General features: G+C 67.6%; 113 protein-coding genes (2 of these 113 only partly in view). 40 read left to right on the top strand and 73 right to left on the bottom strand.

The genetic code is table 11. From position 1 onward, the window contains the following. The 3 genes from WG903_RS04120 to fusA all read left to right on the top strand — a co-directional run. Positions 1 to 242: the 3' end of a phosphonate degradation HD-domain oxygenase gene (locus WG903_RS04120; protein WP_340072953.1), read on the top strand. It extends 322 nt beyond the left edge of the window; 242 of the gene's 564 nt are visible here — the last part of the coding sequence; its start codon lies off the left edge, out of view; its stop codon occupies positions 240 to 242. A gap of 7 nt (positions 243 to 249) precedes the next feature. After that, complete coding sequence (locus WG903_RS04115; RefSeq protein WP_340072952.1) at positions 250 to 1,095, top strand: EamA family transporter; 846 nt, start codon at positions 250 to 252, stop codon at positions 1,093 to 1,095. Between the two features lie 116 nt (positions 1,096 to 1,211). Then, positions 1,212 to 3,266, top strand: coding sequence for an elongation factor G (gene fusA, locus WG903_RS04110; protein WP_340072951.1), 2,055 nt, complete (start codon positions 1,212 to 1,214; stop codon positions 3,264 to 3,266). Here the strand turns inward: fusA and WG903_RS04105 are convergent, their stop codons facing one another. After that, positions 3,267 to 3,866: a ProQ/FinO family protein gene (locus WG903_RS04105; protein ID WP_340072950.1), complete on the bottom strand. Its 600-nt coding sequence runs from the start codon at positions 3,864 to 3,866 to the stop codon at positions 3,267 to 3,269. A 39-nt stretch (positions 3,867 to 3,905) separates the two neighbouring features. On the opposite strand from WG903_RS04105, the gene WG903_RS04100 reads away from it, so the two are divergent. The 5 genes from WG903_RS04100 (at position 3,906) to WG903_RS04080 (ending at position 7,606) form a co-directional block, all read left to right on the top strand. Further along, entirely contained in the window at positions 3,906 to 4,382 is a 477-nt protein-coding gene (locus tag WG903_RS04100) for an FKBP-type peptidyl-prolyl cis-trans isomerase (protein WP_340072949.1), read from the top strand. A 76-nt stretch (positions 4,383 to 4,458) separates the two neighbouring features. After that, complete coding sequence (locus WG903_RS04095) at positions 4,459 to 5,481, top strand: pirin family protein (RefSeq protein WP_340072948.1); 1,023 nt, start codon at positions 4,459 to 4,461, stop codon at positions 5,479 to 5,481. Between the two features lie 72 nt (positions 5,482 to 5,553). After that, a complete protein-coding gene (locus tag WG903_RS04090) occupies positions 5,554 to 6,141 on the top strand; it encodes an RNA polymerase sigma factor (RefSeq protein WP_340072947.1) in 588 nt (195 codons plus the stop codon). Then, positions 6,138 to 6,605: a hypothetical protein gene (locus WG903_RS04085; RefSeq protein WP_340072946.1), complete on the top strand. Its 468-nt coding sequence runs from the start codon at positions 6,138 to 6,140 to the stop codon at positions 6,603 to 6,605. The genes WG903_RS04090 and WG903_RS04085 overlap by 4 nt, the downstream gene beginning before the upstream one ends. 20 nt (positions 6,606 to 6,625) lie before the next feature. Beyond that, positions 6,626 to 7,606, top strand: a complete 981-nt coding sequence (locus tag WG903_RS04080; RefSeq protein ID WP_340072945.1) for a hypothetical protein — start codon at positions 6,626 to 6,628, stop codon at positions 7,604 to 7,606. 72 nt (positions 7,607 to 7,678) lie between these two features. On the opposite strand, the gene gap is transcribed toward WG903_RS04080, so the two are convergent. From gap to tkt, 3 genes are all read right to left on the bottom strand, one after another. After that, complete coding sequence (gene gap, locus WG903_RS04075; RefSeq protein WP_340072944.1) at positions 7,679 to 8,680, bottom strand: type I glyceraldehyde-3-phosphate dehydrogenase; 1,002 nt, start codon at positions 8,678 to 8,680, stop codon at positions 7,679 to 7,681. Positions 8,681 to 8,769: 89 nt separating this feature from the next. Next, entirely contained in the window at positions 8,770 to 9,768 is a 999-nt protein-coding gene (locus tag WG903_RS04070; RefSeq protein ID WP_340072943.1) for a hypothetical protein, read from the bottom strand. Beyond that, positions 9,765 to 11,795 (bottom strand): transketolase, encoded by a 2,031-nt coding sequence (tkt, locus tag WG903_RS04065; RefSeq protein WP_445263576.1) that lies wholly within the window; start codon positions 11,793 to 11,795, stop codon positions 9,765 to 9,767. The genes WG903_RS04070 and tkt overlap by 4 nt, the downstream gene beginning before the upstream one ends. A 112-nt stretch (positions 11,796 to 11,907) precedes the next feature. Between tkt and speD the strand changes: the two genes are divergently transcribed. The 4 genes from speD (at position 11,908) to WG903_RS04045 (ending at position 15,096) form a co-directional block, all read left to right on the top strand. Then, positions 11,908 to 12,288 (top strand): adenosylmethionine decarboxylase, encoded by a 381-nt coding sequence (speD, locus tag WG903_RS04060; protein ID WP_340072941.1) that lies wholly within the window; start codon positions 11,908 to 11,910, stop codon positions 12,286 to 12,288. 44 nt (positions 12,289 to 12,332) lie between these two features. Then, complete coding sequence (locus tag WG903_RS04055; protein ID WP_340078191.1) at positions 12,333 to 13,013, top strand: nucleotidyltransferase family protein; 681 nt, start codon at positions 12,333 to 12,335, stop codon at positions 13,011 to 13,013. Positions 13,014 to 13,058: 45 nt separating this feature from the next. Next, positions 13,059 to 14,456 carry an aminopeptidase P N-terminal domain-containing protein gene (locus tag WG903_RS04050; RefSeq protein ID WP_340072940.1) on the top strand — a complete coding sequence of 466 codons (1,398 nt, stop codon included), beginning with the start codon at positions 13,059 to 13,061 and terminating at the stop codon, positions 14,454 to 14,456. Positions 14,457 to 14,592: 136 nt separating this feature from the next. After that, the gene (locus WG903_RS04045; RefSeq protein WP_445263575.1) at positions 14,593 to 15,096 is read left to right on the top strand and encodes a pilin; all 504 of its coding nucleotides are present in this window, start codon (positions 14,593 to 14,595) and stop codon (positions 15,094 to 15,096) included. Positions 15,097 to 15,100: 4 nt separating this feature from the next. On the opposite strand, the gene WG903_RS04040 is transcribed toward WG903_RS04045, so the two are convergent. Genes WG903_RS04040 through WG903_RS04020 form a run of 5 tightly spaced genes read right to left on the bottom strand, consistent with a single transcriptional unit; the run spans position 15,101 to position 21,030 of the window. Beyond that, a complete protein-coding gene (locus tag WG903_RS04040; protein ID WP_340072938.1) occupies positions 15,101 to 16,684 on the bottom strand; it encodes an FAD-dependent oxidoreductase in 1,584 nt (527 codons plus the stop codon). Next, the gene (locus WG903_RS04035) at positions 16,681 to 18,228 is read right to left on the bottom strand and encodes a polyamine aminopropyltransferase (RefSeq protein ID WP_340072937.1); all 1,548 of its coding nucleotides are present in this window, start codon (positions 18,226 to 18,228) and stop codon (positions 16,681 to 16,683) included. The genes WG903_RS04040 and WG903_RS04035 overlap by 4 nt, the downstream gene beginning before the upstream one ends. Positions 18,229 to 18,238: 10 nt before the next feature. Then, positions 18,239 to 18,451, bottom strand: coding sequence for a DUF350 domain-containing protein (locus WG903_RS04030; protein ID WP_340072936.1), 213 nt, complete (start codon positions 18,449 to 18,451; stop codon positions 18,239 to 18,241). Between the two features lie 28 nt (positions 18,452 to 18,479). Then, the gene (locus WG903_RS04025) at positions 18,480 to 19,988 is read right to left on the bottom strand and encodes a DUF4178 domain-containing protein (protein ID WP_340072935.1); all 1,509 of its coding nucleotides are present in this window, start codon (positions 19,986 to 19,988) and stop codon (positions 18,480 to 18,482) included. 4 nt (positions 19,989 to 19,992) lie between these two features. Next, positions 19,993 to 21,030 (bottom strand): SPFH domain-containing protein, encoded by a 1,038-nt coding sequence (locus WG903_RS04020; protein WP_340072934.1) that lies wholly within the window; start codon positions 21,028 to 21,030, stop codon positions 19,993 to 19,995. Between the two features lie 71 nt (positions 21,031 to 21,101). On the opposite strand from WG903_RS04020, the gene WG903_RS04015 reads away from it, so the two are divergent. From WG903_RS04015 to WG903_RS04000, 4 genes are all read left to right on the top strand, one after another. Next, positions 21,102 to 21,410, top strand: a complete 309-nt coding sequence (locus WG903_RS04015; protein ID WP_340072933.1) for a hypothetical protein — start codon at positions 21,102 to 21,104, stop codon at positions 21,408 to 21,410. 79 nt (positions 21,411 to 21,489) lie between these two features. Next, a complete protein-coding gene (locus tag WG903_RS04010) occupies positions 21,490 to 23,805 on the top strand; it encodes an NADP-dependent malic enzyme (RefSeq protein WP_340072932.1) in 2,316 nt (771 codons plus the stop codon). 220 nt (positions 23,806 to 24,025) lie between these two features. Then, positions 24,026 to 24,427 (top strand): ribonuclease domain-containing protein, encoded by a 402-nt coding sequence (locus tag WG903_RS04005; RefSeq protein ID WP_340072931.1) that lies wholly within the window; start codon positions 24,026 to 24,028, stop codon positions 24,425 to 24,427. 52 nt (positions 24,428 to 24,479) lie between these two features. Beyond that, positions 24,480 to 24,911: a barstar family protein gene (locus WG903_RS04000; protein WP_340072930.1), complete on the top strand. Its 432-nt coding sequence runs from the start codon at positions 24,480 to 24,482 to the stop codon at positions 24,909 to 24,911. Positions 24,912 to 25,146: 235 nt separating this feature from the next. Here WG903_RS04000 and rsmA read toward each other — a convergent pair whose 3' ends face one another. Genes rsmA through WG903_RS03985 form a run of 3 tightly spaced genes read right to left on the bottom strand, consistent with a single transcriptional unit; the run spans position 25,147 to position 29,642 of the window. After that, a complete protein-coding gene (rsmA, locus tag WG903_RS03995; RefSeq protein ID WP_340072929.1) occupies positions 25,147 to 25,908 on the bottom strand; it encodes a 16S rRNA (adenine(1518)-N(6)/adenine(1519)-N(6))-dimethyltransferase RsmA in 762 nt (253 codons plus the stop codon). Positions 25,909 to 25,927: 19 nt separating this feature from the next. Next, positions 25,928 to 27,280 (bottom strand): peptidylprolyl isomerase, encoded by a 1,353-nt coding sequence (locus WG903_RS03990; protein ID WP_340072928.1) that lies wholly within the window; start codon positions 27,278 to 27,280, stop codon positions 25,928 to 25,930. Positions 27,281 to 27,287: 7 nt separating this feature from the next. Beyond that, positions 27,288 to 29,642: an LPS-assembly protein LptD gene (locus WG903_RS03985; RefSeq protein ID WP_340072927.1), complete on the bottom strand. Its 2,355-nt coding sequence runs from the start codon at positions 29,640 to 29,642 to the stop codon at positions 27,288 to 27,290. Positions 29,643 to 29,668: 26 nt separating this feature from the next. On the opposite strand from WG903_RS03985, the gene WG903_RS03980 reads away from it, so the two are divergent. Both WG903_RS03980 and WG903_RS03975 read left to right on the top strand, forming a co-directional pair. Continuing rightward, a complete protein-coding gene (locus WG903_RS03980) occupies positions 29,669 to 30,760 on the top strand; it encodes an aminoglycoside phosphotransferase family protein (RefSeq protein WP_340072926.1) in 1,092 nt (363 codons plus the stop codon). Positions 30,761 to 30,763: 3 nt separating this feature from the next. Beyond that, on the top strand, positions 30,764 to 31,477 hold the full coding sequence (locus tag WG903_RS03975) for a 16S rRNA (uracil(1498)-N(3))-methyltransferase (RefSeq protein WP_340072925.1): 714 nt from the start codon (positions 30,764 to 30,766) through the stop codon (positions 31,475 to 31,477). Between the two features lie 9 nt (positions 31,478 to 31,486). Here the strand turns inward: WG903_RS03975 and WG903_RS03970 are convergent, their stop codons facing one another. Both WG903_RS03970 and WG903_RS03965 read right to left on the bottom strand, forming a co-directional pair. After that, positions 31,487 to 32,344, bottom strand: coding sequence for an alpha/beta hydrolase (locus tag WG903_RS03970; protein WP_340072924.1), 858 nt, complete (start codon positions 32,342 to 32,344; stop codon positions 31,487 to 31,489). A 147-nt stretch (positions 32,345 to 32,491) separates the two neighbouring features. After that, positions 32,492 to 33,964: a M20 family metallopeptidase gene (locus WG903_RS03965; protein ID WP_340072923.1), complete on the bottom strand. Its 1,473-nt coding sequence runs from the start codon at positions 33,962 to 33,964 to the stop codon at positions 32,492 to 32,494. Positions 33,965 to 34,053: 89 nt separating this feature from the next. Between WG903_RS03965 and WG903_RS03960 the strand changes: the two genes are divergently transcribed. From WG903_RS03960 to WG903_RS03945, 4 genes are all read left to right on the top strand, one after another. Further along, positions 34,054 to 34,812 (top strand): DUF72 domain-containing protein, encoded by a 759-nt coding sequence (locus tag WG903_RS03960; protein WP_340072922.1) that lies wholly within the window; start codon positions 34,054 to 34,056, stop codon positions 34,810 to 34,812. Positions 34,813 to 34,911: 99 nt separating this feature from the next. Continuing rightward, positions 34,912 to 35,106, top strand: a complete 195-nt coding sequence (locus tag WG903_RS03955; RefSeq protein WP_340072921.1) for a DUF3606 domain-containing protein — start codon at positions 34,912 to 34,914, stop codon at positions 35,104 to 35,106. A gap of 21 nt (positions 35,107 to 35,127) precedes the next feature. Further along, positions 35,128 to 35,259 (top strand): hypothetical protein, encoded by a 132-nt coding sequence (locus tag WG903_RS03950; RefSeq protein WP_340072920.1) that lies wholly within the window; start codon positions 35,128 to 35,130, stop codon positions 35,257 to 35,259. A 35-nt stretch (positions 35,260 to 35,294) separates the two neighbouring features. Further along, complete coding sequence (locus WG903_RS03945) at positions 35,295 to 35,762, top strand: DUF421 domain-containing protein (RefSeq protein ID WP_340072919.1); 468 nt, start codon at positions 35,295 to 35,297, stop codon at positions 35,760 to 35,762. A 4-nt stretch (positions 35,763 to 35,766) separates the two neighbouring features. Here the strand turns inward: WG903_RS03945 and WG903_RS03940 are convergent, their stop codons facing one another. The 11 genes from WG903_RS03940 to WG903_RS03890 all read right to left on the bottom strand — a co-directional run bounded on the left by WG903_RS03940 (position 35,767) and on the right by WG903_RS03890 (position 45,160). Then, positions 35,767 to 36,354, bottom strand: coding sequence for an IMPACT family protein (locus WG903_RS03940; RefSeq protein WP_340072918.1), 588 nt, complete (start codon positions 36,352 to 36,354; stop codon positions 35,767 to 35,769). Continuing rightward, positions 36,354 to 37,166 (bottom strand): 2-oxo-tetronate isomerase, encoded by an 813-nt coding sequence (otnI, locus tag WG903_RS03935; RefSeq protein WP_340072917.1) that lies wholly within the window; start codon positions 37,164 to 37,166, stop codon positions 36,354 to 36,356. The genes WG903_RS03940 and otnI overlap by 1 nt, the downstream gene beginning before the upstream one ends. Before the next feature lie 11 nt (positions 37,167 to 37,177). Beyond that, positions 37,178 to 37,846, bottom strand: coding sequence for a class II aldolase/adducin family protein (locus WG903_RS03930; protein WP_340072916.1), 669 nt, complete (start codon positions 37,844 to 37,846; stop codon positions 37,178 to 37,180). Next, the gene (gene otnK / locus WG903_RS03925) at positions 37,843 to 39,105 is read right to left on the bottom strand and encodes a 3-oxo-tetronate kinase (RefSeq protein ID WP_340072915.1); all 1,263 of its coding nucleotides are present in this window, start codon (positions 39,103 to 39,105) and stop codon (positions 37,843 to 37,845) included. The genes WG903_RS03930 and otnK overlap by 4 nt, the downstream gene beginning before the upstream one ends. Then, positions 39,102 to 39,992 (bottom strand): L-threonate dehydrogenase, encoded by an 891-nt coding sequence (ltnD, locus tag WG903_RS03920; protein ID WP_340072914.1) that lies wholly within the window; start codon positions 39,990 to 39,992, stop codon positions 39,102 to 39,104. The genes otnK and ltnD overlap by 4 nt, the downstream gene beginning before the upstream one ends. A gap of 1 nt (position 39,993) precedes the next feature. Beyond that, on the bottom strand, positions 39,994 to 41,001 hold the full coding sequence (denD, locus tag WG903_RS03915; RefSeq protein WP_340072913.1) for a D-erythronate dehydrogenase: 1,008 nt from the start codon (positions 40,999 to 41,001) through the stop codon (positions 39,994 to 39,996). Next, positions 40,998 to 42,332 carry a chromate efflux transporter gene (chrA, locus tag WG903_RS03910; RefSeq protein ID WP_340072912.1) on the bottom strand — a complete coding sequence of 445 codons (1,335 nt, stop codon included), beginning with the start codon at positions 42,330 to 42,332 and terminating at the stop codon, positions 40,998 to 41,000. Before chrA ends, denD begins: the two co-directional genes overlap by 4 nt. Further along, a complete protein-coding gene (locus WG903_RS03905) occupies positions 42,329 to 42,670 on the bottom strand; it encodes a rhodanese-like domain-containing protein (RefSeq protein ID WP_340072911.1) in 342 nt (113 codons plus the stop codon). The genes chrA and WG903_RS03905 overlap by 4 nt, the downstream gene beginning before the upstream one ends. 102 nt (positions 42,671 to 42,772) lie before the next feature. Then, positions 42,773 to 43,357: a methionine biosynthesis protein MetW gene (metW, locus tag WG903_RS03900; protein ID WP_340072910.1), complete on the bottom strand. Its 585-nt coding sequence runs from the start codon at positions 43,355 to 43,357 to the stop codon at positions 42,773 to 42,775. Continuing rightward, a complete protein-coding gene (metX, locus tag WG903_RS03895) occupies positions 43,354 to 44,481 on the bottom strand; it encodes a homoserine O-succinyltransferase MetX (protein WP_340072909.1) in 1,128 nt (375 codons plus the stop codon). Before metX ends, metW begins: the two co-directional genes overlap by 4 nt. 121 nt (positions 44,482 to 44,602) lie before the next feature. Next, on the bottom strand, positions 44,603 to 45,160 hold the full coding sequence (locus WG903_RS03890) for a TMEM165/GDT1 family protein (RefSeq protein ID WP_340072908.1): 558 nt from the start codon (positions 45,158 to 45,160) through the stop codon (positions 44,603 to 44,605). Positions 45,161 to 45,496: 336 nt separating this feature from the next. Here WG903_RS03890 and WG903_RS03885 point away from each other — a divergent pair, with 336 nt between their 5' ends. Then, the gene (locus WG903_RS03885; protein WP_340072907.1) at positions 45,497 to 45,982 is read left to right on the top strand and encodes an RNA recognition motif domain-containing protein; all 486 of its coding nucleotides are present in this window, start codon (positions 45,497 to 45,499) and stop codon (positions 45,980 to 45,982) included. Positions 45,983 to 46,025: 43 nt separating this feature from the next. Here the strand turns inward: WG903_RS03885 and WG903_RS03880 are convergent, their stop codons facing one another. Genes WG903_RS03880 through WG903_RS03865 form a run of 4 tightly spaced genes read right to left on the bottom strand, consistent with a single transcriptional unit; the run spans position 46,026 to position 48,971 of the window. Further along, positions 46,026 to 46,805, bottom strand: a complete 780-nt coding sequence (locus WG903_RS03880; RefSeq protein WP_445263574.1) for an SDR family oxidoreductase — start codon at positions 46,803 to 46,805, stop codon at positions 46,026 to 46,028. Positions 46,806 to 46,810: 5 nt separating this feature from the next. After that, a complete protein-coding gene (lptC, locus tag WG903_RS03875) occupies positions 46,811 to 47,452 on the bottom strand; it encodes an LPS export ABC transporter periplasmic protein LptC (RefSeq protein ID WP_340072906.1) in 642 nt (213 codons plus the stop codon). Then, positions 47,449 to 47,994 carry a KdsC family phosphatase gene (locus WG903_RS03870; protein WP_340072905.1) on the bottom strand — a complete coding sequence of 182 codons (546 nt, stop codon included), beginning with the start codon at positions 47,992 to 47,994 and terminating at the stop codon, positions 47,449 to 47,451. Before WG903_RS03870 ends, lptC begins: the two co-directional genes overlap by 4 nt. Next, positions 47,994 to 48,971 (bottom strand): KpsF/GutQ family sugar-phosphate isomerase, encoded by a 978-nt coding sequence (locus tag WG903_RS03865; RefSeq protein ID WP_340072904.1) that lies wholly within the window; start codon positions 48,969 to 48,971, stop codon positions 47,994 to 47,996. Before WG903_RS03865 ends, WG903_RS03870 begins: the two co-directional genes overlap by 1 nt. 48 nt (positions 48,972 to 49,019) lie before the next feature. On the opposite strand from WG903_RS03865, the gene WG903_RS03860 reads away from it, so the two are divergent. Next, positions 49,020 to 51,005, top strand: coding sequence for a cation:proton antiporter (locus tag WG903_RS03860; protein WP_340072903.1), 1,986 nt, complete (start codon positions 49,020 to 49,022; stop codon positions 51,003 to 51,005). On the opposite strand, the gene WG903_RS03855 is transcribed toward WG903_RS03860, so the two are convergent. The 9 genes from WG903_RS03855 to rpmH form a co-directional block, all read right to left on the bottom strand. Beyond that, positions 51,002 to 51,451 carry a Crp/Fnr family transcriptional regulator gene (locus tag WG903_RS03855; protein ID WP_340072902.1) on the bottom strand — a complete coding sequence of 150 codons (450 nt, stop codon included), beginning with the start codon at positions 51,449 to 51,451 and terminating at the stop codon, positions 51,002 to 51,004. The genes WG903_RS03860 and WG903_RS03855 overlap by 4 nt on opposite strands. Before the next feature lie 83 nt (positions 51,452 to 51,534). Further along, complete coding sequence (locus tag WG903_RS03850) at positions 51,535 to 52,326, bottom strand: hypothetical protein (protein ID WP_340072901.1); 792 nt, start codon at positions 52,324 to 52,326, stop codon at positions 51,535 to 51,537. Between the two features lie 183 nt (positions 52,327 to 52,509). Next, positions 52,510 to 53,001, bottom strand: a complete 492-nt coding sequence (locus WG903_RS03845) for a Crp/Fnr family transcriptional regulator (protein WP_340072900.1) — start codon at positions 52,999 to 53,001, stop codon at positions 52,510 to 52,512. 95 nt (positions 53,002 to 53,096) lie between these two features. After that, complete coding sequence (locus tag WG903_RS03840) at positions 53,097 to 55,250, bottom strand: prolyl oligopeptidase family serine peptidase (protein ID WP_340072899.1); 2,154 nt, start codon at positions 55,248 to 55,250, stop codon at positions 53,097 to 53,099. A 34-nt stretch (positions 55,251 to 55,284) separates the two neighbouring features. Continuing rightward, positions 55,285 to 56,652 carry a tRNA uridine-5-carboxymethylaminomethyl(34) synthesis GTPase MnmE gene (gene mnmE, locus WG903_RS03835; RefSeq protein WP_340072898.1) on the bottom strand — a complete coding sequence of 456 codons (1,368 nt, stop codon included), beginning with the start codon at positions 56,650 to 56,652 and terminating at the stop codon, positions 55,285 to 55,287. 1 nt (position 56,653) lies between these two features. Further along, positions 56,654 to 58,345 carry a membrane protein insertase YidC gene (yidC, locus tag WG903_RS03830; protein ID WP_340072897.1) on the bottom strand — a complete coding sequence of 564 codons (1,692 nt, stop codon included), beginning with the start codon at positions 58,343 to 58,345 and terminating at the stop codon, positions 56,654 to 56,656. Further along, entirely contained in the window at positions 58,342 to 58,608 is a 267-nt protein-coding gene (gene yidD / locus WG903_RS03825) for a membrane protein insertion efficiency factor YidD (RefSeq protein WP_340072896.1), read from the bottom strand. Before yidD ends, yidC begins: the two co-directional genes overlap by 4 nt. Then, on the bottom strand, positions 58,605 to 58,940 hold the full coding sequence (locus WG903_RS03820; RefSeq protein ID WP_340072895.1) for a ribonuclease P protein component: 336 nt from the start codon (positions 58,938 to 58,940) through the stop codon (positions 58,605 to 58,607). The genes yidD and WG903_RS03820 overlap by 4 nt, the downstream gene beginning before the upstream one ends. 27 nt (positions 58,941 to 58,967) lie before the next feature. Continuing rightward, positions 58,968 to 59,102, bottom strand: coding sequence for a 50S ribosomal protein L34 (gene rpmH, locus WG903_RS03815; protein ID WP_029463016.1), 135 nt, complete (start codon positions 59,100 to 59,102; stop codon positions 58,968 to 58,970). 216 nt (positions 59,103 to 59,318) lie between these two features. Here rpmH and dnaA point away from each other — a divergent pair, with 216 nt between their 5' ends. The 4 genes from dnaA (at position 59,319) to WG903_RS03795 (ending at position 65,249) form a co-directional block, all read left to right on the top strand. Beyond that, a complete protein-coding gene (dnaA, locus tag WG903_RS03810; RefSeq protein WP_340072894.1) occupies positions 59,319 to 60,731 on the top strand; it encodes a chromosomal replication initiator protein DnaA in 1,413 nt (470 codons plus the stop codon). Positions 60,732 to 60,971: 240 nt separating this feature from the next. After that, the gene (gene dnaN / locus WG903_RS03805) at positions 60,972 to 62,078 is read left to right on the top strand and encodes a DNA polymerase III subunit beta (RefSeq protein ID WP_340072893.1); all 1,107 of its coding nucleotides are present in this window, start codon (positions 60,972 to 60,974) and stop codon (positions 62,076 to 62,078) included. A gap of 85 nt (positions 62,079 to 62,163) precedes the next feature. After that, positions 62,164 to 64,782, top strand: coding sequence for a DNA topoisomerase (ATP-hydrolyzing) subunit B (gyrB, locus tag WG903_RS03800; RefSeq protein ID WP_445263573.1), 2,619 nt, complete (start codon positions 62,164 to 62,166; stop codon positions 64,780 to 64,782). A 44-nt stretch (positions 64,783 to 64,826) separates the two neighbouring features. Beyond that, the gene (locus tag WG903_RS03795) at positions 64,827 to 65,249 is read left to right on the top strand and encodes a very short patch repair endonuclease (RefSeq protein WP_340072891.1); all 423 of its coding nucleotides are present in this window, start codon (positions 64,827 to 64,829) and stop codon (positions 65,247 to 65,249) included. Positions 65,250 to 65,301: 52 nt separating this feature from the next. Here the strand turns inward: WG903_RS03795 and WG903_RS03790 are convergent, their stop codons facing one another. From WG903_RS03790 to WG903_RS03770, 5 genes are all read right to left on the bottom strand, one after another. Beyond that, the gene (locus WG903_RS03790; protein WP_445263572.1) at positions 65,302 to 67,014 is read right to left on the bottom strand and encodes a DNA cytosine methyltransferase; all 1,713 of its coding nucleotides are present in this window, start codon (positions 67,012 to 67,014) and stop codon (positions 65,302 to 65,304) included. An 18-nt stretch (positions 67,015 to 67,032) separates the two neighbouring features. Beyond that, on the bottom strand, positions 67,033 to 72,447 hold the full coding sequence (locus WG903_RS03785; RefSeq protein WP_340072890.1) for an FtsK/SpoIIIE domain-containing protein: 5,415 nt from the start codon (positions 72,445 to 72,447) through the stop codon (positions 67,033 to 67,035). Between the two features lies 1 nt (position 72,448). Then, positions 72,449 to 73,900, bottom strand: a complete 1,452-nt coding sequence (locus WG903_RS03780) for a hypothetical protein (RefSeq protein WP_340072889.1) — start codon at positions 73,898 to 73,900, stop codon at positions 72,449 to 72,451. Continuing rightward, complete coding sequence (locus tag WG903_RS03775; RefSeq protein WP_340072888.1) at positions 73,897 to 75,858, bottom strand: hypothetical protein; 1,962 nt, start codon at positions 75,856 to 75,858, stop codon at positions 73,897 to 73,899. Before WG903_RS03775 ends, WG903_RS03780 begins: the two co-directional genes overlap by 4 nt. Positions 75,859 to 76,366: 508 nt before the next feature. After that, positions 76,367 to 76,609: a hypothetical protein gene (locus tag WG903_RS03770; RefSeq protein ID WP_340072887.1), complete on the bottom strand. Its 243-nt coding sequence runs from the start codon at positions 76,607 to 76,609 to the stop codon at positions 76,367 to 76,369. A gap of 121 nt (positions 76,610 to 76,730) precedes the next feature. Between WG903_RS03770 and WG903_RS03765 the strand changes: the two genes are divergently transcribed. The 5 genes from WG903_RS03765 (at position 76,731) to WG903_RS03745 (ending at position 79,280) form a co-directional block, all read left to right on the top strand. Further along, on the top strand, positions 76,731 to 77,312 hold the full coding sequence (locus WG903_RS03765) for an NnrU family protein (protein WP_340072886.1): 582 nt from the start codon (positions 76,731 to 76,733) through the stop codon (positions 77,310 to 77,312). 100 nt (positions 77,313 to 77,412) lie between these two features. Beyond that, positions 77,413 to 77,562, top strand: coding sequence for a hypothetical protein (locus WG903_RS03760; protein ID WP_340072885.1), 150 nt, complete (start codon positions 77,413 to 77,415; stop codon positions 77,560 to 77,562). 76 nt (positions 77,563 to 77,638) lie between these two features. Then, positions 77,639 to 78,019: a VOC family protein gene (locus WG903_RS03755; protein WP_340072884.1), complete on the top strand. Its 381-nt coding sequence runs from the start codon at positions 77,639 to 77,641 to the stop codon at positions 78,017 to 78,019. A gap of 51 nt (positions 78,020 to 78,070) precedes the next feature. Beyond that, positions 78,071 to 78,925, top strand: a complete 855-nt coding sequence (locus tag WG903_RS03750; protein WP_340072883.1) for an SDR family NAD(P)-dependent oxidoreductase — start codon at positions 78,071 to 78,073, stop codon at positions 78,923 to 78,925. Between the two features lie 55 nt (positions 78,926 to 78,980). Further along, positions 78,981 to 79,280, top strand: a complete 300-nt coding sequence (locus tag WG903_RS03745; RefSeq protein ID WP_340072882.1) for a hypothetical protein — start codon at positions 78,981 to 78,983, stop codon at positions 79,278 to 79,280. On the opposite strand, the gene WG903_RS03740 is transcribed toward WG903_RS03745, so the two are convergent. The 5 genes from WG903_RS03740 to minC all read right to left on the bottom strand — a co-directional run bounded on the left by WG903_RS03740 (position 79,281) and on the right by minC (position 81,974). Next, positions 79,281 to 79,502 carry a hypothetical protein gene (locus WG903_RS03740; RefSeq protein WP_340072880.1) on the bottom strand — a complete coding sequence of 74 codons (222 nt, stop codon included), beginning with the start codon at positions 79,500 to 79,502 and terminating at the stop codon, positions 79,281 to 79,283. A gap of 85 nt (positions 79,503 to 79,587) precedes the next feature. Further along, entirely contained in the window at positions 79,588 to 80,088 is a 501-nt protein-coding gene (locus WG903_RS03735) for an SRPBCC family protein (RefSeq protein ID WP_340072878.1), read from the bottom strand. A 62-nt stretch (positions 80,089 to 80,150) separates the two neighbouring features. After that, positions 80,151 to 80,417, bottom strand: coding sequence for a cell division topological specificity factor MinE (gene minE / locus WG903_RS03730; RefSeq protein ID WP_340072877.1), 267 nt, complete (start codon positions 80,415 to 80,417; stop codon positions 80,151 to 80,153). A gap of 4 nt (positions 80,418 to 80,421) precedes the next feature. Next, on the bottom strand, positions 80,422 to 81,237 hold the full coding sequence (gene minD / locus WG903_RS03725) for a septum site-determining protein MinD (protein ID WP_340072876.1): 816 nt from the start codon (positions 81,235 to 81,237) through the stop codon (positions 80,422 to 80,424). Then, the gene (minC, locus tag WG903_RS03720; RefSeq protein WP_340072875.1) at positions 81,237 to 81,974 is read right to left on the bottom strand and encodes a septum site-determining protein MinC; all 738 of its coding nucleotides are present in this window, start codon (positions 81,972 to 81,974) and stop codon (positions 81,237 to 81,239) included. The genes minD and minC overlap by 1 nt, the downstream gene beginning before the upstream one ends. A 142-nt stretch (positions 81,975 to 82,116) precedes the next feature. On the opposite strand from minC, the gene WG903_RS03715 reads away from it, so the two are divergent. Continuing rightward, positions 82,117 to 82,605: a hypothetical protein gene (locus WG903_RS03715; protein ID WP_340072873.1), complete on the top strand. Its 489-nt coding sequence runs from the start codon at positions 82,117 to 82,119 to the stop codon at positions 82,603 to 82,605. Here WG903_RS03715 and WG903_RS03710 read toward each other — a convergent pair. Genes WG903_RS03710 through WG903_RS03690 form a run of 5 tightly spaced genes read right to left on the bottom strand, consistent with a single transcriptional unit; the run spans position 82,602 to position 86,948 of the window. Next, entirely contained in the window at positions 82,602 to 83,279 is a 678-nt protein-coding gene (locus tag WG903_RS03710; protein WP_340072871.1) for a UdgX family uracil-DNA binding protein, read from the bottom strand. The two genes, WG903_RS03715 and WG903_RS03710, sit on opposite strands and share 4 nt — an antisense overlap. Further along, on the bottom strand, positions 83,204 to 83,902 hold the full coding sequence (locus WG903_RS03705) for a TIGR03915 family putative DNA repair protein (RefSeq protein WP_340072869.1): 699 nt from the start codon (positions 83,900 to 83,902) through the stop codon (positions 83,204 to 83,206). The genes WG903_RS03710 and WG903_RS03705 overlap by 76 nt, the downstream gene beginning before the upstream one ends. After that, positions 83,902 to 84,930, bottom strand: a complete 1,029-nt coding sequence (locus WG903_RS03700; protein ID WP_340072868.1) for a lysylphosphatidylglycerol synthase domain-containing protein — start codon at positions 84,928 to 84,930, stop codon at positions 83,902 to 83,904. Before WG903_RS03700 ends, WG903_RS03705 begins: the two co-directional genes overlap by 1 nt. A gap of 20 nt (positions 84,931 to 84,950) precedes the next feature. Continuing rightward, complete coding sequence (gene clsB, locus WG903_RS03695; protein ID WP_340072867.1) at positions 84,951 to 86,183, bottom strand: cardiolipin synthase ClsB; 1,233 nt, start codon at positions 86,181 to 86,183, stop codon at positions 84,951 to 84,953. Between the two features lie 6 nt (positions 86,184 to 86,189). Then, positions 86,190 to 86,948: an endonuclease/exonuclease/phosphatase family protein gene (locus tag WG903_RS03690; RefSeq protein ID WP_340072866.1), complete on the bottom strand. Its 759-nt coding sequence runs from the start codon at positions 86,946 to 86,948 to the stop codon at positions 86,190 to 86,192. 95 nt (positions 86,949 to 87,043) lie between these two features. On the opposite strand from WG903_RS03690, the gene WG903_RS03685 reads away from it, so the two are divergent. Then, on the top strand, positions 87,044 to 87,580 hold the full coding sequence (locus WG903_RS03685; RefSeq protein WP_340072865.1) for an acyloxyacyl hydrolase: 537 nt from the start codon (positions 87,044 to 87,046) through the stop codon (positions 87,578 to 87,580). Positions 87,581 to 87,621: 41 nt separating this feature from the next. Here the strand turns inward: WG903_RS03685 and WG903_RS03680 are convergent, their stop codons facing one another. After that, positions 87,622 to 88,125 carry a Spy/CpxP family protein refolding chaperone gene (locus WG903_RS03680; protein ID WP_340072864.1) on the bottom strand — a complete coding sequence of 168 codons (504 nt, stop codon included), beginning with the start codon at positions 88,123 to 88,125 and terminating at the stop codon, positions 87,622 to 87,624. A gap of 168 nt (positions 88,126 to 88,293) precedes the next feature. On the opposite strand from WG903_RS03680, the gene WG903_RS03675 reads away from it, so the two are divergent. Continuing rightward, a complete protein-coding gene (locus WG903_RS03675) occupies positions 88,294 to 88,644 on the top strand; it encodes a hypothetical protein (RefSeq protein WP_340072863.1) in 351 nt (116 codons plus the stop codon). Between the two features lie 9 nt (positions 88,645 to 88,653). On the opposite strand, the gene gstA is transcribed toward WG903_RS03675, so the two are convergent. Next, entirely contained in the window at positions 88,654 to 89,262 is a 609-nt protein-coding gene (gene gstA / locus WG903_RS03670) for a glutathione transferase GstA (protein ID WP_340072862.1), read from the bottom strand. Positions 89,263 to 89,351: 89 nt separating this feature from the next. Here gstA and WG903_RS03665 point away from each other — a divergent pair, with 89 nt between their 5' ends. Then, positions 89,352 to 90,611, top strand: a complete 1,260-nt coding sequence (locus WG903_RS03665; protein ID WP_340072861.1) for a hypothetical protein — start codon at positions 89,352 to 89,354, stop codon at positions 90,609 to 90,611. Between the two features lie 74 nt (positions 90,612 to 90,685). After that, the gene (locus tag WG903_RS03660) at positions 90,686 to 91,522 is read left to right on the top strand and encodes a transglutaminase-like domain-containing protein (protein WP_340072859.1); all 837 of its coding nucleotides are present in this window, start codon (positions 90,686 to 90,688) and stop codon (positions 91,520 to 91,522) included. Here WG903_RS03660 and WG903_RS03655 read toward each other — a convergent pair. Further along, positions 91,510 to 92,268: a class II aldolase/adducin family protein gene (locus WG903_RS03655; RefSeq protein WP_340072858.1), complete on the bottom strand. Its 759-nt coding sequence runs from the start codon at positions 92,266 to 92,268 to the stop codon at positions 91,510 to 91,512. The genes WG903_RS03660 and WG903_RS03655 overlap by 13 nt on opposite strands. A gap of 75 nt (positions 92,269 to 92,343) precedes the next feature. Between WG903_RS03655 and WG903_RS03650 the strand changes: the two genes are divergently transcribed. Further along, positions 92,344 to 93,048, top strand: a complete 705-nt coding sequence (locus WG903_RS03650) for a Crp/Fnr family transcriptional regulator (RefSeq protein ID WP_340072857.1) — start codon at positions 92,344 to 92,346, stop codon at positions 93,046 to 93,048. Here WG903_RS03650 and WG903_RS03645 read toward each other — a convergent pair. The 9 genes from WG903_RS03645 to WG903_RS03605 form a co-directional block, all read right to left on the bottom strand. Next, complete coding sequence (locus WG903_RS03645; RefSeq protein ID WP_340072856.1) at positions 93,045 to 93,623, bottom strand: NADPH-dependent FMN reductase; 579 nt, start codon at positions 93,621 to 93,623, stop codon at positions 93,045 to 93,047. The two genes, WG903_RS03650 and WG903_RS03645, sit on opposite strands and share 4 nt — an antisense overlap. After that, on the bottom strand, positions 93,620 to 94,918 hold the full coding sequence (locus WG903_RS03640; RefSeq protein WP_340072855.1) for an O-antigen ligase family protein: 1,299 nt from the start codon (positions 94,916 to 94,918) through the stop codon (positions 93,620 to 93,622). The genes WG903_RS03645 and WG903_RS03640 overlap by 4 nt, the downstream gene beginning before the upstream one ends. 71 nt (positions 94,919 to 94,989) lie before the next feature. Continuing rightward, positions 94,990 to 95,421, bottom strand: coding sequence for a hypothetical protein (locus WG903_RS03635; protein WP_340072854.1), 432 nt, complete (start codon positions 95,419 to 95,421; stop codon positions 94,990 to 94,992). Between the two features lie 71 nt (positions 95,422 to 95,492). Next, positions 95,493 to 96,656 carry a hypothetical protein gene (locus tag WG903_RS03630; RefSeq protein WP_340072853.1) on the bottom strand — a complete coding sequence of 388 codons (1,164 nt, stop codon included), beginning with the start codon at positions 96,654 to 96,656 and terminating at the stop codon, positions 95,493 to 95,495. Then, complete coding sequence (locus WG903_RS03625) at positions 96,653 to 97,963, bottom strand: J domain-containing protein (RefSeq protein WP_340072852.1); 1,311 nt, start codon at positions 97,961 to 97,963, stop codon at positions 96,653 to 96,655. The genes WG903_RS03630 and WG903_RS03625 overlap by 4 nt, the downstream gene beginning before the upstream one ends. 17 nt (positions 97,964 to 97,980) lie before the next feature. Continuing rightward, positions 97,981 to 100,296, bottom strand: a complete 2,316-nt coding sequence (locus WG903_RS03620) for a GumC family protein (protein WP_340072851.1) — start codon at positions 100,294 to 100,296, stop codon at positions 97,981 to 97,983. Continuing rightward, positions 100,296 to 101,039, bottom strand: coding sequence for a polysaccharide biosynthesis/export family protein (locus WG903_RS03615; RefSeq protein ID WP_340072850.1), 744 nt, complete (start codon positions 101,037 to 101,039; stop codon positions 100,296 to 100,298). The genes WG903_RS03620 and WG903_RS03615 overlap by 1 nt, the downstream gene beginning before the upstream one ends. Positions 101,040 to 101,061: 22 nt before the next feature. Continuing rightward, positions 101,062 to 101,832, bottom strand: coding sequence for a glycosyltransferase family 2 protein (locus WG903_RS03610; protein WP_340072849.1), 771 nt, complete (start codon positions 101,830 to 101,832; stop codon positions 101,062 to 101,064). 33 nt (positions 101,833 to 101,865) lie between these two features. Further along, positions 101,866 to 102,681, bottom strand: a complete 816-nt coding sequence (locus WG903_RS03605) for a YdcF family protein (protein ID WP_340072848.1) — start codon at positions 102,679 to 102,681, stop codon at positions 101,866 to 101,868. Here WG903_RS03605 and WG903_RS03600 point away from each other — a divergent pair. Beyond that, positions 102,680 to 103,327, top strand: coding sequence for a class I SAM-dependent methyltransferase (locus tag WG903_RS03600; RefSeq protein ID WP_340072847.1), 648 nt, complete (start codon positions 102,680 to 102,682; stop codon positions 103,325 to 103,327). The genes WG903_RS03605 and WG903_RS03600 overlap by 2 nt on opposite strands. 12 nt (positions 103,328 to 103,339) lie before the next feature. Here the strand turns inward: WG903_RS03600 and WG903_RS03595 are convergent, their stop codons facing one another. The 8 genes in view from WG903_RS03595 to WG903_RS03560 are tightly spaced (at most 2 nt apart) and all read right to left on the bottom strand, a layout consistent with a single transcriptional unit that may run on beyond the window. Next, positions 103,340 to 104,209, bottom strand: a complete 870-nt coding sequence (locus WG903_RS03595; RefSeq protein WP_340072846.1) for a class I SAM-dependent methyltransferase — start codon at positions 104,207 to 104,209, stop codon at positions 103,340 to 103,342. A gap of 2 nt (positions 104,210 to 104,211) precedes the next feature. Beyond that, positions 104,212 to 105,960, bottom strand: a complete 1,749-nt coding sequence (locus WG903_RS03590; RefSeq protein ID WP_340072844.1) for a carbamoyltransferase family protein — start codon at positions 105,958 to 105,960, stop codon at positions 104,212 to 104,214. After that, complete coding sequence (locus WG903_RS03585) at positions 105,957 to 106,454, bottom strand: glycosyltransferase (protein ID WP_340072843.1); 498 nt, start codon at positions 106,452 to 106,454, stop codon at positions 105,957 to 105,959. The genes WG903_RS03590 and WG903_RS03585 overlap by 4 nt, the downstream gene beginning before the upstream one ends. Further along, on the bottom strand, positions 106,451 to 106,897 hold the full coding sequence (gene pssD / locus WG903_RS03580; protein WP_340072842.1) for a PssD/Cps14F family polysaccharide biosynthesis glycosyltransferase: 447 nt from the start codon (positions 106,895 to 106,897) through the stop codon (positions 106,451 to 106,453). Before pssD ends, WG903_RS03585 begins: the two co-directional genes overlap by 4 nt. Next, positions 106,894 to 107,997 carry a glycosyltransferase gene (locus tag WG903_RS03575; RefSeq protein WP_340072841.1) on the bottom strand — a complete coding sequence of 368 codons (1,104 nt, stop codon included), beginning with the start codon at positions 107,995 to 107,997 and terminating at the stop codon, positions 106,894 to 106,896. Before WG903_RS03575 ends, pssD begins: the two co-directional genes overlap by 4 nt. Next, the gene (locus WG903_RS03570; RefSeq protein WP_340072840.1) at positions 107,990 to 109,120 is read right to left on the bottom strand and encodes a glycosyltransferase family 4 protein; all 1,131 of its coding nucleotides are present in this window, start codon (positions 109,118 to 109,120) and stop codon (positions 107,990 to 107,992) included. Before WG903_RS03570 ends, WG903_RS03575 begins: the two co-directional genes overlap by 8 nt. Continuing rightward, a complete protein-coding gene (locus WG903_RS03565) occupies positions 109,117 to 110,634 on the bottom strand; it encodes a lipopolysaccharide biosynthesis protein (RefSeq protein WP_340072839.1) in 1,518 nt (505 codons plus the stop codon). Before WG903_RS03565 ends, WG903_RS03570 begins: the two co-directional genes overlap by 4 nt. Further along, positions 110,631 to 110,860, bottom strand: partial view of a CgeB family protein gene (locus WG903_RS03560; protein WP_340072837.1) — the final stretch only. It continues 829 nt past the right edge of the window; 230 of the gene's 1,059 nt are visible here — the last part of the coding sequence; the start codon falls outside the window, past its right edge; the stop codon is at positions 110,631 to 110,633. Before WG903_RS03560 ends, WG903_RS03565 begins: the two co-directional genes overlap by 4 nt.

Here is a 110,860-nt window from a genome sequence, read left to right as displayed (position 1 = left end):
CGATGCGCGACGGCTACTTCGCGGCGCTGTCGGAGGACTCCAAGCGCTCGCTGGGCCTGCAGGGCGGCATCTTCAACGAGGGCCAGGCCGAGGCGTTCATCCTGCAGCCGGGCGCCGTCGACGCGGTGCGGCTGCGCCTGTGGGACGACGCGGCCAAGACCGCCGGCGCCGCGACGCCGCCGCTGGCGCATTTCCTGGCGCGTGCGCGCCGCTGCGTGCTGGCCCGCGACGCCATCGCGTGATGCCGGCATGACCCTCACCTGGGGCGTCGCCGGCGCGGTGATGTTCGGCGCGCTGTTGCACGCCAGCTGGAACGCGCTGGTCAAGTCCAGCGCCGACAAGGCGCTCGACACCGCGGTCATCCACCTGATCGGCTCGCTCATCACGGTGCCGCTGGTGTTCCTCGTCGGCCTGCCGGCGCGCGAGTCGTGGCCGTACATCGCGTGCTCGGTCACCATCCACATCGGCTACTACGTCGCGCTCACCGGCGCGTACAAGCACGGCGACCTGGGCCTGACCTACCCGCTCATGCGCGGCACGGCGCCGCTGCTCGTCGCGCTGTCGGCCTCGCTGACGCTGGGCGAGACGCTCGCGCCGCTGGCCTGGGCGGGCGTGCTGGGCATCAGCTGCGGCGTGCTGGCGCTGGGCCTGTCGCGCCACGCGGTGGATTCGCCGCGCGCGGTGGCGTTCGCGCTGGCCAACGCGGTGGTGATCGCGATCTACACGGTGGTCGATGCGCTGGGCGCGCGCGCCAGCGGCAACCCGCTGCAGTACGTCGTGCTGCTGTTCGCGCTGGACGGCTGGCCCTTCGCGCTGATGGTGTTCCTGCGGCGGCGCGGCGCGGTCGTGTGGCCCTATGCGCGCAAGCGCTGGCCGGTGGCGACCATCGGCGCGGTGGCTTCGCTGGGCTCCTACGGCATCGCGCTGTGGGCGATGACGCGCGCGCCCGTGGCCATGGTGGCGGCGCTGCGCGAAACCTCGGTGCTGTTCGCGGCCGTCCTGGGTGCGTGGTTCCTGAAGGAACGCTTCGATGCGCGGCGCGTGGCCGGCACGGCGGCCATCGTCGCCGGCGTCATGGCGCTGCGGATGTCCTAGCCAAACAATTCTTTTCCATCGGCTGAGCATCGCGGCTAGTGGTTCGCCCTAGCCAGCCGGGCGATCCGGGGCTTAACATGGCCCTCCCGCCCATCTGATTCCGAAGGAGGCCCGTGATGCCCACTGCATCGGACATTGCCCAGATCCGCACCCTCGCGCTGGTCGGACCGGCAACGTCGGGGAAGACCAGCCTCACGGAAGCCCTGCTGTGGAAGGCCGGCGCCATCGGCAGCCCCGGCCTGGTGGAAAAGGGCGGCACCGTCAGCGACTACGACCCGCTCGAGAAGAAGGCCCAGCGCTCGCTCAACGCCGCCGTGGTCAACCTGCGCCACGCCGGCGTGCACGCGTACGTGATCGACACGCCCGGCGGCGGCGACTTCCTCGGCCAGTCGCTGCCGGCGCTGGAAGCGGTGGAGACGGCGGCCGTCGTCCTCAGCGCCACCACCGGCGTCGAGCCCATGGCCGTGCGCATGATGAAGTGGGCGGCCGAGCGCGAGCGCGACCGCATCATCGTCGTCAACAAGATCGACGCGCAGGGCGTCAACCTCGAGGCGGTGGTGCAGCAGATCCAGGAAACCTTCGGCAAGGAATGCCTGCCGGTGAACCTGCCCGCCGCCAACGGCCTGCGGGTGCTGGACTGCTTCTGGGACCGCGGCGCGAGCAGCGAGGCGACCGACTTCTCCTCCGTCGCCAAGGCGCACAGCGCCATCGTCGAACAGATCGTCGAGGTCGATTCGGAATTCGTCGAGCGCTACCTCAACGACGGCGACATCGACCCGTCGGAGCTGCATGCGCCGCTGGAACAGGCGCTGCGCGAAGGGCATTTGATCCCGATCTGCTTCGTGTCCTCGCGCACCGGCGCGGGCGTGACCGAACTGCTCGACGTGATCGCCAAGCTGCTGCCCGACCCGACCGAAAGCAACCCGCCGAAATTCCTGCGCGGCGAAGGCGCCGACGCGGTGCCGATCCAGGCGCTCCCCGATCCCGCCAAGCACGTGCTGGCGCATGTCTTCAAGGTCACGCAGGACCCTTACGTCGGCAAGATGGGCATCATCCGCGTGCACCAGGGCACGGTCACCAAGGACAGCCAGCTGTACGTCGGCGACGCGCGCCGCCCCTTCAAGGTGGGCCACCTGTTCACGCTGCAGGGCAAGGAAATGAAGGAAGTCGCCAAGGCCGTGCCCGGCGACATCTGCGCCATCGCCAAGGTGGAAGAGCTGCACTTCGATGCCGTGCTGCACGACGCCGCCGAGGACGACCACATCCACCTCGCGCCGCTCACCTTCCCGGTCGCGGTGCACGGTCTGGCCATCGAGCCCAAGCGCCGCGGCGACGAGCAGCGCCTGCACGACATCCTGATCAAGCTGGTGAGCGAAGACCCGTGCCTGCGCGTGGAGCATGCGGCCTCGACCAACGAAACCGTGGTGTACGGCCTGGGTGACCTGCACCTGCGCGCGCTGCTCGACCGCCTGCAGGACGTGCACAACTGCCAGGTGGCGACCAAGCCGCCCAAGATCGCTTACCGCGAGACCATCACCTCGCCGGCCGAGGGCCACCACCGCCACAAGAAGCAGACCGGCGGCGCCGGCCAGTTCGGCGAGGTGTTCCTGCGCATCGAGCCGCTGCCGCGCGGCACCGGCTTCCAGTTCGTCGACGAGGTCAAGGGCGGCGCCATCCCGCACAACTTCATGCCCGCCGTGGAAAAGGGCGTGCGCTCGGCGATGGAAGAGGGCGTGCTCGCGGGCTACCCCGTGGTGGACCTGAAGGTCGTCGTGTACGACGGCAAGCACCACTCGGTGGACAGCAAGGAAATCGCCTTCGTCACCGCCGCCAAGAAGGCGCTGCAGTCCGCCGTGCAATCGGCGCGGCCGTGCCTGCTGGAGCCCATCGTCGACGTGGAGATTTCCGCACCCGAGCAGTTCATGGGCGACATCACCGGCGACCTGTCGTCGCGCCGCGGCCAGGTCAACGGCACGCAGTCGACCAGCGCGGGGTCGCTCACGGTGATCGCGCAGGCGCCGCTGTCGGAGCTGGCCAGCTACCAGTCGCGCCTGAACTCGCTGACCGGCGGGCAGGGCGGCTACACGCTGGCGTTCAGCCACTACGAGCCGGTGCCGCCCAACGTGCAGCACCAGCTGGCGTCGCAGTACAAGATCCGCGACGAGGGCTAGCTAGCCCACCGCTTCCTTCACGTCGGCCGCCGGCAGGCCGTACATCTCCGCGAACTCGGCGACCGACTTGCCGCTGGCCTCGAAAGCGCGGCGCAGCGCCTCGCGCTTGGCCTGGCGCGCGCCGATCTCGGCGAAAGCGGCATCGAGCAACGCCGCCGATTCGTCGTCCTTCGCGTTGACGAGCTCGGTGTAGGCGGCGCGGTCCAGGCCCGACGCATCGATCGCGCGTACCAGCCGCGCCACGACCCAGGGCTTGAGGTCTTCCTTGGACCGCAGCTTGCGCCGCTTGAACACTTCCATGATCGCGTGGTGCACGTGCTCGGGCGCGATCGCCCCGGCGGGCGTGCCGTCCAGCCCGTGGCGCTGCGCGCCCGAGGCCACCGCTTCGAGGTAGCGCGTCGAGCGCGCGTGGAAGGCCAGCGCGGCCTTGAGCTCGTCCTTGGTGAACGCGCCGGCGTGCGCCGCCATCAATTCCTCGAAGATCCCGACCTTCAGCGGCAGGAAGCGCGCGCCGAAGAGCTGGGGGTGGGCGTGCGCGAGCTTGTCGAGCACCGGTCGTGCGTCGACGAAGGGACGCTTCTTCTTCGTTTCTTCTGCCATGGAGGACGCGACTTTACCGCCTCGGGCAGAATCGCCGGCATGAAGATCGAGAAAGACACGGTCGTCTCCGTGCGCTACAAGGTGGCCGAGGCCAGCGGCAAGCTCGTCGAGGAAAGCCGCGAGCCCATGGTGTACCTGCACGGCGGCTACGACAACACGCTGCCCAAGATCGAGGAAGCGCTGGAAGGCAAGGAAGCGGGCGCCGAAATCTCGCTGCACCTGCAGCCGGTGGACGCCTTCGGCGTGCGCGACGAAGGCCTGGTGCGCACCATCTCCCGCAAGGAATTCCCGCCCGGCGTGAAGGTGGGGGGCCAGCTGGAAGGCGTCACCGACGACGGGCGCCCGCACGTCTTCCACGTGATGAAGATCAAGGGCGACCAGGTGTTCCTGGACGGCAACCACCCGCTGGCCGGCAGGGAACTGAAGTTCCACCTGAAGGTGACGAGCGTGCGCAAGGCGAGCGGCGAGGAGATCGCCCACCGCCACGTGCACGGCGCGGGCGGTCACCACCACTGACGTTCCACGGGCGCAACGCTGCGTTGCGGCGCCGCGCCCTTCCGAACGCCGGCACCGGCCCCATCTGCGAGGGACCATGAGCACAACCTCCCCCATCCTGGCCGTGCAGCCGCTCGGCTTTCCCTGGGCCACCGTCGACCCGTTCCTGTTCTGCGCCTGGCACGACGATGCCTACCCGCAAGGCAACGGCGAATTCGGCCCGAAGGCCGCGCTGGCCGGGCGCGAGATCGGCTCGGACTTCAGCCGCAAGGACGGCTGGAGCATGTACCACGGCGACAGCGTGCCGGGCTTTCCCGCGCACCCGCACCGCGGCTTCGAGACCGTGACCCTCGTGCGCAAGGGCCTCATCGACCACTCGGATTCGCTGGGTGCGAGCGCGCGCTTCGGCGAAGGCGACGTGCAGTGGGTGACGGCGGGCGAGGGCATCGTGCACTCGGAGATGTTCCCGCTGCTGCGCGAGGACGCCGGCAACCCGGTGGAGCTGTTCCAGATCTGGCTGAACCTGCCGGCGAAGTCGAAGATGGTGAAGCCGCACTTCACGATGTTCTGGGCCAACGAGGTGCCGCGGCTGGTGGCGAAGGACGACGCCGGTCGCGAGACCGTGGTGCGCGTGATCGCGGGCGAGTTGCAAGGCGCCGGTGCCCCGCTCGCGCCGCCGCCGGAGTCGTGGGCCGCGCAGGCCGGCTCCGACGTCGCGATCTGGACGATCCGCTCTCAGGCCGGCGCGTCGTGGACGCTGCCCGCCGCGACGGGCGAGGGCACGCAGCGCGTGCTGTACGTCTTCCGCGGTTCGGCGCGTGTCGCGGGCCGCGAGGTGGCGGCGCCGTCGGCGGTGCAGTTGCGCGGCGATGCGGCGGTGGAACTCGTGGGCGGCGAAGGCGGCGCGGAATTCCTGCTGCTGCAGGGCCGCCCCATCGCCGAACCGGTGGCGCAGTACGGCCCCTTCGTGATGAACACGCAGGCCGAGATCATGCAGGCCATGCAGGACTACCGCCACACGCAGTTCGGCGGCTGGAAGTGGGACGACAGCGCGCCCGTGCACGGGCGCGAGCCGAAGCGCTTCGCCAAGTACCCCGACGGGCGCGTGGAAACGCCGTAGAAACAATCCGGGAACTTTGCGGACATCTCGCCGCAATAGAGTGCAGGAACCGCTCGAAGAAACGACCTGCCCTTGACGCTCTGGCCCGCAAGAAAGCGCCCCGCCGATGAATCCGACCTGATGGGGCGCCTGGCCGCCGGCGATCGCCAGGCGCTGGACCTCATCTACCGCGCCGAGGCGGCCGAGGTCTACCGCTTCGCCGTCGCGATGTGCGGCAACCCCGCCTGGGCCGCCGACGCGGTGCAGGACGCCTTCATCCAGCTCGCGGAAAAACCGGGCGGCTACGACCGCACGCAAGGCCCTCTGCGCGCCTACTTGTGCGGCATCGCGCGCTACAAATTGCTGGCGCGCTGGCGCGAGGCCTCGCCCTTCTCGACACTCGAGGAGGAGGACGAAGGCGCCGCCGACGTGCCCCACACGCACACGCCCGAGATCGAGCTCGCCCGCACGCAGGAAACGCATTCCCTGTGGCGCGAGATCGCCCGCCTGCCCTGGGTGTTCCGCGAAGCCGTGGTGTTGGTGGATATCCAGGAGCGCAGCTACACCGAAGCCGCGCAGATCGCCGGCGTGGAGACCAACACGCTGCGCACCCGACTGCACCGCGCCCGCAAGCGCCTCGCCGAAGCGCTCGCCCCCAACGCTATGACGACCACGCCATGAAGACCGCCACCGACCTCACGCGCCGCTTCGCGCTCGCCGCGCACGAGCTGCGCCAGCAGCTGCCGCCGGCCACGCTGCAAGCCGCCATCCATCGCCACCTCGATCGCGCCGAGGCCGCACCCCCGCGCAGGCCCTGGGCCGCATGGCTCGGCTGGGCCGGCCTGTCGACCGCCGCGGCCACGCTCGCCATCGCGCTGGTGGTGCATTCGATGCTGCCGGCCGATGCGCAGCAGCCCGCCACCACCGCCGACGCCGACGGCTTCGTGCGCCTGGTGAGCGCCGACGAATGGCAGCGCGCCCAGGGCGATGCCGCGCGCACCTGGGTGGTCAACACCGAACTGCCGCAGGCGCGCCTGGCCGCGCTCGGCCTGCCTTACGACCCCGCGCGCGCCGGCGAGCGCGTGCCCGCGCAACTGCTCATGCACAGCTCGGGCGACGTGCTCGCCGTGCGCTTCAACCGCTGACTTTCCCGGAGGGACCCCCCATGAAACCGATCCCCACGCTCGCACTGGCGGTGTCGCTGTGCACCAGCTCGTGCGCGTTCGCGCAAACGCCGCCTGAAGGGCGCCTGGGCCCCGACCTGCAAGGCCAGGTGCTGGGCGGCCCCATGCGCCACGACCTGCTGTTCGTCGCCGGCGCGCAGCTGGAGCAGGAGCGCATCGTGCAGGGCGCGCCCTACTGCGCCGACGCCGTGCACGAGAGCGTGCAGGCGCTCGCCGACGGCAACCGCATCGTGCAGCGGCAGGCCTCGCGCCAGTGCCGCGACGGCCAGGGCCGCACGCGGCAGGAAGTGACGACGCGCGGCGGCGGCACGCGCGTGTTCCTGCGCGACCCGGTGGCCAAGGAGAACTGGGTGCTGGACCCCGAACGCAGGCTCGCCGTGAAGCTGGACCTGCCGCGCCAGCCGCTGGCGATCCCCGACCCGAAATTCACCGACCGCATGAGAGAGTGGGGCGAACAGTTCAGGCAGTGGGGCGAGCGCTTCAAGGACAAGCTGAAGCTCGGCGGTGGCGACGTGCCGCCGCCGCCGGAGATGCCGCACATGCCCGAGCCGCCGCGCATCGCGCTGCACGCCCCGCACCTGGACGGCATGCCGCCGCCGGTGGCGTTTCACGCGCGGCTCATCGGGCCGCGCGGGCCCGGCGCCACGACGCTGTTGCCCGCCGACACGGTCGAAGGGCTGCGCGCCGACGGCAAGCGCACGACGTGGACGATCGAGGCGGGCCGCATCGGGAACGAAAAGCCCATCACGATCATCAATGAGGTATGGAGTTCGCCCGAGCTGGGGATCACGCTGCGCACGCGTGACGTGGACCCGATGGCCGGCGAGGACAGCTTCCGCGTCCAGAACGTGGCGCGCGGCGAGCCGGATGCGCAGCTCTTCCGCGTGCCGGCGGATTACGCCCGGATGGCGTCGCCGCCCGGCCCGTTCGTGATGCGCAAGCCGTTGCGCCCGGGCGAGTGAGCAGGTTCTCCAGACTCCCTGCCGAGATGGGAGTCTTTCCCGCCCCCGGGCCGCAAGGCGCGGGGGCTTTTTTTACTTGGCCGCGACGACGCGTGCCATCTCCAGGCACTTGTTCGAGTAGCCCCACTCGTTGTCGTACCAGGACACGAGCTTGACGAAGGTGCCGTCCAGCGCGATGCCGGCTTCGGCGTCGAAGATCGACGTGCGCGGATCGCCGCGGAAGTCGGTGGCCACCACCTTGTCTTCCGTGTAGCCCAGCACGCCCTTCAGCGCGCCTTCGGACTGCGCCTTGAATTCGGCGCAGATGTCCTTGTAGCTGGCTTCGGTGTTGAGTTCGACGGTGAGGTCGACCACCGACACGTCGGACGTCGGCACGCGGAACGACATGCCGGTGAGCTTCTTGTTCAGCTCGGGGATCACCACGCCCACGGCCTTCGCGGCGCCGGTGGACGAGGGGATGATGTTCTCGAGGATGCCGCGGCCGCCGCGCCAGTCCTTGTTGCTCGGGCCGTCCACCGTCTTCTGCGTCGCGGTGGCGGCGTGCACGGTCGTCATCAGGCCGCGCTTGATGCCCCATTTGTCGTTGAGCACCTTGGCCAGCGGCGCCAGGCAGTTGGTCGTGCAGGACGCGTTGGAGATGATGGCCTCGCCCTTGTACTTGGCGTGGTTCACGCCGTACACGAACATCGGCGTGTCGTCCTTGGACGGCGCGGAGATGATCACCTTCTTGGCGCCGGCCGCCAGGTGCTTCTCGGCGGAGGCCTTGTCGAGGAACAGGCCCGTGGACTCGATCACCACCTCGGCGCCGACGTCGCCCCACTTCAGGTTGGCGGGGTCGCGCTCCTGCGTCAGGCGGATGCGCTTGCCGTTGACGATGAGCGTGTTGTTGTCGACCGAGATGTCGCCCTTGAAGCGGCCGTGCACGCTGTCGTACTGCAGCATGTAGGCGAGGTAGTTGGGTTCCAGCAGGTCGTTGATGCCGACGATCTCGACGTCGGGGAAGTGCTGCACGGCCGAGCGCAGGACGTTGCGGCCGATCCGGCCGAAGCCGTTGATGCCGATCTTGAGTGCCATTTCAGGTTGCTCCGAATGTTGAAAGACGAAATGCCGGGGGGATTGGGTTCAATCTTGCCGCAAGGGGGGGCTCATGGGGGAAGTGGGCGCTAGAGGTCTATCTTGCCGCAGGGAATGGCGATGGTGAGGGCCTCCGACGCGAAGTCGGCTTCCTGGGAAGGCTTCAGGTTCAGCTTCAATCCTGACAGCCAGTCGAGCAAGGCCCGGCGTTCCGGCCGCGATTCGCCGATCTCGCCGACGCGGTTGCGGAAGAAGGGCTGCCAGTATTCCATCCGCACTTCGAACGGGCAGCCCATGCTGTTGAGGTCGAAGAAGACCGGCTTGTCGGCGGCGTTGCGGCTGGCCGCGACGAACGATTGGAGGTTCGTGTCCTTCAGGACGTAGTGCGCGTTGCCCTGCAGGTTGAAATTGAACCGCTGGACGGCGATCACGGGGACCTCTCCGCAGGTGAGCCGGTAGCCTTCGGCGAATGACGTGGCGGACGCCGCGAAGTCACTGCGGGGCCCCGCGGCCAGCACCTTGACCACGGGAGGTTCGTTCAAGGCCTTGAACTCGGCCTGGATCACGACGCGGCCGGACTTCCCGTCGCGCGCGGCGCTGCGCGGGAACGCCGGCAGCGTACCCGGCGCCAGATGCCTCACGCACCCGGCCACCATCGAATCCGCCCTCCCCTCGCCCAGCACCGATGCGATCGTCCAAACGACCTTGCGTCCGTCGTTGGGGACGAAAACGAATTCCTGGCGGACGCGAACCGGGGGGTCACCGTCCTTCATGCAGGTGTTGCGGTAGTGCCGGACGAAAGCCCTGGCCGCTTCGCCGAAGACAGCCGGTGGCTCGGCGCCCAAGGGTGGGAGGACACGCACGCGCGGCTCGCGGCGCGCGTCGACGAATTCCATTTCCAGCCGGATCGTCGCGCCGAGCTTGGCCTGGTACGCCTCTTCGGGAAACGCGGGGCTCCTGGGCGCTTCGGCCAGGAGTTCGACGCACGCGATGTTCGCCTGCGGCGCCGCCGCCAACGCATCGGCGGCCGATGCGGGGCGCACCGTCGCAAGGGCCGACACCGCCAATGCGAGCGCCGCCAGCTTCATCGTGCGAGCACTGCCTTCACGGTCTCCGCGACGTTCTCGGGCGTGAAACCGAAGTGCTTGAAAAGGGCGCTGGCCGGCGCGGATTCGCCGTAGGTGTCGATGCCCACCACGGCGGCGCAGCCGTACTTCCACCAGTAGTCGGTCACGCCGGCTTCCACCGCGATGCGCGGGATGCCGCGCGGCAGCACCGATTCCTTGTACGCGGCGCCCTGGCGGTCGAACACGCTGGTGCTGGGGATGGACACCACGCGCACCGCGACGCCCTCGGCCGCGAGCATCTCCTGGGCTTTCAGCGCGTGCTGCACCTCGGAGCCCGTGGCGATGATCACCGCGCGGGCGCGGCCCTTCGCGCCGACTTCCACGGGCTCGGCCAGCACGTAGCCGCCCTTGGCGATGTCTTCCAGCGCCGGCTTCGGCGCATACGGCAGGTTCTGGCGCGACAGCAGCAGCGCCGTCGGGCGGTCCCGGTTCTGCAGGGCCGCGGTCCAGGCGACGGCCGTCTCCGCCGTGTCGCATGGACGCCAGACCTCGAGGTTCGGGATCAGGCGCAGCGCCGCCGCGTGCTCGATCGACTGGTGCGTCGGGCCGTCCTCGCCCAGGCCGATGGAGTCGTGCGTGAACACGTGGATCACGCGCGCCTTCATCAGCGCCGCCATGCGGATGGCGTTGCGGCTGTAGTCGCTGAACGTGAGGAAGGTGCCGCCGTAGGGGATGTAGCCGCCATGCAGCGCGATGCCGTTCATCACCGCGGCCATGCCGAATTCGCGCACGCCGTAGTTGATGTGACGGCCGATCTTGCCGTCCTCGGTCTTCTTGACGTTGCCGGCCAGGTCGAAGCGCAGCGGCGGCGTGCTCTTGGTGTTGGTGAGGTTGGAGCCCGTGAGGTCGGCCGAGCCGCCCAGCATCTCGGGCAGCGCCGCGGTGAAGGCTTCGAGCGCGATCTGCGAAGCCTTGCGCGAAGCCACGGTCTCGGCTTTCGCCTGCGCGCTCGTCGCGGCCTCTAGCGCCACCTGCGCGAAGTTGCGCGGCAGCTCGCCCTTCATGCGGCGCTCGAATTCGGCGGCCAGCTCCGGGTGCGCGGCGCGGTAGGCGGCGAAGCGCTTGTTCCATTCGGCTTCGGTCTTCTCGCCCTGCGCCTTCGCGTCCCAGTGCGTGTAGGCCTCGTGCGGCACCACGAACGGCTCGTGCGGCCAGCCGATGGCTTCGCGCGTGAGCTTCACTTCCTCCAGGCCCAGCGCCTCGCCGTGCGCCTTGGCGGTGTTGACGCGGTTGGGGCTGCCCTTGCCGATCTGCGTCTTGGCGACGACCAGCGTGGGCTTGTCGGCGCTGCGCCGGGCATCGGCGATGGCGCGGTCCACCGCGTCCACGTCGTGGCCGTCGATGGGGCCGATCACGTTCCAGCCGTAGGCACGGAAGCGCGCCGGCGTGTCGTCGATGAACCAGGGCGCGACCTGGCCGTCGATGGAGATGCCGTTGTCGTCGTAGACGGCCACGAGCTTGTTCAGCTTCCAAGCGCCGGCCAGCGCGCAGGCCTCGTGGCTGATGCCTTCCATCAGGCAGCCGTCGCCCAGGAACACGTAGGTGTGGTGGTCCACCACCGTGTGGCCGTCGCGGTTGAACTCGGTGGCCAGCAGCTTCTCGGCCAGCGCCATGCCCACCGCGTTGGTGATGCCCTGGCCAAGCGGGCCGGTGGTCGTTTCCACGCCGGGCGTGATGCCCACTTCGGGGTGGCCCGGCGTCTTGCTGTGAAGCTGGCGGAAGTTCTTCAGCTCTGACAGCGGCAACGCGTAGCCGGTGAGGTGCAGGAGCGCGTAAATGAGCATCGAGCCGTGCCCGTTGGACAGCACGAAGCGGTCGCGGTCGGCCCAGTGCGGGTTCTTCGGGTTGTGGCGCAGGTGGCGGCCCCACAGTGCGACGGCGATTTCGGCCATGCCCATGGGCGCGCCGGGATGCCCGGAATTCGCCTGCTGCACGGCATCCATGGCGAGCGCGCGAATCGCGTTCGCCATCAACGTTTCTTTGGCCATCGAGGGCGGCTCCGGGAGGTGTTACTTGGGGGAAACCCGAGATTTTACTTGGGGCTTGGATGAGCATCCGCCACCCGGGCATCGCACACGCCATCGACTACAGTGGAACCCCATGCAGGGCCTGCACCTGACCGCCGACCTTTACCAGTGCCGTTGCGACGCCGCGTGGCTGACCGATGCGCGCCAGCTGGGCGACTGGTGCGTGCAGGCGGTGCGGGGCGTGGGCCTCGACGCGGTGAACCAGCTGTTCCACACCTTCCCGCGCACCGACCAGGGCGCCGGCGGCGTCACGGCCGCCGTGCTGCTGGCGGAATCGCACGTGTGCCTGCACACCTGGCCGGAGCAGCGCGCGGTCACCGTCGATGTGTACGTGTGCAACTTCGGTGAGGACCATTCCGCGAAAGCGCGCAGCCTGATGGACGCGCTGGTGCACCGCTTCCAGCCCGAGTGGACCGAGCAACGGTCCCTGGACCGCGGCGACGGCGAAACCTGAACGACGCAGGAAAGAGGCGAATCCGCATGACGCAGGCGAAAGCGATGATCCTGGCCGCCGGCCGCGGCGAGCGCATGCGGCCGCTGACCGACCGCACGCCCAAGCCACTGCTGGAAGTGCGCGGCAAGCCGCTGATGCAGTACCACATCGAGGCGCTGCAGCGCGCCGGCTACGCCGACATCGTGGTCAACACCGCGTGGCTGGAGGAGCAGATCGTCGAGCGCTTCGACGCGCCGGGCATCCGCTACTCGCGCGAGGGCCGCGACTTCGGCGGCGCGCTGGAGACCGCCGGCGGCATCGCGCGCGCCCTGCCGCTGCTGGACGAGGTGTTCTGGGTGGTGGGGGGCGACGTGCACGTGCCGCAGTTCGAATTCCCCGAGCGCAGCTACGCCCGCTTCGTGGCCGGCGGCAAGCTCGCGCACATCTTCGTGGTGCCCAACCCCGCCCACAACGAAAAGGGCGACTTCGCCCTGCGCGCCGACGGCGTGGCCACGCGCGAGGGCTCGCCGCGCTACACCTATTCGACCATCGGCCTGTACCGCAAGGCCTTCTTCGACGGCCTGCCCGCCGGCAACCCGGAAGGGCGGAAAATACCCATGTTGCCGCTGATGCTCGCGGCGATCGAGCGCGAGCAGATGACGGCGGAGATCTACACCGGTCCCTGGACCGACGTGGGCACTCCGGAACGGCTTTCCGCACTGAACTCGGCGATCCCGGTTCAGTAAACACCACTTCGCACGAAGAAGTCATTCAGAAGGAAAATCCGCGAGATGAAGACCGACGTCCCCTACACGCTGTATGCCGAGCGCCGCGCGCGCGCCGCCGCGAAGCTCGGGAAGAACGACATCGCCATCCTGCCGACGGCCCCCGAGCGCCCGCGCAACCGCGACACCGACTTCCAGTTCCGCCACGACAGCTACTTCTACTACCTGACCGGGTTCACCGAGCCGCAGGCCTGGCTGGTGCTCACCGGCGACGGCAAGTCGCACCTCTTCTGCCAGCCCAAGGACCTCGAGCGCGAGATCTGGGACGGCTACCGCCTCGGACCCGAAGCCGCGCCAGCCACGCTGGGTGTCGATTCGGCGCAATCGGTCGCCGAACTCGACGCGACCATGCCCAAGCTGCTGGAGAACAAGGGCGCCGTGTGGTTCCCCTTCGGCATCCACGCGGGCCTGGAAGCGCGCGTGGCCGGCTGGCTGACGCAGGTGCGCTCGCGCGTGCGCTACGGCGCGCTGTGCCCCGAGGAGCAGCACGACCTGTGCGCGGTGCTCGACGAGATGCGCCTGGTCAAGGACGCCCACGAGCTGGCCATCATGCGCCGCGCCGGCGACATCAGCGCGCGGGCCCACGTGCGTGCCATGAAGTTCTGCGCCCAGTGGCTGCGCGAAGGCAAGGACCTGCGCGAATACCACCTGGACGCCGAGCTCTCGCACGAGTTCCGCATGGGCGGCTCGCAGTACCCGGCCTACGCATCCATCGTCGCGGCCGGCGCCAACGCCTGTGTGCTGCACTACCGCGCCGACGTCGCGCCCGTGAAGGCGGGCGAGTTGGTGCTGATCGACGCCGGCTGCGAGCTGGATGGCTACGCCAGCGACATCACGCGCACCTTCCCGGCCAGCGGCAAGTTCACCGGGCCGCAACGCCAGCTCTATGACCTGGTGCTCGCCTCGCAACAGGCCGCCATCGATGCCTGCAAGGCCGGCGCGCGCTTCACAGACCCGCACGAAGCCAGCGTGAAGGTGCTGGCCCAGGGCATGCTGGACGTGGGCCTGCTCGATCGCAACAAGGTCGGCACGCTGGACGACGTGATCGAGAAGCGCGCCTACTTCCAGTTCTACATGCACCGCACCGGCCACTGGATCGGCATGGACGTGCACGACTGCGGCGCCTACGTCGAGCCTTCGGAAGTGGGCAAGGTCGCCGAGCGCAAGGACGCCCTGTCCGGTGAGTTGATCAAGGACCGCCCCGCGCGCGTGCTGCAGCCCGGCATGGTGCTGACGATCGAGCCCGGCATCTACGTGCGCCCGGCCGAAGGCGTGCCCGAGGCCTTCCACCACATCGGCATCCGCATCGAGGACGACGCCGTGGTGACGAAGGACGGCTGCGAGCTGGTCACGCGCCGCGTGCCGGTGGACGGCGGCGAGATCGAGGCGCTGATGCGCGCATGAGCCGCGCGAAGTCGTGAAATCCGCACGGGCGGCGCCGGACGAGCGGCGGCGTCCGCGCCACGAACGGCGTTACCGGTCGTGACAACGTTGTGCTCCCTGCGTATCATTTGGTTCTCATCCATGACGGGAGCGAGCCATGGCCGGGCATCGACGGAGCAGAGGTTTCACGCAAATTGAAGTGATGATCGTGGTCGCGATCATCGGCATCCTGGCGTCCGTCGCCATCCGTTCGATGCGCGACTACTCGCGCCGCGCCACCCTGTCCGAAGTCGTGCTCGCCTCCGGCGGGTGCAAGACGCTGATCAGCGAGAACTACAACCTGCTGTCCGACCCGCCCGACGCGGGCTCGTGGGGCTGCGAGAGCACGAATGCCCGGGGCAAGCACACGGGCACGATCCAGACCTCCTCCAACGGCGTGATCCGCATCGCCATCATCAACATGGACTCGCTGGTCAACAACCAGTACATCCACCTCGTGCCCGCCAACTCCATGGGTTCACCCATGGTCTCACCGGACAACCTGGGCCAGAGCGTGAAACAGTGGCTCTGCGGCTCCGACTGGCAACCCGTGCGCAACTCCTTGCCCGCGAACTGCCGCATCGACACCACGACCTTCGCCAGCCAGGACTTCCTGCCCTAGCGCGCTAGGCCAGCGCCTTCGCCGCCGCGCGCCCCGCGCGCCAGCCGTGCGTGAAGGCCTCCTCGAAGACCGAATAGCCCGACAGGTCGGCGTGCGCGAAGTGCACGCGCCGCCACAGCCCCGCCTGCGGGCGCTGCAGCGCCGCCAGCGCGGCGTCGGTGCGCAGCCCCGGCACGGGGATGGCCATGGCGTGGCCGAAGCGCGCGACTTCGACCGCGAGCGTCTTGGCGCGCACGTCCGGGTGCGGGCCCGACAGCTCGTCCAGCACCTCGTCGCGCCACGCGGCCCACGGCCGCGCGAGCAGTTGCGCACGCGCATCCGGCTCGTCGCCGAGCGGGCGGTACCAGGTCAGCACCGTCGGCTCGGGCAGCGGGTTGAGCTTCTGGTGGCCCGCGTCGACGTAGCCCAGGCCGCGCGCGCCGTGGATCACGTTGTCCCACGAGGGCGGCGCGCCGGGCCGGTCGCGCAGCGGCGCCTCGATGTGCACGTTGGCCACCGCCCACGGCGCGTAGCGCATGCGCAGCGCCGCCTCCGACAGCGCGCGCGGCGGCGCGTTGAGCACGCGCGCGGCGACGAACAGCGGCAGCGCAACGATGCACTGTGCGGCCTGCCAGCGCTCCACCTGCTGGGTCGCGACATCCAGCGCGTCGATCTCGACGCCGCCCTTGAGCGCAGCGATGCGCAGCACCACGCGCCCCGTTCGCATGCGCTCGCCCAGCGGCGCGGCCAGCCGGCGCGCCAGCCACGCATTGCCCTCGGGCCAGGTCAGCAGCGGCTCGCGCTCGCCGTCCTTCTCGCCGGGCGCCGTGAAGCCATGGCGGCTCGCGAAGTAGTGGATGCCGGCCCAGGCGGACACCGCCGCCGCGCCCGCGCCGTAGTCGTCGCGGCAGCAGTAGTCCAGGTACCAGCGCAGGTGCGCGTCGTCCAGGCCCTCGCGCGCGAGCCACGCGGCGAAGGTCAGCGCATCGAGCGCGCGATGCGGCGCGGGCGCCGCGCCGCGCAGCGGCAGGCGGAAATGCGCGCGCTTGTCCTCGCGCGCGACGAGCTGCGAGAAGCGCCGGTACTGCGCGAGCGTCGCCGCGCCCACGCCCTGCACGGGCAACAGGCCTTCCTGCCACTGGCCGTTGAAGAACAGGCGCTCCTGCGGGCTGTGGCACAGGTGGCGCTCGTCGTAGGTCCAGCGCCCGGCCTCCCGCTTCGCGATGCCGGCCTCGGCCAGGAACTCGCGCACCTCCGAAGCGCTGTCGCCCGGCACGGGCAGGTAGTGCGCCGCCATCGGGCAGGCCAGGCCGCCGACGGCCATGCCGCGGCTGTTGCCGCCGGGCTGGTCCTCGAGTTCCAGCAGGGTGAAGTCCTCGACGCCCGCGAGCCGCAAGGCACGCGCCGCGGACAGGCCCGCGATGCCCGCGCCGACGACCACGACGCCGGCCTTGCGCGTCACGGCGGGCGCGGCGTGCGCCCGCGCCTCGCGCAGCAGGTGCCCGCGCTCGGCGCTCGCGCCCGCGAAGCCGCCGGCGATCACGCGGTCCTTCTTGCAGCCGGCCAGCGCGAGCGCGGCGCCGGCGACCACGGCACGGCGCCCGATCATGGCAGGACCTTGCCCCACTCCTTTTCGTAGGTCGTGACCAGCTGCTGGTTGGACAGGCGGTTGGGCTCGGCCTTCACGCGCGCCATGTCGCGCGGGAAGTCGAACAGCAGCGGCAGGCTCTCCGGGGTGAGGAAGCGCAGGTTCGGCGGCAACTGCTGCGGCAGGCGGAAGGGCCGGCGGCTCGCGACGACGAAGCCCCACTCGCCGAAGCTCGGGACGTTGGCGTGGTACGGGGCCGTCGCGAAGCCCGCGGCCTCGAGCGTGCTCACGACCGTCCAGAAACTTTCGCGCGCGACCAGCGGCGAGGTCGTCTGCACGACGGCGTAGCCGCTGGCGGCGAGGCGCTTGTCCATGAGGGCGTAGAAGGAGGTGGTGTAGAGCTTGCCGATCGAGAAATTCGTCGGGTCGGGGAAGTCCACGATGATCACATCGAACGTCTCGCCCGTGTCCTGCAGCCACTGGAAAGCATCGGCGTTGACCACTTTCAGTTTCGGGGACGACAGGGCGCCGCCGTTGAGCCGCGCCAGCGTCTCGTGCGTCGTGAAGAGGCGCGACATGTTCGCGTCCAGCTCGACCAGCGTGACCTGCTCGACCTGCGCATGGCGCAGCACCTCGCGCGCGGCCATGCCGTCGCCGCCGCCGAGGATCGCCACCTTGCGCGGCGCGCCGTGCGCGCTCATCACCGGGTGCACCAGCGCCTCGTGGTAGCGGTACTCGTCGCGTTCGGCGAACTGGAGGTTGCCGTTGAGGAAGAGCCGGTGCCCCGCGCGCCCGCGCGTGACGACGATGCGCTGGTAGGGCGAAGTCGCCGTGAACACCACGGGGTCCTGGTAGAAGCGGTCCTCGGCCAGCGTCGTGATCTCCTGCGCCATCGCGAAGCCGCCCAGCAGCACGGCGAGCGTCGCCGCGCAGGCGACGCCGTGCGCGACGACACGGCGCAGCTCATGGCGGAACAGCTGCAGCGCCCACACCGCGACCACCGCATTCATCAGGCCGAAGAGCAGCCCGGTGCGCACCAGGCCGAGCTGCGGCACCAGCACCAGCGGGAAGGCGATCGAGACGGCGAGGGCGCCCAGGTAGTCGAAGGTGAGCACCTGCGACACCAGCTCGCGCAGCTGGACGTTGCGCCGCAGGATGCGCATCACCAGCGGGATCTCGATGCCCACCAGCGCACCGACCGCGAACACCAGCCCGTAGAGCAGCGGGCGGAAGGCGCCGGGCAGCCAGGCGTTGGCGACGAACAGCAGCGCCGGCATGAAGCCGCCGAAGAGCGCCACCAGCAGCTCGATGCGCAGGAAGTGCGCGGGCAACTGGCGCTCGAAGAAGCGCGACAGCCAGGAGCCCACGCCCATGGCGAAGAGGTAGGTGCCGATGACGGTGGAGAACTGCAGCACCGAGTCGCCCAGCACGTACGACGCCAGCGCGCCGGCGGCGAGCTCGTAGACGAGCCCGCATGCCGCCACGACGAACACCGACGCGAGCAGCGCCACCTCGAGGGGGCGCGGCGCCGCCGGCTCGCGCAGCGCGCCTGCCGGTTGGGACACGGCGCTGTCCCTAGTGGATCGCCGCGGCGACGATGATCGAGATGCCCAGCGCCATCGCGCCGACCACGATGCCCAGCGCGACGTTGTGCTTCTCGACGATCTCCTGCCACAGCGCGTACGGCGTCATCTTGTCGATGATGATGAAGCTGAGCCAGAAGACGATGACGCCGATCAGCGCGTAGAGGATCGACCCGAGGATCGTGGTTGCATTCAGCCCTTGCATAGCGCTTTCTCCATGAAATGGAACAGGATCACTTGTGGCCCCCGCCGCCCGAGGAGCCGCCGCCGAACGAGCCGCTCGAGGTGCGCCCGCCCGAGGTGTAGCCGGAACGGCCGTCGTCGTCCACGCAGGCCTTGATGACCAACAGGATGATGAGCACGATGATGAACAGCAGGACCAGCGTGCCGCAGCCCATGCCGGCGCAGCCCTTGCCCGGCGTCACCGGCCCGCTGTCGCCGCGCTTGGCCATGGCGGGCGCGCGTTCGAGATTGAAGGCTTTCGCGACGACATCGGCGCCGATCTTGCCGCCGCTGGACCAGGTCACCTCCTGCGGCGACTCCTCCATCGACAGCAGGTTGCCGCCCTTGGCGAAGTCGCGGTTGAAGGTTTTCTGCCCGCGCTCCACGGGCCAGTAGAACTCGCCCGCGACGTAGTTGGTCTCCGCCTCGTAGCTGTATTGCAGCTGGTAGTTCTGGCCGAGGTAGGTGGCGGATTGCTTGTTCGGCGACAGCGAGGGCGCGCCGGTCACCGGCTTGACCAGGCTCCAGCCGTCTTCGGAATCGACCAGGAAGGTGAAGCCCTTCTTGGCGTTGTACAGGAGGTATTCCTCCCAGCCGAACGATTCGTCGTCGTCGCCCGGCTCGTGGCCGACGCGGTGCTGGTAGCCCACCACCTGCCATTGCGCGTTCTGCAGCAGCCCGGTCGTGCCCAGCGGGATCACCGGCTTGACCGGCTCGTCCTGCGTTGCGTGGCGCATCTCGCCGCCGAGGCCCTGCGACAAATCGATGATGCTGTGGCACGAGCGGCAGGTGATGGACTTGGTCGCGAGCAGCGTGACTTCCACCGGCGCGCCGCAATTGGGGCAGGCGAACTGCCGGCCCTTCTGCTCCTTGGCGACGTCGCCACGCAGGCCCGACATCTGCAGGCCCTCGAGCTGCACCGCGCGGCCGCGCGAGACGACCGGCGGCGTCGAGCCATAGTCGACGCTGACCACTTCACCGTCGGCGTTGCGCAATTCGACCATCGCGAAGGGCCGGCCCAGCGGCGGCAGCTTGGGCAATTCGCCCTGCGCGGAAATCAGCGACACCGCGACGTTCGACGCCACGCTGAACGGCTTGTTGCCGACGTAGGTCGTGGCACCCACGCGCAGCGAATCCGCCGGCGGTACCTCGCGCCCGAGTTCCGACGGCTGCGAGAACACGTAGGCGCCGTTGTCCTCGCTCAGCACGCCCTGCGTGCCGTCGTCGTACATGGCGATCCACTCGGTCCACGTGCCGGTCTCGCCCTTGTACTGCAGGCGGCCGACGAGGGTGAAGGTGCGGCCCTCGAGGCGGCCGCCGGCCATCAGCTGCAGCGGGCTGTAGTCCTCGAAGACCTCGGCCATCTTGCCGACGCGCGCGAGCGTCTCGCCGTCGCGCGCGACCGTGCTGCGGCAGAAGCTGCAGATCGCGAACGCCGACTGGGCGCTGCGGAATTCGACGGGCGCGCCGCAGCCGGGGCACGCGGCCCGGTAGGCGCGTTGCGGTGTCGCTTCGGCCAAGGCCTTACGACAGCTTCTTCAACAGCTCGGTCTTCTTCGCGTCGAACTCTTCCTGCGTGAGGATGCCCTTGGACTTGAGTTCGCCGAGTTTTTCCAGCATGGCCATCACGTCGTCGGCCTTCACCGGCGCCGCCGCCGCGGGCTGCGCCTGCTGCGCGCCGCCGCCTTGCAGCCCTTGCTGCAGGTTCTGCGCGAGCACCTGGCCGAGCGCGACGCCCGCGCCCAGGCCCATCGCGTCGCCCGCGATGCCGCTGCCGCCGCCGCCGCCCTGCGTCATGCCGGGAATGGCCTGCGCGGTCTGGTACTGCATGAACTTGCCCATGTCGCTGCCGACCATGCCCATGCCGATCTTCTGGTCGAGGATCTTCTGCAGCTCCTCGGGCAGCGAGACGTTCTGCACGGTCACGACGTCGAGCTTGAGGCCGATCGCCTCGAAGGCGGGTGACAGCTGCGTCTTGAGCGCATTGGCGAACGCGATCTGGTTGGCCGCCAGGTCGAGGAAGGCCACGCCGCTGTTGGCGATGGCATCCGACAGGTTCTGCAGGAACATGCCGCGCAGCTGCGGCTCCAGGTCCTCGACCTTGTACAGCTCGCGCGTGCCCGAGATCTTCTGGTGGAAGGTCTTGCCGTCGGCGATCGAGTACGCGTAGTTGCCGAAGGCGCGCAGGCGCACGGCACCGAAGTCCTTGTCGCGGATGGTGATGGGCTGCGGCGTGCCCCAGCGCTGGTCGGTCTGCAGGCGCGTGGACAGGAAGTACACGTCGCTCTTGAAGGGCGACTCGAACAGCTTGTCCCAGTTCTTCAGGTAGGTCAGGACCGGCAGCGTCTGCGTCGTGAGCTTGTACATGCCCGGCGCGAAGACGTCGGCGATCTTGCCTTCGTTCACGAACACCGCCAGCTGCGATTCGCGCACCGTGAGCGACGCGCCGTACTGGATTTCCATGTCGCGCATCGGGAAGCGCCACGCGAGGATGCCGTCGTCCGGCTCCGTCCAGTGGATGATGTCGATGAATTGTTTCTTGATGAAATCCATCAGGGCCATGGCGCTCTCCTCGAAGCTGGTCGGCGCATGATAGCCACGGCCCGCGCGGGTGGGTATGTCAGAATTCCTCCATGGTCCTGAAGTGGTTCGACACGGCGGAAGTGGATCGCTTCGCCGATTCGATCGTGAATCTGTTCACGGGCCGCTTCCCGCCGACCGAATTCAACACGCCCGCCCGCAAGTCGGAGGAGCGCTTCCGCAAGGTGCACGCGGCGCTGGCCCGCGAGGTCACCGAGTTCCGCGCGTCGCACTCGCTCAACGTCTACCAGAAGGCGCGCCTCGCGAACCGCTTCCGCTGGGCGCTCAAGGACGCCGGCTACCCGGACGCCTTCATCGACGAATTCACTACCGAGCTCGCTGCCATCGTCGCGCAGCGCTGAGGCGCGCATACGCAGAAACCCATACTAGGGTTAACCCGGGCCGAGGCTTACAATCGCGAGCCCCAAGGAGACAAGAACGATGACGACCGAATCGGTCATGGAAGCCGGCGGCGACAAGCGCCGCGAGCTGCGCGAAGCCGCCCTCGAATACCACGAGCACCCCACGCCCGGCAAGGTCGCGATCCACGCGACCAAGCAGCTGCTGAACCAGCATGACCTGGCGCTGGCGTATTCGCCCGGCGTCGCCGCGCCCTGCGAGGAGATCGTCAAGGACCCCAACAACGCCTTCAAGTACACGAGCCGCGGCAACCTGGTGGCGGTGATCACCAACGGCACCGCCGTGCTGGGCCTGGGCGACATCGGCCCGCTCGCGGCCAAGCCGGTGATGGAAGGCAAGGGCGTCCTGTTCAAGAAGTTCGCCGGCATCGACGTCTTCGACATCGAGGTCAACGAGAAGCACGACCTCGACAAGCTGTGCGACATCATCGCGGCGCTCGAGCCGACCTTCGGCGGCATCAACCTCGAGGACATCAAGGCGCCCGACTGTTTCTACGTCGAACGCAAGCTGCGCGAGCGCATGAAGATCCCGGTCTTCCACGACGACCAGCACGGCACGGCGATCTGCGTCGGCGCGGCGATCATCAACGGCCTCAAGGTCGTGGGCAAGGACATCAAGAAGGTCAAGCTCGTGACCTCGGGCGCCGGAGCCGCGGCGCTCGCGTGCCTGAAGCTGCTGGTGCACCTGGGCCTGCCGCGCGAGAACATCTACGCGACCGACCTCGCCGGCGTGGTCTACGAAGGCCGCAAGGAGCTGATGGACGAGGACAAGGTGCAGTTCGCGCAGAAGACGTCGGCGCGCACGCTCTCGGACATCATCGAAGGCGCGGACATCTTCCTGGGCCTGTCGGCCGCCGGCGTCCTGAAGCAGGACATGGTCAAGAAGATGGCGGCCAAGCCCATCATCTTGGCGCTGGCCAACCCCAACCCCGAGATCACGCCCGAAGACGTGAAGGCGGTGCGCAACGACGCCATCATGGCCACCGGCCGCACCGACTACCCGAACCAGGTCAACAACGTCCTGTGCTTCCCGTACATCTTCCGCGGCGCGCTCGACGCCGGCGCGACGACGATCACGGTGGAGATGGAAGTGGCCGCCGTGCACGCGATCGCCGAACTGGCGCAGGCCGAGCAGAGCGAAGTGGTGGCGGCGGCGTACGCCGGGCAGAAGCTCGCCTTCGGCCCGGAATACCTGATCCCCAAGCCGTTCGATCCGCGCCTGATGCTCAAGATCGCGCCGGCGGTGGCGAAGGCGGCGCACGACTCGGGCGTGGCGCTGCGCCCGGTGCAGGACTGGGACGCCTACCGCGACAAGCTGCAGAGCTTCGTCTACGCCTCGGGCACCACGATGAAGCCGATCTTCAACGCGGCCAAGGCCGCCGCGAAGAAGCGCATCGTGTACTGCGAAGGCGAGGAAGAACGCGTGCTGCGCGCCGCGCAGATCGTGGTCGACGAAGGCCTGGCGCGCCCGACGCTGATCGGGCGGCCCGCCGTCATCGCGCAGCGCATCGAGAAGTTCGGCCTGCGCCTGAAGGAGGAACTCGACTACGACATCGTCAACACCGAGTGGGACGAGCGCTACCGCGACTTCTGGCAGACCTACCACCGCATGACCGAGCGCAAGGGCGTGACGGCGCAGATGGCCAAGATCGAGATGCGCCGGCGCCTGACGCTGATCGGCGCGATGCTGCTGCAGAAGGACCAGGTCGACGGGATGATCTGCGGCACCTGGGGCACGACCAACATCCACCTCAATTACATCGACCAGGTGATCGGCCGCCGCCCCGGGCGCAACACCTACGCGTGCATGAACGGGCTGGTGCTGCCGAACCGGCAGGTGTTCCTGGTCGACACGCACGTCAACTACGACCCCAGCGCCGAGCAGCTGGCCGAGATCGCGGTGATGGCGGCCGAGGAGATGGTGCGCTTCGGCATCAAGCCGAAGGTGGCGCTGCTGTCGCACTCCAACTTCGGCCAGAGCAACCAGCCCAGCGCGCTGAAGATGCGCGAGGTTCTGGCCATGCTGCACGACCAAGCCGCGTGGCTCGAGGTCGACGGCGAGATGCACGGCGACCTGGCGCTCGACGGCCTCGCGCGGTCGCAGATCATGCCGCACAGCACGCTGGCCGGCGACGCCAACCTGCTGGTGCTGCCGAACATCGACGCCGCCAACATTTCCTACAACCTGCTCAAGGTGGCGGCCGGCGGCAACATCGCCATCGGCCCGGTGCTGCTCGGCGCAGCCAAGCCCGTCCATATCCTCACGGCCAGCACCACGGTGCGGCGCATCGTGAACATGACCGCCTTGACGGTGGCCGACGCCAACGCGGCGAGATAAGCCCAAATCACGTAGCTGGCGCTAACTTAAAAGTCAAGCGCCAAGCCCGGAAGGCCCTAGGCGGCTGCCCAAAAAGTGGGCAGCCGCTTGCCTTTTGGGGGCCGTTCGGTCACACTTACGCCTTGATTTTTCCGGGTAAACCCGGGGTTTCCTGACAACGCGGGGAACCTTTGGCCCCCGGAAGGCGTCCCCCGAAGGTCACCGAAGAAGGTCCCACTGAATGGCGCAAGTCGCCGCAGTCAAGTTAGCGCTAACTGGCGTATTACTGGCCGCAGCGACTTTTCCGCCCCTGGCGCAGGCCAGGTCGCAGGGGGACCGTCCTCACAGCAGCACGCTCGCGGTCGTTTCCGTCGCCGAGCTGCCGCGCGAGGGCCGGGCGACTTATGAACTGATCCGCCAGGGCGGACCGTTCCCCAACGGCAAGGATGGCGCAGTGTTCGGCAACCGGGAGCGTTTGCTCCCAGCGGCCAGGCGCGGTTTCTACCGCGAGTACACGGTGCCCACGCCGGGATCGCGCGACCGGGGAGCCCGGCGCATCGTGTGTGGCGGCCCCGCAAGGACCCCATACGCCTGTTATTACACCGCTGACCATTACGCCAGTTTTCGAATGATCTTGGAGTGAAGTTCCAACTATGAAGCGGGACGAGTTTTTGACCATGGAAAGAGAAGCGGAGATGGAAACCCCACTTCGTGCGCAAGAAACCACCGAGGCCACGCTCAAGGGCGTGCGGACCAACATCGTGCAGTCGATCCGCGCCTTCCGCGTGCAGGACCTGCAGGATGCGGCCCGCTCCCTGGGCCACCACTTCCTGTTCGCCAACCTCGCCAACGCGCAGAGCAAGCAGGACGTGCTGGACCTGCTGGCGCAGCAGTTCATCCTGCCGGCGCACTTCGGCAAGAACTTCGACGCGCTGTACGACTGCATGACGGACCCGGTGCATAAATCGGGCCCGCAGCCGGGCTTCATCGTGGTGCTGGAATCGATCCCGGCCAACGCGAAGTTCGACAAGGAAGCGCGCGAGCAGCTGCTGGACATCTTCCGCGACACGGCCGAGTACTGGGCCGAACGGAAAGTGCCCTTCCGATGCTTCTATTCTTTTCGGTAGCCCGTTCCGCACAACAAGGCCAAGCGGAACGGGCGAACGAGGCCCAAGGCGCCGAGCACCCGGCGTCCTCGGAGAACAACGGCGAGAAGATGCCCACCGACAAGCTGGTGGACGTCTCCCCCCTCGCGCTGCGCATGTCGAGCCCCTTCAACGCGGGGTACTGGCTGGCGGCGGCGTAAGCGCCGCGCCAAGCTGAACAAAGCCGGCTCGCGCCGGCTTTTTCCTTTTCTGCTGCCTACGAGAGCGACTGCGCCAGCGCGACGTACTCGTGCACCGGCACTTCCTCGGCGCGCCTTTGCACGTCGAAGGTCCCGGTGAACTGCCGCGCTTCGAGCCACTTCCCCAGCGTGTTGCGCATGATCTTGCGCCGCTGGCTGAAGGCCACCTGCACCAGTTCCTCCAGCAGCTTCACGTCGACTTCCGCCGGCTTCGCGCGCGGCACCATGCGCACCACCGCGCTGTCGACCCGGGGCGGCGGGTCGAACGCCTCGGGCGGCACATGCAGCACGTTCTCCATCTCGTAGCGCCATTGCAGCATCACCGACAGCCGCCCGTAGTCGGCGGTGGAAGGCTGCGCCACCATGCGGTCGATCACTTCCTTCTGCAGCATGAAGTGCTGGTCGGCGACGACTTGAACGTGTTCGAGCAGGTGGAAGAGGATGGGCGTGGAGATGTTGTACGGCAGGTTGCCCACCACGCGCAGCTTGGGCGCGCCGGCGTCGTGCGCGAGCTGCGTGAAGTCGACCTTGAGCACGTCGGCCTCGACCACCTGCAGCTGCGGGTGCGTGCGCAGCTTGGCCGCGAGGTCGCGGTCCAGCTCGATGACCTGCAGCTTTCCGAGGCGCTCGACCAGCGGCTGCGTGATGGCGGCCAGGCCCGGCCCGATCTCCACCATCGCCTCGCCCGCCTTCGGCGCGATCGCGCGCACGATGGCGTCGATCACCGCCGGGTCGGCCAGGAAGTGCTGGCCGAAGCGCTTGCGTGGTATGTGTTTCACGCTGGCGCGGGTGCGCGCTTCAGCGAGGCGCCTCGCGGAAGTCGACGAAGGCGCGCCCGCGCACGTCCTCGGCCCACGCGACATAGGCCTCGTCGATCTTCTTGTCGCGCAGGATGTTGCGCGCCACGTCGCGCAGCTCGCGCTGCGACAGCCTGGACTGCCGGCGCTCCAGCAGCTGGATCAGGTGCACGCCGAAGCGCGAGATCACCGGGTCGGCCATCTGGCCCGGCGCCAGCGTGTTCAGCGCCTCCTCGAATTCGGGCACGAACACGCCCGGCCCGGCCCAGCCGAGGTCGCCGCCGTTGCGCCCGCTCGCGTCCTGCGAGTGCTCGCGCGCGAGCTGCGCGAAGTCGGCCTGGCCCGCCTGGATGCGGCGCTTGAAATCGCCCAGCCGCGCGACCGCCTGCGTCTCGGTCATGTTGGGGCCGGGGCGGATCAGGATGTGGCGCGCGTGGTTCTGCACCACCGTCTGCTGCGCCAGGCTGCCGGAGCGGCGCTCGTAGACCTTGATGATGTGGAAGCCTGCGGCCGAGCGCACGATGTTGGCGACGCCGCCTTCGGGCACGCCTTGCACCGCCTGCACGAAGAGCGGCGGCAGGCGGTCGAGCGGGCGCGCGCCCACGGGCGCGCCGGTGGCGCCGAAGTCGCGCCCGTCGGGGAATTCCTGCCCGAGCTTGACCAGGTCCTCGCCCGCGCGCGCCCGCGCCAGCACCTGCTGCGCGCGCGCCGCCAGTTGCGTGGTCTGCTCGATCGACGCGTTCTCGGGCACGCCGATGAGGATGTGGCCCAGGTTGAACTCGACGTTGTTGGGGTCGCGCGCCGCGGCTTCCTGGTCGCGCAGGTATTGGTCGATCTCCAGCTCGCTCACGCGGCCCTTGTTGTCGAACTCGCGCTCGCGCAGGCGCTGCAGCACCAGCTGCTCGCGCAGCTCGTTGCGGAAGGCGGCGACCGAGGAGCCGCTGGCCAGCACGCGCCGGCGCATCTCGGCCACGGTGACCTGGTTGGTGCGCGCCACGTGCTGCTCGGCCTGGTCGACCAGCGCGTCGTCGATGCGCACGCCGTTCTCGCGCGCGAACTGGATCTGCGCGCGTTCGTTGATCAGGCGCTCCAGCACCTGCCGCGCGAACTCCTCGCGCGGCGGCGGCTGCTGGCCCTGCTCGGCCAGCTGCTGCGCAAAGCGCACCATGCGCGCGCGCACGTCGTTGTTGGTGATGGGCTCGGAGTTGACGACGGCCACGATGAAGTCGGCCGGCTGCGGGCCGGCCTCGATGCGGGCGGGCGGCACCGGCGTGGCCGGGCGCAGGCCCTGGGCCGTGGCGGCCAGGGGCGCGAGAAGTACAGCCAGCGCGATGGCGGCGGCGCGAAGTGTCATGGTGCGGTCACTCGTAATTCGTGAAGCGGCTGGGCGGCGCGGTGCGCTCGTGCAGGAACTGGTAACGGGGGATATTGTCGCGCAGCGTCTGCAGGGCGCTGGAACCGATGCGGGTGAAGCCCACGAACTCGATCTGGAAGAGGATCCGCTTGTTCGACGAGGTGTTGCCCGACTGCAAGCGCTCCAGCACGATGCGCCCGACCCAGCAGCAGGCGTCGTATTCGAAGCCGACGATGCCGTCGACCACCCGGCGGTCCTTCAGGCTCATGTTCAGGCGGCCCACGCTGTACCAGCGCCCGCCGCTGCGCTCGGAGGCGCGCTTGCCGAACAGGTCGGAGATCGGCCACTGCCAGCCGATGTCCAGCTGCTCGCTCTGGTCGGGCTGCTCGCGCTGGACGCGGTAGGCGGCGCTGACCACGTGGTAGGGCTTCGGGTTGTAGCGCGCGGCGAACGTGGCGCGCTCGGAGCGCCCGGTCTTGGGGTTGTACTGCAGCGTCAGGTCGGTCCCCCACTGCGGCACCCAGCTGACGGAAGCGCCCAGCAGGATGTCCGACAGGCGCTCGGTCGCGGGCGCCTGGCCGGGCAGCGTGACGAGCTGGTCGCGGAAGCGGATGCGCTGCGCGATGTCGAAGCGCGCCGCCTGCGCACCGGTTTCCGCATCCAGCAGGCGCGTGCCCACGCCGACGGTGAGCAGGTCCTCGTCGGCGAGGCGGTCGTGGCCCCCGAACTCGTTCTCGCTGTAGACCGTGGCGAAGCTGAAGTCGTAGCGCGCCGTGTCGTAGTTCGGCAGGAAGTTCTGGTTGCGGTAGGGCGTCTTCACGTAGAAGGCGCGCGGCTCCAGCGTCTGGCGCAGCGCGCGGCCGAAGATGTTCGCGTCGCGCTCGAAGACGAGGCCGCTGTCCAGGCTGAAGGTGGGCACCGTGCGCGTGGCGACCGAGGAGCCGGTCGCGACCAGCGGCGTGTCGAACTCGTAGCGCGTGGCGTGCAGTTGCAGCCTGGGGATGACGAACCAGCCCGGCGCCTGCCAAGGCCGCGCGATGCGCGCCAGCGCATAGGTGCGCACGGCGTTGGGCTGCAGCGTGAAGGTCTCGTCGGAGCGGAAGCGCGTCGTGTCCGTCTCCAGCAGCGTGTCGAAGCCGCCGGGCAGCTGCTCGCGCGCGTAGCGCGCCACCACCTGCGGCATCCGGTCATACGGCGGCGTGATGGGCGCGCTCACGTCCTGCAGCGTCTGCCACTTCAGGGCGCGCGCGCTCACCGAGAAGTTGCCCTGCGCCCACGACAGCGTGCCCTCGTTGGCCAAGAGGCGCTGCGTGAGGGAGGCGCTGGCGCGAGAGAAATCGCGCCAGTAGTTGTCGTCGCTGACGCGGTTGAGGTCCAGGTGCAGGCCCAGGCCGCCGGCGGCCGTGCTGAACACGCCGTCGTGGCGCGCGGCATAGGCCCAGCGGTCGCGGTGGCGCAGCGAATCGCCCGGCATGTAGTCGCCGCGCACGGTGCCGCGGTAAGTCGGCTCGAGGTAGCGGAACTCCGCGCCCAGGTCCAGCCCGCGCTTGCTCATGAGCGTCGGGTAGATCGTGGCGTCGCGGTTGGGCGCGATGTTCCAGTAGTAGGGCATCGTCACCTCGACGCCGCTCACGTTGTCCACGCCGATGGTGGGCGGCAGCAGGCCCGACTTGCGCTTGTCGGTGAGCGGGAAGCTCATCGACGGTACCGGCACCGCCATGCCCAGGAACGACAGCGACGCGCCCTGTGCCTGGCCGACCTCCTCTTCCTCGTCGATGCGGATGCTGTCCGCGCGCAGGATCCACGCCGGCATCCAGCCCGGGTAGTCCTCGCGCTGGCAGGTGGTGTAGGTGGCGTTGCGGATGACGCTGCGCTTGTCGTCGATGAAGTCGACGCGGTCGGCCTGGCCGTAGGCGTCGTTGCGCAGCAGGCGGTAGCGCGGCTGGTTGAAGAAGCCCTCGAAGGACTCGACCTTCAGCTGCAGCTCCGGCCCCTCGAACACGTTGCCCGCGCGGTTGATGCGCACGTTGCCGCGCGCCTTGGCCAGGTCGTCGGGCGCGTAGTACTCGAGCCGGTCGGCGCGGATCACCGTGTCGCCACGGCGCAGCTCCGCGTGGCCTTCGACCACGGTGTCGAGGTCGGGCGTGCCGTGGATCGTGTCGCCCGAGACGAAGGACGGCAACTGCTGGCGCGAAGCCTGCGGCACGTCCTCGCGCAGCATGGGCGTGGACTTCAGCTGCAGCGGCGGCTCGGCCGGGGCCTGCGCATGCGCGAGCGGCGCGTGCAGCAGGGCACAGGCGACGAGCGCGACCGGCGTGAGGGAAAAGGGGGCGCGGCGCGCCTTCGTTCTCGGTTGGGGCATCGAGCGATTTGTAGAATCGATTATCCATGAGCGCACCCCCCACATCCCCTGCAGTAACCCCCGGTGCGGTCCCCTGGAGCGATGCCGCGCGCGCGCAGCGCTTCGACGCATGGCTGGCCCGGGTCGCGCCGGCGCACGCCCTCGTGCCGTCGTCCGTTCGCATCGCCTCCGCCGACGCCAGTTTCCGCCGCTACCTGCGCGTGGACGACGCGCAGGGCGCGAGCTTCATCGTCATGGACGCGCCGCCCGACAAGGAGGACTGCAAGCCCTTCGTGAAGGTCGCGCGGCTGATGGCCGACGCCGGCCTGAACGCGCCGCGCGTGCTCGAGTGGGACGAAGCCGACGGCTTCATGCTGCTCACCGACCTGGGCACGCAGACCATGATCGAGGCGGTGGACCGCGAGCATCCCGAGGCCAACCGCGCGCTTTACATGGCTGCGGCCGACGCGCTCATCGCCTGGCAGCTGGCGTCCAAGCCCGCGGTGCTGCCGCCCTACGACCGCGCGCTGCTGGCGCGCGAGCTGGCCCTCTTCCCCGACTGGTACATCGCGAAGCACCGCGGCGTCACGCTCACGGACGAGCAGCGGCAGGTGCTCGATGCGCAGTTCGCGCTCATCATGGACCGCAACCTCGCGTCGCCCTCGGTCTACGTGCACCGCGACTTCATGCCGCGCAACCTGATGATGCCGCGCGACGCCGGCGAGGCGCGCCTGGGCGTGCTCGACTTCCAGGACGCGGTCTATGGGCCCATCACGTACGACATCGCCTGCCTGATGCGCGACGCCTTCCTGTCGTGGGACGAGGAGTTCGTGCTCGACGTGACCGTGCGCTACTGGGAGAAGGCGCGCAAGGCCGGCCTGCCCGTGGGAACCGACTTCGGCGAGTTCTACCGCGCGGTGGAGTGGATGGGCCTGCAGCGGCACCTGAAGGTCGCCGGCATCTTCGCGCGCCTGACGCTGCGCGACGGCAAGCCCCGATACCTGGCCGATGCGCCGCGCTTCATCGGCTACATCCGCGCCACCGCCTCGCGCTACCGCGAGCTCGCGCCGCTGCTGCGCCTGGTCGACGGGATCGAGGGCACCGAGGCCGCGTCGGCGTATTCCTTCGGGCGCCTGTAGGCCGTGCCACGCCTGTACTGCCCCACGCGCCTGTCGTCCGGGCAGGCGCTCGCGCTGCCGCCGGGCCCGGCGCGGCACGTCCAGGTGCTGCGGCTGCAGCCGGGCGAGGAGGTGCTGCTCTTCAACGGCGAAGGCGGCCAGTGGCGCGCGGTGATCGAGCGCATGGGGCGCAGCGACGTCGACGTGCGCGTCACGCAATATGAAGAGGTCGAGCGCGAGGTGGGGGTTGCCGTGCACCTCGCCATCGGCATTCCCGCCAACGAGCGCATGGACTGGCTGGTGGAGAAGGCGACGGAGCTGGGCGCCGCGTCGATCCAGCCGCTGGTGACCGCGCGCGCCATCCTGCGCGTGGCCGGCGAACGCGCGCAGAAGAAGCAGGAGCACTGGCAGGCGATCGCCGCGGCGGCGTGCGAGCAGAGCGGGCGCAACCGGCTGCCGGTGGTGCAGGAGCCCGCCGGCTACGCCGAATGGTTGACGCGCGCCTTGCCGCCAGTGAGGTTCGTGCTGTCGCTGGATGCGCAGGCGCCGCGGCTGGACAACGCCCTGCTTGCCGACGGGAAGGAATGCCTTGTGTTGTCGGGCCCCGAGGGCGGGCTCGACGCGCGTGAGGAGCAGGCCGCCGTCGATGCGGGCTTCGCGCGCGTGTCCCTGGGTCCGCGCGTGTTGCGCGCCGAGACGGCGCCGATCGCGGCGCTCGCGCTGCTCACCCTTTCCTAGCCGCGGCCTTCAGCGCCGGAAGTTCGCGTCCAGCCAGCGCTGGAGCATGCCGAACACGGCCTCGTTGTCGGGCTCGTTGAAGATCTCGTGGAAACAGTGCTCGAAGCAGTGCGTGGCCACCACCTGCGGCGGCGCGGCCTCGGCGAAGGCGCGGCTGCCGGCCGGCGACACCAGCTTGTCCTCGCCCGCGAACATCAAGAGCGTCGGCACCGACCACTGCGCGGCGTGCGCGATCACCGTCGGGCCCGCGTCGGCGATGAAGCGCCCCAGGCGCGCCGAGATCCGGTCGTGCACGCGCGGGTCGGCCTGGTAGGCGGCAACCACGGCGGGGTCGCGCGAGATGTTGTGCGGGTCGATGCCGTTGCGCACGACAAGGTTCGGCGCGATGCGCGGCAAGGTGGCGAGCAGGAACTTCTGCACCGGCGTCAGGCCCGCGTCGAGCGCGGGCGAGGACAGCACGAGGCCGTCCACGCGCACCTGGCCCAGCGCGACGAGGCAGGCGGCGACCAGCCCGCCCATGCTGTGGCCGAAGACGATGAGCGGCAAACCCGCGTTCATGCGCTGGCGCGTGCTCTGCACGACGTCGCCGAGGTCGTCGATGAAGCGCGATTCCACCGGCAGCGCGCCACGCACGCCGCCCGAATCGCCGTGGCCGTAGTGGTCGTAGCCGCGCACGGCGAAGCCCCATTCGTTGAGGCGCCGCGCCACGTGGTCGTAGCGGCCGGCGTGCTCGCCCAGGCCGTGCACGATGACGACCGTGCCGCGCTGCGCCACCCCTTCGGGCAGCGGCCAGTCCTGCATGGCGAGGTTGTCGCCATCGCTCGCGGTGAAGGTGGACAGCGTCGATTCGACGGGTTCGGGAGCCATTGCCGCGGCATGTTCGCGCGCGGCGTTGCGTTGCGCAACGGGGTTTTGCGCCCACGCCACACGCCGCGCGCCCCGCAGCGTCTCCCGGTGAATGCGCCGCAGGTTTCCTGTGCGCGAAATCACAGGAAATCCGCGGGCTTCAGCCCATCAAGGCATCTGGGCGATGACCTGGGCGACGGCGGCCGTCAGCTTCTTGGCGTAGGGCACGTGCAGGAATTCGTTGGGGCCGTGCGCGTTGCTCTTGGGGCCGAGCACGCCGCACACCATCATCTGCGCCGTGGGGAAGCCTTCGCTGAGCATGTTCATCAGCGGGATCGTGCCGCCCTGGCCGATGAAGCCGCAGGGCGCGCCGAAATGCGCCTGCGACGCGGCGTCGAGCACCTGCGCGAACCAGGGCGCCGTCTGCGGCGCATTCCACCCGGTGGCGGCGTGGTCGGCCTCGAACGTCACCCGGGCCTGGTAGGGCGCGTTGTCTTCCAACAGCTGCTTGAGCTCTTCTGTGGCCTTGGCCGCATCGACCAGCGGCGGCAGGCGCAGCGACAGCTTGAACGCGGTGTAGGGACGCAGCACGTTGCCCGCGTCCTGCAAGGTCGGGAAGCCTTCGGCGCCCGTGACCGAGAGCGTCGGCTTCCACGTGCGGTTGATCAGTGCCTGCAGCGGGTCGGTCGTGGTGGGCAGCGAGAAGGTGCTCGAGCCGGCGCAATCGAAGTGCGCCCAGGGGAAGCGCTTCCACACCTCGTCGCCGAGGATCTTCGCGGTGGCTTTCGTCTGCTCCAGGCGCTCGCCCGGGATCTCGCAATGGAAACTGTCGGGCAGCAGGCGCCCGCTCTTGCTGTCCTCGAGGCGGTCGAGCACCTGCCGCATGATGCGGAAGCTCGACGGCACCAGGCCCGACGAATCGCCGGAGTGCACGCCTTCGGTGAGGATCTGCACCTTCAGCACGCCGCTGGTCATGCCGCGCAGCGAGGTCGTGAGCCACAGCTGGTCGTAGTTGCCGGCGCCGGAGTCCAGGCAGATCACCAGGCCCACATCGCCCAGGCGAGGGCGCAGCGCGTCGACGTAGGGCAGCAAGTCGTAGGAGCCCGACTCCTCGCACGTTTCCACGATGCCGACGATGCGCGGGTGCGGAATCTTCTGCGCCTTGAGCGCCTGCACGGCGGCGATGCTGGCGTAGGCGGCGTAGCCGTCGTCGGCGCCGCCGCGGCCATAGAGCTTGCCGTCCTCGTACTTGGGCGTCCACGGGCCCAGGTCCGAGCGCCAGCCGGTGAACTCCGGCTGCTTGTCCAGGTGGCCGTACATCAGCACGGTCTGCTTCGCATCGGCCTTGGTCGCCGCGATGTCGAAGAACAGCACCGGCGTGCGGCCGGGCAGGCGCACGACCTCGAGCTTCAGGCCCTCGACCTTCTGCGCCTCGATCCACGCGGCGGCGTTGCGCACCACGGTGTCGATGAAGCCGTGCTGGACCCAGTCCTTGTCGAAGCCCGGCGACTTGGCGGGGATGGCAATGTAGTCGGTGAGTTGCCGCACGATGTCGCGGTCCCATTGCTCGGTGGCGTGGGTCAGCGCGGAGGCGGGATCGAGGAGGCCGGCGGGGATTTCCCGGTGCAGGGGTGCGTTCATGGCTGAGGTTCGCTTGTGGCGTGAAACAGCGGAACCATGAACTGTACGCCACTGACAAATCCCCTGCCACCCGGGCCTAACATGCCGTCATGGACACACGCATCCGCGTCGGCGTCGGCGGCTGGACTTACGAGCCCTGGCGCGACAACTTCTTCCCCCGGGGGCTGCCGCACAGCCGCGAGTTGCACCACGCCAGCCGGCAACTGACGGCCATCGAGGTCAACGGCACCTACTACAGCACCATGAAGCGGGCGACCTTCGCCAAGTGGCGCGACGAGACGCCCGAAGGCTTCGTCTTCACGCTCAAGGCCAACCGCTTCGCCACCAACCGCAAGGTGCTGGCCACGGCCGGCGAGTCGATCGAGCGCTTCGTCGCCAGCGGCATCGCCGAACTGCAGGACAAGCTCGGCGCGGTGCTGTGGCAGTTCATGGAGACCAAGAAGTTCGATCCGGCCGATTTCGAGGCGTTCCTGAAGCTGTTGCCGCGCGAAGCCGGCGGGCGGCCCTTGCGCCACGTACTGGACGTGCGCAACCCGACGTTCGCCAACGAGCAGTACCTGGACCTCGCGCGCCGCCACGGCTGCGCGACGGTGTTCACCGACTCGGAGAAGTTTCCCAACATCCCCGACACCGAATCCGACCTGGCCTACCTGCGCCTGATGCGCAGCGAAGCGTCCTGCCCCACCGGCTACCCGGTGGCGCAGCTGGACCAGTGGGCGCAGGGCTGCCGCGCCTGGGTGGCCAAAGGATCGCGGCGCGAGGTGTTCTGCTTCTTCATCAACGGCGCCAAGGAGCGGGCGCCGGCCGCCGCCATGGAGCTCATCCGTCGCTTGCCTTCGCAAGCTTAGGCGCCGGATTACACGCTGTTTCGCTGCTGACGCTCAGGGCGCCCACTGCAACACGCGCCCAATGCCCGAAGTAGTCAAAACAACGTTGGGAGCCGATTCATGGCTTACGTCTTCGAATCCGTGCCGCGCGACCGCGGCCGCATCGACCTGTCCGACCCGCGCGAAGTGAACTGGTGGCGCAAGAAGTTCGACTGCAGCGAGTGGCAGCTGCGCGAAGCCGTGGCCGAAGTCGGCGACAGCGCCGCCATCGTCGAGCAGATGCTCGACGGCCGCCGCACCCTCATCACGCTGTAGCCCCCCGACGCATCGCCCGGCATGACGCCGATCATGGGCCTGTTCCTGCGGTGCCTGCTGGCGCTCGCCCTGCTGCTGGTGATGACGGCCATGGTCGACGCCGCGTTCGCCGCGCCGCCCCCGCCGGCCGCCCCTTCCGCCAAACTTGTCTGACACCGCACGGCCCCGCGCCGTGCTGTACTGCCTGCATGCTCGACATGGACCACGCCTGGTGGGAGTTCGTCGTGCGCGCCTCGGTCGTGTACGTGGTGCTGCTCGTGATGGTGCGCGCCACCGGCAAGCGCACCGTGGGCCAGTTCGCGCCGTTCGACCTGGTGGTCGTCATGCTGCTGTCCGAGGCGGTGAGCGGCTCGATCAACGGCCAGGACGACTCGCTGCCCGGCGGCCTCATCGCGGCGGCGACGCTGATCGTCCTGAACACGCTGGTCGTCGTCCTCGCCTCGCGCTTCCAGAAGGTCGACGCCGTGCTGCAGGGCAGCCCCGTGCTGATCGGCCGCGACGGGACGATCTACAAGGACGTCCTCAAGCGCGAGCGCGTGCCCGAATCGGACGTGGAACAGGCGCTGCGCGAGAACAATTGCGAAATCGAGGACATGCGCATGGCCGTGCTCGAGGCCGACGGCACCATCAGCGTCCTCAAACGCAGCGGCGACTGAAGGCTCACGCCTCCAGCCAAGCCAGCTGGCCTTGGCCGGCTTTGTTCAGGCGCGCGACGAGCGCGGCCGCGTCGCCCTCGACGACCGTGAAGGCGAACTGCACGGCATCGCCGTGCGTGACGCCGTCGAGCACGGCCTGCGCCTTCTCGAGCTCGCGCCGCACCATGCCTTCCATCGCATACGGAACCGCGCAGCGCAGGGCCACACGTTGGCGAATGGGAATCTTGCCGGCGCCCAGCAGCGCCTGCGCGACCGCGTCGGTGTAGGCGCGCACCAGGCCGCCCGCGCCGAGCTTCACGCCGCCGAAATAGCGCACGACGGTCGCCAGCACGCCGTCCAGGTCCTGCCGCCGCAACACCTCCAGCATCGGCCGGCCCGCGGTGCCGGAAGGCTCGCCGTCGTCGTTGGCCGCCGACTGGCCGCCCGCGAGCAGCGCCCAGCACACGTGCGCGGCGCCCGGGTGCTCGATGCGCAATTGCGCGACGATGGCCTGCGCCTCGCTGCGGCCGGCCACTGCCTGCACGCAGCCGATGAAGCGGCTCTTCTTGATGGTGAGGTCGCTGTGGACGGGACCGGCGAGCGTGAGCGGCATCAGCGCCAGCGCGGGAACCAGCTGGCGAGGCCCGCGCTGGTGCCGCCCGCCGCGGCGCCGCGCGCGGGCCGGTATTCGCAGCCCACCCAGCCCTGCCAGCCGCAGCTCGCGGAGACCTCGTCGATCACGTCGAAGAGGTAGGGGTAGTTCACCTCGCCGACGTCCGGCTCGTGCCGCTGCGGCACGCCGGCGATCTGGAAGTGCCCCACGCGGCCCGTCGGCAGGTACTGGCGGATCTTCATCGCCACGTCGCCCTCGACGATCTGGCAGTGGTACAGGTCGAATTGCACCTTCAGGTTCGCCGCGTCCGCTTCCTGCACGATGGCGTGCGCCTCGTCCTGGCGGTTGAGGAAGAAGCCGGGGATATCGCGCGTGTTGATCGGCTCGATGAGGACATCGAGCTTCGCCTTCGCGGCTTCCGCCGCCGCGACGCGCAGGTTGCCGACGTAGGTGCGGCGCAGCGCGGCGCGGTCCGCGCCTTCAGGCGCCAGGCCCGCCATCACGTGCACGCGCGGGCAACCCAGCACGCCGGCGTAGTCGATGGCCTTGGCGATGGCGGCGCGGAACTCGGCCTCGCGGCCGGGCAGGCAGGCCAGGCCCTTCTCGCCCTTGTCCCAGTCGCCGGGCGGCGCGTTGAACAGCACCTGCTGCAGGCCGTTGGCATCGAGCCGCGCCTTCAGCTCCTTGGCCTCGTACGCGTAGGGGAACAGGTACTCGACCGCGCGGAAGCCGTCGCGCGCGGCGGCCTCGAAGCGGTCGAGGAAATCGAGCTCGGGATAGAGCATCGACAGGTTCGCGGCGAATCGCGGCATGCGTGTGTCCTTTACCAGCGCGCGCCGAAGGTGCGGCGCAGCTCGTCGATCTGGTCCGGCGCCAGCGGCGCGGGCGGCGTGCGGGCCAGCAGAACCAGCCGCGCGGTTTCTTCCAGTTCTTCCAGCACCGCCATCGCGGCGGCGGGCGAGTCGTGCCACACGTTGGGCCCCAGGCGCTGCAGCATCACGGCGCGGATCGCGTGGCCGGCTTCGCCGTGCTGCGCGATCTGCTGCGCGACGAGGTCCGCCACGGCACTCGCGCCGGGGCGGTGGTACGGGATCAGCGGCACATGGCCCACCTTCATCACGAAGTACGGCGTGATCGGTGGCAGCAGTTCGGCGTCGGTGCAGCCCAGGCTCAGCGCCACGCAATGCGTGCTGTGCGTGTGGATCACGCAGCGCGTCTCGGCATCGAAGCGGCCGGCGGCGGCGTAGATCGCGCGGTGCAGCACCAATGTCTTGCTCGGGCGCGCGCCACCGCCGTGCTGGCCCTGCGCATCGACGCGCGACAGCTGCGCCGGGTCGAGGAAGCCCAGGCACGCGTCGGTGGGCGTGATCAGGAAGCCGCCATCGGGCAGCCGCACGCTGATGTTGCCGGCGGTGGCGTGCACGTAGCCGCGCTCGAACAGGCTGCGGCCGATGCGGCAGATCTCTTCGCGGGCGCGGCTTTCGGCGTTCATGCGAGCAGCGTGAAGGCCTTGGTGAAGAAATCGGTCGTGCCGAAGTTGCCCGACTTCAGCGCGATGTGCGCGCCCTCGCCGCCCACGCGCGCATGGCACCACGGCACGCCGGGGTCGATCTGCGACCCGATGCGCAACTGGGTGATCCCCAGCGCCTGCACGCAGGCGCCGGACGTTTCGCCGCCGGCCACGAGCAGCTGGCGCACGCCGCGCTCGACCAGGCCGCGCGCGATCGCGGCGAGGGCGTGCTCGACCATCGCGCCGGCTTCGGCCACCCCCAGTTGCGACTGCGTGGCCTTCACGGCGGACGCATCGGCCGTCGAGTAGACGAGCACCGGGCCCTGCGCCAGCAGCGGCTGCGCCCAGGCCAGCGCTTCCTCGACGACGGTTTCGCCACGCGCGATGCGCAGCGGGTCGAGCGCGAAGGCATGGCCGCCCTTGGCGATGAAGTCCGCCACCTGCGCGTTGGTCGCCTGCGAGCAGCTGCCCGAGACGATCGCGCGCAGGCCGCTTGCACGCGGCAATTCGCTGGCCTGCGAGGAGGGGGCGATGCCGAAGTTCTGCGGCAGGCCGATCGCCACGCCCGAGCCGGCCGTGACGAGCGCATGGTCGGCGACCGCAGGGCCGAGGCGCACGAGGTCGTCGTTGGACACCGCATCGACGATGGCCAGGCCCACGCCCTCGCGCTTCAGCTGCGCGATGCGCTCGCGGATGGCGGGCGCGCCCTGCGCGACGGTGCGGTGGTCGATGAGGCCGACCTTGCGGCGGCACTGCGCCTGCAGCACGCGCACCAGGTTCGCGTCGCGCATCGGCGTGAGCGGGTGGTCGCGCATGCCGCTGTCGGACAGCAGCTGCTCGCCGACGAAGAGGTGGCCCTTGAACACGGTGCGGCCGTTGTCGGGGAAGGCTGGCGTGGCGATTGCGAAATCGGTGCCCAGCGCGTCCATCAACGCCTCGGCCACCGGCCCGATGTTGCCGGCCGGCGTGCTGTCGAAGGTGGAGCAGTACTTGAAGTAGACCTGGCGCGCGCCCTGTTCGCGCAGCCAAGCCAGTGCGGTGAGCGACTGCGCCACCGCTTCCTGCGCGGGGATGGTGCGCGACTTCAGCGCGATGACGACCGCGTCCGCTTCGGCATCGAGCGCGCCGGTGGGCGCGCCGATGGCCTGCACGGCGCGCATGCCGGCGCGCACCAGGTTGTTGGCCAGGTCGGTGGCGCCGGTGAAGTCGTCGGCGATGCAGCCGAGCAGCAAACGGCTCATTTCTTCTGGGGCAGCTCGATGCCGGGGAATGTCTTGATCACCGCGCTGTCGTCCTCGCGGCCGTGGCCGGCGGAGGAGGCCTGCATGAACATCTGGTGCGCGGTGGACGAGAGCGGCAGCGGGAATTTGGTCGCGCGCGCGAGGTCGAGCACCAGCCCCAAGTCCTTCACGAAGATGTCCACGGCCGACAGCGGCGTGTAGTCGCCCGCCAGCACGTGCGGCATGCGGTTCTCGAACATCCAGCTGTTGCCCGCGCTGTGCGTGATGACGTCGTAGAGCGCTTCGGGGTCCACGCCTTCGCGCAGGCCCAGCGCCATGGCCTCGGCGGCCGCGGCGATGTGCACGCCCGCGAGCAGCTGGTTGACGATCTTGACCTTGCTGCCCGCGCCGGCGCGCGCGCCCAGCTTGTAGACCTTGGCGGCCATGCCCTCGAGCACGTCGCCGCAGGCGGCATACGCCTCGGGGCGGCCCGCCGTCATCATCGTGATCTGGCCCGCCGCGGCCTTGGCCGCGCCGCCGGAGATGGGTGCGTCGAGGTACTGCAGGCCCAGGGCCTGCAGGCGGCCCTCGAGCGCCGCCGACCAGTTGGGGTCGACGGTGGAGCACATGACGAAGACGCTGCCCTTCTTCATCGCCGCCGCGCAGCCGTTGGCGCCGAAGAGGACATCCTCCGTCTGCGCCGCATTCACCACGACGGAGACGACGATGTCGCAATCGCGCGCGGCCTCGGCAGGCGTCGCACACGCCACGCCGCCGTCCTTGGCGAACTGCTGCGCGACGCCGGCGCGCGCATCGCACACGTGGACCTCGTGCCCGGCGCGCCGCAGCGACCCCGCCATGCCCGCGCCCATGGCGCCGAGCCCGATGAGCGCGATCTTCCGGCCCATGTCAGCGCACCGCGACCTTCACCGCCTGCGGGTTCTCGCGGATGTACTCGCGGACGATCGATTCGAAGTCGGTGTTCGCCTTCAGGCCGAGAGCCTTCGCGCGCGGCCAGTGCACCTTGCCCGGCCAGCCATAGACGAGCTTGCCGATCCGTTCGTCCGGCACCCAGTCGAGCAGGCGCGCGGCTTCGGGCGACACGCGCTCCAGCGCCGCCGCCATCTCGCCGACGCTCACGCACAGCGACGGCAGGTTCAGGCCGGTGAGCGGCCCCCACTCGGCATCGCTCGCTTCGGCGCAGCGGATCAGGCCCTCGATGGTGAGCGAAGGCGACAGGATGGGGTGCTGGACCTCCGCCCCCACCGGCACCTGCGCGCGCACGCCCGCCAGCGGCTCGCGGATCATCCCGGAGAAGAAGCTCGACGCCGCGCCGTTGGGACGGCCGGGCCGCACGCTCACCGTCATCAGGCGCACGCTGCGCGCGCGGATGTAGCCTTTGCGCGCGTAGTCGGCCATCATCAGCTCGCCGATCGCCTTCTGGTTGCCGTAGCTCGATTGCGGCGTGGGCAGGGTGAAGTCCTCGATGGGGTCGGGCATCTCGCCGCCCGGCAACTTGCCGAACACGGCCACCGAACTGGAGAACACCACCGTCGGCCGGTTGCCGAGCGCGCGGCACGCTTCCAGCAGCGCATGCGTCGCGGCGAAGTTGCTGCGCATGCCCAGGTCGAAGTCGGCTTCGCATTCGCCGCTGACGGCGGCAGCCAGGTGGAAAACGACTTCGGTGCCGGCTGCGGGAACCTGCTTCGACGCGAGCTGCTCGTTCAGGTCGCCGCCGACGAAGGTGATGCGCGGATCTTTCGCCAGGTCGTCGGGCGGCGGCGCGCGGTCGGCCAGGGTGATGGACTCGACCTTGCGGGCCGGCGCGCCCGCCACGGACAACTGGCCTTGCGCCAGCAGCGCACGCGCGAGCCGCGCGCCGACGAAACCGCTGCCACCGGTGATGAGGATTTTCATCCGACCGATGATAGGACCAGACCCGCGAGCGCACATGTGGCAATCACGGAGATCACGCCCACCTTGTAGCGCAACAGTGCTACTGCGGCCGCGGTGGCGATGACCAATGCACGCCAGTCGACGGGCCCGCCCGCCACCGGCTGGGCGATGTGCGCGAGGAAGAACAGCGCCAGGCTCGCGATCACGCCGACCACCGCCGCGGTGATCGCCGTCAGCGGCGCCGTGAACTTCATGTTGCCGTGCGTCGCTTCCACCAGCGGCCCGCCGGCCAGGATGAAGAGGAACGAGGGCAGGAAGGTGAACCAGGTGACCACCGTGGCCGCGAGGGCCGCGCCGGTGAAGAGCAGGTCGGGCCCCAGCACCTGCTTCGTCCAGCCGCCGACGAAGCCGACGAAGGCCACGACCATGATCAGGGGGCCCGGGGTGGTCTCGCCGAGCGCGAGGCCGTCGATCATCTGCGCGGCGGTGAGCCACTGGAACTGCTCGACCGCGCCCTGGTAGACGTAGGGCAGCACGGCATACGCGCCGCCGAAGGTGAGCAGCGCGGCCTTGGTGAAGAACCAGCCCATCTGCGCCAGCGTGCCGTCCCAGCCGCTCGAGGCCAGCAGCGCGGCCATGGGCACCAGCCACAGCACCGCGCCCGCCGCGACGACAAGGGCCAGGCGGCTGCGCTGGAACAGCGCATGCGGCGGCGTGGGCGTGTCGTCGTCGATCACGTAGCGCTCGCTGCCGTGCGCTTGCGCCTTCGCCGCATGGCCGGCGCCACCCGCGAACTGCGCCGGCAGGTACTTGCCGCCGAGCGCGCCGGCGATGGCCGCGCTGAGCACCACCCACGGGAAGGGCACGTGCAGCGCCGCGATCGCGACGAAGCTCAGGACGGCGATGGCCCACAGCAGCGGCACGCGGCGCGGGTCCTTCAGCGTGCGGCTGCCGATGCGCCAAACCGCCTGCAGCACGATGGCCGCCACCGCGGGCTTGATGCCGTAGAACAGGCCCGCGATCCAGCTCACGTGGCCATAGGCCACGTAGATCCACGACAGCGCGATCAGGATGAACAGCGACGGCAGCACGAACAGCGCGCCCGCCACGATGCCGCCCCAGGTGCGGTGCATCAGCCAGCCGATGTAGGTGGCCAGCTGCTGCGCCTCCGGGCCCGGCAGCAACATGCAGTAATTGAGCGCGTGCAGGAAGCGCTTCTCGGAGATCCAGCGCCGGCCCTCGACGAGCTCGCGGTGCATCACCGCGATCTGCCCGGCCGGCCCGCCGAAGCTGATGAAGCCGAGCTTCAGCCAGAAGCGGAAGGCCTCGGCGAAGGTCACGCCGTGCGTCATGCTTCGCCGCGCTTGGGAATGGTCGGCAGACCCGCGGCCCGCCAGCCTTCGATGCCGCCTTCCAGGAACCGGGCGTCCCAGCCCTGCGCCCGCAGCTGCGCGGCGGCTTGCTCGCCGACTTCGAGGCCGTGCACGCAATACACCACGGCTTCACGCGGCGCCTGCGACGCGGCGAAGCTCGCCACGTCGTTGGGGTCGCAGCGCTGCGCCTGCGGCAAGACGCAATCGGCCTCGGCGTAACGCACGTCGCGGCGCACGTCGAGCACGAGCGGTGCGTCGTTGCGCGCGAGGCGCGCGGACAGTTCAGTGGGAGAGATGGAAGGCGATGCGGTGTCCATGTCGGGAAACTCCAGTGCGAGTTGCCAGCGCTTGGACGGGACACCGTCTATCCCCCGGGAGGGAACGGGAGGCTGTGATCCCGATGCCGCGATGTTAGCGCATCAACCGCGCTCGAACTTGAACACCGCGGTCGAGGCGCGGGCATTCGGCAGCACGCGCACCTCGCGGCCCTCCTGCAGGCCGAAGGCGTCGAGGATCGCCAACCGGTTCTTGGTCGCCAGCACCTCGAAGTCCTTGAAGGTGCCCACGCGGATGTTGGGCGTGTCGTACCACTGGTAGGGCAGGCGCTTGGTCACCGGCATGCGCCCGCGCAGGATCGCCAGGCGGTTGGGCCAGTGCGCGAAGTTGGGGAAGGCGACGATGCCCGTGCGGCCGACGCGCGCCGTCTCCACCAGCATGGTCTCGGCGTTGCGCAGGTGCTGCAGCGTGTCCACCTGCAGCACGACGTCGAACGACGCGTCCTCGAACATCGACAGGCCTTCGTCGAGGTTCAGCTGGATGACGTTGACGCCCCGCTTCGCGCAGGCCAGCAGGTTCGCGTCGTCGATCTCCACGCCGTAGCCGCTGCAGCCGCGCTCGCGCTGCAGCAGCTCCAGCAGCGCGCCGTCGCCGCAGCCCAGGTCGAGCACGCGCGAACCCTGCGGCACGAGGCTCGCGATCACCTCCATGGTGGTGCGGTCGCTCATGCGCCCTCCTTCGCGATGCCGTCGAAGTAGGCCCGCACCACGCCCATGTAGCGCTCGTCGTCCAGCAGGAAGGCGTCGTGGCCGTGCGGCGCGTCGATCTCGGCGTAGCTCACGTCGCGCCTGTTGTGCAGCAGCGCCTTGACGAGCTCGCGGCTGCGCGCCGAGGTGAAGCGCCAGTCGGTCTTGAAGCTCACGAGCAGGAACTTGGCGCGCGCCACGGCCAGGGCCTTGGCGAGGTTGCCGCCGTGGCGCTTGGCGGGGTCGAAGTAATCGAGCGCGCGCGTGATCAGCAGGTAGGTGTTGGCGTCGAAGTACTCGCTGAACTTGTCGCCCTGGTAGCGCAGGTAGCTCTCGATCTGGAACTCGATGTCCTGCGTGGAGTACTTCAGGTCGATGCCGTCGCGCAGCTCGCGGCCGAACTTCTCGTTCATCACGTCGTCCGACAGGTACGTGATGTGGCCGATCATGCGGGCGATGCGCAGGCCGCGCTTGGGGATGACGCGGCGCTCGTAGAAATGGCCGCCGTGGAAATCGGGGTCGGTGACGATGGCGCGGCGCGCCACCTCGTTGAAGGCGATGTTCTCGGCGTTGAGGTTGGGCGCGCTGGCGACCACCACCGCGTGGCGCACACGTTCGGGGTATTGCAGCGTCCACGACAGCGCCTGCATGCCGCCCAGGCTGCCGCCCATGACCGCGGCGAGCGTTTCGATGCCGAGGCCGTCGAGCAGTCGCGCCTGCGCATCCACCCAGTCTTCCACCGTCACCACCGGGAAGTCGGCGCCGTACACGCGGCCGGTGTCGGGGTTCACATGCATGGGGCCCGTCGAGCCGAAGCACGAGCCCAGGTTGTTCACGCCGATGACGAAGAAGCGGTCGGTGTCCACCGGCTTGCCGGGGCCGATCATGGTGTCCCACCAGCCCACGTTGTCGGGCTGGTCCGCGTAGACACCCGCCACGTGGTGCGACGCGTTGAGCGCGTGGCAGATCAGGACCGCATTGCTCTTGTCCGCATTGAGCGTGCCGTAGGTCTCGTAGGCCAGCGAATAGCCGCGGATGGACGCGCCGCTTTGCAGCGCGAGCGGCGCTTCGAAGGACATCGTTTGCGGTGTGGCGACGAGCGGCATGGCGAAAAAGCAAAAACCCGGATCGCTAAACACGATGCCGGGCTCTCGTCGGGCTTCGTCTTTAGCTGCATTTGGTTAAGCGCCCGCAAGCGGAAGCAAATCGGCGCTGGCGGAAGTATACCTAAACGATCAATGCCGCCACCCCGAGCGCGAGGAAGATCACCGCGGAGACCACGTGCACGGCGCGGATCGGCACGGCCCGCGTCGCGCGCTCGCCGAACCACACCACCGGCACGTTGGCCAGCATCATCCCCAGTGTCGTTCCGCCGACCACCGCGACCCAGTTCGGGAAGCGCGCCGCCAGCATCACGGTGGCCACCTGGGTCTTGTCGCCCATCTCGGCGAAGAAGAAGGCGATGAGCGTGGTGCCGAACACGCCCAGGTGGGAGGCGCGTTCCTGCTCGCCCGCGTCGAGCTTGTCGGGAATGAGCATCCACACGGCCATGGCGATGAACGAGGCCGCCAGGATCCAGCGCAGCACCTGCGGGCCCAGCAGCGTGGTGAGCCAGGCGCCGGCCGCGCCGGCCAGCGCGTGGTTGAACAAGGTGGCCACGAAGATGCCGGCGGCGATCGGCCAGGGCTTGCGAAAGCGGGCGGCGAGGACCAGGGACAGCAGCTGGGTCTTGTCACCGATTTCAGCGAGGGCGACGAGGCCGGTGGAGACGAGGAAGGCTTCCATGCGGGGCCGCGCAGTCTAGACGCGCGAAGCTGTCAGTCTCCCCACGGCGGTTTCATCCCGGGGGGCTGGATGAGTAGCCCCGGAGGCCAAAAAGCAACAAAAGCGCTACAGAAAGCGGCAGGAACGGGTGCGGATTCAGGGTTTTCGACCGCTTCCGGTACCCGGCAGGGCTGCACGCCGCCGGAATATCTGCTCATAATGGCATCGCGTGCCAGCAGTACGTCACGCGCAGATTGCGGTGATCAGGTCAGTGTTTCGCTTCTCCAGCCACCTCGGCGGTGGCCTGCGTTCTCGGGACTCCATCGCGCCAGTGTTCGTTTTTTCAGGAGTCCCTCGATGGGCAACAAACTTTACGTCGGCAACCTGCCGTATTCCGTTCGCGACAACGACCTGGAGCAAGCCTTCGGCCAGTTCGGTTCCGTCACCAGCGCCAAGGTGATGATGGAGCGCGACACCGGCCGCTCGAAGGGCTTCGGCTTCGTCGAGATGGGATCGGATGCCGAGGCGCAAGCAGCCATCAACGGCATGAACGGCCAGCCCCTGGGCGGCCGCAGCGTCGTCGTCAATGAAGCGCGTCCGATGGAAAACCGCCCGCGTGGCGGTGGCGGCGGCTACGGCGGCGGCGGCGGTGGTGGTTACGGCGGCGGCGGTGGCGGCGGCTACGGTGGTGGCGGTGGTGGCGGCGGCCGTCGCGAAGGCGGCGGTGGCGGCTACGGCGGCCGTGGCGGCGGCGGTGGTGGCGGCAACGACGGCGGCTTCCGCAGCCCGTACGGCTCCGGCCCGCGCGGCGGCGGCGGCGGTGGCAACCGCGGCGGCTACTGATCCAGCTGCTTCGCCAAAGACAAAGGGGCCTTCGGGCCCCTTTTCATTTGTCCTTTTGCCGGTGCTTCCTCGGCCGCCCCGCCAGCGCGCGGTCGTACAGCGCGTTTGGCAATGCGCGCAGCAGCTTGGCGACCACGCCCATCTGCCACGGGATCACGCGGTAGCTCGTGCCCGCCTCGATCGTGCGGAAGGCGCGGTCGGCGAAATCCTCGGCCTTCATCAGGAAGGGCATCGAGTAGCGGTTCTCGCGCGTGAGCGGCGTGTCGATGTAGCCGGGGCAGATCGTCACCACCTTCACGCCGCTGGCGCGCAGCTCGCCGCGCAGGCTCTCGCAGTAGCTGATCACGCCGGCCTTGCTGGCGCAGTACGCGCCGTGCCCCGGCAGGCCGCGGATGCCGGCGACGCTGCCGATGCCCACCAGCCGCCCCGAGCCGCGCCGCCTCATGCCGGCGATGAAGGGATGGAAGGTCGCGGCCAGGCCGATATTGTTGGTGGCGAAAGTGCGGGCGATCACCTCGATGTCGCCGCGCTCCTCGGTGTCCACGCCGATGCTGATGCCCGCGTTGGCGATCACCACGTCGGGCACGCCCTGTTGCTCGATGCACCGCGCACCGGCGCCGACGATGCTGTCGGTGTCGGCGACATCCGCGGCGTAGACCGCGTAGCGCTGGGCATCGAGCCGCTGCGCCTGCGCCCATTGTTCGATCTCGCCCGTGCGCCGCGCCGCGAGCGCGAGGCGCCAGCCCGCGTCGTAGTAGCGCCGCGCCAGCGCCTGGCCGATGCCGCTGGAAGCGCCGGTGATGAAGACGAGCGGGCCGGCCATGGGCGTCAGCGCGGCTGGATCTGCGCGCGGACGCGGCCTTGCATGTCCAGCTGCTGCGACACGTTGTCGAAGGCCATGCCCTCGCCGGCCAGGCGGTCGTCGCCGCGCAGGATCTCCACCGGCTTGTTCGACGTGATGCGCTCGGTGTTCACGAACACGTGCAGGTACTCGCTGCGGATCTCGACGCGGGGCTGCGCGCGGCCCGTGGCGTCGGTGTACGCCGCGCGCGTCACGACGGCTTCGCCCATCAATTGCACCTCGGAGCCGTCGGCGTTGCTGATCGCCGCCTTCGCGGTGGCCACGGTGACGGCGCCGCGCTCGTTGATCGAGCGCAGGCGCGGCTGGTCGATCTCGGTGGTGTCGGTGTCGGGGTAGTGGCGCGCTTCCGCGCCGTGCAATTCGGTCTTCAGGCGCCCGCTCGCATCGAAGGACTTCACCGAGAAGCGGCGCATGAACTGGTCCGGGTCGTGCGTGGCCGCGGCCTTGGTCTGCTCGGGCCCGAGCGTGGGCGTGTTGCGCGCCAGCCAGTACGTGAGCAGCGCGATCAGGCCCATCAGGATCACCGGCAGGTAGACCGAGATGCGCTCCCAGCCGGCGCGGAACATGCGCCCCGACGGCTGGCCCTGGATGAAGCCGCCGACGATCACGCGTAGCCCTCCAGCAGGCCCGCGTACTTGCCGCTGGCCACCAGCAGCAGGTCGCAGAACTCGCGCGCGGCGCCGTGGCCGCCCGTCGCCGCCGTCACGTGGTGCGCAATGGCCTTGACTTCGGCGTGTGCGTTCGCCGGCGCGCAGGCGAACGCGCAGCGCCTGAGCACCGGCAGGTCGGGCCAGTCGTCGCCCATGCCCGCGGCTTCGCGCCAGCCCGCACCCAGTTGCTTGAGCGTGTCTTCCGCCTTCGCGAGTTTCTGTTCGGCGCCGTAATGCGCGTGCACGATGCCCAGTGCCGCGACGCGCGCGCGCAGCGCCGGCGAATCGCGGCCCGTGATCACCACGGGCGTGATGCCGACCTGCGCGATGAGCTTCAGGCCCAGGCCGTCGAGGATGTTGAAGCGCTTGAGCGGCTCGCCCGCCTCGCCCAGGTACAGGCCGCCGTCGGTGAGCACGCCGTCGACGTCGAAGAAGGCCACGCGCACGCCTTGCGCCGCCAGCAGGAGTTCGGGCGCGAAGTTCAGCGCAGGTGCGGCCATCAGATCACCTTGGCGCGCATCAGGTCGTTGCTGTTGACGGCGCCCACCAGGATGCCGCCGTCGTCCACCACCAGCACGCTGGTGATGCGGGCCTGCTCCATCAGCTGAGCGGCTTCGGCGGCGAGCGCGTTGCGGTGGATGGTCTTGGGCTTGGTGTGCATCACGTCGCCGGCGGTGGAGCTGCGCAGGTCCACGCCCTTTTCGATCAGGCGGCGCAGGTCGCCGTCGGTGAAGATGCCCAGTACCTTGCCGTTGGCGTCGGTCACCGCCGATGCGCCCAGGCCCTTGGCGCTCATCTCGCGCATCAGGTCGGGGAAGGCCGTCTGCGCCGACACGCGCGGCACCGCGTCGCCGGTGCGCATCACGTCCGACAAATGCGTGAGCAATTTGCGCCCCAGCGCGCCGCCGGGATGCGAGCGCGCGAAGTCCTCGGTGCGGAAGCCGCGCGCATCGAGCAGCGCCACCGCCAGTGCATCGCCCAGCGCGAGCTGCGCGGTGGTGCTGGCGGTCGGCGCGAGCTGCAGCGGGCAGGCTTCCTTTTCCACGCCGCTGTCCAGCACGATGTCGGCGTGGCGCGCGAGCGTCGACTGCAGATTGCCCGTCATCGCGATCAGCGTGGACCCCAGGCGCTTGATCACGGGCAATAGCGTGGTCACTTCGTCGACCTCGCCGCTGTTGGAGACGGCCAGCACCAGATCGATCGGCTTGATCATGCCCAGGTCACCGTGGCTGGCCTCGGCCGGGTGCACGAACATCGCCGGCGTGCCGGTGGAGGCGAGCGTGGCCGCGATCTTGCGCGCGATGTGCCCGCTCTTGCCGATGCCCATCACCACGACGCGGCCGCGCACCGCCAGCATCTTCTCCACCGCGCGCGCGAACGACTCCCCGGTGCGCTGCTTCAGGCCCAGCACCGCGGCGGCCTCGATGTCGAAGGTTTCCTGGGCCAGGCGCAGCGCCCGCTCGCGGTCCGGTGTCATGGCGGGATTCTATCGAGGCCCGTCGTCCGCGCTTGGTAGCATGCGGCCATGACCACCCTGGAACTGACGCTGCTGTACCTGCTCGCTGCAGTGCTCGGCGTGGTGGTCTTCCGCAGCCTCAAGCTCCCGCCCATGCTGGGCTACCTGGTGGTGGGCGTGCTGGTCGGCCCGCACGCGCTGGCGCTGGGCGAGCACTCGGACGCGCTGCGCCACATCGGCGAGTTCGGCGTGGTGTTCCTGATGTTCGTGATCGGGCTGGAATTCAACCTGCCCAAGCTGCGCGCCATGCGCCAGCACGTGTTTGGGCTGGGGCTGTCGCAGGTCGTGCTCACCATCGTCCTCGGCACCATCGGCTCGCTCTTCCTGAGCGCGCTGGCGCCCACGCTGTGGAAGATGGACTGGCGCACCGCCGTCGCGCTGTCGGGCGCGCTGGCCATGAGCAGCACGGCGGTGGTGGTGAAGATGCTGGCCGACCGGCTCGAGCTGGAGACCGAGCACGGCAAGCGCGTGATGGGCGTGCTCCTGTTCCAGGATTTGGCGGTGGTGCCCCTCCTGGTGCTGATCCCGGCGCTGTCGAGCCCGCCCGAGCGCCTGTTCGCCGACCTGGGCATCGCCGCAGTCAAGGCCACGGTCGTGATCCTGCTGCTGCTGGTCGGCGGCCAGGGCGTGATGCGTTGGTGGCTGACGCTGGTGGCGCGGCGCAAGAGCGAGGAGCTCTTCGTGCTGAACCTGCTCTTCGTCACGCTCGGGCTGGCGTGGATCACGGAACTCGCGGGCCTGTCGCTGGCGCTGGGCGCCTTCATCGCCGGCATGCTGATCTCGGAGACCGAGTACAAGCACCAGGTGGAAACCGACATCCGGCCCTTCCACGACGTGCTGCTGGGCATCTTCTTCATCTCCATCGGCATGATGCTGGACTGGCGCCTGGTGTTCGATCGCTGGGGCCTGGTGCTGCTGATGGTCACGGTGCCGGTGTTCTTCAAGCTGGCGCTGGTGACGCTGCTGGCCCGCATGTTCGGCGCGACCACCGGCGTGGCGCTGCGCACCGGCATCTACCTGGCGCAGGCCGGCGAGTTCGGCTTCGTGCTGCTGACGCTGGCGCTGCAAAGCAAGCTGGTGCCGGCGCCGCTGGTCAACCCGATCCTCGCGAGCATGGTGATCTCCATGCTGGCCACGCCCTTCATGATCATGTACGCCAACCGCGTGGTGATGAAGCTGGTGGCCAGCGAGTGGATGCTGCAGTCGCTGCAGATGACCACCATCGCGCGGCGTTCGATCAACCAGAACAAGCACGTGATCATCTGCGGCTACGGCCGCTGCGGCCAGAACCTGGCGCGCATGCTCGAGGGCGAGAACATCCCGTACATCGCGCTCGACCTGGACCCCGACCGCGTGCGGCAGGCCACCGCAGCCGGCGAGCAGGTGGTGTTCGGCGACGCCGCACGCCTGCAGGCGCTGGTGGCCGCGGGCCTGGCGCGCGCCAGTGCGGTGGTCGTCACCTACCTCGACGTCGGCGGCGCGATCCGCGTGATATCCAACGTGCGCAGCCACGCGGCGCAGGTGCCGGTGATCGTGCGCACGCAGGACGACCGCGACCTGGAGAAGCTGCAGGCCGCCGGCGCCACCGAGGTGGTGCCCGAATTGCTCGAAGGCTCGCTGATGCTGGCCAGCCACGCCCTGGCGCTGGTGGGCGTGCCCATGCGCCGCGTGATCCGCATCGTGCAGGACCAGCGCGATGCGCGGTACAGCCTGCTGCGCGGCTACTTCCACGGCGCCGACGACGACACCGCCGACGAGATCGAACAGGAGCGCCTGTCCACGGTGACGCTGCCGCCCGAGGCGGGCGCGGTGGGCCGCGCGCTCGACCAGCTGGCCTTGAACGCCATCGGCGTGCGCATCGTCAGCCGCCGCGGCCCCGACGGCAAGGCCTTGCAGCCCGACGACGGCTCGCCGCTGGCCGATGGCGACACGCTGGTGCTCTCGGGCCGGCCCGAGACGCTGGCGATGGCCGAAGAGAGGCTGTTGCGCGGCTAGGCGAAGTGCCCGACCAGCAGGGCTTCGCGCATGCGCACGGCGAGCACGGCCGCCAGCCCCTTGACGAGGTGGATCGCCAGCTTGGGCTGCTTGTCGCTCATGGCGTCGAACTTGTCCCAGTGCAGGCTCCACGCGACGCCGGGCGTCGATGGCGTGACGGTGGCGCTGCGCGGCTGGCCCGAGAAGAAGGTGCCTTCGCCGACCACGGTGCCGGGCATCAGCGTGGCGATCACATTGCCGGCGACGCTCACTTCGAGTTCGCCGTCGGCCAGGATGAAGAACTCGCGCTCGCAGTCGCCTTCTTCCATCAGCGGGTCGCCCGGGCGCAGGAAACGCACCGACAGGTAGGGCGCGAGCGACTTCCACTCGTCCACCGTCAGGCGGCATTGCAGCGCGTCCTTGGCGTCGAGCTTGGCGATGGCCTCGACCAGTTGCTCCACCTTCATGGCTTGTCTCCCGCGTTGTTGTAAGTTTGACGTCAGCGCAACGGCGTGGCAACGCCCGTCACGGGCGCGGGCCGTGCGGGCTGCTAGTTCAGTTCGCCGTATTGCGTGCCGGAGAGCACCGGCGTGCGCACGTCGTCGCTCGCGACTTCGGTGTCCTCGAAGCCGGTGAGCAGCGTGTAGCTTTGCGGGCCGTGCACCGTGTTGCCGTCGAAGGACGTGGCGCTGGCGCCGTGGGCCACCCCGGTGGCGGCGGCGGCCGCGGCGGCGGGGTTCTGCACGCCGGCGGCCATGGCCTGCTTGAAGGCCGCCACCTCGTCCTGGCCGATGGGCTCGTAGCGCGAGCGCGTGACGGGCTTGGCCTCCAGGGCGGCGGGCTCGGAATCGAGCGGGATCGGCTGCGAGTCGGCCTGCGCGGCGGCGGCGGCGGCGGGCTGCTTGGGGTCGCCCACCGCGACGTGCTCACTCATGCGCCAGTACACGGCGGACACCAGGATGTCGTGCCGCATCTTCGCGCCCTGGGCGATCATGGCTTCGATCTCCGCGAGCTGCGGCGTGGCCACCGCGCAGTCGCGCGACAGGTCGATCATCACCAGGAACTGGCGGCCGCGGCCGTCCAGCGACAGCACCTTGAATTTGTAGCTGGCCGACAGCACGCCGGCGCGCACCATGGCTTCGCGCACCACGGCGTACAGCAGCTCGCGCCGCGCCATGCGTTCATGCTTGCGGTTGGCGGGCTGCGCGTTGTTGTCGTTGATGACTTCGCGCGCGCCGCGGCGCACGGGGCGCGTCGGCTCCATGCGCGACAGGCCCGAGCTTTCGGGGAGCGCTGGCTTGGCCGGCTTCTTGGCCGGGAACATCCAGGAAAACAAGGACATGGGGGCCCTTTCGCTGGGACGGGGGGCCGGAACGAACACTTTCGTTAGCCGGGAAGGGGAGTTTAGACGTGAAGCCACGCCACGGAGGCATTATTTGGCGCCGCCCGGGCGGCGTCGAGACACGCCGGTGCGAAGTCCGTGAAAAAGTTGCCGCAGTGCGGCAAAGGGGCGGGCGCGGGCCGGTCAGGTGACGGCCATCCGGCGCGGCTTGTTGGCCAGGCGCCGGGACACCAGCGAACCAAGCGCCATGGCGAGCTCGAGGGCGACCTCGGGCTGGCGCTTGCTCAACTCCGAAAAGCGCAGGGGCGTCAGGCTCCAGATCTTGCTGGTGCCCGAAGCCTGCACCGTGGCGCTGCGCGGGTTGCGGCTGAAGAAGGCGCCTTCGCCGACGGCGGAGCCGGGGTTGATCACCGCCAGACGCAGCCGGCCCTTGCTGTCTTCGTAGTGCACGGTGAGGCTGCCCGTCTCCACGAGGTACAGCGTGCGGTCCTCCGCACCTTGCTGGATCAGCACCTGGCCGCCGGTGACGGCGAAGGGCTGCAGGTAGCTGCCCAGCATGTCCCATTGGGCCGTCGACAGCTTGGGAGAGAAAGCGTCGCTCGTGTCGTTCTCCGCGATGACCTTCATCAGGCCCTGCACGTCGAACTTGATGGGGTTGCGAAGGGGTGCGTTCATGACATTTGTCACGTTACCCGCACCGCTGGGCTAGGAGAAGGGGCGCTGACGCCCGCTTACACCTGAAACGGCAGAGCCGGGAGTTGTAACTGCGCTCAACGCGCCGGCAGCAGCCCCATCTGCCACAGCAGGAAGGCATACATGTCCGCGCGCACTTGCTGGCGCTGGGTCACCGTGCTGCCGATGCCGTGGCCGGCCTGCGCATCGAGGCGCAGCAGCACCGGCTTGCTGCTGGTGGTGGCGACCTGGTAGCGCGCGACACCCTTGGCGCTTTGCCACGCATCCACGCGCGGGTCGTTCAGGCCGTGGATGAACAGCAGCGCGGGGTAGGCCGTGCCGTCCTTGATCTGGTGGTAGGCGCTCATGTCCAGCAGCGACGGGAATTCCTTCGCGTCCTTGTAGCTGCCGAACTCGGAGATGTTGGTGATGCCGTTGGCGCTTTCCTCGGCGCGCAGCGCATCGACCACGCCCACCTCGGACACGGCCGCGGCGTACAGCTGCGGCGCGCTGATCACGGCGCGGTTGACGAAGATGCCGCCGGCGCTCGCGCCCCAGATGCCCATGGTCCTGGGCGTGGCGTAGCCCTGCGCGATCAGGTACTGCGTGCAGGCCACGCCGTCCTTCCAGGTGTTGGCCTTGGTCTGCTTGAAGCCGGCGTAGCGCCAGGTGTCGCCGTACACGCCGCTGCCTCGCACGTTGACGTGCGCGATGACGCCGCCGCGCTCGATCCAGGCGTAGCGCGAGGTGTCGTAGTACGCGGTCTCGGAGAAACCGTAGGAGCCGTAGCCCATGACCAGCGTGGGGTGCGAGCCGTCACGCTTCAGGCCCTTGGCGTGCAGGATCGTCATGGGCACCAGCGTGCCGTCCCAGCTCGGGCACTTGGCGTCGACGATCTCCAGCTCCGGCACGCCGGTGAGCTTCTTCCACGGCTGCAGGCCGGCGTCGCTGGAGCGGTCGCCTTGCAGCTTCATCAGGCGCTGCGGCGTGGTCCACGACGTCAGGCGATAAAGCCAGTCGCCGTACGCGCGCGCCGGATCGCCGACGAGGAAAGCCGCGCCCTTGGCGGGCAGCGGCACTGCGCGGCCGCGCGTGTCGTTCGCGGCGTAGCGGCGCAGCACGATGCTCGTTCCTTCGCGCACTTCGGCCATCAGCTCGCGCGCGCCGGTTGCGAAGCCTTCGATCACGCCGCCTTCGGGCGGCAGCGCGATGTCCTTCGCTTTCGCCAGTTGCGGCTCGCGCAGGTCGAGCTTCATCACCTTGTAGCGCGGCGCGTCCTTGTGCGTGCGGAAGAAAAGCTCGTCGCCCTTCAGGTCGATGTCGACGATCTTGTCGTCGAAGCCGGCGAACTGCTTCCACGGCACGTCGCCGTTGCCCAGGTCGGTCACGCGCGCGACGAACAGCTTGCCTTCGGGCAGCGTGGTGTCGGTGGTGCGCGCCACCATCCACGGGCTGCCCGGCGAGAAGGTGATGCCCGCGACGTCCAGGCGCACCAGGCCCAATTGCTTGTTCACCGTCGGGCCGAACACGGCCTTTGCCTCGTTTTCCGGCGCGCCGAGCTTGAGCCACATCACCTTGGAGTCCAGGTAGTACTCGGTCTCGGCGTCCTCGGCGTTCAGTTGCCGCAGCTGGTTGTACGTGAGCGACTTCGAGTCCGGCAGCCAGCTGATGAGGCCTTCGTGCACGCGGGGGATCGGCTTGCCGACATGCTGGCCCGTCTGCACGTTGAGGATGTAGAGCGACGCTTCTTCGGAGCCGCCGCCCGACATGCCGTAGGCCACGTGCGTCGCGTCCCACGAGGGCACGAAGAAGTTGATGGCGTGCGGCACGCCGGTGCGGTCATGCTCGCGCTGCGGGTCGACCAGCACGCGGTCCTTGCGGCCGGGCTCGCGCAGCACCAGCTTGAACTGCTTCTCGCCCTTCACGCGCTTCATGAAGAAGGTCTTGTCGCCGGGCATGCGCACGACCGAGCCGATGACGTCGCCCTGCGCGTCCGACAGCTGCACGATGCGCTTGAGGAGCGCGTCGCGGCCGGGGATGGCGTCCAGCTGCTGGCGCGCGAAGTCGCCTTGCGCCTTCATCCAGCCGGCGACCTCGGGGTCCTTGGCGTTCTCGAAGTAGCGGTAGGGGTCGTGCACGGTGACGCCGTGCAGCGTTTCGACCTGGTCGCGCACCGGCGCGACGGGCGGTGCGGCGAAGGCAAGGGATGCGGCCAGCGTCAGGCCGAGGGCGGACAGGTGCTTCGTGGGCATGGGCGGTTCCCGGGTAAGGAGCCGCGATTGTGGCTCACTTGCCGATGCAGAATTTCGAGAAGATCACGCCCAGCAGGTCCTCGACGCCAAACGCGCCGGTGATCTCGTTCAGCGCGTTCTGGGCCAGTCGCAGTTCCTCGGCGAGCAGGTCCAGGGCCTGCGCCTGCTGCGCGAGCAGCGCATGCGCCTCCGCGAGGTGCGACTCGACGCGGCGCAGCGCGTGCACGTGGCGTTCGCGGGCGATGTACACGCCTTCGGGTGCGGCTTGCCAGCCCGCGACTTCGAGCAATTTGCTTCTGAGAAGGTCGAGGCCGGCGCCCGTCTTCGCGGAGAGCGTGACGCCTTCATGCTTCGAAGAAGGCGCGGCGTCGGATTTGTTCCAGACGTCGATGACGGGCGCCGTCACCTTTTCCAGAAGCAGTGCGGCGATCGCACGATCCCCTTGCTGGTATTCCGGCGCATCCGCGCGCGTCAGGTCGTGCAGGAACAGCACGGCATCCGCCCGCTCGATCTGCCCCCACGCGCGCTCGATGCCGATCTTCTCCACATGGTCGCTGCTCTCGCGCAGGCCCGCGGTGTCGATCACGTGCAGCGGCACGCCTTCGATCTGGATGGTCTCGCTCACCACGTCGCGCGTGGTGCCGGGGATCGGCGTAACGATCGCGAGCTCGGCGCCGGCCAGCGCGTTGAGCAGCGAGCTCTTGCCGGCGTTCGGCTGGCCCGCGATCACGACGTTGATGCCTTCGCGCAGCAACGCGCCCTGCTTGGCGTGTTTCAGCACGGCGGCGAGCGACGCGCGCAGGCGATCGAGCTGGCCTTGCGCGTCGGCCTTTTCCAGGAAGTCGATTTCCTCTTCGGGGAAGTCCAGCGTGGCTTCAACCAGCATGCGCAGGTGGATCAGCGCATCGCGCAGCTCGTGGATCTCGCGCGAGAAGTCGCCGGCCAGCGAGCGGCTGGCGCTGCGCGCCGCGGCTTCGGTGCTGGCGTCGATGAGGTCGGCGATCGCCTCGGCCTGCGCCAGGTCGATCTTGTCGTTCAGGAACGCGCGCTGCGTGAACTCCCCGGGCTGCGCCACGCGCAGGCCCATGGCCGCGCCGGCTTCGAGGCAGCGCGCCAGCAGCAGCTGAAGCACCACGGGCCCGCCGTGCGCCTGCAGCTCCAGCACGTCCTCGCCGGTGTACGAATGCGGCGCGGGGAAGTGGATCGCCAGGCCCTGGTCGATCGGCTCGCCCCTGGCGTCGAGGAATTTCAGGTAGGTCGCGTCCCGCGGCTTGAGCGCGCGGCCGCACACCGCCTGGATGACGGCAGCGACGTCCTTCCCCGACACCCGCACGATCCCCACCGCGCCGCGGCCGGGGGCCGTGGCGATGGCGGCGATCGGGTCGTTCAGGGAAGCGAGCACATCAGCTGAACTTCGGCAGGTTGAACTGCACGGGCACGCCCATGCGGTGGTTGATCAGCGCCTGCTGGGCGATCGACAGGATGTTGTTCGTCACCCAGTACAGCACCAGGCCGGACGGGAAGAAGAAGAACATCACCGAGAACGCCAGCGGCATGAACCACATCATCTTGGCCTGCACCGGGTCGGGCGGCGCGGGGTTCAGCGCGGTCTGGATCAGCGTCGAGATCGTCATCACCACCGGCAGGATGAACCACGGGTCGGGCTCGGCCAGGTCCTTGATCCACAGGATCCAGGGCGCGCCGCGCATCTCCACGCTGGACAGCAGCACCCAGTACAGCGCGATGAACACGGGGATCTGGATCAGGATGGGGAAGCAGCCGCCCATCGGGTTGACCTTCTCCTCCTTGTAGATCCGCATCATCTCCGTCTGCATCTTCTGCGGCTCGTCCTTGTAGCGGTCGCGGATGGCCATCACCTTCGGGTTGATGGCCTTCATCTTCGCCATGCTCTCGTAACCCTTGGCCTGCAGCCAATAGAAGGCGATCTTGATCAGCAGCACCAGCGCCATGATCGACCAGCCCCAGTTGCCCAGGAAGCCGTGCAGCTTGGCCAGCAGCCAGTACAGCGGCTTGGCGATGATGGTGAACACGCCGTAGTCCTTCACCAGCTCCAGGCCCGGCTCGATCTTCTCGAGCTCGCGCTCGTCCTCGGGGCCGGCGAAGAAGCGCGCGTCCACCGCCTGCTTGCCGCCGGCGGCCACGGGCGGCAGCGGCGCGATCATGCCCACGGCGTAGCTGCTCGTCTCCGGCAGCTTGCGCACGAACACCTCGCGCTTGGTGCCCTGCGGCAGGATCCAGGCGCTGGCGAAGTAGTGCTGCACCATGGCCACGTAGCCGCTGGTCGACTCCTTCTGGAAGTCGGCCTTGTTCTTGTCGATGTCGGCGAGCTCCACCTTCTGGAAGTGCTTCTCCCCCGTGTAGACCGCGGGGCCCGTGAAGGTGGAATAGAAGCTCGAGCCCGACGACAGCTTGCTCGTGTCGCGCACGATCTGCAGGTACAGCTGCGGCGTGACGCTCTGCGCGCCGGTGTTGATCACCTCGTGCTTGACCTGCACCTCGTACGAGCCGCGCTTGAGCGTGTAGGTCTTCACCAGCTTCAGGCCGCCCTTCTCGGGCGACTCGAAGCGCACGGTCATGGCGTCCTGGCCGTCCTTCAGCTGCTTGTCGCCGCTGAAGGCCATCACCGTCTTGTGGTTCGGGAAGTCGCCGCCGATCAGGCCGCTCTCGGCCACGTACACGTGGCCGGCTTCTTCATTGAGCAGCACGAAGTTTGACTTGCGGTCGTCGCTGCGTTCCTTGAGGAACTCGGTGCGCACCAGCGAGCCGCCTTCGGTGCTGAAGGTCAGCACCATGGTGTCGGTGGTGACGACGATCTTCTCGGCCTGGGCCGCGGCGGGCGCGGTGGGCGGCGCGCCCGGCACCGTCGATGCGGTGGCGCCCGCAGGCGCGGGCGTGGCGCTGGACGCCGAGGGCACGCTGGACGAGCCGGCGCGCGCGGGCGCGCTCGCGGATGGCTTCGCCGGCTGCGGGAAGAAGGTGGCAGGGTGGCCGTTGAAGACCTGCCATTGGTCCCACAGCAGCACCATGGAGAAGCCGAAGATCACCCACAGGATCGTGCGTCGGATGTCGGTCATGAGTTGTTCTTGTTCGGGGTGGACGTGAGATGGGTGAAGAGGCGCGGCTTTTCAAGCGGCACCGGGTCGTCGCCGCCCTGGCACCACGGGCCGCAGCGCGCGATGCGGTGGACCGTGAGCCACGTGCCGGCGACGGCGCCGTGACGCTGGAGCGCCTGCATGGAATAGACGGAGCAGCTGGGCGTGAAGCGGCAGGTGGGGCCCAGCCAGGCGCCGAAGGTCAGCTGCCAGCCGCGCACCAGCGCCATCAGCAGGCGCTTCATACGGCGGCCTGCGCGAAGAGTTGCTGCAGCTCGGCGCGCACGGCGCGCTTGAGCGCCACCGACGTGGCGCTCGCGAACTGCGTGCGATCGAAGGCCGAGCGCAGGCGCACGATGTAGGCGGCGGCGGGAAGCGTCGCGGCTTCGCTCACGGAGTGGATCTGCCTCTTGATCGTGTTGCGCGTGACGGCGCGTTTGGCCCAGCGCTTGGGAAGGACGACCCCGATGATGGGATCGGGTGCCGGCATGCGGTGCAGCGCGAAGTGGGCGGTGCGCGCGGCGATGCCGGCGGCCATGACGGCCTCGAACTGCGCCCGCGTCTTCAGCCGCTGCATGCAAGCTGCCGCGCGGGCGCGCTTGGCTTACAGGCCCAGGCGCTTGCGGCCCTTGGCGCGGCGGGCGTTGATGACGGCGCGGCCGCCACGGGTCTTCATGCGAACCAGGAAGCCGTGGGTGCGGGCGCGGCGCACTTTGGAGGGTTGGTAGGTGCGTTTCATGATCGTTATTCCGGGAAACCCATGATTATCCTAGAAAAAATGGCTTTCGGCCAAGCCGGCCGCCAATCGGCTACCGCGTCCCCGAATCCTTGTCAAAGCCCGAAATTTTCCGATTCCGCAGAACTTCATGGCCAAAACGTCTTTGTGGACAACATGCGTGCAATCTAGAATCCGCTGCTTTCCGAAAACAACTATATCCACAAGGGCAACTGCCGAATGAGTGAGGGGCAATCAAACAGCCTGGCGGCTACGGCCGCCCTGGGCGCAGGCGATAGCTTGTGGCAGGCATGCATGGACCAGCTGGCCCAGGAGATGCCGGAGCAGCAGTTCAACACCTGGATCAAACCGCTGGCCGCACAGGTCTCGGACGACTTCTCCCGGGTGACGCTCTTCGTCGCCAACCGCTTCAAGCTGGACTGGATCCGGGCCCAGTATTCGGGCCGCATCGCGGCCCTGCTGGAGAAGATCTACGGCCAACCGGTGCAGCTGGAGTTAGCGCTGGCTATCCGTGAGCCGCAGGCCCGCTCTTACTCCGCCGCCGCCAACTCCGAGGTCGGCCCGGTCGTCGAGGCGCCGGAGATCGAAGGTGAAATCCCGCCCGGCGGCTTCAAGAACCGCCTGAACACGGCGCTGACCTTCGACAACCTGGTCGAGGGCACGGCCAACCGCATGGCGCGGGCCGCGGCCATGCATGTGTCGGGCACGCCCGGGCAGCTCTACAACCCGCTCTTCATCTACGGCGGGGTCGGCCTGGGCAAGACCCACCTGGTCCACGCGGTGGGCAACAAGCTGCTGGCCGACAAGCCGGGCTCGAAAGTTCTCTACATCCACGCCGAGCAGTTCGTCAGCGATGTGGTCAAGGCCTACCAGCGCAAGACCTTCGACGAGTTCAAGGACAAGTACCACTCGCTGGACCTGCTGCTGATCGACGACGTCCAGTTCTTCGCCAACAAGGACCGGACCCAGGAGGAGTTCTTCAACGCCTTCGAGGCCCTTTTGGCCAAGAAAAGCCACATCGTCATGACCTCGGATACGTATCCGAAGGGCCTGGTCGACATCCACGAGCGCCTGATCTCCCGCTTCGACTCGGGCCTGACGGTGGCCATCGAGCCGCCCGAGCTCGAGATGCGCGTGGCCATCCTGATCAACAAGGCCCGCAGCGAAAGCGCCGAGATGCCCGAGGAAGTGGCCTTCTTCGTGGCCAAGAACGTGCGCTCCAACGTGCGCGAGCTCGAAGGGGCCCTGCGCAAGATCCTGGCGTACAGCCGCTTCAACCAGAAGGAAGTGTCGATCCCCCTGGCGCGCGAGGCCCTGAGGGACCTGCTGTCGATCCAGAACCGCCAGATCTCGGTCGAGAACATCCAGAAGACGGTGGCCGACTACTACAAGATCAAGGTGGCCGACATGTACTCGAAGAAGCGGCCGGCCTCGATCGCCCGGCCGCGGCAGATCGCCATGTACCTGGCCAAGGAGCTCACCCAGAAAAGCCTGCCGGAGATCGGCGAGCTCTTCGGCGGGCGCGACCACACCACCGTGCTGCACGCCGTGCGCAAGATCGCCAGCGAGCGCCAGAACGTGACCGAGCTGAACCAGCAGCTGCACGTGCTCGAACAGACGCTGAAAGGCTGAAACATGGGCCGCCGCCAACCCTGTGGAGCGTTCCGGCACAACCCGGCGGTTGTCCACAGCGGGCGGCCCGGCGGCCAAGTTATCCCTGTCGGACGCCTCCTACAAAACACGCTCGCCAACAGGCTGGCACAGGCTGTAAGTGACTGATGAAACAGGCGAAAATAGCGGTTGTCCACAAAGGGGGCGGCCCCTTACCTACTACTGCTAATTGAATTAAAGAGAAAAGAGGAAGAGGAAGACATGATCGTCCTGAAGGCAACGCAAGACAAAGTGCTGGGAGTGCTGCAGTCGGTAGCGGGGATCGTGGAGCGCCGGCACACGCTGCCGATCCTGGCCAACGTGTTGATCCGCAAGACCGGCGGGCAACTGCAGTTCACGACGAGCGACCTCGAGATCCAGATCCGCACCACCGCCGACCTGGGCGGCGACAGCGGCAACTTCACCACCACCGTGGGCGCGCGCAAGCTGATCGACATCCTGCGCACCATGCCGGCCGACCAGACGGTCAGCCTCGAATCGAACCAGAACAAGCTGCTGCTCAAGGGCGGCAAGAGCCGCTTCACGCTGCAGACGCTGCCGGCCGAGGACTTCCCGCTGGTGCAGGAGGCCGCCAATTTCGGCCCCGTGTTCAGCGTGCCGCAGAAGGTGCTGAAGGACCTGTTGAACCAGGTGAGTTTCGCGATGGCGGTGCACGACATCCGCTACTACCTCAACGGCATCCTGTTCGTCGCTGAAGGCAAGCAGCTTTCGCTGGTGGCCACTGACGGCCACCGCTTGGCTTTTGCCAATGCGACCCTAGATGTGGAAGTGCCGCGGCAAGAGGTGATCCTGCCCCGCAAGACGGTGCTGGAGATGCAGCGCCTGCTGTCCGATGCCGAAGGCGCGATCGAGATGCAGTTCGCGAACAACCAGGCCAAGTTCTCCTTCGGCGGCATGGAGTTCGTCACCAAGCTGGTGGAGGGCAAGTTCCCCGACTACAACCGCGTGATCCCGAAGAACCACAAGAACACGGTGACGCTGGGCCGCGCGCCGCTGCTGGCCAGCCTGCAGCGCACGGCCATCCTGACCAGCGAGAAGTTCAAGGGCGTGCGCCTGAACCTCGAGCCGGGCACGCTTCGTGTCGCATCGAACAACGCCGAGCAGGAAGAGGCCGTCGACGAGCTCGACATCGATTACGGCGGCGACGCGATCGAGATCGGCTTCAACGTGACCTACCTCATCGACGCGCTGGCCAACATGGACCAGGACATGGTGAAGATGGAGCTGGCCGATGCGAACAGCTCGGCGCTGATCACGATCCCGGACAACGCGAAGTTCAAGTACGTCGTCATGCCCATGAGGATTTGAGCGCCACAAGCGCCCCGTCCCCAGACGCTGAACCCGCCGACTGAGGCGGGTTTAGCACTTAAAGAGATTGCTGAAAGCCCTGTTGATGTCCGAAGAAACGAACCCGAACGCCGGCCTGCCCCCGGAAAGTCGCCCCGAAGAAGGCGCCGTGACGCCCTCCAACCCCGCCGCCACGGACGGGTATGGCGAGGGCTCGATCCAGATCCTGGAAGGCCTGGAGGCCGTGCGCAAGCGCCCCGGCATGTACATCGGCGACACCAGCGACGGCACGGGCCTGCACCACCTGGTGTTCGAGGTGGTCGACAACTCCATCGACGAGGCCCTGGCCGGCCACTGCGACGACATCGTCGTCACCATCCACACCGACAACTCCATCTCGGTCGTCGACAACGGCCGCGGCATCCCCACCGGCATCAAGTGGGACGACAAGCACGAGCCCAAGCGCTCGGCCGCCGAGATCGCGCTGACCGAGCTGCACGCCGGCGGCAAGTTCAACCAGAACAGCTACAAGGTGTCGGGCGGCCTGCACGGCGTGGGCGTGAGCTGCGTGAACGCGCTGAGCAAGTACCTGCGCCTGACCGTGCGCCGCGAAGGCAAGGTGCACGTGATGGAGTTCAGCCGCGGCTTCCCGCAGAACGCGCACACCGAAGTGCGCGATGGCGTCGAGGTGCGGCCCATGACGATCCTGGGCGACACCGACAAGCGCGGCACCGAGGTGCACTTCCTGCCCGACTCGGAGATCTTCAAGGAAAACGCCGACTTCCACTACGAGATCCTCAGCAAGCGCCTGCGCGAGCTCTCGTTCCTGAACAACGGCGTCAACATCAAGCTGACCGACGAGCGCTCGGGCAAGAGCGACGACTTCAGCGGCGCCGGTGGCGTGAAAGGCTTCGTCGATTTCATCAACAAGGGCAAGCAGGTGCTGCACCCGAACATCTTCCACGCCGTGGGCGACAAGATGAGCGACCAGAACACGAACATCGGCGTGGAAGTGGCGATGCAGTGGAACAGCGGCTACAACGAGCAGGTACTGGCCTTCACCAACAACATCCCGCAGCGCGACGGCGGCACGCACATGACCGGCCTGCGCGCGGCGATGACGCGCGTGATCAACAAGTACATCGACGAAACCGAGATGGCCAAGAAGGCCAAGGTGGAGATCACGGGCGACGACATGCGCGAGGGCCTGACCTGCGTGCTGAGCGTGAAGGTGCCCGAGCCCAAGTTTTCGAGCCAGACCAAGGACAAGCTCGTTTCCAGCGAAGTGCGCGGCCCGGTGGAAGACGTGGTGGCCCGCACGCTGAACGACTACCTGCAGGAAAGGCCCAACGACGCCAAGATCATCGTCGGCAAGATCATCGACGCCGCGCGTGCGCGCGAGGCCGCCCGCAAGGCGCGCGAGATGACGCGGCGCAAGGGCGTGCTGGACGGCATGGGCCTGCCCGGCAAGCTGGCCGACTGCCAGGAGAAGGACCCGGCGCTGTGCGAGATCTACATCGTCGAGGGCGACTCCGCCGGCGGCAGCGCCAAGCAGGGCCGCGACCGGAAGTTCCAGGCCATCCTGCCGCTGCGCGGCAAGATCCTGAACGTGGAGAAGGCGCGCTACGAGAAGCTGCTGACCAGCAATGAAATCCTGACGCTGATCACCGCGCTGGGCACGGGCATCGGCAAGGCCGGCGGCAGCACGGGCGGCGCAAGCAACGGCAAGAGCGACAGCGACGACTTCGACGTGGCCAAGCTGCGCTACCACCGCATCATCATCATGACCGACGCCGACGTGGACGGCGCGCACATCCGCACGCTGCTGCTGACGTTCTTCTACCGCCAGATGCCCGAGCTGGTGGAGCGCGGCCATATCTACATCGCGCAGCCGCCGCTGTACAAGGTGAAGAGCGGCAAGGAGGAGCTGTACCTGAAGGACGGCAGCGAGCTGGACAAGTTCCTGCTGAAGATCGCGCTGAACGGCGCGCAGGTGCACACGGGCGGGCCTACCGGCACCGTGATCAGCGGCGACACGCTGGCCGAACTGGCGCGCAAGCACCAGGTGGCCGAGGCCGTGATCGCGCGCCTGCAGAACTTCATGGACCAGGAAGCGCTGCGCGCCATGGCCGACGGCGTGAGCCTGAGCCTGGACACCGCGCCTGAGGCCGAGGCCTCGGCCGTGGCGCTGCAGGCCAAGCTGCAGGAGCTGGACAAGGCCAGCAACCAGGCGCCCGCCGAAGTGGCCGCCGAATTCGACGCGCGCACCGACAAGCACGTGCTGCGCATCAGCCGCCGCCACCACGGCAACATCAAGAGCAGCGTGATCACGCAGGACTTCGTGCACGGCGCCGACTACGCCGCCCTGGCCGAAGCCGCCAACACCTTCCGCGGCCTGCTGCACGACGGCGCCAAGGTGGTGAGGGGCGAAGGCGAGCGCCAGAAGGAAGAACGCGTGGGCGACTTCCGCCAGGCGATGCGCTGGCTGATCGGCGAAGCCGAGCGCTCCACCGCCCGCCAGCGCTACAAGGGCCTGGGCGAGATGAACCCCGAGCAGCTGTGGGAGACGACGATGGACCCGAACGTGCGCCGGCTGCTACGCGTGCAGATCGACGACGCGATCGAGGCGGATCGGGTGTTCACGATGCTGATGGGGGATGAGGTGGAGCCTCGCAGGGACTTCATTGAGAGCAATGCTTTGCGGGCGGCGAATATTGATGTTTGAGCCACGCGCACAGTAGTCACTCGCTCGTTTGGGGGAGACAGATCGTGGTCGACTCGTTGACTAAGTCGGAACGCTCTGAGCGCATGCGCAGGATCCGTAACCGCGACACGCGGCCTGAGCGGACTCTTCGAAGTGCGTTGCACGCCAAAGGCCTTCGATTTCGTTTGCACCGAAATGACCTGCCCGGGCGCCCGGATATTGTTCTGCCTCGCTTTTGTACGGTGATCTTCGTGCATGGCTGCTTCTGGCACCGGCACCAAGGATGTTCGATCTGCACGACGCCGAAATCGAACACACAGTTTTGGCAAGGCAAGTTCGATCGCAACATTGTCCGCGATCGCCGCAACGTGCGGCAACTTCGCAAGCTCGGATGGGCGGTCTTTACTGTCTGGGAATGTGAGTTGTCTTCGCCGCTCAAAGTCGAGCGAATCGCGGAACGAGTAGCGCGCCGCCTACGTGCCCGGTAATTTCGACACGCCGCGGGACTCGAGTGCGGTCACATTGTGATTTCGCCGGCCTCTATGCGACCAATTTAGTCGCGCGCGAACGTTCGGCGCGCGCAAGATTCAATCGCTTTAACAAAACGGCAATTGCGAAGCCTAAGGCTCTGCCCAATAACGGAGGAACGGCGTTACCTACCTGCGTGTATTGAGGTACCTCATAGCTTCGCATGGCTCCGCCAGTAGTAATCTTTGACTTGAATACAAATCCGTCGGGGAAGGACTGGAGGCGCGCCAACTCCCGGACCGTTAGGGTTCGAAGGCTCTCGTAATGGCAGGCGTCATCAGGAATCGAGACGGTAGCAGGCGCTTGCTTTTTCGCTTGCAGGGCTCGTTGTGTCCTCTTCTTTGTCCGATGCCGCTGGAGAAATTCGAGGAGCTCCGCTCTTGACGCGAACCTCTTTCGCTCGCCAGTTTCCTTCAGAAAATCATGTTCTCGAAGTGCGGCCCAAACGCGGTCATCAATGTCTGTCGAGTGCCCGTTCAAAACGCTGATCACGCTACTTCTAGTTGGCCGATCGAGGCCGGCTAGAACTTGATAGAGCCTGAACCTTCGTTGCACTAGCTCCGAGTTGTTTCGGAGGTCATGGTTTGCCAAGGCGGTTGGAAGTCGAGCGACGCCCTCGAACTCGTTAGCCAACTTACGACCATGCGCTCCGAGCCGGTGGGTAGAGTACCCCTGCTCATGCAGAGCGCCAATATCTCCAATGGCATCGCTTGCCGAGACCAACTGAGCATTTGGGGTTCGCAGACGTACAAGCGCGGAGAGAAAACTCTTTTGCAGCAGCTTTGCGTCCAGGTCTCGTTCGACGTCCCAGCAGTCCAGCATCGCCGTGTCAATCGGCTGCTCTTGCTTGACTGCTGCGTAGAAGGGCTCGACCTTTCGAAAGAGCGCGCGTTCACTGTCGCTAAAAGTTCCCTTCAACGCCTCATACACGTCCTCGCGCACCGCCAGGAGCAAGAACCTCTGGCGGTTCTGAGCAACGCCAACGTACTTGGCATTCACATGCAAGCAAAGAGGGAAATAGCCAATTTCTGCAAAAGCCTTCGCAAGCTCGAACCACGCGTAGAACTTGCCGCCTGCTGAATCTTTGAACGGCTTCAATATGCCGCTTACATTCTCCAGCAGAACAAACTTGGGGCTCGCACGGCCAACGAATTTTGCGAATTCCCACGGCAACGTATTCTTTTCGCAATTTTGACGACGAAGCCCCGCCATGCTGAAACTTTGACAAGGCGGCCCGCCAGATACAAGGTCCAACTCGCCTCTTCCGAAAGCGTTCTGCAGGGTGCGAGAGACGTCCCCATGATTCTCCAACCACCTGTTCAGCTCCGTGATGCTCCCCACGACGAGGTTCCCACGGAGGTTAGATCCGTCATCTTCCAGATCACAAAATCCTCGGTCATGCGACGGAAATTTCCGTGGATCTTCCCGGCGTCGTAGCGCTAATCCGCTCCTTGGATGGCGGCTGGAAAGCCAAAGGGTTCTCTTCGGATTCGGTGAACTCTCAAGCGCTAAAGCTTCGAGGTCTTCCCCCAAGAGATTGAAGGCGTAGGACTCCGCTGCCATTGGCGAGAGTTCATTTGCAAGTGCAAGCTCGAAGCCCACGGACTTGAGACCAAGTGATAGGCCCCCGCACCCTGCGAATAGCTCGATGAAATTCACGCGCGTCCAATTGATTGTTCGCCACAATTTTAGGATAGCCGAGCGAAAAGTACCAGGCCGCGGCATGGCAGCGTGCGAGGCTGCCTAGCTGACGATCGGAGCCGAATATCGCGCGAACTGAAGTCGGATCTTTGAATTCCCAACCTTTATCAAGGCGTCACCTTTGCCGATCAATTGTTCAGCGCCAGCGTCATCGAGGATGACGCGGCTCTCGCCACTAGTGTTCACTCGCAGCGCAATTCGCCCGGGCAGGTTTCCCTTAACGACAGTATTGACTACATCTACCACTGGCTTCTGGGTCGAAACGATGAGGTGTATGCCTGCAGCGCGCGCCTTCTGCGATAGTCTTTGCAAGTTCTTTTCTATTTTTTTCCGATCTTCTTTATCCGTAATTAGATCGGCGTACTCATCTAGCACGATGATCCATCGTGGCATCGGCCCAATCTTTTCCTGGTACTCGCCGATGCTTCTAATCGCCTGATCCACCATACGGAATTTCTTGTACCTCTCGTCCATCTCTGACGCGGCGCTGTCCAAGAGCCGGATTGCTTCCTCCGCACTCCAAGCTATGTCGCCCTGCGTGTGGGGGAGCGCCCCTAGCGTGGTTAGCTCTGTTTGTTTTGGGTCCACCAACCGAAGCTCGAGCTGAGCGGGGCTATAGAATCTTGTTGCACCTTGCAGCAGTGTGAGCAGGGCCTCGGACTTTCCGCTCCCGGTCACACCCGCAACGAGCAAATGGGGCGAATTCGGGCTGGCCAAATCTACTTCAACAATCGTGCCAGTGAGATCCTCGCCCAGGGGAATCGCAAACCCGTTGCTCGGTTTAATCCAGCGCGCCCACATCTCTTCAGCGTCAACGAAGTAGCGTTCGGGCTCCAACTTAGGGATGGTCAAAAGAACATTGCCAAGGTGCGTTGAACACCCAATCACCGCATCCGATGGTAGTTTGAGTCTCAGCTTGAGGTTTTCGAGTTGTGACTCAATTCGTGTCACGGAAACGCCGTACGCTGGTGTCACAGCGTATTCGACGAATGCCGGGCCTTCCCGATAGGCTTCCTGACCTAAAGGCCTATCTACTCGGACGTGAAACTCCCCAAGTGCGGCCAGCAATCGACGGTAACGCCGCTCTAGTTCTTCAGCAGCAAGCCGGGGTCTCTCCGCGACTGTGGCGGCGCGTTGGATCCTGTTTTGCGAGGCGGGCTGCGCCAGAGGGCTCGCGGCTACCGATTCTGCATGCAGCGGTTGGGATGGCTGTGCCTGTGGCGGCGGGGGTGGCGGAGGAGGAGGTGTTGGAGAACGAGGAGGAGGAGATGGTGGTGGTGGCGCGGGACTATTCGCGCTGCCCATTGAACCGTCTGGTCCCAACGCGTGGGATAGCGCCTCGATCACAACGTCATGCGCAATCCCGGGCGCACCTTCCCAGAAACAACTGTCAAACGCAGCAGGATCGACTCGCACGTCGACGAAACGTTTGTTAATTGCGTCCTCGACTTGTTGCCAAGCAACCTTTTGCCCGGATTCCGTCGTTCCGCCTGCCTGGTACCAAAGCAACACGCCGTCGCCCAAATGGAGATCCACTTCGCCCGCTGAAACGTGGCCCAGCAACGACGCGGCATCATGCACTTCGCTCGGCGATAGTTGAAGCGCCGCGTCTATGACGACCGCAAGACGCTGGCCGATCAATGAAGCGGCGCTACCCGTGGCGCTTCGATAGTGATCGCATAGAGTGCCCAAGTACTGGTGGTATTTGGCAAGCTGGTCGACATGCGCGGCGAGTCGAGCTTCGCCTGCGCTCGGGAATCGCGTCTCCTCCTCGGCTCTAGATAGGCCGTAGTGTTTTATTTCGACAGGAGCCAAACTCACGCAGTAGCGTCCATCAGCCCCGACTGATGCTTGCATTGCCAGCAAGTCAGCGCGCCTGCGAGTGTCGTTGGCTTGCGCGCGGAGGCTGCTTCGAAGGAAGACATCAACCGCATCAACGGGTACGACAAGCCGTGTGCATCCGGGCGCCGCCGCTCTTATCCACTCCACGATGGAGCACAACGCGAAGAAGAAGCCGAGGGCGCCAGTTGCCTGATTATGGCCAACAGCAAGAAGCGCATTCAGTCCGACGGCTCTTGCTGCAAGCGTCTGTACGAGTAGCTGTACCCGCTCTTCGATGGCGGCTTCGGAGAGCGAGCTATTGAGTCGCTGCACCCGATTCCTAATGGCAGTACTCAGTGCGGGAGGCACCGTCGCTAAAACAAAGTATGGCCTAGCGCGTCCAGTCGGGCCGGCGAGATGCCGTAGCATCGGCGCCGGGCGCCAGTCCCACAGCATGTACTGCCCGTCAGCTTGTACCTTCGCGGCATGCGCGATTCCTTGCGGATTTATTCCGAAATCGCTTGCGACCAGCCAGTTCGGTTTTGCCGGCAAGGCAGCGAGATTTGGCCTTATCCGAATGACGTAGCGTTTTCCTGAGGCGTCAGTTTCGTAGGCTGCGATGGCGCGCGACAGGGTGGATTCTTCCGCGCCAGCCCCGCCCAGGCCGTAATCCTCAATTGCGACCATCGTGGCTTGCCGTCGTCTATTGGGAAGCCGCCGCAGGGGCAGGCGCGGTAGCCGGCCGAGCGCTGGAGAGCCTTCGCTCGAAATGCCAAAGCCAGCAGCGGCACTCTCGAGAAAGGTGATGTGAGAGGGTTCGGTTGCGCTGCCACTCACCCATTCAACGTTGAAGCTTGGTCTAGCCTGAGCAAGTGCATCCTGGATTGCGCTAATGCGAGGAATGGGCCCGTCGCGACCCGGCGAATCAACGACTCGAACTCCACTTACACCGTCCAATTCGGCGCTCCCGAGCGCCAACGCCCTAATCTTCGAGAGCACGCCTTCATCGATTGCCACTGATCGGCGGCCCGGACGCGCAGTCGCAAGCTCTATCTGAATCGCTTGAACGTGCGGGGATACTCGCAGGAAATCATCGATAGCAGACGTTACCGAAGATGGGGAGAGGGCCGATACCCCGTCGACCGGAAATTCATCGCCGTTGAGCCAGTCCGGCACCTTAGGTCGCTGAGTGCCGGAGTCGAGCTGAACCATTGCCTGCCAGCCTAGGTAGACGTCCGCATCCTCTGCCTCGATCGGCATTGGCAAAAATCCCGTCAAGCTCCCGAAGTCCTCATCTTCGACTGTGGCTGCGACCGGAAACTGAGTGCCATCCAGCAGACCCAGGGAATCGCCTGGTCGAGCGCCATCATCGAAGGCGGCGCGTAGGCCGACTTGGAGCGCCCACATCCATCCAAGGCGTATGGGGTGCAGCGGACTAAGCAACACGGCTTGTACGAATTGTGTCCCTATCGCGTCGGGGTAGATAGCTACGGTGAACGGGTGCCTCGCCCAGAATCGATCAGAAGCGCTCAATCCGTTGGCCGCGAGCAGCAAAGTGGCGTACGCGCTTAGCAAGTTGTCGACGCGTTCTTGCGGAAGGAATGAGAGATCGATGCGGGAAATGGTCACGCCTTCCGAGGCGCTCTCGGCTTCGAGCTCTTCGATTCGATCGGCAAGGCGCAAAGCGCGATATGCATTTGCCAGCGCGCGGTAAGCAGGGTGCGAAATAAGTGCGCTGGAAGGACGAGCAGGAGTCAAGTCCCCGAGGCGTCTACGTAGAGACTCCGAGCACCATGTGCCACCAGCTACTTCGACCCAAGCGGAACTGTTCCTAGAATCGCTGAGCAGAATTGCGCCGAGCGCGCGGTCGTCGCCCTGTTCCAATTCAGCGCAGAAATGCCGCTCAATCAGGCGGAAGACACTTTCCCGAATGGGCTTGCCACTATCGGGCTGCACGCCCTCGGCTGCGGCTACGACTGGCGCGAGAGGCCGCTGCAACTTGACTTCACCGAGCTCCAAATGAAGTAGCGTGACAGAGGAACCATCGTCGACGATATCGAAATCGGACATCGCGTCGATGATGCCCATTCGCAATTGGGGCGCATCTGTGAGCCAGTTGCGGTCAAGGTGTTGGCCCCCAGCCAACACGTCGTCAACATTGACGCCTGACACCGACCCGCATGCCACGGCGACTTCGTACCGTCCGGGCGTTGGTAGCTTCAACGTCGAGGCGATGCTTCCCCTACTCCAACGAACCGGGCCGCGCTGCGCACTCGCAGACACGCGACTTTCTGGACGAATCTGCACGCAAACTTCACTGCTTCGGACGAGCGCGAAACCTCCATCGCATCGGTCAACCAGATGTTTGGCGATTGCGCCTTTGCTAATAACCTCGAGCGTACAAATGCCCTGTGACTTGACCGGCAGAGCTATGGCGAGTGTGCCTTGCAGGTGGAGTCCCTCTTGCGAAGCGTGCACCGACGCCAAATGAAATGATGCGCTCGACCCGCGTATTCCAGCGACGGCGACCTGCTTCGCCAGATCGCGAATCTCGCCAAGTTGATCTGGAATCTCGGATTGCTGGCGCCAAGGGACGACGAGCTCGATTTCCGGTATCTCGAAAGAGCCCGCCAAGTCATTCATTCCGGGGTCGAGCAACAGAATGGGAGTGGCGGCTGACCAGGGCCGTGGCAGTTCTTTGCCGCTCGCTCGAACCACCAACCGGCCCGTCGCGTCGGAATAAGTATTGGCAAAGTCGTGTTCCGAGAGCTGGGACCAGCCCTCGCGGCGGTTCGAACCAGCAAGCGCGACACGCGCAACCGTGGAATCCGTGCGAAGGGCAATTCGTCCTTGCTCGCCAACCCAATCGATCTGCGCGAGAACTCGGGCTGCACCGGCAGCAGTCGGAATGTGCTCAAGGCGCGCTAGCTCGGCGGCTATCGTTGCAGGATCGGACCACCGCGCATTCAGTACCCGGACGTAGTCGCGAGCGGATATCCTGAGTGCGAGGCCTTCGGCAGGTACTGGCAGGCCGGCTGCGCCATAGACTTCGCGAATATCTCCTTGGTGTTTTACCAACAACGACAACCATTGCTCCAAATGGAGCCACCAGTCCGAGGCGCTGCTTCCCTGACCGCTGCCAGTCTGCTCATAAACGGACGCCAGAAACTTGGCGACTTCGATAAAGGCCCCGCGGAAATCCTCTTCGTGTGCGGCAGAAAGCTTGAGGTCATCTTGCACCACGTCTGCAAGGTGTATGAGGAACCTGTCCGCGTCGGCCATACCAGTACCACGCGTCGCTGAGGAACCGGCCGGGAAACCCGCAGAGAGCAGCAGCGGATAAACGCTGGTATAGGTTGCCATGCCCCGGTTGTCGCTCGCGTAGGCGATTGCCAAATGGGAGCCCTGGCGATACATCGCCAGTTCTCGAAAGTCTACGGAGGGCTCGATTCCGCCTACATCCGACCGGTGATCGTGAGCGAACATCGCGAACGCGGGCTCGCCAGGAATTTCGCGGTTCGCACCCTCCAGAACACGAGCAACAAACTCGGGCGGGAGGTCGTCAGGTAGCTCGAGAAGCAACTGGCCGCCAGTGTTTCTGGCTAGCCGCGCTAGGGCCCGTCCAACAGCGAACATTTCACGCCCTCCCGAAACCTAGATCGATTTCGATTCCTGCATCCCCATCGGGGGCGCTGGCACAGAGTCCCGCGCGCTCGAGCTCGCCAATGAGGAAGTCAATGCGAGGCATGAACCCTAGCGCGTGAAGTCCGCTCAATATGTCGCCGAGCCGGATTACGACGCGAGGATCTCCCGAGACCGCGGACATAGCCACGATCCATTCGGGCCCAGGTGAGACATGCGTGTAGTTTCGGGCGACCGTGCGCAACAGCGCGGTATTGTCCCCGTCGTCCATAGAGGCTCTTGCTAGCAAGGAGTACCTCACGGTTTCTAACAGGTTTGGGATGCCTGACTTGTCCCCCCCGCCGGATAAAGCTGCATGAACCATGTCTCGATCAACCTGGCGAAGCCGAGCGCGCATTTTCTGAATGAAGTCACTGAGACTTTCCGCTTCGATGCTCGACTCGGTCGCGATCTCGTCGATGGCCTTGCGACAGGCGAGACCGATGGTAAGCAATCGCTTGATGAAGGGCATGACATCCCGCTGGGCGATTCCGCCGGTCTGGTATGGGACCAGCGGCGATGCTGGCGCCAGCGCAAGCCGGCGCACTTGAACCGCCTCCTTGCCATCCAACATGCCCCGCGCCAGCTCCTTGTAGAAGTTTGCCTCCCACAAATAAGCGAAGCCTAAAGAATGCCGCAGCAAACACACCGCCCAGCTGGTCCAGCGTCGCGGGGGGAGGCTTGTATACCAATACTCCGAACACAATCGATCCCAGCTTGAGCGAAACCAGGAAAACGGCGTTCCAATATCCTTTTCCAAAACCTCTGCAATCCACCAGCTCGGGACTTCAGCGGCCGCGGCCGAGCTATCGACGATGCCCGTCACTTGGGGAGGCCAGACGCGGGACGAGACGTACGGGCTAAGCGCCGATTCCGCAAGCGCTCGCTCAATGTGTTTCAGTGGCTGTTGCGATGCATAGTAGGACGCAGCTTCGAACCAGCGTTCTGCTGCGGATGGTCCTTTGCCCCCACCAAGCCTATAGAACGTATCAATGATGTTGGCAAAATTCGGTGGGCTTTTTGTACCGAGTCCACCCACGGCGTCTTGAAGCAGCGCACCGGCGACACCGATTGCCGATGAAGCATATCCGATGCCTTTCGCAGGCTGTACTCCCATTAGGGAATTCGAAATCGCCCTGGTGATATCGTCGTTGTGGGCGCCCCCTCCAACCAGCAGTCCTTGCTGAACTAGCTTGTCACGGAAGTCGGCCTGCCGCTCGCCAAGAGGCATAGTCTGCTCGATTTTGACGAGACGCTTCTTTGTCGGGGAGCCGAGCCGCTTGTAAATGAGGCCTGTGCCAGAGCTGTTTGGGGACCGCGCAATAACGGACCAAGCTAGAGCAGACAACAACACTTCTGGACTCGATGGGTACTGTGGACGCTTTAGTGACGGGAATTGAAAAGTCATACGCCGAGCTCCACGTGAGCTGCGCCTAGAAGCCCTACCAGGCGGGCGTGAGCTTCGGGCAGTGCATCGAGGCTGGCCGCCCTGCATCGCTCCAAGCGAGCCTCAACGAAGGCCGTTGACTCGGTCTGCCCGGCGCGCTCTTCCTGGCAAGCCAGGGTTTCGCGAACCAAAGCGAAGTCGAGCGTCAATTGACCCACAACCGTATTGGTCCCAGCAAGAAAGCACTCGATGACGGGGCGCACCCCAAGGTGAACAATGCGCAATGCGATCGGCGAGTAGTCAAATAGGCGAGCCAAAGTAGGCTCGCGGCCATGGGCGCGCATTCGTATCGGCTCGGCCCGCGCCGAAAAGGCAGGCAGGGCGACGTTGTGGGGAGGGCTTCCCTCTTGATTTGGGTATAGCAGCGCACGGATTGCTTCGCTGAACCTGATGGGAAGCGCCGTGTTGCTTCGTGCGGACTGTTCGCAAGCCCTCCATTGGTGAATGGCTTGCTCGTTTCCCAGGCTGCCACTCCCTGTCGCAGCCAATCGAAGCATGTAGCCACCCAACCAAGAGATTAGCCGGCGACGGGCCGCATCGCTGCATTCGTCAGTCTCAATGAATGCGAGCAAGGCGCTCTCAAGGGCGCGATCAAAAGGCGACCAAACGCCAGCAAGCAGCTCTCGGCAACTAGCAGTCTCGCTCGGTCGCTCGCCCATCGCAATTGACTGCATGCCAGCTTCGATTGCGGAACTATCTCGCGTGCGCCATGCAGATGGGTCCACAAGCGCCAGACCGCTGTGCACGGGGGTGCTCGGCGGATACCAAGCCTCGGCCTCTCGAGTTCGGGGTATCGGGGCACGATACAGAGCGTTATGCATTCGGAAGCGCGAGAGGTCCAGTAGATTGCGAAGTCGGTCCCAGGTGGTCTGCGCCTTGTCAACCGATCGGAGGAGCTGGTCGACAATGTCCAATGCTGCTCCGCCCTCGCCATCGGGCGCCACGCGTGATCCCAGTACTGAGAGTGCAACCAATCCCCAAACGTCGCGATAGCTAAAAAACTTTCCGGCGGCGATTTCGGCGGACGCAATCGCTGCAGCCCATCTGTCTATTCCATGGGTGCCGGAGAGTTGTTCGAGATTCGCGCGAATGGGGCAAAGTCGATCGCGTTGCGCCCCTTCCGGCGCGCATCGGTCGACGACCTGAGTGATCAGCGCCGCGGCGCGCGCGGGCCCACCGTTTGGCGGGACTTCGAACAGTGACGATGCATCGACCGCCAATGCAACCAAGCGCATTTGGCGCCCGCCGACGATCATCTTTACCTCATGACAATTCGCTCTTACGCTAATCGAGTCATCGTGCAGGAGAGGAGCGCCCATGTGCGTGGCGATGGGGTAGTTCGGATTCGCTAACCAACGCAAGACTTCCGTTGAGAGCTTGTTGATGGGCGCGCCGGTTTGGGCAAGCTCCTTCAGTTCATCGACGAGGATGCCTCGGTTGACGCCGCAGAACGCGACCACTGGCTTTTTCGCAGAGCGTTTCCACCACGCAGTCAAATCAGATGCGAGCGCCACATTCTGAGTCTTGGGATAGTCGGTCAGTGGCGCGATTGTCGCGTCGTTCAGTAAGACGAAATCGGCGTCTTTCCGATGCGCCTGATGGAGGCGCCTAGCAAGGCGATCGCTCGTTGGCAATTCGATGCCGAGGCGGGCGGTGAGTTGACGAATAGCAAACGACTTGCCGTTGCCGGCGCCGCCTAAGAGAAAGTAGGCGGTCAACCCTTCGCGGCGACCTTCGTTTGTCAGTGCATCGTCGATCAATTCACTGACGCCGGGAAGCAACTCTCCCGTTGGCCACCATGCATCGTCAGCGAAATTTGGACGTGCGGCAACGTCTTCACCACCAAATGCTCTCTGCTGGAGTCGGCCGAGATTTGAAGGCTTGATGGCGATCGTCTTATTGTCGTTGCTGATGCCCAAATATCTCTCCGGCTCGCGCTCTGAAGCAGTTTGCATGTCGTCACCTCGTTTCCCCCCGGGCTCGCGATGCTAGCTTCGGCTCTCTACTAGGCGCCACCCTTTGGCGGAAGAGTCTAGTCGTCTCTTCGCGTCAAAGCAAAAGCGATGAAACCTTGAGAGTTTGTGATAGGGAGGCCTTCCGTTAGCGTGCTAATCCTCAGGCGCGTCGGCAGGATCAGCATCGGGGCGAACCCGAAAGCGCTAACCGAAAGCCAGCAAGATGGTGCGGGGCGCCGGGTGCGGCTTCGAGATGTCGACTACGACGATCGTCCCCCTTTTCCCGGATGGCCGCGTGTCCCCGCAAGACCGCAAACGCTTCGCGATTGCTGCCGCAATCAGGCCGACATTACCCCAGGGGCGCGGCGGAGGGCACGCGAAGCGCACCAAGCAATTCCGCCCCGCTTGCAGTTCGCAAGATCGGGCACCGGTCAAGAAACTTAGGTTTCGAGTTCTCGTGAATTGCTACTGGTCACTTATTCGCATGCCTCTTGTCATGCCTCGCCCGATCCTTCTGCCCACTAGGCCCTCCGGCCTTCGGATCCGCCGGCTTCTCCACCTTCCGCCCCATCTTCGTGTTGCGCCCGGTCGTCGGGTTCTGGCCGGTCAGCACCTGCGCGCGGTCCAGCTTCTTTTCCTCGGGCGGCAGGTTCCATGCGCCCTGCTGCGGGTGCTCGTTCAGGGCCTTCATCGGGTGGGCGCTGGTGCGGGACATGGCGTTTGCTCCTGGGGTTGCCATCAATTTGCGCTGCCGGATGGGCTGCGTCTGTAGGCGCCGTTCCCGACCTGCTGAGGTGTACCATCCCGCCCAACTTTTCTAGCGTGGAGGCGGCTGCATGGCGCTGATGATCCTGGGCCTGGTGATCTTCCTCGGCGTGCACTCCACGCGCATCTTCGCGGACCCGTGGCGCACGGCCATGATCCAGCGCATCGGGCCGTGGCCGTGGAAGGGGCTGTATGCCCTGGTGTCCATCCTCGGCTTCGTCCTGATCGTCATGGGCTTCCATTCGGCCAAGCAGGAATCGATGGTGCTGTACGTCACGCCCAACTGGATGAAGCACGTGACGGCGCTGCTGATGATGCTGTCGATGACGCTCTTCGTCGCCGCGTACATCCCGCGCAACTGGTTCAAGGCGCGCTTCCACCACCCGCAGGTGCTGTCGGTGAAGACCTGGGCGGTGGCGCACCTGCTGGCGGTGGGCGTGGTGGCCGACGTGGTGCTCTTCGTGTCGCTGCTGGTGTGGGCGGCGCTGAGCTTCAGCGCGGCGCGAAAGCGCGACCGCGACGCCAACACCGTGTACCCCCCGGGCAACGCCGTGGGCACCACGATCACGATCGCCGCCGGGCTGGTGGCGTGGTCGGTGTTCGCGCTGCTCCTGCACGGGCCGTTGATCGGCGTGCGCCCGCTCGGCTACTAAGTCACTGGATCCCGGCCTGCGCCGGGATGACACGCGCGAAGTGATGCCGCGCGCGCAAGCGCTCCTAGCATGGCCTTCCGTTCACTCGATAGGAGAGACCATGAGCAAACAGTCGCGCCTGAACAAGGAAAAGGCCGCCCGCGCGAAGGCCGAAGAGGAAAAGCGCCGCGGCCAGCGGCAGCCCCAGCCGCAGGAGCGCCGCAAGGAGCTGGACCCCGGCCAGGGCGAGAAAGACAGCCGCCGCTCCTGACAGCAGATGTCACCCCGGGCCTTGACCCGGGGTCGCGCGCCGTAGAACCATGGCGCTTCATCCAAGGAAGCCAGCCATGCCCGTCATCTCCCACGTCTCCGTCGGCAGCAACGACATGAAGCGCGCCAAGCCGTTCTACGACGCGGTGCTCGCCACGCTCGGCTACAAGTGCCTGGGCGATTACGGCGAAACGGCCGGCTACGGCACCGAATTCCCCGAGTTCTGGGTGGGCCAGCCGCACGACGGTGGCAAGGCCGCGCCGGGCAACGGCACGCACATCTGCTTCAATGCCCAGCGGCGCGAGCAGGTGGACAACTTCCACGCCAAGGCGCTGGAGCTCGGCGGCGCCGACGACGGCAAGCCCGGCCTGCGGCCCGAGTACACGCCCGACTATTACGCAGCCTTCGTGCGCGACCCCGACGGCAACAAGATCGAAGCAGTCTGCTTCGTGAAGTAAGAAAGTCGCTCTCCGACAGCGCCGCGGCGCTGCGCTTCTAGGATGGGTGCTATGGCAATCACTCATTCTCTGCGGCCGCTCGCGGTCGTAACGGGCGCCTCATCGGGCATCGGCTACCACCTGGCGCGCTGCGCCGTCGAGGAGGGCTTCGACCTGGTCGTGGCCGCCGACACGCCGCTCGACGAAGCGGTCATGGACTTCAAGTCGCTGGGCGCGCAGGACGTGGTGTGCGTGCAGGCCGACCTGGCCACGCGCGAAGGCGTGGACCAGCTGTGCCACGCGCTGGACGGCCGCGAGGTCGACGTGCTGCTGGCCAACGCGGGCCACGGCGCGGCCGGGCCCTTCCTGGAGCTGGACATCGCCGACATCCAGCACGTGATCAACACCAACGTCACCGGCACCATCTACCTTATCCAGCAGGTGGCGCGCGGCATGGTGGCGCGCGGCCAGGGCCGGATCCTCATCACGGGCTCGATCGCAGGCTTTCAGCCGGGGAGCTTCCACGCCGTCTACAACGGCAGCAAGGCCTTCATCGATTCGTTCGGCGAGGCTCTGCGCAACGAGCTGAAGGACACGGGCGTGTCGGTGAGCATCCTGATGCCCGGCGCCACCGACACCGAGTTCTTTGCGCGCGCGCACCTGCAGGGCACCTACATGGGCGACGACCTGAAGAAGGACGACCCGGCCAAGGTGGCCAAGGCCGGCTGGGACGCGATGATGGACGGCGAGGCCGACGTGGTCTACAGCGTCAAGAACAAGCTGCAGGTGATCGCCTCGAAGGTGATGCCGGCGCAGGCCGTGGCGGCCATGCACCGCAAGATCGCCGAGCCGGGGTCGTCGAAGGAGGCGAAGAAGGAGGCCCAGAAGGAGCGGGCGGTGGCCAAGAAGGACGGCGCGGACAAATAGTCGCAGCGGCAAATCCTGCATATCATGCGGGCAGCTACCTGGACAGGAGGCTGCCATGAGGACCGTGCTGGTTCGCTACAAGGTCAAGCCGGACGCGGCCGCGGAAAACGAGCGGCTGATCGGCGCCGTGTTCGCGCAGCTGGAGCGCGACACGCCCGAAGGCCTGCGCTACCAGGTGTTCAAGGGCGCCGACGGCGTGAGCTTCACGCACGTGTCCGCGTTCGACACGAACGACGGCAACCCGCTCACAAAGTTGACGGCCTTCAAGGCGTTCACGGCGGGGATCGCGGAGCGGTGCGAGGAGCCGCCGGTGACCACGCAGGTCGAGGCGGTGGGGAGGTTCGACAACCTCTAGCTAGATGCCGGCGGGGCGCAGCGTGGGCTGATTGAGGTCGGCGAACGCGAAGCTGCGCGCCAACCCGAACTGGCAACCCTTGGGGCGGTAGGTGCCGTCGTCCTGTTTCACGAACAGCTGCTGGCCGACCAGCAGGCGCCGCAGCATGGGCTCCAGCTCGCCAAGGATGGCGGGGCTGAGCCAGGCGGCGATCACGGAGCCGGGGTGGTAGGTGTCTTCCACAGGGCCGATTGTGTGGGCACCGGGGTGTGGCGTCTGTAATCCAGACGACTTTTAGAGGCAGGGCTCTGGATGCGTTGCGTGTGGGTCACACGCCCCCCGGGCGTGTAAAGCCACCCCAGGTCTTGGTGGTGAGCACCTTTTCCAGGTGGTCGAGCATCTTTTCCCACCCTTGCTCGGTGCGCTTGGCGTTGACTTTGGCGTCTTCGCCCTCGCCCAGGTCGTGCGTGAGGACCAGGTCGGTCACGCTGATGCCCATGGGCAGGAAGTCCAGCGTGACCTTCGTTGGCTCTTCCGTGTACGGCTCGACCACGAACTCGAAGGTGATGCGCTTGGGGCGGTCGATCTCGAGGAACGTGCCGCGGTGCTGCGCGTCGAAGAAGCTCTCGTCGCCGTCGGCCACCGGGCGGCGGTCGGTCACCACGAACTGGCCACCCACGGCCGGCTCGATCTCGCAATGCATGATGTTTCCCGTGCGCGTGGCGAAGAGGAAGCGCGCGGCAATGGCAGGCATCAGCCACGCGTCGAACACCTTGTCGGCCGACACGTTGTAACGGTGCGTCACGCGCACGGTCACGGGGGAGGACATGCCCCCGAGTTTAGCCCTGCCGTGGGGCCTCGTATAGACAACCGTCGTGTTAGGTACTGGCCCTAACGCGCGGCATCGGGCAATTCGATCTTCACCTCGAGCACTTCCAGGTTGTCCTGCTTCTCCAGGTGCAACTTGATGTCACGCGGGTCGATCTTGATGTACTTGCCGATCACGGCCACCAGGTCGCGCTGCAGGGCCGGCAGGTAGTCGGGCTGGCCGGCGTTGCGGCCCGCGCGCTCGTGCGCCAGGATGATCTGCAGCCGCTCCTTGGCGACGCCGGCGGTCTTCTTCTTTTCGCCCAGGAGGAAGGAAAGGAACGAGCCCATCGCGTCACTTCGCCCCGAACAGGCGCGCGAAGAAGCCGCCCTTGGCCGCATCGATGAAGCGCATCGGCACGTCCTTGCCCAGGAAGCGCTGCACCACGTCCTTGTAGGCCTCGCTCACGTCGCTGCCTTTCAGGTGCACGGCGGGCAGGCCCTGGTTGGAGGCCTGCAGCACCGTCTCGCTTTCGGGGATGACGCCCAGCAGCTTGATGCGCAGGATGTCCTGGATGTCCTCCAGCGACAGCATCTGGCCCTGGTCGACGCGGCTCGGGTTGTAGCGCGTGATCAGCAGGTGCTCCTTGATCGGCTCCTTGCCTTCGATCGCGCGCTGGGTCTTGCTGGCCAGCATGCCGAGGATGCGGTCGGAGTCGCGCACCGACGACACCTCGGGGTTGGTCACCACCAGCGCCTCGTCGGCGAAGTGCATGGCCATGAGCGCACCGGTCTCGATGCCCGCGGGCGAGTCGCACACGATGTAGGCGAAGCCCATCTCGGCCAGGTCCTTCAGCACCTTCTCGACGCCGTCCTTCGTCAGGGCTTCCTTGTCGCGCGTCTGGGAAGCAGCGAGGACGAACAGGTTGTCGCACTGCTTGTCCTTGATCAGCGCCTGGTGCAGGTTGGCCTCGCCGTGGATCACGTTGACCAGGTCGTACACCACGCGCCGCTCGCAACCCATGATGAGGTCCAGGTTGCGCAGGCCGACGTCGAAGTCGATGACGGCCGTCTTGTGGCCGGCCAGCGCCAGGCCCGACGCGAAGCTGGCGCTGGTGGTGGTCTTGCCCACCCCGCCCTTGCCGGAGGTAACGACGATGATTCTTGCCATTAGGTTCCTTGGTTGATCGCTTCGATCACGAGCTTGCCGTCCGCGCCGCCCTCCAGGCGCACCTGCGCCGGGTGGCCGAGCACCTCGGCGGGTAACGGCACTTCGCTCGTGCGGTAGATGCCGGCGATGGAGATCAATTGCGCCTCCATCGCCAATGAAAAGATGCGCGCGTCGGTGTTGCCTTTCGCGCCAGCCATGGCCTTGCCGCGCAGGGGCGCATAGACGTGGATGTGGCCGTCGGCGATCACTTCGGCGCCGGGGTTGACCATTTGCATCACGACGAGGTCGCGCCCGCGCGCATACACCTGCTGTCCCGAGCGCAGCGGCTTGTCGACGACCAACGCCCCCAAAGGCTTGTCATCCCGGCGCAGGCCGGGATCCAGTGGCTTCTGCGCGGCCGCCACCACGCGCAGCTCGTTGGCCACCGCCAACCCCTTCAACACCCCCTGCTCCATCTGCTCGGCACTCCCCCCGCGCACCGCCACCGGCTGCACGCGATAGCCGCGCAGCAAGTGCAGCAACTCGCCGAAGTCGACCTCGCCCTGGCCGCCGAGCGGCGACAAATCGAGCACCATCGGGTCGTTGTCGAAGAACTCCGGCACCTCGCCGAAGCGCGCCTTGAGCTCCTCGGCCATGGCGGCGAGGTCGGTGGACTTGACGAGGAGCGACACCAGCGGGAGGTTCGCGCTCTTGATCTCGAACGTGGCAGGGGCGCGTCCTGCGAGGGCAACGGTCATTGGGAAAACAGCAGCTGAGCCGTGAAAGGCCGCGCATATTAGCAGCGCGTGACAGGCCACGTCCTACAGATTCTGTTGCGAATTGCACGTGGTTGTTCGGCTGCGCGCGGGCCACACTGCCCATGATGACCAGGAGCGCACCATGAAGATCCTGCACACGCCCCATCACTGGCTCGCCGTCACCATCGTGCTCGCGGTCGCGATGCTCACGATGTCGCTGGCGCACGGCCAGCAGCGCAACGACGCCGGCGTAACGTTCCAGGGCCGCCCCGCGATGGCGGGCGCGCAGTCCGGCACCGGCGCGTTGGCCGGCCCCGCGCAAGGCGGCATCGGCATCCAGGGCAGCGACAACGCGGGCGTGGCATTGCGTCCGCCTTCGGGGCTGCGCGACATGCCTCAAGGCACGGTCACCGCCAGCGGCGACGCGATCGCCGTCAACAAGGCGGTGCGCGACGACAAGGACATCGTGAAGCGCGATCGTGACAGCGACGTGATCAAGCGCGACCGCGATTCCGGCGTGGCCAAGGACGAACGCAGCACGGTCAAGAAGACCAAGCGCGCGGCCAAGAACGTGGTGAAGCAGGCCAGGCACGGCGTGCCCACGGTGGACAGCACGCGCACGCCGGGCTAGGCCAGCGCCTTCTTCGCCTTCGACAGGTCCTGCACGAACGCCGCGAAAGCGGCGTCCCTGTCTTGCGGGTCGCCGCGCAGCAGCGCCGACGGGTGCAGCGTGACCAGCACCTTGCGGCCGTCTTCGCGCTCCAGCCACTTGCCGCGTTCGGCCATCACGCCCACCTTGTAGCCCATCAGCGACAGCGCCGCGGTCGAGCCGAGCGCGACGAAGGCCTGCGGCTTGACGATGGCGATCTCGTCGTCCAGCCAGTGGTGACAGGCGGCAACCTCGCGCTGCGTCGGCGTCTTGTGGATGCGGCGCTTGCCACGCAGCTCGTACTTGAAGTGCTTCACTGCATTGGAGACGAAGACTTTCTCCGCGGGCACGCCCGCCGCTTCGAGCGCACGCGCGAGCAACTTGCCCGCCGGCCCGATGAACGGGTGGCCCAACTTGTCTTCCTGGTCGCCGGGCTGTTCGCCCACCAGCATGAGTTTCGCTCTGGGGTTGCCTTCGCCGATCACGGATTGCGTGGCGATGAACCCGATCGGGCACTCGCGGCAACGCATCGTGGCGGCCTTCAGTGCGTCGAGCGAAGTGATCTCGACGACTGCGCTCGTCATGGCGGCGGTGCGAGCGAGTCGTTGACCGCGATGGCGTGGTCGCCAAAGATGTGGCCGTAGGCCGCGAGCCACGCGCTGTCGCGCTCTTCGTAGGTGGGGGCCTGCGCGCGCGGCAGCCCCGGTGCGAAGTGCAGCTTGTGGCCGTCGCTCTCCACGCTGAGCTCGGGCGTGAAGATCACCCAGCGCTCCTCGTGCATGCGCTTGGAGAACCAGGGCGCGACGGCTTCGAGGATGTGGTGCGTGGGTTCGTAGAAGGCGACCTGCAGCGTCTGCGCGGCGCCGAAGTCGATCTCTCGGAACTTCACGAAAGCCTTCATCTTGTGGATGTCGCGCCTCACGGCCTGCGCCATCTGGTGCGCGTGCTGCATGTCGGCATCGACCGGGTCGTGGCGCAGCGACGGCTCATGCACCAGCCGCCACAGCAGGCGGTACAGCAGCGCGAAGCGCTCGGGGTCGTGGTGCAGCACCACCACCTCGCACAGGCGCAGGAACGACGCGGGAACGATGGCCGATGCGGCGTTGACGGTGGACTTGCGCGCGGGCGACGACGGGTCGCTGAAGAACTCGGCGTTCTGCGCGTGGGCGGTCTGCCACTCGACGCCGTCGGGCGGCACCTGGTGGGCCAGCAGCGCGCGCGCCTCCTCGCGGAACCCCGCAAGGTCGGTCTCGCTCGCCAGGCGCGCCTGCATCACCATCAGACCTCACCCTCCCTGAGCCGCAGCGCACGCCGGTGATGCTTGGAGCGGTACTCCATCACCAGGTACATGACCAGCGCGATCGCCAGCGGCAACATGTAGTAGATGGCACGGTAGCCGAGCAGCGCACCGATGAGCCGGCCTTCGCTGACGATGTGCGAAAGAAGTGCCACAAACACGAATTCGAACACGCCCAGGCCCGCCGGCACGTGCGCGATGACGCCCGCGATCGCACCGATGAGCAGCACGGTGAGCACGTCGGCGTAGTGCAGGCGCTGGCCCAGCAGTACGTAGATGACGCCGGCCATCAGGCACCAGTTCACGCACGAGATCACGTACTGCAGCACCGCCAGGCGCCAGGGCGGCAGGTAGATCTCGTGACCCCTCCAGTCCCAGCTGTGGTCGCCGTAGTACACGCACGCGGCGAGGTAGGCCACGGAGATCGCCACCAGCAACGCGCCGACCCACTGCATACCGTGGTTGCCCATGTGCCAGGACGGCGGCAGCACCAGGGGGTGCACGATGAACAGCACGCCCGCGAGCAGCTTGTAGCCGAGCCAGTTGGTCAGCATGCTCATCGACACGATGCGCGTGATGACGCCGTTCTTCAGGCCGAGGCGCGAGTACAGGCGGTAGCGGAAGCCGACGCCGCCGACGATGGAGCCGATGCACAGGTTGAAGGCGTAGCTCACGAAGTTCACGGCCATCACGGTCGGCACCGGCAAGGTGTGGCCCGTGTACTTGCGGCCGATCAGGTCGAAGCAGCTGTACAGGAGGTGGCTCAGGGCCGCGAGGCCGATGGCGAGTGCCAGCGTGGAGACGGGGATTTCCGTGACCGAGTCCCACACTTCCTGCCAGTCGAGGTTGCGCGCGTAGCGCACCAGCAGCCACAGCACCGCGCCGAAGAACGCGATCGACAGGCCGCGCTTAACCCAGGTCCACCACTCCTGCGAGCGCCAGTGCTGCGGATGGCCCGCAGGGTGCCTGGTGCCGCGCGCGCGGGGCCGCGCCAGGGCGCTGCGGGGCAAGGTACGGCCATCCACTGCGCCTACCTCTTGTTCTCGTAGACCGGATCGAGGCGGTCGTGGCGCGCGGGCAGCAGGCGCGGCACGTGCCGCGGCAGCCACGAGGCCCAGCCCGGGTAGCGGCGCGTGAAGTGGAAGGCGAAGAAGCTGCGCACCAGGTCCCAGCCGCGCAGCTCGCCGGCCTCGTCGCTGGTGATGCGCTTGCAGCTGTGCCGCATCAGGTGCTCGAGCCGGCTGTACAGGTGCGCGTTGAACGCGCGGTCGCGGATGATGACGTTGGCCTCGAGGTTGAGCGCCAGGCTCAGCGGGTCGAGGTTGCTCGAGCCCACCGTGGCCCACTCGTCGTCCATCAGCGCCACCTTGCCGTGGAAGGGCCGCTCGCAGTATTCGTGGACCTGCACGCCCGCGCCCAGCAGCAAGTGGTACAGCATGGTCGCCGCCGTCTTGACGATCGGCATGTCGGGCTCGCCCTGCAGGATCAGGTGCACGTCGACGCCGCGGCGTGCCGCGCGGCGCAGCTCGCGGATCAGGCGGTAGCCTGGGAAGAAGTAGGCGTTGGCGATGACGATGCGCTTCTTCGCGGAGCGGATGGCGATGCGATAGTGGCGCTCGATGTCGCTGGTGTGGTCGCCGTTGTCGCGCACGACGAACATCGCGTCGGCGTCGCCTTCGTGCGCCAGCTCGTGCGGCTGTGTGCGCAGCTGCCGGCGCCAGCGCCACCAGTCGCGCTGCTTCTGGTAGCGCTGCCCTTGCGCCAGCGCGGCGTGCGTGAAGCGGTGGATCTCGGCCACCAGCGGGCCGTGGATCTCCACCGAGTAGTCCTGCTTGGCCTCGGGCCCGAAGTCGGCCAGGTGGTCGGCCGAGTAGTTGATACCGCCGACGAAGGCCACCTCGCCGTCGACCACCACGATCTTGCGGTGCATGCGGCGCAGCAGGTTCAGGCGCTGGCCGAAGACGCGCTTGCCCGGGTCGAACACATGCATGCGCACGCCGGCTTCCTTGAGCGTGGCGATGAAGTGGTTGGACAGGTCGGGCGAACCGAAGCCGTCGATGGTCACGTCCACCTGCACGCCCCGGCGGGCGGCGGCGATCAGCGCCTCGTGCAGCTGCAGGCCGACCTTGTCCTCGAACAGGATGAAGGTCTCCAGAATCACCTCGCGCTTCGCATTGGCGATGCACGCGAACGCGCGCGGGAAGAACGCCTCCCCGTTTTCAAGCAGGCGGATGTCGTTGCCGGGAATCCATCGCGACTTCATGGTGCCTCAGAGGTGGATCTCCGCGGCCAGCGGCGCGTGGTCCGACAGGTGCGACCACGGCCGGCGCGGCAGCACCACGGGCAGGTGCACCGAGGCGTCGCGCACGTAGATGCGGTCCAGCGACAGGATGGGGAAGCGCGCGGGGAAGGTCTTGGCGGCCTCGCCGTACGCGCTGACGAACACTTCGTGCAGGCCCACCTCGCGCTCGAGGATGTCGTGGGCCTTGCGGCGCCAGTCGTTGAAGTCGCCCGCGACGATCAGCGGCGCTCCATCGGGCACTTCGCTGCGCACGATGTCGCACAGCAGGGACAGCTGCTGCTGCCGGTGCGATTCGGCCAGGCCCAGGTGCGCGCAGATGGCGTGGATGTCGGTGGTGTGGCCCGGCATGCGGATCACGCAGTGCAGGAGGCCACGCTTTTCGGGGCCGGCCACCGACACGTCGTGGTTCTGGTACTGCACGATCGGGAACTTGGACATCACCGCGTTGCCGTGGTGGCCGCGCGGATAGACCATGTTGCGGCCGTAGGCGTACTGCGGCCAGATCTCGTCGGCGAGGAACTCGTAGTGGGGCGAGTCCCAGCTGCCGGCCTTGTGCTCGCCGTTCGTCCCCATGACTTCCTGGAGGAAGACGATGTCGGCGCCGACCTTGCGGACGGCGTCGCGCAGCTCGGGCAGGATGAACTTGCGGTTGAATGTCGTGAAGCCCTTGTGGATGTTGACCGTCATCACGGTCAAGGCCGGGGCGGAAGCCTGTGTCTCGCTCATGGTGGGCACGTCTTCAGCGGGTATCCGGATAGGTGTACTGCCGGGCAGGTGTTCCCCATGTAGGACGCAGGGCCCACTTCGTGTAAAAACCGCCGATGCACATCCGAAGCCTCCTGCTCGCGGCCGCGACCGTCTGCACCACAGCGAGCGCCGCCGCCGCGGACCGCTCGTTCTTCATTGCACCGGGCGGCTTCACGGCGCACGGCACCAGCAGCCTCACCGCAGGCGTGGCGTGGCCGCTGGACTGGCGCTATGCGATGGGGGGTGTGGAGCTGGGCGCGCAAGTGGAAGGCTTCGCGAGCCTCTGGCGTGCGCCGCAGACGGCGGGCGGCAACAAGACCTTCGTGCAGCTGGGCCTGCTGCCGGTGCTGCGCGCGCGCCCCGGTGCGGCCTCACCCTTCTTTGCCGAGATGGGCATCGGCCTGTCGTACACCGACGACGTGTATGTGAGCCGGCGCAAGACCTTTTCCACGCGCTTCAACTTCTACGACATGCTGGGTGTGGGCGTGGGCTTCGGCGCGCAGCGCGAGCATGAGGTGGGTGTGCGCTTCGTGCACATCTCCAACGCGGGGATCAAGCGCCCGAACCCGGGCGAGAACTTCGTGCTGCTGCGCTACGCGCACAGCTTCTGAGGCGGTAGATCCCGGCTTGCGCCGGGATCCCACGTTACGGATCAGCTGTTCCAGCGGCCGTGGTGGCCGCCGTGCATGCCGCCACGCTTGCCGCCGCGCGCCATCACCTTCAGCGCCACTTCGTCGAAGGCCTTCTGCTGCGGGGCGGAGAGCTGGCCGTAGAAGGTCTTGGTCGCGTCGCCGCGGCGGTCCTGCGCCGCGTTGCGCTCGGCACGGCGCTGCTTCAGCGCGTCGATGCGCTGCGGCGTGGTCATGCGCGCGAACTCTTCGCGGTTGTGCGGCGTGCGCGCCGCGGGCTTCATCGCGCTGGTCCACGCGGCCCACGCGCCTTCCTGTTGGGGCGTGATCTGCAGGATGCGCTTGAGGCCTTCCATGCGGCGCGCGTGGCGCTCCTGCATGCGTTGCTGCATGCGCGCCCCGTCGTGCTGGTGCATGGCCGGCGGCTGGCCGCCGGGCGCGGCGGGCGGCGGCGTCTGGGCTTGCGCGCCCAAGGCGCAGGCGGCAAGCACGGCGGCGGCGGCGATGCGGGTGAAGGTGGGTTTCATGGCTGTCCTTTCAGGGTCGATGGCGTGACTTTGCGCCTGATCTGTAACCGGTGGATGCAGCGAGAGTGGCTGATGTGTAAAGACCGCCGCCCCCTGTGGGAAGCTTCCTACCGCAGCGTTGGCGCTGCGCCCCCTTTCCAAGCGCGGGCGTTGGCGCACCATGGGGGCATGAAACCCGATACATGGCTTCGCGCCGCACTAGCTGCCGCCCTGTTCGCGGCGGGCGCCGCGTCGGCCCAGACCAAGAGCCCCGTCGTCACCGACATCGGTGCGTCGCCGGCCGAGGAGCGCAGCAGCGCGGGCGCCATCGTGTTCGAGGATGCGATGCCGCGCGCCCACCAGCAGGCCTTCGGCGTGCGCGACACGCGTGCCGAGGTCGCATCGATCGGGCAGAACGTGATGCGCGCGACGCTGGCGCAGATGCAGGACGACCAGGGCCCGGACACGCGCGCCCTGGGCGGCCCGCCCGAGCCGCAGCCCAAGGCCAAGTCCAAGCCGAAGAAGAAGCCGCAGCCCTGAGGGCGCGCGCTACTTCAGCAAACCTTCCGTCTTCAACGCTTCCTGCACCGCGGGGCGCTGCTTTACGCGCTCGTGGTGCGCCTTCACGTTGGGGAAGGGCGACAGGTCGATCTTCAGCGGGTCCGCCCAGCGCGTGACGGTGAAGAAGTAGGCGTCGGCCACGGTGAAGTTGTCGCCCATCAGGTACTGCTTGCCCTGAAGCTCGCCGTCGACCCACTTGTAGCGTGATGCCAGCTTGTCGCGGAAAACCTGCTTGGCTTCCTCGGGCAGGTTGGGGTTGAACAGCGGCGAGTATTTCTGGTGGATCTCGGTGCCGATGAACGTGAGCCACTCCTGCAGGCGGTAGCGCTGCAGCGTGCCGTTGGCCGGCGCGAGGTTCTTCGTCGGCACCAGGTCGGCCAGGTACTGCACGATCGCCGGCCCTTCGCGCAGGCGCGCGCCGTCGTCCAGTTCCAGCAGCGGCACGTAGCCCAGCGGGTTGATCGTGTAGTAGTCCGTCCCGTCTTCGAGCTGGTGCGTCTTGGTCGGCGCCTTGATGGCCTGGTGCGCGAGGCCGGCTTCGTGCAGCACGATGTGCGGCGACAGCGAGCAGGCGCCGGGCGAGTAGTAGAGCTTCATGGAAGAGTTCCTGGGGTCGGGGGCGAAACAGCCATGCTAGCCACGCGCGCACTTTCGTGCAGGGCGCGGGATTTCGCCACAATGCAGGCATGAACCGTGTGCTCAAGTGGCTGCTCGGCATTGCCGCCGTCATCGTGCTGGCGTTGGCCGGCGTGGCGCTCGCGCTGAAGTCCTGGGTGGGCAGCGACGACTTCCGCCTGCGCGTGGCCAAGGAGGTTTCCGCCGCCGCCGGCGTGCCCGTGGAGCTCGGTGGCCTCACGGTGGACGTGTGGCCGCTGCCCGCGGTGGCGGTGGAGCGCGCCGTGGTCAAGAGCAACCCGCCGCTGTCGTTCGAGCGCATCGAGGCGCGGCCGGTGTGGTCGGGGCTGCTGCAGAAGAAGCTGGAGATCTCCACGCTGTACGTGCGCAACGCGGTGATCTCGCAGGATGCGATCGCGGCCGTGGCCGCGGCCTACAAGAAGGCGCATCCGGACAAGGCGAAGGAGAAGAAGCCCGCGGGCGAGGCGACGGTGCAACTGCCGCAGCGCATCGTGCTGGACAAGGTGACCTGGGTGGACACGAAGAACCAGCGCAGCGTGATCGACGCCACGGCGCGCATCGACGACGACGGCCTGCCGGCGCAGGTGGACATCGAGGTCTCGCAAGGCCGCTGGGAGGGCGTGCAGGCCAAGCTGCAGCGCACGGGCAACAAGTGGGCGCTCAAGGGCCAGGTCGGCGGCGGCACCATCACCGGCCGCTTCGAGACCAGCAAGAACGCGCGCAGCGAGCCGCAGCTGCAAGGCGAGTTCGACACCGCGAACGTGGAGGTCTCCACTTTCACCGCGCCGTCCAAGACGCTGACGGGCCGGCTGGAGGCGCACACCAACGTGCAGGCCAACCTGAAGGACCTGGGCGCGCTGCCCGACGTGCTGCAGTCGCAGACCAAGTTCACCATCCGCAACGCGGTGGTGCACGGCATCGACCTGCAGCAGGCGGTGAAGACGGTGGGCATGAACCGCGGCGGCGAGACGCGGCTGGACACGCTGGCCGGCCAGCTCGTCACGCGCGGGCGCGCGGCGGAGTTGAACAACCTCGTCGCGTCGTCGGGCGCGCTGTCGGCCACCGGTCACGTCACCATGTCGGCCGAGAAGAACCTGGGCGGCAACGTCAACGTGAACCTGGCCGAGAAGGTGGCGGGCCAGGCGCTGGGCGTGCCGCTGGTGGTGGGTGGCACGCTGGATTCGCCCTCGGTCACCCTGAGCCGCGCCGCACTGGCGGGCGCGGCGATCGGCACCTTGATCGCGCCGGGCCCCGGCACGGCCGCCGGCGCCAACCTGGGCGACAAGCTCAAGGGCCTGTTCGGCAAGTAGTAGGCGGCGCCTCCTACAGGCCCTCGTGCTGTGCGCCGATGGGCCACGCCGGCGCGCCGGCCTACGATGGCCGCATGGCCACATCCACCATCCAGGCCCTGCTGGAGTACGAGGCGAAGACGCCGGCGCACTTCTGCCTGCACCTGCATGCGGCGCGATGCGGTGCGCAGACGGTGCTGGCGGAGGAATTCCGCATCACGCCCGAGGCGCGGTGGCGCGAGTTCGAGGACCACGCCAGCGCGAACCGCTACGTGCGCGTGGACGTGCCGCCCGGCCGTTTCGTGGTGACCTACAGCGCCGACGTGCGGCTCGATACGGAGCCGGTGGCTGAGATGCCCGAGGAAGCGCCGCTGGCCGACCTGCCCGATGAGGTCTTCCGCTTCCTGCTGCCTTCGCGCTACTGCGAGGCCGACGCGATCGGCGAGGTCGCGCAGCGCCTGTTCTGCGACGACCGGCCGGGGCTCGCGCGCGTGCAGGCCATCGTGCGCTGGATCCACCGCAACATCCGCTACCGCCCCGGCAGCAGCACCATCACCACCAGCGCGCTGGACGTGCTGGAAAGCCGCGAAGGCGTGTGCCGCGATTTCGCGCACCTGGCCATCGCGTTCTGCCGCGCGCTGAACATCCCGGCGCGCTTCGTCGCGGGCTACGTGTGGTTCGACGACCCGCCGCAGGACTTCCACGCCGTCTTCGAGGCCTGGCTGGGCGACCGCTGGGTGATGTTCGACCCGACGGGGATGGCGCCGCCGCAACGGCTGGTGCGCATCGGTTCGGGCATGGACGCCACCGACGTGGCTTTCGCCACCTACTTCGGCGAGGCCGAGCTGCTGCGCAAGGAAGTGATCGTGCTGGAGCACCAGGCGCGGCCGCAGCCGCAGCGCCCCGAGCACGCCGCCGCTCAGGTCCTGTAGCTGGGGTCGGTGCGCTCCAGGCGCCGCAGCAGGGCGGGCCACGCGATCATCGGGCCGGCGCCGCTGGACACCACCTTCATCACCTGCTCCATGTTCTCCATGATGCGCGGATCGATCGGGATCAGCTGGCTGCCGCCGGCGAGCGCGTCGATCTGGATGCGGCAGGCGTTCTCGAAGGTGTACATGTTGAGGAACGCCTCCGCGATGTCGCGCCCCACGACCAGCAGGCCGTGGTTGCGCAGCATGAGGAAGCGCTTGGTGCCCAGGTTCTGCTGCAGGCGCGGGCGCTCGTCGTCGCGCAGCGCCACGCCTTCGTAGTTGTGGTACGCGAGGTACGGCAGCACGAAGGTGCTCTGCTGCGAGATGGGCAGGAGGCCGTGCTTCTGCGCGCTGACGGCCACGCCGGCGCGGGTGTGCGTGTGCAGCACGCACGCGGCGTCCTCGCGCACCTCGTGGATGCAGCTGTGGATGGTGAAGCCGGCGGGGTTCACCGGAAACGGCGAGTCGATCACCTTGTTGCACCGGTGGTCGACCTTCACCAGCGACGAGGCCGTGATCTCGTCGAACATCAGGCCGTAGGGATTGATCAGGAAGTGGTGCTCGGGGCCGGGGATGCGCGCGCTGATGTGCGTGAACACCAGGTCGCTCCAGCCGTACATCGCGACCAGGCGGTAACAGGCGGCCAGCTGCACGCGCAATTCCCACTCCTGCGCGCTCACGACTTTCTGCAGCGATGCGATCTCCATGCGTGTCTCCTGCGTGATGCGTCATTGTGGCGCGCGCTTGACCGGCCACTGTCAAGAATTTGACAATGGCCCGCGATGAAGAGCACGGACGAGCTGCTGCCGCGCCTGTCGGCCAACCCCTGGTTCGCCTCGCTGCCGCTGCGCGAGCGCCGCGCGATGCTGGCGGCGTCGGAGCCCGTGCGGCTGCGCGCCGGCGAGATGCTGTTTCGCCAGGGCGACGCCGTCGGCGCCGGGCGCGGCGCGTTCTACGGGCTGGTCGAAGGGCACCTGAAGGTGTCGAGCCTGCGCGAGGACGGCAAGGAGGCGATCCTCGTCGTGCTGGAGGCGGGCAACTGGTTCGGCGAGATCTCGCTGATCGATCGCCTGCCGCGCACGCACGACGCGACGGCGCTCGGCGCGGCGAGCGTGCTGGCCATGCCGAACGAAGCCTTCGATGCGCTGATGCAGCGTGCGCCGTTCGCGCAGGCGGTGTGCCGCCTGCTCGCGGCGCGCACGCGCTCGCTGTACGGCATGGTGGAAGACGCGACGCTGCGCTCGACGCGCGCGCGCATCGCGCGGCGCCTGCTGCTGCTGGCGCGCGGCGACGCCACGCAGTCGCTGCACTCGCGCCGCGACGTGCCGGTGTCGCAGGAAGCGCTGGCGATGATGCTGGGCATCACGCGCCAGACGCTGTCGAAGGAGTTGAAGGGGCTGGTGGAAGCCGGCGCGGTGACGCTCGGCTACGGGCGCATCGGGATCGAGTCGCTGATCGCGCTGGAGCGCCTGGCCGGCGCCACCTAGGGCGCGAGGCGCCGCGCCGCGTCCAGCACCTCGTCGATCACGGCCTGCACGCGCTTCTTCGAGGCGTCGGCGACGAGCTCGCCTTGCGCATCGAACGCGTCACCCGCGCGGGACAGCGCGAATACCGTGGGGCAGACCCAGCACTTGAGGTTCATCAGCAGCGGGATGAGGTGGCTTTGCGAGCGCAGCCCGCCCAGCGCGCCGGGCGAGGCGCTGAGCACGCCCACCACCTTGCCGCGCGAGGAGCGGAAGTCGTCGCCCCACACCGGGTCGCCCTTGACGGGGCTGGACACCCAGTCGAGCGTGTTCTTCACCAGCGCCGGGTAGCTGGCGTTGTACTCGGGCGTGCAGATGATCCACGCCGGGTGCTCGTACATGAGTTGCTTCAGCCGCATCACGTCGGCCGGCGTGCCGCGCGCCTCGAGGTCGGCGTTGTACATGGGGATGTCGAAGTCGGCGAGCTCGATGTGCGTGACTTCGGCGCCCGCTGCCGCCGCCATGCGCGCGACGACGTGCGCGAGCTTGCGGTTGTAGGAGCCGGTGCGCGTGCTGCCGGCGAAGACGAGCAGTTTCATGGGCGGCTCACCTCTTCATCCAGGGGGCGCAGGTACACGCCCGCCAGCAGCGACGCGAGGATTGCGTTGGCCGGAATGTGCATGTTGAACTCGACCAGCGAGTGCAGCAGGAAGCCGAGCAGGCCTAGGCCGCACAGTGCGGAGGCGCGCGTCTCGCGTTGCTCGCCGGCAGAGGTCCGCACCAGCGAGGCGGCGCGCGGCGCCGCCAAGAAAACGAAAGCGGCCACGAGAATGAGCGCGAACACGCCGCCGTCAAACAGCATTTCCGCATAGTCTTGGTGCGCATGGTTGGCGAACCCGGGGATGTCGGCAGACTGGAAGCGCGGATAGGCGGACGGGTATGCGCCCCACCCGGCCCCCAGCGGCCACAGTTCGGCCGCGCCAGCCAGCGTTGTGCGCGTCAGCGATGCGCGAAAGGATGCGGAGCCTGCAAGGTCCGCGGAGCTTAGGCGGGATAGCAAAAAGTCGAGCCCCACCAGGGCGGTGATCGTCGCTGCCGCTGCGGGCAGCAGGAGCATCATCCTGCGCTTGCGGCCGGGGTCTTCGCTGCGGGCGGCAGCCGCCCATGCAAATGCGACGACTGCTGCGCTCAGCCCCGTGGCGGCGGCGCCCCGAGAGCGCGAAATCACGATCCCGAGCACGAGTAGCATCCCACCTGCGAACCATGCGATCGCGTTTTCATGCCGGGTGATCGAGCGCGGTTCGAAGGCCTGCCAGATGTAGAGGATCAGCGCGGCTGCCAGGTAGTTGGCATAGTGGTTGCTGTTGGCGAACGTGCCGACGGGACGCTGGCTTCCGGCGCCGAAGTAGAGCGGCGAGTCCTGGCCGCTGGCGACCTGTAGCAGGCCGAGCACCACCTGGAACCAGGCGACGCACACGACAATCCGCGCCAATACCTTCAATTGCTCGAGCTTGCACGCCCGCCCCACCAGGAAGGCCGCGACCATCGGAATGCCGGCCAGCAGCGACGCGGCCGTTACTTGCGGGACCAGCGAGATTGCGAGCCAAGGGGGGGCAGTCACACCGGCCTCGCCCATCGCGCGCACGTAGAATTCGCGCCCGGGCAATGCCGACCACGCGGCTAACGGGATGGGCACGAGGTAGACGATCGCCAAGACGGCCGGACTGACCACGAGAAGCCATTGAGCGGCGGAAGCCATCCGGCCCGGCCAGGAAAGCCGCGCCCTCGCCGTGGGCTGCGCGAACAACGATACCAGCGCCACCAGGCCCAGGGCTTCGAGCACGATCAATGCGGCGTGCCGGTTCCCTCCTCGCATCAATGGCGCGGCGAGCATGATCAGTGCCGCCGCACAAAGAGGAACGGGGCCCAGGGGCCCCGTCGATTCCGGCCGCGGCCGGCTCGATTTCATTGGCTGCTGATCGGCGCTGCAGCAATCCCCGACGAATTGCCCTGGCGCCCGGCGACGGCAGCGGCAGTGCCTGCGGCACCCACGAGAAGCAAGGTGTTGCTCGTCACCCCTGCGACCGCTGCGACGGGTTGCACGGCCGCAAGCAGCTCCTGGCAGGTCATGTTCGAACTCACGGTCAGCGTCTCATTCGGCTTCAGCGAAACCACGCACCCGTTTTCGAACGTAAGGCGAGCGGCACCCGATGAGGCCGTCAGGAAACGGTCTCCCGATTGGATGACCGTGCCCGGCTTTGCCGTGGTGAGGGTGGCGCCATCACTGACGGTGACGACGCCTTCGACCTCCGCGACCTTCCCGAGCGCTGCAGGGCTTTGTGCGAGCGAACCCGTGGCGGCGAAGGCGAGGCCAAGGACGAGGAGGCGGTGCATCATGACTTCACTCCGGCAGGAAGATCGTCGTTCACTATAAACGAAAAAGGTAACAATGTGTGTATCGCTGGGTGTCAGGAAGGCGATTTTTTCAGCGAGAAGGCGTCGAAATACGCGGTCCCCCGTATCCCCGCCGTCGCCTCGAAGGGGGCGACGGGATCCAGTTGCAGGCTCGCGACGGGGCCGCAGGACGGCGGGATGTCGAACGAGAACTCGAAGGTAACCCATGAGCCGCCGGTTTCCGTGAACGCGGTGGAGCGGAACGCCGGCGCGTCGGCGACCTGAGTGCCCGTGACGCAGCGAACCGTCCACGCCAAGCCGGCTTCGGAACGCAGCCGCGTCGCCATGAACTGGCCCGTCAAACGGTACCTCCCAGGCGCGAGCATGAGGTACTGGCGCACCACCGGCGTTACGTAGGCCTGCCCCGTGAAGTCGACTTCGAGCACCTGCCGCCGCCCCGGGAAGGGGCGCGTCCGGGCGACTGCGCCCGTCTTGGGGGGCGCATCCGCGGGGCCTTCCCAATCGAAACCGTCGGGCTCGAACGCCAGATCGAAGTTCGCGTTGTAGAGCACCGGCACTCGGCCATCGTGTTGCGCGAGCCACAGCCCGAAAGCGTCACCCCAGCGCCCGCGGCGCTTGAGGGTGCGCACGAAAGCGCGTAACCGCTGCGTCGGCATGGCCCCGGTGGCATTCGCATGGGCGACGAGCGGCACCAGGCCTTCCAGGGGCAATTGCAGACGCACGGCCTCGTCCACGAGCACGGGAAACCACTCGCTGTGACGGCCGACGAATGGCCGCAGCAGGCTGGCGTGGCCGGAGGCGGCGATGCGCGCGAGCAGCGCCGCGGGGTCGCCCGTCTGTGCGCTGTAGTGGGTCGCCAGTTGGACCAGCGGCGGCACGGCGCCGGCCCAGTCCGCGCGCGCGAGCGCTGCGTTGGCGCGGGCCATGACGACGTTCGGCGCATTCGGTGCGAGCCGCGTGGCTGCCGGCAGCAAGGCCTCGCCACCCTGGACACCGGGGCGCGCCAACGCCGCATACGCCCAACTGTCGCCCGGGCCGGCGGCGATCCTCGACCGAATTTCGGCGAGTTCCTCGGCGCTGCCGGACACCGCCGCGGCCGGGCACGGACCGAAGGCGACTTCTCCCCGGGCGCAGGAAAGCGCAAGGTGCGTGCGCAGGCCAGCGCCCGCGATCACGAGTGCGGCAAACGCGGCGCCGACCGCAAGAGCCCGCATCATTGCTCGGGCCGCGTCATGCTGCTCAGGCCGGCGATGGCCGCGCCACCGCGGCGGGCCGCGAACTCCACGCGCAGCACGAGCGGTTTGGGCCGGCTGCCCTCCGCCTCGTCGGTGGACGTCACCTGCAGGTTCCCGATGACGACGAGTCGATCTTCCGCCGGTTCGACGCGGAAATGCGCCTGCGAAACCCGTAGAGTGCGCCCTTGGCTGAGGCCGTCCACCTGGCGCGAGAGCGCTTGCGCGCCAGGAGCGACCCGAGCTTCGCGCTCGGCCAATGCGACCAGCCTATCGCCGCGTCCGGTTTCCAGCTGCTGTAACACGGCGGCGAGCAGCGGCTGCGCTTCCGCGAGCGTGATTCCGGGGGTCTTCGCGGCCGGCGCGGGTGCAACTGGCACGGGCGCGGCGGGAGCAAGCACCGCAACGGGCGCCGGTGCGGGTGCAGCCGGGGACGGCGGAGGCGGAGTGGCCGGCGCGGGGGCCGCAACCAGAGTCGCCACCACGGCAGGTTCGATCACCGGGGCTGAAGAGGGCTGAGTCAAGCCGCGCGCCGGTTCACTGCCTTCGAGCGTTGCAGCGACGACAGTGGCAGCCACGGCCGGACGTTCCCGCAAGGTGGTTGCAGGTTGCGGGGTGGGTGCCGGCTGCGGCGCGGCATCGCGAGCGCGCGGCGCGGACAACAGCGACACGATGGGTCGCTGGATAAGCCCGTCGCGCTCGCTGCCGGACAGCCACAGCGCGGCGACGCCCAACGACCCGACCGCGCCGAATCCCCCCGCCAGGAGCATCAACAGCTTTCGCGCCTCCATGGGCATTCGCCGCCGGGAGATCGGCGCACGCGGCAGTGCACGTTCTGGTGCGGGCACCCTAACAGGCACAGGCTTCGCCGCGAGCTCGCGGTCGTACCTTATGCGGTGGGCCGGCATCGTGAGGACCTCGTAGGCCAAATTCAGTCGAGCCGCCGCGTCCGCCGGCCAGCTTCCCGCCGCGGCGAAGTCGGGGTGCATCAGGCGCATCAGCAGCCGGTAGTGCTCCTTCACCTGGTCGGTGGTGCAGCCGGACTGCAGCCCGAGGATGGCGTAGTGGCTGGCCCCGGGAAACACGAGTGCAGCCCGCACGAAGGCACAAGCGGCCTCGCGAAGTTGCACGTTGTGTTCGCCGCCCGCGCGCCCCGCGGCGACCTGCAGGACTGCCGGGATCGCGGCGAAGAGGGCCGGCGGCTCGCGCAAGGCAGGCGAGTGGCGTCCCGGATGCCGGTGGAACTCCAGCAGCGCGGCGTGGAGCGAGGACTCTTCGCGCGGGGACGCCATCGCGGCCACCGGCGGGGTCAGGCGGCGGGTTGGCCGCCCGCGATGCCCGCCTTCTTCTCGACGGCGCCGTAGCCGTAGTACGACTCGTAGTCCGCGTGCGTGGCGTGGCGGTGAACCTGCGTCAGCACGATGCCGCGCGGCACCAGGCCGGCCAGGCGCAGCCGGCGCAGTGCGTCCTTGATGTGTCCCTTGCGGGTGCGGCTGGCCTGCACGACGAACAGGATGTTCTGGATCTGGCTACCCAGCACGATGGAGTCCGCGATGCCCAGCAGCGGAGGCGCATCCACGATCACGTACTGGAAGCCGTTCGCCGTGGAATGATCGAGCAGGCCCGCGAGCTTGGGTCCCATGAGCAGGTCCACGGGGTTCGGCGGCAGGGGGCCGGCCGTCATCACGCTCAGGTTGGGCACCTGCGTCGGGAGGATCAGCGCCTCAGCCCCGTAGTCGCCGGAGAGCAGGTTGGACAGGCCCGCGTCGTTGTGCGTACCCAGCTGCTTGTGCACCGACGGGTTGCGCATGTCGGCGTCGATCAGCAGCACGCGGGCGCCCATTTGCGCGAAGTTGATCGCCAGGGACAGCGCCGTGGTGCTCTTGCCTTCGTCGCGCGTGGTGCTGGTCACGACCAGGCGCCGCGGCGCGCCCTCCGAGGTGGAGAACTGCAGGGCCGTCCGCAGGGAGCGGTAGGCTTCTGCGATTGGCGAACGCGGCTGCGTGTGCACTTCGATGGCAACCGAAGGCCCCTCCTCGCGCCGGCGATTCACCAGCGGAACGATGCCCATCAACGGCACGCCCAGCGTGCGCTCGATTTCGTCCGGGAACTTGAAGGAGTCGTCGAGGTATTCGAGCAGGAACACCATGCAAAGGCCAAGGACGAGGCCGATGCCCAGACCAAACATCAGGTTGCGGCCGAGGTCGGGTTTGAACGGGAGCAGGGGGGCCTCGGCCTTGTCCACGATGGAGACGTTGTTCGTGGTGAGGCCGCCCGAGACGCCCACTTGCTTGAGGCGCTGCAGCAGGCCGTCATACAGCTGGCGGTTGGTGTCGACTTCGCGCTTGAGCAGGTTCAGGTCGATGCTGTTGTCTTGCGTGACGAGGACCTGGCGGTGGGTGGCGCCGAGCTTCTGGCGCAGCAGCGCCTCCTGCTTTTGCGCAGTTTCGAACTGCGACTGCACGGCTTGGCCGATAGCGGCGATTTCCGCCTTGATCTGCGCATCGGCTTTTTCGATCTGGCCCTTCAGTTGCACCATCTTCGGGAAGTCGGGCTTGTAGATGCCCAGGTTCTGCTGGTATTCGATCTCCAGCTTCGCCTTGGCTTCCTTGTAGGCCTGGATGGTCTTGCTCTCCATCACCTGCTGGGCGCTGTCCGGACTGCGCCGGATTTCGGCCAGCGCCGCCTCGTGCTTGATGCGGTCCTGTTCAGCCCGGCCGAGCGCGGTGGAGAAATCGAGGTACGTCTGGTTGATGACGTTCGTCTTTTCGTCGAGGGACAGGATTTGCTTGTTCTGAGCGAAGCTGTTGAGCTTGCGTTCCGAGTCTTCGAGCTTTGCCTTGATCTGGCGGATCTGGTCCTCGAGGAAGGACTGGGCGTACGACGACGCCTCCATGCGGCGCTCCAGTCCCATCGCGATGAACGACTGCACGGTGGTGTTGGCGATGCGCGCTGCCAGCTCGGGGTTGTGGTTGTCGATGTGGACGCGAATGAGGCGTGAATTGCGTACCGGTTCCACCGTCAGCGACTGCAGGAAGCCGTTGACGGCCGCCTCGTGCCCGAGCACCGCCGTGTCGCGGATGGCGGGGGTGGTGAGCTGGCGGTATCCGCCCAGGATGCGGTCGATATAGCGCGGCTCGCTGGCCGCCGCGGAAGAGCTTTCGCTGGCGGGCGGCGCGGCCTCGCGTCCCGTGGGGGCCGTGGGCTGGAACAGGCGCAGCTCCTCGATCACGCGCTCGGCGAGCGAGCGGCTGCGCAGCAACTCGTATTGCGTCTTGAGGGCGATGGTCTCGTCGTACCAGCCCTGGTCTTCGTTGGCATCGGTGTTGAAGTTCACCACGCGCGGCGCCGAGCGCTCGATCTGCATCGTCACGGTGGAGCGATAGATCGGCGTGCTGAGCAGTGTCTTGACGACCGATGCGCCGCCGGCCACGAGCAACACGAGGAGAAGCGTCCACTTGTGCTTGTAGACGATGCGCAGCAGGTCGGAGAGCGTGAGCGATTCGGCATGCGCTTCGGCGCGGCCCTCGTGGCCGACCTGCAGCTCGTAGGGCTGGTGCAGCGCGACCGCGTGTGCGGCGCGCGAGGCGCGCTCCAGAGTGGATGGCAGGTGGGGGTCGGACATCAGCGTGAGAAGACGGAGAACGGATTGATGGAGTCCAGCACGTCGCGGAAGATCGAGTCCCTGAGCACGGCGCGGGCGCCGTCGCGTTGCACCACGATCAGGTCGTCGCCCTTGATGACGGGGTCGTCGCTTCGGCCGGCGCGGATCTTGTCGACGTCGTACACGGCCACTTCCCTTTCGCGCTTCTCGTTCGTGCGGAACAGCATCACCTCGGACGAATTGGCGATGGGGCCGAAGCCGCCGGCGAGCGCCAGCGCACGCAGCAGCGTGATCTGGCCCGTCAGCGGGAAGATGCCGGGCCGGACCACGGCGCCTTCGACCGTGATGCGCTCTGTGGTGAATTCCTTGATGAAGACCGACACCTGCGGGTTCTGCAGGTATTTCTCGCGATAGCGGTCGGCGATGCGCGCCTCGAGCTCCTGCGAGGTGAGGCCGGCGACGTTCACCGGGCCGATCAGCGGAAGCGAGATGGCGCCCGCGGCGTTCACGCGGACGGTGCGCTTGAGGTTGTCGAGGTCCATGACCTCGACGTCCAGGAGGTCGTTGGGGCCGACGCGGTAGTCGCGGCCGATGCCCACCAGGTGGTGGGGGGGCGAGGCCGCGGGCGCGCCGCGCACGTCCGGCGCCTGCTGCGCGGGGGCGGCACCCATCGGCATCGACCGCGTGGCGCCCGTGGACTGCGCCATGCTCATGCCGCAGCTTGCCACGAGGGCGACGACGGCAAGGAATCGAACGCTTTTCACGACATGCCTCAATCGGTGATGCTCAAGCGGCGCTGCGCGTGGCGGCGGACATCTGGGCGCCGCGGCGAACGAGCTGCGGGAGCTTGGTGACGTTCTTCAGGAGGACGCCCTGCAGCGCGCCGATGCCATTTTGGCGCATGGCAGAGAAATCCTCTAACGATTTACGCACGATGTTCGGCAAGGAACGGTTACTGATGCCGCCCGTCCGCATACGGACCAGCACCTCCGGGATGTACGCGGGCTTGACCCCGCCGCTCCAGAGGATGCGGAGCACGTTTTCGTAGTCCGCGGCGATGCGATAGCGCGTGTCGAATCCGCCCAGGCGCTGGTAATGTTCCCGCCGGACATAGAACGTCGGGTGCGGGGGCATCCAGCCGTGGGCCAGGCGGCGCCGCCGGAAAGGGCCAGCCCGCCAGTAGCGCACCACCCGCGACAGGTCGTCCTTGTCGACGTACACCAAGTCGCCATAGACGGCGCCCACGGACGGGTCTTCGAAAGCCTTGGCCACGCGCTCCAGCGCCGTGGGCGACGCGTAGGTGTCGTCCGCGTGCATGAACCCGATCACGTCGCCGGTGGCGCTGCCGATGCCCTTGTTCAAGGCGTCGTAGACGCCGTCATCGCGCTCGGATCGCGTGTGGGCAATGGCGCCTTGGTGGCGGGAAATGATTTCGAGGCTGCCGTCGGTGGAGCCACCGTCGATCACGATGTGCTCGACCTCCGGCCAAGTCTGGCCGGCGACCGAGCAAAGCGAGTCTTCCAGCGTTTGCGCCGAATTAAAGACCGCCGTGATCACCGATATTCGTAACATGATGTGTCAAGTGTGACATCACATCGTAGAGATAACAAGGGATCCAGCGTACTCTCTTAGTGCTCTTGTTACAAATGCGAGCGCGGAAGCGTCAGGAATCCACAGTTTCGGGGCCGTGCCCGAAGTCTCGCGCACCACGTCGGTGGCCGCCGGGACGATTTCGATTCCGGTGCCCGCCCATGCCTTCCGGAAAGTCGCCAGGGCGCGGGGCATGTGCATGGCCGAGGTGACCAGCAAAACCCTCCTGGCCGGGACGGATTGCACCATGCCCAGACTGTTGGCGGCGTTTTCCCATGTGTTGCGGCTGCCTTTTTCGGCCCGGATGGCATGGCGGGGGACGCCGAGGGCGGCCAGGACCTCCACGATCGCTTCGGCCTCGATCTGCTCCAGTTCGCGCCCGGGCTGGTTCCCGCCTGCGACGATCACCCAGGGTGCCTTGCCAGCCCGGTACAACTGCGCCGCATGCCAAACGCGCGTCGAAGAGGACCCCAGTTGCAGCGTGGGTCGCACCGGTGGGTGGGCACCGGACACGGCACCCCCAAGAACGACGATGGCGTCGGCTGTGGCGGTTTGCGCCGCCGTCAGGGCGGGGTGCTGTCCCTCGAGATGTGCGGCGAGCGCGTGTGCCACCACGGGAAGCGATGCGATCCACAGGACGGCCAGGCCGAGGCATCCCGCCGTCGCTGCCGCGCGAACCCTGCGCGCGAACAAGAAGGCGCAGCAGACGACCCACAGCACGATGACCCACGTCAGGGGGGCAATCAGCCAGGCGGTGAGCTTCGCAAGATGGAACACAGGTATTTTTGGGGGCGGGCCGCTGCTACGATCAGTCATGAGCGCGCAGGACGTCCGCTACGTATATGGCGAGTATGCCTACTCGGATGTGCAGTCTGCCCAGGCTCATTCCTATCTCTTGCCGGCGCTGCTGAAGGCGCTCGAAGGTGCCGGGCCGGGCCCGATCCTTGATCTGGGCTGCGGCAACGGGTCGATCGCGCACCGCCTGCTTGCGCTTGGCTTCGATGTTCATGGCGTGGATGCTTCCGCGTCGGGCGTGGAATTGGCCCGCAAGCAGGGAAGCCCCGAGCGCTTCCACGTCATGGACTTGGGCCGTGACGACCTGCCGGCGGCGATCGCCGGCAAGCGGTTCGCCACGGTGATATCGACGGAAGTCATCGAACACCTCTATGACCCGCGTGCCATGTTGCGGTTGGCCATGCGGTTGCTAGATCACCAGCCTGGAAGCCGGCTGATCGTCTCCACCCCCTACCACGGTTACCTGAAGAACCTCGCCATCGCCCTGTGCGGGAAGATGGACAAACATCTCACCGTCCTTTGGGACGGGGGCCACATCAAGTTCTTTTCACGCCGGACATTGGAACAAATGCTGCAGGAGGAGGGGTTCCGCCCGGTCGGTTTCCAGGGCGCGGGCCGCTGGCCCTACTTGTGGAAGAGCATGGTCATCACGGCCGAAGTCGCCTGACCTGTCGCGCACTCAGGCATTCTGTGCCAGCACCAGCAACTCGGACCCGCGGCCGGTGTCGCCGATGACCTGCTGCCCGCTTGCGCGCCATGCCGCGATCTCCTCCGGCGTATAGGGATCAGAGGTGATCAGGTAAGGCCGCTCGCGGAAGGTCAGCGCGTAGAAGTCCGGGTCAAGAAAGTTCGGGTGAACGAACCCCCAGGCCCGATGCCATGCTGCAGGCTCGCGCTGGCGGAAGGCGCTCGCGCCATTGGGTGTCACCGCAACGAACACGCCGTCTGGGACAAGGATCTTGAAGGCGAAATCGATCGCCTCCTGGACCGCCGGCAGGTGCTCCAGCACGTGAGAGCAGAAGAAGACGTCGAATCCCGCGCGGACCGAAGCGAGGCTTTCATGCACGGCGACCCCAAGCTTTTCGCGTGCATACGCGGCCCTGGGGCGCGATATCTCGAAGGCTTCGACATCGAAGCCGTGCCGGCGGAACTGGTAGCTGCCGTAGCCCCACGAACATCCGTAGTCGAACAGCCTGCGCCCTCGCGTGGACTGCGCCGCATCCACGACTTCGATGTAGCGCCCATAGTCCTTCTCGGCGGGAAAGCCCGCTTCCATGTAGCAGCGCAGGGTCTCGTCCCCAGGGGTGTCGGTGGTGAACCCTTCGGCATAGTCGGACTGGTAGAACGCCTCGCTGTCTTCGCGCGCAGTGGTGGGTGCGCGGTACAGGAGCCTGCAGCCCGAGCAGCGGGCAAGGCGCGTAACAAGGTACTTGCGGTCGACGACCGAGGCGGCCGGCGCGCCGCAATTGGGACAGGCCGATCCCCGCCCCGTCACGCTGCGCCGCGCGGACGTAAGGAGGTAGGCGAGTTTCGAGGCGAACGACTCCATGCTCATGCCGCCCTGCGCACCACGTGGTCGCCCAGCACGAGCACGTCCATCTTCGTGCGCAGGAAGCAGTCCAGCGCCTGCGCGGGCGTGCAGACCACGGGCTCGTTCTCGTTGAAAGACGTGTTGAGCACCATCGGCACCCCCGTGAGTTCGCGAAACGTCGAGATCAGCCGGTGGTAGCGGGCGTTCGTGTCGGCGCTGACGGTCTGCAGCCGGCCGGAGCCGTCCACGTGCGTGACGGCGGGAATGCGTTCGCGCTTGTCCGCCCGGATCGGGTAGACCTGCATCATGAAGGGGACGTCGCCATCGAGCTCGAACCATTCGGGCACCGCTTCGCGCAGCACCGACGGGGCAAAGGGGCGGAACGACTCGCGCCGCTTGATCTTCAGGTTCAGGATGTCCTTCATGTCGGCGCGCCGGGGGTCGCCGAGGATGGAGCGGTTGCCCAGCGCGCGCGGACCCCACTCCATGCGGCCCTGGAACCACCCCACGACCTCGCCGCGCGCGATGGCCGAAGCTGTATCGCCGAGCAGCTGCGCCTCATCGGCCATGTGGGTGACCGTGCATCCCGACTCGCGAATCTGCGCCGAGGACTCCTGCAGGACACGCGCGATTTCCTCGCGCGTGTAGCCCGGGCCCCAGTAGGCGTGGGCGTGCGGCGCACCGCGCGCGCCCCCGAGGCGGTGCCACGCGGCGTAGGCCGCACCGATCGCGCCGCCGGCGTCGCCGGCGGCGGACTGGACGTACACGCGCTTGAACGGCGTGCGCAATGTAATCTTGCCGTTGGCCACTGAGTTCATCCCGCACCCCCCGGCGACGGCCACCGAGTCCAGCCGGTAGCGTTCATGCAGGCGGTTGAGGAGGTGGAAGAACGCCTCCTCGTACATCGCCTGCGTGGAACGTGCGAGGTCCTTGTGGCGTTGGGTCAGCGGCTCGCCCGGCGCGCGCGCCGGCCCGAGCAGTTCGGCCAGGCGCGGCGAGAAGAGGTTCGGGAAGGCGGGGCTCGCGCCCTCCATCTCGAAACTGATGCGTTGCCGGTGGTGCACGAAACAGTCCAGGTCGAGCCGGAACTCGCCGCCGGGCAGCAGCTTCACGATGCGGCGCATGTCATCGAGGTAGGCGGGCTCGCCATACGGCGCGAGCCCCATCACCTTGTACTCGTCGCCATAGTTCGGAAAGCCGATGAACTGCGTGAGCGCCTGGTAGAAGATGCCCAGGGAATGCGGGAACAGCACGCGGCCCGCGACAACCACCTGCGCGCCGCGCCCGACGCCCCACGCGGCGCTGGCGAAGTCCCCGAAGCCGTCGACCGACACGACCACGGCCTCCTCGAAAGGCGAGACGAGGAAGGCCGAAGCCATGTGGGCCCGGTGGTGCTCGATGGAATGCACCCGGCCCTTGAACGACTCGCCCGGGAACGCGGCCGCGAGGTGCTCGGGCACGCCGGCGCGGCGCCGCCGGTTCTTCAGGCGCTCCCAGATGAGCGCGGGACTGGGCCGGTGGGCGAGTGTGTACGCGAGCTTGCGCCCGAGGTTGGCGCGCGGGTCCTGGTTGATCGCGACGTGGTCCAGCTGCGACAGCGTGGCGCCCGCTTCATGCAGGCAGTAGCGCACCGCTTCCGCAGGGAACCCGGCCCAGTGCTTGATGCGGCGAAACCGCTCTTCCTCGGCGGCCGCCACCATCTCGCCGTCGCGCAGGAGGCAGGCCGACGAATCGCCGTGGAAGGCGTTGATCCCGAGGACGAGGGTCATCGCGTCGTCGTCCCTGCCCTGAGCGCATCGCGCACGAGCGCGATCAGAGGTGGCGCCGTCGCGGCTTGCGCGGAAGCGTCCGCCTGCAACTGCAGCGCGCGGGGCATGGCCGCGAGGATGGATTCGGCGTCGTGGGCGACCAGCGCCTTGCCGGATTTCTCCAGTTCGGCGGCGAATTCCAGCTGGTGGTCATCGACGTGTTCGCCCAGCGCCGCGCGCCGCGGCACCACCACGGGCACCTTGCCGGCGCGGATGGCGTGGATCACCGAGCCGGCCCCCGCATGGAGGATCAACACCTGCGAGCCGCGCACATGCCGCTCGAAAGATTCCATGTCGACGAAGGCGGCGCCGCGGCCGGCGTAGCGGGCGGCTGCCGCGGCCGCGCCGAACTGCACGAAGACTGGTTGCGGCAGCTGCGTGCGGATGGCTTCCACCGCGTCGAGCAGGCGGAGAAAGGGCTGCGTGGCGTTGCCGACCGCGACGAAGGTGCTCATAGGAGCGGGCCGGCGTACGTGCCGCGCGGGAAGAAGGGGCGCAGCGACTCCCACTGGTAGAAGAAGTGGTGCGCCAGGCGGTACATGATGCGGCCCGTGGCCGAAGGGGCGTGGGTGCGCGTGATGGTCTCGATGAACACCACGCGCGTGCCGAAGAAAAGGCGCCCGACCAGCGCGAAGGGCACGGCCGGACCCGCGCCCGTGCTGAGGATGGCGGTGGGACGCTCGCGCCACAGGATGCGGAAGGCCTCCCACAGGTTCAGGAAGAACTTCCAGTCGCGCTCCGAGTGGGCGATGAACCACGTCCGGCCCTGCATGTCCGCGGGCAGAAGGGCCTTGTCGTTCAACACGTAGAAGAACGGCAGGTCGCCATAGGCCGCCAGGAGGCAACGCACTTCGGTGAGGTGCCCGCCGCACGACGAAACGATGCAGACCTTCGTCATCGCGACCGCCCCAGGACCTCTTCGTAGACAAGCATCATTCTTTCGGCCACCGACTTCCAGCTGAAGTCCGACCGGACCCATTCGCTGCCGCGCCGCCCCATGGCCGCACGTTCGACATCGTCAAGCGCCACCGCTTCGCGCAACGCCGCGGCGAGTGCATCCTGCGTCGGCTCCACCCACCAGCCCGCGCGGCGCTTCGGCAATTCGTCCCAGGGCGTCGCCGTCGTGGTGATGACGGGCACGCCGAGGCCCAGCGCCTCCACGATTATGGAACCGAAGTTTTCCGAAAAGCTCGGGAGGACGACGAGGTCCGCGGAACCAATTGCCAAATTCTTGGCGTGCTCGTCGTACTCGGGGGCGCCGAAGGCGACCGAGTCGTCGATCCCGAGACTGGCGGCGGCGGCTTCCAGCGACCGGACGTACGCGACCTCCCCGGGCCCGACGATCTCGAGCCGCCAGTGGGCGGGCCGAACCTGCGCCCATGCGCGGAGCAACAGTTCGACGCCCTTCTTGGGGTGGATGCGCGAGAAGAACAGAGCTCTGCGCGGCGAACCGGACGGCCGGTGGGCCGGGGCCGCTTCCGGGGCCGACCATCCATTGGGCACGACGGCCACGCGCGCGCCGGGCAGCCACCCGGCGATGCTGGCTGCTTCCTGCGGCGACGTCGCAACGAGGCACGCGGCGCCGCGCAAGTCCCGCCGCTGGTACAGCGCCCAGGCCAGCCGCTTCTTGAATTTGCCCGCCTGCATGGCCCAAGCCTCCAGCATGCCGCGGGGGCTCACGATGCGCGCAATCCCGCGCACGGCCGTTGCGCCGGCGACTGCATGGTTGGCGGGTAGCCAGATGCCGTTGTCATGCACGACCTCGGGTCGAAATCGTTCCAGCACGGAATCGAAGAAGGCTTGCGCAGGGCCGCCGCTGCCCATAAAGGTCGCGACGCCGGCGTGCGCCAGGGCCCCATGGAAATTGCCGGGCCTGAAGGAGACGACGGCGACACGCGTGCCTTGCCGCGAGAGAGCGGCCGCGAGAAGGGCGACGTTTTGCGACGGCCCGCCCTTGCTGACGTCCAGTGAGTCTGCCGCGAACAGCACGCTACGCACGGAAGTCTCCCGCCGTCCGCCGCAACTCGGCGGCGTAGCGCCGTCCATAGGCGCCCCAGGACAGCTGCTCGCGGTCCCCGCCAACCAGGGGCGGGAGGCCGTCGCGCACCAGGCGCACGGCGGCTTCCAGCCCCCTAGCAAAGGCGGCTGCATTCCCGGCGCGTGCGACGAAGGTGCGAGCGGCGAGCGCCGGTGAAAATGCAAGGTCGCCCCCGCCGGCGCGTTCCGTGCAAACAAGCGGCAATCCGCTCGCGAGCGCCTGGGCCTGCACCATGGCCAGCCCCTCTTCACGCGAGGCGAGCGCGAAGACGTCGGCTTGCGCATAGTGCTTCGCCAGTTCCCACTGGGGCACCGCGTCACGGTGGACGAAGCGTTGGTCGCCCGCGGGAAAGGGGACGTCCACGATGCTGCCCACATGCAACAAGCGCACGCCGTCCAACTGCCGGACGGCTTGCACGAGCAAGTCCACGCCCTTGCGCTTGCTCCATCCGCCGACGAACAACACCGTGCAGGGGCCTTCGTGCCGCGGGCGGGCGGTCTGGGGAAATGCGTCGAGGTCCACTCCATAGGGGTTCACGAAGAGCTTGCCCGCCAGGTGCGGCGCGCGCTCGGTGAAACTCTCCACGACATGACGCGAGGGCACGACGATGCGGTCGGCCAGTTCATAGGCAGCCAGCTCGCGTTCGATGACGAATTGCGTGGGGGGCTGCGCACCGAGTTCTTCCAGAATCTCCTTCTGCGACAGGATGTGGCGGCTGCCGCGCTCGATCCACACCTGCGCGCCGAAGCGTTCCTTTGCTACCCGCGCCGCGCGCAAATAGGCGCCGGACATGCAGACGAACACATCGCACGGAGCGAGGGTCGCGCTCACGGCGGCATCCACCGCGCGGGCCATGGCCCTTTCCTGCACAGCGGCAAACAAACGCGGCGCGAATCGCTGCGCGGCCACGAGCGGCGCCACATACCGCAGCAAGGAACGATGGCACCGCGCGGGCAGGCCGAATCGCATCGCGCGCCGGCGCGGTACATACGAGTGGAACGCCACGTCGAACCCCTCGCGGTCCAGCTCCCGGGCGAGGTCGAGCACATGGAACCGCCCGAGCGTGGCGATGGCGACCTTCACCCTCGCGCTCCCGGCCATGCGGCCTGGAGGCGGCCGGCCAGCGTCTGGACGGCCTTGCGCACCAGCGGTCGCTCCCGCGCGGTGAGCACGCGCCTTGCCGCCACGAAGGCAAAGCATCCGGCGGCCGCGACGCCCGCGAACGCCCGCACGCGCCAGTCAAGTCCGGCGGCGGTCGCGGCGGTCACCGCGATGAGCACGACGGCCGCGATGGCGGTGGCCAGCGCCCATGCCGTGGGTGCGTCCAGCACGGAGCGGTCGCGATGGAGCAACACCGCGACCGTGGCGAGTAGTGCGATCACGGCTGCGGCGGCTTGCGCCGCGAGGAAGCCTGCCAGGCCGAGAGGGCCGACCCACAACCAGCCGAGCGCTGCGAGGCAACCGGCATGCAAGACGCCGGTCCAGAACAGGGCCTGCGACGCGCCCTGCGCCAGCAAGCCGCCTTGCAGCACGCCCAGCAGCGCGATCGGAATGAAGGCCGCCAGGGCGAGGACGCCGACCGTGCGCCCGGCCTCGAAACTCCACCCGAACGCAAGCCCAATCGCGCCCGGCCAGATGGTGGCCAGCACGATGGCCGTCGCCACGGCTAGCATCGCGATGGCCTTCAGCTGCAGCCGCAAGCCGCTGGACCATTCCCCCTGCGCGCTGCGCTCGGTCAGGAATGTGATCGTCGGGCCCGCCATCGCGGTGGGCAGCGCCGCAGCGACGGCGGACAGGGCTTGGGCGACGCGCAAGTCGGCCAGGGTTTCGACGCCGCCGGTCCGCGTGAGATAGCCGAGGTTGGCGAAGTCGACCGGCACCAGGAACAGCCCCCCCGCGTAGAAGGGCAGGCCGACTCGCAGCATCGATGCCGCCGCGCCTCGCGGCCAGAGCGGGCGAAACGCCAAGCCGCACTCGCGCAGCACGCGCGCGAGCGCCGCTGCGCTGAGTCCCAGCGATCCGAGTTGCGCGGCAGCCAGAGCCCACGCCGCTGCGAGTGGACCACCGAGCCACGCGGCCAGCGAAACCGCGGCCACCATCAGGGCGGCCGAGACCATCATCACGCGCGAGTGCACGCCGAAGCGGTTCAAACCCGCGAACGCGATGTACGCGTATTGCGCCATGGCCTGGCATGCAAAGACCGCCGCGGCCGCGTGCACGAACGGCTCCAGCTGCGGCGCATCGAAGAGCCGCGCCGCCAGCGGCCCCGCGAAGATCGAGAGGACAGCCGCGCCACCGGCGGCGATCGCCACGAATACCGTGAAGCCCTCGCCGAGCAGGCGCTCCATGCGCTCGCCGTCCTTGCCGGGGTCGGCGCCGGCCAGCCCCACATGCATGCCGGCATCCAAACCCAGCCGGGCGAGACCGTAGGCCGCCTGGCTCGTGGACTGGGTGAAGGCGTAAGCCCCCAGGCCCCGCGCGTCGAGCACGCGCGACAGCACGAACATGACCGCAAAGCCGGAGGCGCGCTGAACGAGGGCGAGCACCGACATCGCCGCCGCGCCCAACAGCCAGATGCGGCCGCCGCGTGTGCTCATTTCCGGGCGGCCGATTGCAGACGCCGCCGCAGCGGGCGGATCACTCCGCGGGCGGCCGCGACGGCGACGTTGGCCAACAGGCCGCCCGACCAGTTGCCGGCGCCGACAAGCCGGCCCACCTCACCCAGCGAAGCGCCTTGCAGCCGCAGGCATTGGCTGCGCCACAGGGCCTCCTGCCTCGGCGGCGCCTGCCGGGCTGGCGCGCCTGCCGACCCGTGTGCTTCCA

Source organism: Ramlibacter sp. PS4R-6 (assembly GCF_037572775.1).
Taxonomy (GTDB): domain Bacteria; phylum Pseudomonadota; class Gammaproteobacteria; order Burkholderiales; family Burkholderiaceae_C; genus Ramlibacter.
This window is presented reverse-complemented; position numbering and strand designations above follow the sequence as displayed.

Coding starts and splice junctions, on each gene's coding strand:
- WG903_RS04115 (WP_340072952.1), top strand. CDS start 250: ATGACCCTCACCTGGGGCGTCGCCGGCGCGGTGATGTTCGGCGCGCTG.
- fusA (WP_340072951.1), top strand. CDS start 1,212: ATGCCCACTGCATCGGACATTGCCCAGATCCGCACCCTCGCGCTGGTC.
- WG903_RS04105 (WP_340072950.1), bottom strand. CDS start 3,866: ATGGCAGAAGAAACGAAGAAGAAGCGTCCCTTCGTCGACGCACGACCG.
- WG903_RS04100 (WP_340072949.1), top strand. CDS start 3,906: ATGAAGATCGAGAAAGACACGGTCGTCTCCGTGCGCTACAAGGTGGCC.
- WG903_RS04095 (WP_340072948.1), top strand. CDS start 4,459: ATGAGCACAACCTCCCCCATCCTGGCCGTGCAGCCGCTCGGCTTTCCC.
- WG903_RS04085 (WP_340072946.1), top strand. CDS start 6,138: ATGAAGACCGCCACCGACCTCACGCGCCGCTTCGCGCTCGCCGCGCAC.
- WG903_RS04080 (WP_340072945.1), top strand. CDS start 6,626: ATGAAACCGATCCCCACGCTCGCACTGGCGGTGTCGCTGTGCACCAGC.
- gap (WP_340072944.1), bottom strand. CDS start 8,680: ATGGCACTCAAGATCGGCATCAACGGCTTCGGCCGGATCGGCCGCAAC.
- WG903_RS04070 (WP_340072943.1), bottom strand. CDS start 9,768: ATGAAGCTGGCGGCGCTCGCATTGGCGGTGTCGGCCCTTGCGACGGTG.
- tkt (WP_445263576.1), bottom strand. CDS start 11,795: ATGGCCAAAGAAACGTTGATGGCGAACGCGATTCGCGCGCTCGCCATG.
- speD (WP_340072941.1), top strand. CDS start 11,908: ATGCAGGGCCTGCACCTGACCGCCGACCTTTACCAGTGCCGTTGCGAC.
- WG903_RS04055 (WP_340078191.1), top strand. CDS start 12,333: ATGATCCTGGCCGCCGGCCGCGGCGAGCGCATGCGGCCGCTGACCGAC.
- WG903_RS04050 (WP_340072940.1), top strand. CDS start 13,059: ATGAAGACCGACGTCCCCTACACGCTGTATGCCGAGCGCCGCGCGCGC.
- WG903_RS04045 (WP_445263575.1), top strand. CDS start 14,593: ATGGCCGGGCATCGACGGAGCAGAGGTTTCACGCAAATTGAAGTGATG.
- WG903_RS04040 (WP_340072938.1), bottom strand. CDS start 16,684: ATGATCGGGCGCCGTGCCGTGGTCGCCGGCGCCGCGCTCGCGCTGGCC.
- WG903_RS04030 (WP_340072936.1), bottom strand. CDS start 18,451: ATGCAAGGGCTGAATGCAACCACGATCCTCGGGTCGATCCTCTACGCG.
- WG903_RS04020 (WP_340072934.1), bottom strand. CDS start 21,030: ATGGCCCTGATGGATTTCATCAAGAAACAATTCATCGACATCATCCAC.
- WG903_RS04015 (WP_340072933.1), top strand. CDS start 21,102: ATGGTCCTGAAGTGGTTCGACACGGCGGAAGTGGATCGCTTCGCCGAT.
- WG903_RS04010 (WP_340072932.1), top strand. CDS start 21,490: ATGACGACCGAATCGGTCATGGAAGCCGGCGGCGACAAGCGCCGCGAG.
- WG903_RS04005 (WP_340072931.1), top strand. CDS start 24,026: ATGGCGCAAGTCGCCGCAGTCAAGTTAGCGCTAACTGGCGTATTACTG.
- WG903_RS04000 (WP_340072930.1), top strand. CDS start 24,480: ATGGAAACCCCACTTCGTGCGCAAGAAACCACCGAGGCCACGCTCAAG.
- WG903_RS03990 (WP_340072928.1), bottom strand. CDS start 27,280: ATGACACTTCGCGCCGCCGCCATCGCGCTGGCTGTACTTCTCGCGCCC.
- WG903_RS03985 (WP_340072927.1), bottom strand. CDS start 29,642: ATGCCCCAACCGAGAACGAAGGCGCGCCGCGCCCCCTTTTCCCTCACG.
- WG903_RS03980 (WP_340072926.1), top strand. CDS start 29,669: ATGAGCGCACCCCCCACATCCCCTGCAGTAACCCCCGGTGCGGTCCCC.
- WG903_RS03970 (WP_340072924.1), bottom strand. CDS start 32,344: ATGGCTCCCGAACCCGTCGAATCGACGCTGTCCACCTTCACCGCGAGC.
- WG903_RS03965 (WP_340072923.1), bottom strand. CDS start 33,964: ATGAACGCACCCCTGCACCGGGAAATCCCCGCCGGCCTCCTCGATCCC.
- WG903_RS03960 (WP_340072922.1), top strand. CDS start 34,054: ATGGACACACGCATCCGCGTCGGCGTCGGCGGCTGGACTTACGAGCCC.
- WG903_RS03955 (WP_340072921.1), top strand. CDS start 34,912: ATGGCTTACGTCTTCGAATCCGTGCCGCGCGACCGCGGCCGCATCGAC.
- WG903_RS03950 (WP_340072920.1), top strand. CDS start 35,128: ATGACGCCGATCATGGGCCTGTTCCTGCGGTGCCTGCTGGCGCTCGCC.
- WG903_RS03945 (WP_340072919.1), top strand. CDS start 35,295: ATGCTCGACATGGACCACGCCTGGTGGGAGTTCGTCGTGCGCGCCTCG.
- WG903_RS03940 (WP_340072918.1), bottom strand. CDS start 36,354: ATGCCGCTCACGCTCGCCGGTCCCGTCCACAGCGACCTCACCATCAAG.
- otnI (WP_340072917.1), bottom strand. CDS start 37,166: ATGCCGCGATTCGCCGCGAACCTGTCGATGCTCTATCCCGAGCTCGAT.
- WG903_RS03930 (WP_340072916.1), bottom strand. CDS start 37,846: ATGAACGCCGAAAGCCGCGCCCGCGAAGAGATCTGCCGCATCGGCCGC.
- otnK (WP_340072915.1), bottom strand. CDS start 39,105: ATGAGCCGTTTGCTGCTCGGCTGCATCGCCGACGACTTCACCGGCGCC.
- ltnD (WP_340072914.1), bottom strand. CDS start 39,992: ATGGGCCGGAAGATCGCGCTCATCGGGCTCGGCGCCATGGGCGCGGGC.
- denD (WP_340072913.1), bottom strand. CDS start 41,001: ATGAAAATCCTCATCACCGGTGGCAGCGGTTTCGTCGGCGCGCGGCTC.
- chrA (WP_340072912.1), bottom strand. CDS start 42,332: ATGACGCACGGCGTGACCTTCGCCGAGGCCTTCCGCTTCTGGCTGAAG.
- WG903_RS03905 (WP_340072911.1), bottom strand. CDS start 42,670: ATGGACACCGCATCGCCTTCCATCTCTCCCACTGAACTGTCCGCGCGC.
- metW (WP_340072910.1), bottom strand. CDS start 43,357: ATGAGCGACCGCACCACCATGGAGGTGATCGCGAGCCTCGTGCCGCAG.
- metX (WP_340072909.1), bottom strand. CDS start 44,481: ATGCCGCTCGTCGCCACACCGCAAACGATGTCCTTCGAAGCGCCGCTC.
- WG903_RS03890 (WP_340072908.1), bottom strand. CDS start 45,160: ATGGAAGCCTTCCTCGTCTCCACCGGCCTCGTCGCCCTCGCTGAAATC.
- WG903_RS03885 (WP_340072907.1), top strand. CDS start 45,497: ATGGGCAACAAACTTTACGTCGGCAACCTGCCGTATTCCGTTCGCGAC.
- WG903_RS03880 (WP_445263574.1), bottom strand. CDS start 46,805: ATGGCCGGCCCGCTCGTCTTCATCACCGGCGCTTCCAGCGGCATCGGC.
- WG903_RS03870 (WP_340072905.1), bottom strand. CDS start 47,994: ATGGCCGCACCTGCGCTGAACTTCGCGCCCGAACTCCTGCTGGCGGCG.
- WG903_RS03865 (WP_340072904.1), bottom strand. CDS start 48,971: ATGACACCGGACCGCGAGCGGGCGCTGCGCCTGGCCCAGGAAACCTTC.
- WG903_RS03860 (WP_340072903.1), top strand. CDS start 49,020: ATGACCACCCTGGAACTGACGCTGCTGTACCTGCTCGCTGCAGTGCTC.
- WG903_RS03855 (WP_340072902.1), bottom strand. CDS start 51,451: ATGAAGGTGGAGCAACTGGTCGAGGCCATCGCCAAGCTCGACGCCAAG.
- WG903_RS03850 (WP_340072901.1), bottom strand. CDS start 52,326: ATGTCCTTGTTTTCCTGGATGTTCCCGGCCAAGAAGCCGGCCAAGCCA.
- WG903_RS03845 (WP_340072900.1), bottom strand. CDS start 53,001: ATGAACGCACCCCTTCGCAACCCCATCAAGTTCGACGTGCAGGGCCTG.
- WG903_RS03840 (WP_340072899.1), bottom strand. CDS start 55,250: ATGCCCACGAAGCACCTGTCCGCCCTCGGCCTGACGCTGGCCGCATCC.
- yidC (WP_340072897.1), bottom strand. CDS start 58,345: ATGACCGACATCCGACGCACGATCCTGTGGGTGATCTTCGGCTTCTCC.
- yidD (WP_340072896.1), bottom strand. CDS start 58,608: ATGAAGCGCCTGCTGATGGCGCTGGTGCGCGGCTGGCAGCTGACCTTC.
- WG903_RS03820 (WP_340072895.1), bottom strand. CDS start 58,940: ATGCAGCGGCTGAAGACGCGGGCGCAGTTCGAGGCCGTCATGGCCGCC.
- rpmH (WP_029463016.1), bottom strand. CDS start 59,102: ATGAAACGCACCTACCAACCCTCCAAAGTGCGCCGCGCCCGCACCCAC.
- dnaA (WP_340072894.1), top strand. CDS start 59,319: ATGAGTGAGGGGCAATCAAACAGCCTGGCGGCTACGGCCGCCCTGGGC.
- dnaN (WP_340072893.1), top strand. CDS start 60,972: ATGATCGTCCTGAAGGCAACGCAAGACAAAGTGCTGGGAGTGCTGCAG.
- gyrB (WP_445263573.1), top strand. CDS start 62,164: ATGTCCGAAGAAACGAACCCGAACGCCGGCCTGCCCCCGGAAAGTCGC.
- WG903_RS03790 (WP_445263572.1), bottom strand. CDS start 67,014: ATGCCGCGGCCTGGTACTTTTCGCTCGGCTATCCTAAAATTGTGGCGA.
- WG903_RS03785 (WP_340072890.1), bottom strand. CDS start 72,447: ATGTTCGCTGTTGGACGGGCCCTAGCGCGGCTAGCCAGAAACACTGGC.
- WG903_RS03780 (WP_340072889.1), bottom strand. CDS start 73,900: ATGACTTTTCAATTCCCGTCACTAAAGCGTCCACAGTACCCATCGAGT.
- WG903_RS03770 (WP_340072887.1), bottom strand. CDS start 76,609: ATGTCCCGCACCAGCGCCCACCCGATGAAGGCCCTGAACGAGCACCCG.
- WG903_RS03765 (WP_340072886.1), top strand. CDS start 76,731: ATGGCGCTGATGATCCTGGGCCTGGTGATCTTCCTCGGCGTGCACTCC.
- WG903_RS03760 (WP_340072885.1), top strand. CDS start 77,413: ATGAGCAAACAGTCGCGCCTGAACAAGGAAAAGGCCGCCCGCGCGAAG.
- WG903_RS03755 (WP_340072884.1), top strand. CDS start 77,639: ATGCCCGTCATCTCCCACGTCTCCGTCGGCAGCAACGACATGAAGCGC.
- WG903_RS03750 (WP_340072883.1), top strand. CDS start 78,071: ATGGCAATCACTCATTCTCTGCGGCCGCTCGCGGTCGTAACGGGCGCC.
- WG903_RS03745 (WP_340072882.1), top strand. CDS start 78,981: ATGAGGACCGTGCTGGTTCGCTACAAGGTCAAGCCGGACGCGGCCGCG.
- WG903_RS03735 (WP_340072878.1), bottom strand. CDS start 80,088: ATGTCCTCCCCCGTGACCGTGCGCGTGACGCACCGTTACAACGTGTCG.
- minE (WP_340072877.1), bottom strand. CDS start 80,417: ATGGGCTCGTTCCTTTCCTTCCTCCTGGGCGAAAAGAAGAAGACCGCC.
- minD (WP_340072876.1), bottom strand. CDS start 81,237: ATGGCAAGAATCATCGTCGTTACCTCCGGCAAGGGCGGGGTGGGCAAG.
- minC (WP_340072875.1), bottom strand. CDS start 81,974: ATGACCGTTGCCCTCGCAGGACGCGCCCCTGCCACGTTCGAGATCAAG.
- WG903_RS03715 (WP_340072873.1), top strand. CDS start 82,117: ATGAAGATCCTGCACACGCCCCATCACTGGCTCGCCGTCACCATCGTG.
- WG903_RS03705 (WP_340072869.1), bottom strand. CDS start 83,902: ATGGTGATGCAGGCGCGCCTGGCGAGCGAGACCGACCTTGCGGGGTTC.
- clsB (WP_340072867.1), bottom strand. CDS start 86,183: ATGAAGTCGCGATGGATTCCCGGCAACGACATCCGCCTGCTTGAAAAC.
- WG903_RS03690 (WP_340072866.1), bottom strand. CDS start 86,948: ATGAGCGAGACACAGGCTTCCGCCCCGGCCTTGACCGTGATGACGGTC.
- WG903_RS03685 (WP_340072865.1), top strand. CDS start 87,044: ATGCACATCCGAAGCCTCCTGCTCGCGGCCGCGACCGTCTGCACCACA.
- WG903_RS03680 (WP_340072864.1), bottom strand. CDS start 88,125: ATGAAACCCACCTTCACCCGCATCGCCGCCGCCGCCGTGCTTGCCGCC.
- WG903_RS03675 (WP_340072863.1), top strand. CDS start 88,294: ATGAAACCCGATACATGGCTTCGCGCCGCACTAGCTGCCGCCCTGTTC.
- gstA (WP_340072862.1), bottom strand. CDS start 89,262: ATGAAGCTCTACTACTCGCCCGGCGCCTGCTCGCTGTCGCCGCACATC.
- WG903_RS03665 (WP_340072861.1), top strand. CDS start 89,352: ATGAACCGTGTGCTCAAGTGGCTGCTCGGCATTGCCGCCGTCATCGTG.
- WG903_RS03660 (WP_340072859.1), top strand. CDS start 90,686: ATGGCCACATCCACCATCCAGGCCCTGCTGGAGTACGAGGCGAAGACG.
- WG903_RS03655 (WP_340072858.1), bottom strand. CDS start 92,268: ATGGAGATCGCATCGCTGCAGAAAGTCGTGAGCGCGCAGGAGTGGGAA.
- WG903_RS03650 (WP_340072857.1), top strand. CDS start 92,344: ATGAAGAGCACGGACGAGCTGCTGCCGCGCCTGTCGGCCAACCCCTGG.
- WG903_RS03645 (WP_340072856.1), bottom strand. CDS start 93,623: ATGAAACTGCTCGTCTTCGCCGGCAGCACGCGCACCGGCTCCTACAAC.
- WG903_RS03640 (WP_340072855.1), bottom strand. CDS start 94,918: ATGCTCGCCGCGCCATTGATGCGAGGAGGGAACCGGCACGCCGCATTG.
- WG903_RS03635 (WP_340072854.1), bottom strand. CDS start 95,421: ATGATGCACCGCCTCCTCGTCCTTGGCCTCGCCTTCGCCGCCACGGGT.
- WG903_RS03630 (WP_340072853.1), bottom strand. CDS start 96,656: ATGATGCGGGCTCTTGCGGTCGGCGCCGCGTTTGCCGCACTCGTGATC.
- WG903_RS03625 (WP_340072852.1), bottom strand. CDS start 97,963: ATGGCGTCCCCGCGCGAAGAGTCCTCGCTCCACGCCGCGCTGCTGGAG.
- WG903_RS03620 (WP_340072851.1), bottom strand. CDS start 100,296: ATGTCCGACCCCCACCTGCCATCCACTCTGGAGCGCGCCTCGCGCGCC.
- WG903_RS03600 (WP_340072847.1), top strand. CDS start 102,680: ATGAGCGCGCAGGACGTCCGCTACGTATATGGCGAGTATGCCTACTCG.
- WG903_RS03605 (WP_340072848.1), bottom strand. CDS start 102,681: ATGACTGATCGTAGCAGCGGCCCGCCCCCAAAAATACCTGTGTTCCAT.
- WG903_RS03595 (WP_340072846.1), bottom strand. CDS start 104,209: ATGGAGTCGTTCGCCTCGAAACTCGCCTACCTCCTTACGTCCGCGCGG.
- WG903_RS03590 (WP_340072844.1), bottom strand. CDS start 105,960: ATGACCCTCGTCCTCGGGATCAACGCCTTCCACGGCGATTCGTCGGCC.
- WG903_RS03585 (WP_340072843.1), bottom strand. CDS start 106,454: ATGAGCACCTTCGTCGCGGTCGGCAACGCCACGCAGCCCTTTCTCCGC.
- pssD (WP_340072842.1), bottom strand. CDS start 106,897: ATGACGAAGGTCTGCATCGTTTCGTCGTGCGGCGGGCACCTCACCGAA.
- WG903_RS03565 (WP_340072839.1), bottom strand. CDS start 110,634: ATGAGCACACGCGGCGGCCGCATCTGGCTGTTGGGCGCGGCGGCGATG.